The organism is Hylemonella sp. P2_B10, assembly GCF_056404875.1.
This window is the reverse complement of sequence record NZ_JBFUDE010000001.1, coordinates 1,401,548-1,513,896: the sequence shown is the minus strand read 5'-3', so window position 1 is coordinate 1,513,896 and position 112,349 is coordinate 1,401,548. Positions and strand designations below refer to the sequence as shown.

At 66.1% G+C, this 112,349-nt stretch carries 106 protein-coding genes (2 of these 106 running past the window's edge); 71 read left to right on the top strand and 35 right to left on the bottom strand.

Annotated features, from left to right (window positions below; genetic code table 11):
- The 6 genes from AC1DX2_RS07100 to AC1DX2_RS07075 form a co-directional block, all read left to right on the top strand.
- Positions 1–1,026, top strand: partial view of an efflux RND transporter permease subunit gene (locus AC1DX2_RS07100; protein WP_477195589.1) — the 3' portion only. The gene continues 2,082 nt to the left of window position 1, outside the view; 1,026 of the gene's 3,108 nt are visible here — the last part of the coding sequence; the start codon falls outside the window, past its left edge; it ends in the stop codon at positions 1,024–1,026.
- A gap of 148 nt (positions 1,027–1,174) precedes the next feature.
- The gene (locus AC1DX2_RS07095; RefSeq protein WP_477195588.1) at positions 1,175–2,731 is read left to right on the top strand and encodes a phospholipase D family protein; all 1,557 of its coding nucleotides are present in this window, start codon (positions 1,175–1,177) and stop codon (positions 2,729–2,731) included.
- 60 nt (positions 2,732–2,791) lie between these two features.
- Positions 2,792–3,685 carry an NAD(P)/FAD-dependent oxidoreductase gene (locus tag AC1DX2_RS07090; protein WP_477195587.1) on the top strand — a complete coding sequence of 298 codons (894 nt, stop codon included), beginning with the start codon at positions 2,792–2,794 and terminating at the stop codon, positions 3,683–3,685.
- Between the two features lie 111 nt (positions 3,686–3,796).
- Entirely contained in the window at positions 3,797–4,669 is an 873-nt protein-coding gene (locus AC1DX2_RS07085; protein ID WP_477195586.1) for a class I SAM-dependent methyltransferase, read from the top strand.
- Between the two features lie 47 nt (positions 4,670–4,716).
- Positions 4,717–5,523: an oxidoreductase gene (locus AC1DX2_RS07080; protein WP_477195585.1), complete on the top strand. Its 807-nt coding sequence runs from the start codon at positions 4,717–4,719 to the stop codon at positions 5,521–5,523.
- 46 nt (positions 5,524–5,569) lie between these two features.
- Positions 5,570–6,031 (top strand): methyltransferase family protein, encoded by a 462-nt coding sequence (locus tag AC1DX2_RS07075; RefSeq protein WP_477195584.1) that lies wholly within the window; start codon positions 5,570–5,572, stop codon positions 6,029–6,031.
- 379 nt (positions 6,032–6,410) lie between these two features.
- Here AC1DX2_RS07075 and AC1DX2_RS07070 read toward each other — a convergent pair whose 3' ends face one another.
- The 3 genes from AC1DX2_RS07070 to AC1DX2_RS07060 all read right to left on the bottom strand — a co-directional run bounded on the left by AC1DX2_RS07070 (position 6,411) and on the right by AC1DX2_RS07060 (position 12,653).
- Positions 6,411–7,433 carry a GGDEF domain-containing protein gene (locus tag AC1DX2_RS07070; RefSeq protein WP_477195583.1) on the bottom strand — a complete coding sequence of 341 codons (1,023 nt, stop codon included), beginning with the start codon at positions 7,431–7,433 and terminating at the stop codon, positions 6,411–6,413.
- A gap of 101 nt (positions 7,434–7,534) precedes the next feature.
- A complete protein-coding gene (locus tag AC1DX2_RS07065) occupies positions 7,535–8,680 on the bottom strand; it encodes a helix-turn-helix transcriptional regulator (RefSeq protein WP_477195582.1) in 1,146 nt (381 codons plus the stop codon).
- A gap of 103 nt (positions 8,681–8,783) precedes the next feature.
- Positions 8,784–12,653: a beta strand repeat-containing protein gene (locus AC1DX2_RS07060; protein ID WP_477195581.1), complete on the bottom strand. Its 3,870-nt coding sequence runs from the start codon at positions 12,651–12,653 to the stop codon at positions 8,784–8,786.
- Positions 12,654–12,799: 146 nt separating this feature from the next.
- Here AC1DX2_RS07060 and AC1DX2_RS07055 point away from each other — a divergent pair, with 146 nt between their 5' ends.
- Both AC1DX2_RS07055 and AC1DX2_RS07050 read left to right on the top strand, forming a co-directional pair.
- A complete protein-coding gene (locus AC1DX2_RS07055) occupies positions 12,800–13,828 on the top strand; it encodes a hypothetical protein (RefSeq protein WP_477195580.1) in 1,029 nt (342 codons plus the stop codon).
- Positions 13,829–13,866: 38 nt separating this feature from the next.
- Complete coding sequence (locus AC1DX2_RS07050; RefSeq protein WP_477195579.1) at positions 13,867–14,013, top strand: LuxR C-terminal-related transcriptional regulator; 147 nt, start codon at positions 13,867–13,869, stop codon at positions 14,011–14,013.
- A gap of 39 nt (positions 14,014–14,052) precedes the next feature.
- On the opposite strand, the gene AC1DX2_RS07045 is transcribed toward AC1DX2_RS07050, so the two are convergent.
- Together AC1DX2_RS07045 and AC1DX2_RS07040 are read right to left on the bottom strand one after the other, a co-directional pair.
- Entirely contained in the window at positions 14,053–14,457 is a 405-nt protein-coding gene (locus AC1DX2_RS07045) for a hypothetical protein (protein ID WP_477195578.1), read from the bottom strand.
- Between the two features lie 87 nt (positions 14,458–14,544).
- Entirely contained in the window at positions 14,545–15,735 is a 1,191-nt protein-coding gene (locus tag AC1DX2_RS07040) for a DUF4382 domain-containing protein (protein WP_477195577.1), read from the bottom strand.
- A gap of 354 nt (positions 15,736–16,089) precedes the next feature.
- On the opposite strand from AC1DX2_RS07040, the gene AC1DX2_RS07035 reads away from it, so the two are divergent.
- Positions 16,090–18,732 carry a TonB-dependent receptor gene (locus AC1DX2_RS07035; protein ID WP_477195576.1) on the top strand — a complete coding sequence of 881 codons (2,643 nt, stop codon included), beginning with the start codon at positions 16,090–16,092 and terminating at the stop codon, positions 18,730–18,732.
- Between the two features lie 81 nt (positions 18,733–18,813).
- Positions 18,814–20,940 (top strand): S9 family peptidase, encoded by a 2,127-nt coding sequence (locus tag AC1DX2_RS07030; protein WP_477195575.1) that lies wholly within the window; start codon positions 18,814–18,816, stop codon positions 20,938–20,940.
- Positions 20,941–21,241: 301 nt separating this feature from the next.
- Here the strand turns inward: AC1DX2_RS07030 and AC1DX2_RS07025 are convergent, their stop codons facing one another.
- From AC1DX2_RS07025 to AC1DX2_RS07000, 6 genes are all read right to left on the bottom strand, one after another.
- Complete coding sequence (locus tag AC1DX2_RS07025) at positions 21,242–22,075, bottom strand: NAD-dependent epimerase/dehydratase family protein (protein ID WP_477195574.1); 834 nt, start codon at positions 22,073–22,075, stop codon at positions 21,242–21,244.
- A gap of 75 nt (positions 22,076–22,150) precedes the next feature.
- Positions 22,151–23,428 (bottom strand): alginate lyase family protein, encoded by a 1,278-nt coding sequence (locus AC1DX2_RS07020; protein ID WP_477195573.1) that lies wholly within the window; start codon positions 23,426–23,428, stop codon positions 22,151–22,153.
- Positions 23,425–24,522, bottom strand: coding sequence for an ABC transporter ATP-binding protein (locus tag AC1DX2_RS07015; protein ID WP_477195572.1), 1,098 nt, complete (start codon positions 24,520–24,522; stop codon positions 23,425–23,427). The genes AC1DX2_RS07020 and AC1DX2_RS07015 overlap by 4 nt, the downstream gene beginning before the upstream one ends.
- A gap of 12 nt (positions 24,523–24,534) precedes the next feature.
- The gene (locus AC1DX2_RS07010) at positions 24,535–25,392 is read right to left on the bottom strand and encodes a carbohydrate ABC transporter permease (RefSeq protein ID WP_477195571.1); all 858 of its coding nucleotides are present in this window, start codon (positions 25,390–25,392) and stop codon (positions 24,535–24,537) included.
- A complete protein-coding gene (locus AC1DX2_RS07005) occupies positions 25,389–26,291 on the bottom strand; it encodes a carbohydrate ABC transporter permease (protein WP_477195570.1) in 903 nt (300 codons plus the stop codon). The genes AC1DX2_RS07010 and AC1DX2_RS07005 overlap by 4 nt, the downstream gene beginning before the upstream one ends.
- Complete coding sequence (locus tag AC1DX2_RS07000; protein ID WP_477195569.1) at positions 26,288–27,649, bottom strand: ABC transporter substrate-binding protein; 1,362 nt, start codon at positions 27,647–27,649, stop codon at positions 26,288–26,290. Before AC1DX2_RS07000 ends, AC1DX2_RS07005 begins: the two co-directional genes overlap by 4 nt.
- A 203-nt stretch (positions 27,650–27,852) precedes the next feature.
- Here AC1DX2_RS07000 and AC1DX2_RS06995 point away from each other — a divergent pair, with 203 nt between their 5' ends.
- Positions 27,853–28,872 carry a LacI family DNA-binding transcriptional regulator gene (locus tag AC1DX2_RS06995; protein ID WP_477195568.1) on the top strand — a complete coding sequence of 340 codons (1,020 nt, stop codon included), beginning with the start codon at positions 27,853–27,855 and terminating at the stop codon, positions 28,870–28,872.
- Between the two features lie 30 nt (positions 28,873–28,902).
- A complete protein-coding gene (locus AC1DX2_RS06990) occupies positions 28,903–30,213 on the top strand; it encodes an enolase C-terminal domain-like protein (RefSeq protein ID WP_477195567.1) in 1,311 nt (436 codons plus the stop codon).
- 12 nt (positions 30,214–30,225) lie between these two features.
- On the opposite strand, the gene AC1DX2_RS06985 is transcribed toward AC1DX2_RS06990, so the two are convergent.
- The 6 genes from AC1DX2_RS06985 to AC1DX2_RS06960 form a co-directional block, all read right to left on the bottom strand.
- Complete coding sequence (locus AC1DX2_RS06985) at positions 30,226–31,179, bottom strand: chemotaxis protein (protein ID WP_477195566.1); 954 nt, start codon at positions 31,177–31,179, stop codon at positions 30,226–30,228.
- 36 nt (positions 31,180–31,215) lie between these two features.
- A complete protein-coding gene (locus AC1DX2_RS06980; protein ID WP_477195565.1) occupies positions 31,216–32,868 on the bottom strand; it encodes a methyl-accepting chemotaxis protein in 1,653 nt (550 codons plus the stop codon).
- 185 nt (positions 32,869–33,053) lie between these two features.
- Positions 33,054–33,590: a hypothetical protein gene (locus AC1DX2_RS06975; protein WP_477195564.1), complete on the bottom strand. Its 537-nt coding sequence runs from the start codon at positions 33,588–33,590 to the stop codon at positions 33,054–33,056.
- 20 nt (positions 33,591–33,610) lie between these two features.
- On the bottom strand, positions 33,611–35,827 hold the full coding sequence (locus tag AC1DX2_RS06970) for an NHL domain-containing protein (RefSeq protein WP_477195563.1): 2,217 nt from the start codon (positions 35,825–35,827) through the stop codon (positions 33,611–33,613).
- A 196-nt stretch (positions 35,828–36,023) separates the two neighbouring features.
- A complete protein-coding gene (locus tag AC1DX2_RS06965; RefSeq protein WP_477195562.1) occupies positions 36,024–37,778 on the bottom strand; it encodes a GAF domain-containing protein in 1,755 nt (584 codons plus the stop codon).
- 113 nt (positions 37,779–37,891) lie between these two features.
- On the bottom strand, positions 37,892–38,377 hold the full coding sequence (locus AC1DX2_RS06960; protein ID WP_477195561.1) for a CoA-binding protein: 486 nt from the start codon (positions 38,375–38,377) through the stop codon (positions 37,892–37,894).
- Between AC1DX2_RS06960 and AC1DX2_RS06955 the strand changes: the two genes are divergently transcribed.
- Positions 38,376–39,026, top strand: a complete 651-nt coding sequence (locus AC1DX2_RS06955; RefSeq protein ID WP_477195769.1) for a hemerythrin domain-containing protein — start codon at positions 38,376–38,378, stop codon at positions 39,024–39,026. The genes AC1DX2_RS06960 and AC1DX2_RS06955 overlap by 2 nt on opposite strands.
- Before the next feature lie 66 nt (positions 39,027–39,092).
- On the opposite strand, the gene AC1DX2_RS06950 is transcribed toward AC1DX2_RS06955, so the two are convergent.
- Both AC1DX2_RS06950 and AC1DX2_RS06945 read right to left on the bottom strand, forming a co-directional pair.
- The gene (locus AC1DX2_RS06950; protein WP_477195560.1) at positions 39,093–40,376 is read right to left on the bottom strand and encodes an amidohydrolase; all 1,284 of its coding nucleotides are present in this window, start codon (positions 40,374–40,376) and stop codon (positions 39,093–39,095) included.
- A 103-nt stretch (positions 40,377–40,479) separates the two neighbouring features.
- Positions 40,480–40,854, bottom strand: coding sequence for a hypothetical protein (locus tag AC1DX2_RS06945; protein ID WP_477195559.1), 375 nt, complete (start codon positions 40,852–40,854; stop codon positions 40,480–40,482).
- 231 nt (positions 40,855–41,085) lie between these two features.
- Between AC1DX2_RS06945 and AC1DX2_RS06940 the strand changes: the two genes are divergently transcribed.
- The 4 genes from AC1DX2_RS06940 (at position 41,086) to AC1DX2_RS06925 (ending at position 45,748) form a co-directional block, all read left to right on the top strand.
- Positions 41,086–42,222: a threonine aldolase family protein gene (locus tag AC1DX2_RS06940; RefSeq protein WP_477195558.1), complete on the top strand. Its 1,137-nt coding sequence runs from the start codon at positions 41,086–41,088 to the stop codon at positions 42,220–42,222.
- Between the two features lie 1,089 nt (positions 42,223–43,311).
- Positions 43,312–43,869 carry an SMI1/KNR4 family protein gene (locus AC1DX2_RS06935; protein ID WP_477195557.1) on the top strand — a complete coding sequence of 186 codons (558 nt, stop codon included), beginning with the start codon at positions 43,312–43,314 and terminating at the stop codon, positions 43,867–43,869.
- Between the two features lie 237 nt (positions 43,870–44,106).
- Positions 44,107–44,529 (top strand): hypothetical protein, encoded by a 423-nt coding sequence (locus tag AC1DX2_RS06930; protein ID WP_477195556.1) that lies wholly within the window; start codon positions 44,107–44,109, stop codon positions 44,527–44,529.
- On the top strand, positions 44,504–45,748 hold the full coding sequence (locus AC1DX2_RS06925) for a PBSX family phage terminase large subunit (protein WP_477195555.1): 1,245 nt from the start codon (positions 44,504–44,506) through the stop codon (positions 45,746–45,748). The genes AC1DX2_RS06930 and AC1DX2_RS06925 overlap by 26 nt, the downstream gene beginning before the upstream one ends.
- Before the next feature lie 2 nt (positions 45,749–45,750).
- On the opposite strand, the gene AC1DX2_RS06920 is transcribed toward AC1DX2_RS06925, so the two are convergent.
- Positions 45,751–45,993, bottom strand: coding sequence for a hypothetical protein (locus tag AC1DX2_RS06920; RefSeq protein ID WP_477195554.1), 243 nt, complete (start codon positions 45,991–45,993; stop codon positions 45,751–45,753).
- 87 nt (positions 45,994–46,080) lie between these two features.
- Here AC1DX2_RS06920 and AC1DX2_RS06915 point away from each other — a divergent pair, with 87 nt between their 5' ends.
- The 24 genes from AC1DX2_RS06915 to AC1DX2_RS06800 all read left to right on the top strand — a co-directional run bounded on the left by AC1DX2_RS06915 (position 46,081) and on the right by AC1DX2_RS06800 (position 66,461).
- Positions 46,081–48,324: a portal protein gene (locus AC1DX2_RS06915; RefSeq protein ID WP_477195553.1), complete on the top strand. Its 2,244-nt coding sequence runs from the start codon at positions 46,081–46,083 to the stop codon at positions 48,322–48,324.
- Between the two features lie 80 nt (positions 48,325–48,404).
- The gene (locus tag AC1DX2_RS06910; protein WP_477195552.1) at positions 48,405–49,307 is read left to right on the top strand and encodes a hypothetical protein; all 903 of its coding nucleotides are present in this window, start codon (positions 48,405–48,407) and stop codon (positions 49,305–49,307) included.
- A gap of 36 nt (positions 49,308–49,343) precedes the next feature.
- Positions 49,344–50,567, top strand: a complete 1,224-nt coding sequence (locus AC1DX2_RS06905) for a P22 phage major capsid protein family protein (RefSeq protein WP_477195551.1) — start codon at positions 49,344–49,346, stop codon at positions 50,565–50,567.
- Between the two features lie 62 nt (positions 50,568–50,629).
- The gene (locus AC1DX2_RS06900) at positions 50,630–50,878 is read left to right on the top strand and encodes a hypothetical protein (protein ID WP_477195550.1); all 249 of its coding nucleotides are present in this window, start codon (positions 50,630–50,632) and stop codon (positions 50,876–50,878) included.
- Positions 50,879–51,526, top strand: coding sequence for a phage adaptor protein (locus tag AC1DX2_RS06895; RefSeq protein ID WP_477195549.1), 648 nt, complete (start codon positions 50,879–50,881; stop codon positions 51,524–51,526). It abuts the gene before it with no gap.
- Between the two features lie 17 nt (positions 51,527–51,543).
- Positions 51,544–52,164 (top strand): hypothetical protein, encoded by a 621-nt coding sequence (locus AC1DX2_RS06890; protein ID WP_477195548.1) that lies wholly within the window; start codon positions 51,544–51,546, stop codon positions 52,162–52,164.
- Positions 52,165–53,184, top strand: a complete 1,020-nt coding sequence (locus tag AC1DX2_RS06885; RefSeq protein WP_477195547.1) for a hypothetical protein — start codon at positions 52,165–52,167, stop codon at positions 53,182–53,184.
- Positions 53,185–53,186: 2 nt separating this feature from the next.
- Positions 53,187–55,004: a hypothetical protein gene (locus AC1DX2_RS06880; protein ID WP_477195546.1), complete on the top strand. Its 1,818-nt coding sequence runs from the start codon at positions 53,187–53,189 to the stop codon at positions 55,002–55,004.
- Between the two features lie 105 nt (positions 55,005–55,109).
- On the top strand, positions 55,110–56,660 hold the full coding sequence (locus tag AC1DX2_RS06875) for a hypothetical protein (RefSeq protein WP_477195545.1): 1,551 nt from the start codon (positions 55,110–55,112) through the stop codon (positions 56,658–56,660).
- Positions 56,661–56,692: 32 nt separating this feature from the next.
- Positions 56,693–57,961: a hypothetical protein gene (locus tag AC1DX2_RS06870; protein WP_477195544.1), complete on the top strand. Its 1,269-nt coding sequence runs from the start codon at positions 56,693–56,695 to the stop codon at positions 57,959–57,961.
- Between the two features lie 48 nt (positions 57,962–58,009).
- The gene (locus AC1DX2_RS06865; protein WP_477195543.1) at positions 58,010–58,261 is read left to right on the top strand and encodes a hypothetical protein; all 252 of its coding nucleotides are present in this window, start codon (positions 58,010–58,012) and stop codon (positions 58,259–58,261) included.
- Between the two features lie 140 nt (positions 58,262–58,401).
- Positions 58,402–59,838: a hypothetical protein gene (locus AC1DX2_RS06860; RefSeq protein WP_477195542.1), complete on the top strand. Its 1,437-nt coding sequence runs from the start codon at positions 58,402–58,404 to the stop codon at positions 59,836–59,838.
- Positions 59,835–60,287 (top strand): hypothetical protein, encoded by a 453-nt coding sequence (locus tag AC1DX2_RS06855; RefSeq protein ID WP_477195541.1) that lies wholly within the window; start codon positions 59,835–59,837, stop codon positions 60,285–60,287. Before AC1DX2_RS06860 ends, AC1DX2_RS06855 begins: the two co-directional genes overlap by 4 nt.
- 2 nt (positions 60,288–60,289) lie before the next feature.
- A complete protein-coding gene (locus AC1DX2_RS06850; RefSeq protein ID WP_477195540.1) occupies positions 60,290–60,775 on the top strand; it encodes a hypothetical protein in 486 nt (161 codons plus the stop codon).
- A 17-nt stretch (positions 60,776–60,792) separates the two neighbouring features.
- Positions 60,793–61,587: a M23 family metallopeptidase gene (locus tag AC1DX2_RS06845; RefSeq protein WP_477195539.1), complete on the top strand. Its 795-nt coding sequence runs from the start codon at positions 60,793–60,795 to the stop codon at positions 61,585–61,587.
- A gap of 82 nt (positions 61,588–61,669) precedes the next feature.
- A complete protein-coding gene (locus tag AC1DX2_RS06840; protein ID WP_477195538.1) occupies positions 61,670–62,263 on the top strand; it encodes a hypothetical protein in 594 nt (197 codons plus the stop codon).
- Positions 62,264–62,348: 85 nt separating this feature from the next.
- On the top strand, positions 62,349–62,603 hold the full coding sequence (locus AC1DX2_RS06835) for a hypothetical protein (RefSeq protein WP_477195537.1): 255 nt from the start codon (positions 62,349–62,351) through the stop codon (positions 62,601–62,603).
- 283 nt (positions 62,604–62,886) lie between these two features.
- Positions 62,887–63,381 (top strand): glycoside hydrolase family 108 protein, encoded by a 495-nt coding sequence (locus AC1DX2_RS06830; RefSeq protein WP_477195536.1) that lies wholly within the window; start codon positions 62,887–62,889, stop codon positions 63,379–63,381.
- The gene (locus AC1DX2_RS06825; protein WP_477195535.1) at positions 63,374–63,823 is read left to right on the top strand and encodes a hypothetical protein; all 450 of its coding nucleotides are present in this window, start codon (positions 63,374–63,376) and stop codon (positions 63,821–63,823) included. The genes AC1DX2_RS06830 and AC1DX2_RS06825 overlap by 8 nt, the downstream gene beginning before the upstream one ends.
- 79 nt (positions 63,824–63,902) lie before the next feature.
- Positions 63,903–64,124 carry a hypothetical protein gene (locus AC1DX2_RS06820; protein WP_477195534.1) on the top strand — a complete coding sequence of 74 codons (222 nt, stop codon included), beginning with the start codon at positions 63,903–63,905 and terminating at the stop codon, positions 64,122–64,124.
- A gap of 83 nt (positions 64,125–64,207) precedes the next feature.
- Positions 64,208–64,333 carry a hypothetical protein gene (locus AC1DX2_RS06815; protein ID WP_477195533.1) on the top strand — a complete coding sequence of 42 codons (126 nt, stop codon included), beginning with the start codon at positions 64,208–64,210 and terminating at the stop codon, positions 64,331–64,333.
- A gap of 71 nt (positions 64,334–64,404) precedes the next feature.
- Positions 64,405–64,869 carry a hypothetical protein gene (locus AC1DX2_RS06810; protein WP_477195532.1) on the top strand — a complete coding sequence of 155 codons (465 nt, stop codon included), beginning with the start codon at positions 64,405–64,407 and terminating at the stop codon, positions 64,867–64,869.
- A 30-nt stretch (positions 64,870–64,899) separates the two neighbouring features.
- A complete protein-coding gene (locus tag AC1DX2_RS06805) occupies positions 64,900–65,463 on the top strand; it encodes a hypothetical protein (protein WP_477195531.1) in 564 nt (187 codons plus the stop codon).
- Complete coding sequence (locus AC1DX2_RS06800) at positions 65,460–66,461, top strand: hypothetical protein (protein WP_477195530.1); 1,002 nt, start codon at positions 65,460–65,462, stop codon at positions 66,459–66,461. The genes AC1DX2_RS06805 and AC1DX2_RS06800 overlap by 4 nt, the downstream gene beginning before the upstream one ends.
- A 46-nt stretch (positions 66,462–66,507) precedes the next feature.
- On the opposite strand, the gene AC1DX2_RS06795 is transcribed toward AC1DX2_RS06800, so the two are convergent.
- Together AC1DX2_RS06795 and AC1DX2_RS06790 are read right to left on the bottom strand one after the other, a co-directional pair.
- Complete coding sequence (locus AC1DX2_RS06795) at positions 66,508–66,699, bottom strand: hypothetical protein (protein ID WP_477195529.1); 192 nt, start codon at positions 66,697–66,699, stop codon at positions 66,508–66,510.
- Positions 66,696–67,973 (bottom strand): MFS transporter, encoded by a 1,278-nt coding sequence (locus tag AC1DX2_RS06790; RefSeq protein ID WP_477195528.1) that lies wholly within the window; start codon positions 67,971–67,973, stop codon positions 66,696–66,698. Before AC1DX2_RS06790 ends, AC1DX2_RS06795 begins: the two co-directional genes overlap by 4 nt.
- A gap of 102 nt (positions 67,974–68,075) precedes the next feature.
- Between AC1DX2_RS06790 and AC1DX2_RS06785 the strand changes: the two genes are divergently transcribed.
- The 4 genes from AC1DX2_RS06785 (at position 68,076) to AC1DX2_RS06770 (ending at position 71,430) form a co-directional block, all read left to right on the top strand.
- Positions 68,076–69,059 (top strand): LysR substrate-binding domain-containing protein, encoded by a 984-nt coding sequence (locus AC1DX2_RS06785; protein WP_477195527.1) that lies wholly within the window; start codon positions 68,076–68,078, stop codon positions 69,057–69,059.
- Positions 69,060–69,132: 73 nt separating this feature from the next.
- Positions 69,133–69,690: a nuclear transport factor 2 family protein gene (locus AC1DX2_RS06780; RefSeq protein ID WP_477195526.1), complete on the top strand. Its 558-nt coding sequence runs from the start codon at positions 69,133–69,135 to the stop codon at positions 69,688–69,690.
- 64 nt (positions 69,691–69,754) lie between these two features.
- On the top strand, positions 69,755–70,021 hold the full coding sequence (locus tag AC1DX2_RS06775; protein WP_477195525.1) for a hypothetical protein: 267 nt from the start codon (positions 69,755–69,757) through the stop codon (positions 70,019–70,021).
- Positions 70,018–71,430: a glycosyltransferase family 4 protein gene (locus tag AC1DX2_RS06770; RefSeq protein ID WP_477195524.1), complete on the top strand. Its 1,413-nt coding sequence runs from the start codon at positions 70,018–70,020 to the stop codon at positions 71,428–71,430. Before AC1DX2_RS06775 ends, AC1DX2_RS06770 begins: the two co-directional genes overlap by 4 nt.
- Here AC1DX2_RS06770 and AC1DX2_RS06765 read toward each other — a convergent pair.
- The gene (locus tag AC1DX2_RS06765; protein ID WP_477195523.1) at positions 71,379–72,281 is read right to left on the bottom strand and encodes a hypothetical protein; all 903 of its coding nucleotides are present in this window, start codon (positions 72,279–72,281) and stop codon (positions 71,379–71,381) included. The genes AC1DX2_RS06770 and AC1DX2_RS06765 overlap by 52 nt on opposite strands.
- Positions 72,282–72,451: 170 nt before the next feature.
- Between AC1DX2_RS06765 and AC1DX2_RS06760 the strand changes: the two genes are divergently transcribed.
- Positions 72,452–72,622 carry a hypothetical protein gene (locus AC1DX2_RS06760; RefSeq protein ID WP_477195522.1) on the top strand — a complete coding sequence of 57 codons (171 nt, stop codon included), beginning with the start codon at positions 72,452–72,454 and terminating at the stop codon, positions 72,620–72,622.
- A 40-nt stretch (positions 72,623–72,662) separates the two neighbouring features.
- Here AC1DX2_RS06760 and AC1DX2_RS06755 read toward each other — a convergent pair whose 3' ends face one another.
- The 3 genes from AC1DX2_RS06755 to AC1DX2_RS06745 form a co-directional block, all read right to left on the bottom strand.
- On the bottom strand, positions 72,663–73,265 hold the full coding sequence (locus tag AC1DX2_RS06755) for a lipid-binding SYLF domain-containing protein (protein WP_477195521.1): 603 nt from the start codon (positions 73,263–73,265) through the stop codon (positions 72,663–72,665).
- A 76-nt stretch (positions 73,266–73,341) separates the two neighbouring features.
- Entirely contained in the window at positions 73,342–73,740 is a 399-nt protein-coding gene (locus AC1DX2_RS06750) for a histidine kinase (protein WP_477195520.1), read from the bottom strand.
- Entirely contained in the window at positions 73,737–74,240 is a 504-nt protein-coding gene (locus AC1DX2_RS06745; protein WP_477195519.1) for a GAF domain-containing protein, read from the bottom strand. The genes AC1DX2_RS06750 and AC1DX2_RS06745 overlap by 4 nt, the downstream gene beginning before the upstream one ends.
- 65 nt (positions 74,241–74,305) lie before the next feature.
- On the opposite strand from AC1DX2_RS06745, the gene AC1DX2_RS06740 reads away from it, so the two are divergent.
- The 3 genes from AC1DX2_RS06740 to AC1DX2_RS06730 all read left to right on the top strand — a co-directional run bounded on the left by AC1DX2_RS06740 (position 74,306) and on the right by AC1DX2_RS06730 (position 78,059).
- Positions 74,306–75,130: an acyl-CoA thioesterase gene (locus tag AC1DX2_RS06740; protein ID WP_477195518.1), complete on the top strand. Its 825-nt coding sequence runs from the start codon at positions 74,306–74,308 to the stop codon at positions 75,128–75,130.
- 326 nt (positions 75,131–75,456) lie between these two features.
- Positions 75,457–76,206 carry a hypothetical protein gene (locus AC1DX2_RS06735; protein WP_477195517.1) on the top strand — a complete coding sequence of 250 codons (750 nt, stop codon included), beginning with the start codon at positions 75,457–75,459 and terminating at the stop codon, positions 76,204–76,206.
- Between the two features lie 200 nt (positions 76,207–76,406).
- Positions 76,407–78,059 carry a M28 family metallopeptidase gene (locus AC1DX2_RS06730; protein ID WP_477195516.1) on the top strand — a complete coding sequence of 551 codons (1,653 nt, stop codon included), beginning with the start codon at positions 76,407–76,409 and terminating at the stop codon, positions 78,057–78,059.
- Between the two features lie 67 nt (positions 78,060–78,126).
- Here AC1DX2_RS06730 and AC1DX2_RS06725 read toward each other — a convergent pair whose 3' ends face one another.
- Positions 78,127–78,441 carry a hypothetical protein gene (locus tag AC1DX2_RS06725; RefSeq protein ID WP_477195515.1) on the bottom strand — a complete coding sequence of 105 codons (315 nt, stop codon included), beginning with the start codon at positions 78,439–78,441 and terminating at the stop codon, positions 78,127–78,129.
- Positions 78,442–78,579: 138 nt separating this feature from the next.
- Here AC1DX2_RS06725 and AC1DX2_RS06720 point away from each other — a divergent pair, with 138 nt between their 5' ends.
- Entirely contained in the window at positions 78,580–80,202 is a 1,623-nt protein-coding gene (locus AC1DX2_RS06720) for a peptide ABC transporter substrate-binding protein (RefSeq protein WP_477195514.1), read from the top strand.
- A 36-nt stretch (positions 80,203–80,238) separates the two neighbouring features.
- Positions 80,239–80,808 (top strand): VOC family protein, encoded by a 570-nt coding sequence (locus AC1DX2_RS06715; protein ID WP_477195513.1) that lies wholly within the window; start codon positions 80,239–80,241, stop codon positions 80,806–80,808.
- Positions 80,809–80,832: 24 nt separating this feature from the next.
- Here AC1DX2_RS06715 and AC1DX2_RS06710 read toward each other — a convergent pair whose 3' ends face one another.
- Genes AC1DX2_RS06710 through AC1DX2_RS06700 form a run of 3 tightly spaced genes read right to left on the bottom strand, consistent with a single transcriptional unit; the run spans position 80,833 to position 83,428 of the window.
- Positions 80,833–81,636, bottom strand: a complete 804-nt coding sequence (locus AC1DX2_RS06710) for a MetQ/NlpA family ABC transporter substrate-binding protein (RefSeq protein ID WP_477195512.1) — start codon at positions 81,634–81,636, stop codon at positions 80,833–80,835.
- Between the two features lie 45 nt (positions 81,637–81,681).
- Entirely contained in the window at positions 81,682–82,347 is a 666-nt protein-coding gene (locus AC1DX2_RS06705) for a methionine ABC transporter permease (RefSeq protein ID WP_477195511.1), read from the bottom strand.
- Positions 82,340–83,428 (bottom strand): methionine ABC transporter ATP-binding protein, encoded by a 1,089-nt coding sequence (locus AC1DX2_RS06700; protein ID WP_477195510.1) that lies wholly within the window; start codon positions 83,426–83,428, stop codon positions 82,340–82,342. The genes AC1DX2_RS06705 and AC1DX2_RS06700 overlap by 8 nt, the downstream gene beginning before the upstream one ends.
- Positions 83,429–83,718: 290 nt before the next feature.
- Here AC1DX2_RS06700 and AC1DX2_RS06695 point away from each other — a divergent pair, with 290 nt between their 5' ends.
- The 7 genes from AC1DX2_RS06695 (at position 83,719) to AC1DX2_RS06665 (ending at position 90,284) form a co-directional block, all read left to right on the top strand.
- Positions 83,719–85,068 carry a cache domain-containing protein gene (locus AC1DX2_RS06695; RefSeq protein ID WP_477195509.1) on the top strand — a complete coding sequence of 450 codons (1,350 nt, stop codon included), beginning with the start codon at positions 83,719–83,721 and terminating at the stop codon, positions 85,066–85,068.
- 49 nt (positions 85,069–85,117) lie between these two features.
- Positions 85,118–86,017 carry an alpha/beta fold hydrolase gene (locus tag AC1DX2_RS06690; protein WP_477195508.1) on the top strand — a complete coding sequence of 300 codons (900 nt, stop codon included), beginning with the start codon at positions 85,118–85,120 and terminating at the stop codon, positions 86,015–86,017.
- Complete coding sequence (locus tag AC1DX2_RS06685; protein ID WP_477195507.1) at positions 86,014–86,556, top strand: GNAT family N-acetyltransferase; 543 nt, start codon at positions 86,014–86,016, stop codon at positions 86,554–86,556. The genes AC1DX2_RS06690 and AC1DX2_RS06685 overlap by 4 nt, the downstream gene beginning before the upstream one ends.
- A gap of 128 nt (positions 86,557–86,684) precedes the next feature.
- On the top strand, positions 86,685–88,289 hold the full coding sequence (locus AC1DX2_RS06680; RefSeq protein WP_477195506.1) for a peptide ABC transporter substrate-binding protein: 1,605 nt from the start codon (positions 86,685–86,687) through the stop codon (positions 88,287–88,289).
- Positions 88,290–88,291: 2 nt separating this feature from the next.
- Positions 88,292–88,918 carry a peptidoglycan recognition protein family protein gene (locus AC1DX2_RS06675; RefSeq protein ID WP_477195505.1) on the top strand — a complete coding sequence of 209 codons (627 nt, stop codon included), beginning with the start codon at positions 88,292–88,294 and terminating at the stop codon, positions 88,916–88,918.
- A 104-nt stretch (positions 88,919–89,022) separates the two neighbouring features.
- On the top strand, positions 89,023–89,514 hold the full coding sequence (locus AC1DX2_RS06670; protein WP_477195504.1) for a YciI family protein: 492 nt from the start codon (positions 89,023–89,025) through the stop codon (positions 89,512–89,514).
- Positions 89,515–89,519: 5 nt separating this feature from the next.
- The gene (locus AC1DX2_RS06665; protein WP_477195503.1) at positions 89,520–90,284 is read left to right on the top strand and encodes a hypothetical protein; all 765 of its coding nucleotides are present in this window, start codon (positions 89,520–89,522) and stop codon (positions 90,282–90,284) included.
- 70 nt (positions 90,285–90,354) lie between these two features.
- Here AC1DX2_RS06665 and AC1DX2_RS06660 read toward each other — a convergent pair whose 3' ends face one another.
- Entirely contained in the window at positions 90,355–90,885 is a 531-nt protein-coding gene (locus AC1DX2_RS06660) for a hypothetical protein (RefSeq protein WP_477195502.1), read from the bottom strand.
- Positions 90,886–91,080: 195 nt separating this feature from the next.
- On the opposite strand from AC1DX2_RS06660, the gene AC1DX2_RS06655 reads away from it, so the two are divergent.
- Positions 91,081–92,610: a serine hydrolase domain-containing protein gene (locus tag AC1DX2_RS06655; protein ID WP_477195501.1), complete on the top strand. Its 1,530-nt coding sequence runs from the start codon at positions 91,081–91,083 to the stop codon at positions 92,608–92,610.
- Positions 92,611–92,860: 250 nt separating this feature from the next.
- Positions 92,861–93,100 carry an Imm32 family immunity protein gene (locus tag AC1DX2_RS06650; RefSeq protein WP_477195500.1) on the top strand — a complete coding sequence of 80 codons (240 nt, stop codon included), beginning with the start codon at positions 92,861–92,863 and terminating at the stop codon, positions 93,098–93,100.
- Between the two features lie 168 nt (positions 93,101–93,268).
- Here AC1DX2_RS06650 and AC1DX2_RS06645 read toward each other — a convergent pair whose 3' ends face one another.
- Both AC1DX2_RS06645 and AC1DX2_RS06640 read right to left on the bottom strand, forming a co-directional pair.
- Positions 93,269–94,480, bottom strand: a complete 1,212-nt coding sequence (locus AC1DX2_RS06645; RefSeq protein WP_477195499.1) for an FAD-dependent oxidoreductase — start codon at positions 94,478–94,480, stop codon at positions 93,269–93,271.
- 133 nt (positions 94,481–94,613) lie between these two features.
- Entirely contained in the window at positions 94,614–95,525 is a 912-nt protein-coding gene (locus AC1DX2_RS06640; protein WP_477195498.1) for a LysR family transcriptional regulator, read from the bottom strand.
- 173 nt (positions 95,526–95,698) lie between these two features.
- Here AC1DX2_RS06640 and AC1DX2_RS06635 point away from each other — a divergent pair, with 173 nt between their 5' ends.
- The 7 genes from AC1DX2_RS06635 to AC1DX2_RS06605 all read left to right on the top strand — a co-directional run bounded on the left by AC1DX2_RS06635 (position 95,699) and on the right by AC1DX2_RS06605 (position 105,637).
- Positions 95,699–96,631 (top strand): alpha/beta hydrolase, encoded by a 933-nt coding sequence (locus AC1DX2_RS06635; protein ID WP_477195497.1) that lies wholly within the window; start codon positions 95,699–95,701, stop codon positions 96,629–96,631.
- Positions 96,632–96,825: 194 nt separating this feature from the next.
- Positions 96,826–98,064 (top strand): efflux RND transporter periplasmic adaptor subunit, encoded by a 1,239-nt coding sequence (locus AC1DX2_RS06630; protein WP_477195496.1) that lies wholly within the window; start codon positions 96,826–96,828, stop codon positions 98,062–98,064.
- Positions 98,065–98,125: 61 nt separating this feature from the next.
- Positions 98,126–101,374: an efflux RND transporter permease subunit gene (locus AC1DX2_RS06625; RefSeq protein ID WP_477195495.1), complete on the top strand. Its 3,249-nt coding sequence runs from the start codon at positions 98,126–98,128 to the stop codon at positions 101,372–101,374.
- A 29-nt stretch (positions 101,375–101,403) separates the two neighbouring features.
- On the top strand, positions 101,404–102,855 hold the full coding sequence (locus AC1DX2_RS06620; protein WP_477195494.1) for an efflux transporter outer membrane subunit: 1,452 nt from the start codon (positions 101,404–101,406) through the stop codon (positions 102,853–102,855).
- A 136-nt stretch (positions 102,856–102,991) separates the two neighbouring features.
- Positions 102,992–104,017, top strand: coding sequence for a diguanylate cyclase domain-containing protein (locus AC1DX2_RS06615; RefSeq protein WP_477195493.1), 1,026 nt, complete (start codon positions 102,992–102,994; stop codon positions 104,015–104,017).
- 164 nt (positions 104,018–104,181) lie between these two features.
- Positions 104,182–105,177 carry an MBL fold metallo-hydrolase gene (locus tag AC1DX2_RS06610; RefSeq protein ID WP_477195492.1) on the top strand — a complete coding sequence of 332 codons (996 nt, stop codon included), beginning with the start codon at positions 104,182–104,184 and terminating at the stop codon, positions 105,175–105,177.
- Positions 105,178–105,187: 10 nt separating this feature from the next.
- On the top strand, positions 105,188–105,637 hold the full coding sequence (locus tag AC1DX2_RS06605; RefSeq protein WP_477195491.1) for an HD domain-containing protein: 450 nt from the start codon (positions 105,188–105,190) through the stop codon (positions 105,635–105,637).
- Here AC1DX2_RS06605 and AC1DX2_RS06600 read toward each other — a convergent pair.
- Positions 105,634–106,125: a winged helix-turn-helix transcriptional regulator gene (locus tag AC1DX2_RS06600; RefSeq protein ID WP_477195490.1), complete on the bottom strand. Its 492-nt coding sequence runs from the start codon at positions 106,123–106,125 to the stop codon at positions 105,634–105,636. The genes AC1DX2_RS06605 and AC1DX2_RS06600 overlap by 4 nt on opposite strands.
- Positions 106,126–106,265: 140 nt before the next feature.
- Here AC1DX2_RS06600 and AC1DX2_RS06595 point away from each other — a divergent pair, with 140 nt between their 5' ends.
- Entirely contained in the window at positions 106,266–107,126 is an 861-nt protein-coding gene (locus AC1DX2_RS06595; protein ID WP_477195489.1) for an SDR family oxidoreductase, read from the top strand.
- A 333-nt stretch (positions 107,127–107,459) separates the two neighbouring features.
- On the opposite strand, the gene AC1DX2_RS06590 is transcribed toward AC1DX2_RS06595, so the two are convergent.
- On the bottom strand, positions 107,460–108,428 hold the full coding sequence (locus AC1DX2_RS06590; protein WP_477195488.1) for a Bug family tripartite tricarboxylate transporter substrate binding protein: 969 nt from the start codon (positions 108,426–108,428) through the stop codon (positions 107,460–107,462).
- A 145-nt stretch (positions 108,429–108,573) separates the two neighbouring features.
- Between AC1DX2_RS06590 and AC1DX2_RS06585 the strand changes: the two genes are divergently transcribed.
- The 3 genes from AC1DX2_RS06585 to AC1DX2_RS06575 form a co-directional block, all read left to right on the top strand.
- The gene (locus tag AC1DX2_RS06585) at positions 108,574–109,242 is read left to right on the top strand and encodes a hypothetical protein (protein ID WP_477195487.1); all 669 of its coding nucleotides are present in this window, start codon (positions 108,574–108,576) and stop codon (positions 109,240–109,242) included.
- A gap of 198 nt (positions 109,243–109,440) precedes the next feature.
- On the top strand, positions 109,441–111,123 hold the full coding sequence (locus AC1DX2_RS06580) for a DUF1800 domain-containing protein (RefSeq protein ID WP_477195486.1): 1,683 nt from the start codon (positions 109,441–109,443) through the stop codon (positions 111,121–111,123).
- A protein-coding gene (locus tag AC1DX2_RS06575) for a DUF1501 domain-containing protein (RefSeq protein WP_477195485.1) crosses the window boundary here: on the top strand, positions 111,120–112,349 show its 5' portion. 120 nt of this gene lie beyond the right edge of the window; 1,230 of the gene's 1,350 nt are visible here — the first part of the coding sequence; it begins with the start codon at positions 111,120–111,122; the stop codon falls past the right edge of the window. The genes AC1DX2_RS06580 and AC1DX2_RS06575 overlap by 4 nt, the downstream gene beginning before the upstream one ends.

Genomic DNA, 112,349 nt, shown 5'->3' with positions numbered 1-112,349 from the left:
CGCAAGAGCCCGCTGGTGCGCGACACGCAACTGGACTGGAACGAGCAGGTGCGCTCGGTGCAGATCCACGTCGACCAGGACAGGGCGCGCCTGCTCGGCCTGTCCAGCGCCGACATCCAGGGCCTGGTTCAGACCACGCTGGACGGTGCCCCGGTAACGCAGATCCGTCGCGGCGAAGAACTGATCGACGTGGTCGTGCGAGCCACGCCCGAGGAGCGCAAGCGCATCGGCCAAGTGGGCGACCTGCAGGTGTTCTCGCGCAACGGTGTCGCCGTGCCGCTGTCGCAGTTGGCCCGCATCGAGCCAAGCTTCGAAGAACCGGTGCTGTGGCGGCGCAACCGTGACATGGCACTCACCGTGCGAAGCGWTGTGGTGGATGGCGTCCAGGGCCCGGACGCCACGGCAAAGATCCGACCGTCTCTCAAGCCCATCATCGACAGCCTGCCGGCGGGCTACCGCATCGAGGAAGGCGGCGCAATCGAGGAGAGCGACAAGGCCAACGTTGCGTTGTTCGCCGTGTTCCCGGCCATGTTCGCAGTGATGCTGACCCTTCTGATGATCCAGTTGCAAAGCTTCTCGAGGCTGTTCATGGTGTTCATGACGGCACCGCTGGCACTGGTGGGCGTGGTGCCGGCGCTTCTGCTGTTCAACGCGCCCTTCGGTTTCGTCGCGCTGCTCGGTGTGATCGCGCTCAGCGGCATGATCATGCGCAACTCGATCATCCTGGTCGACCAGATCGACCAGGACATCGCCCGCGGGATCGCGCCCTGGGCCGCCATCGTCGAAGCCACGGTGCGGCGCTCGCGTCCGGTGGTGCTGACGGCCGCAGCGGCGGTGCTGGCGATGATTCCGCTCACGCACAGCGTCTTTTGGGGGCCGATGGCGATCTCGATCATGGGCGGACTGGTGGTCGCGACGGCGTTGACGCTGGTGTTTGTGCCGGCCCTGTATGCTGCTTGGTTCCGCGTCCGGCGCGACAGCCCGGCGGCGGCCTCCGGCATGGCGGCAGTGGCAACTCCAGCCTGAATGCAGGGCGGATCCGATGATCGTTCGCACCATCTTCCCGCCACAGCGGCACAGCGGCTCAGGCACGGCTGGCCGTGGGAATTGCCTGTCGCGGAACGATCGCGGCAGGAGCGTCGTCATTCGGTGCGACGCGCGACGCGGAGGCTTGATGTACCTCGAGCATCTGTTTGACATGCTCCGGCTGCGCCTGCTCGCATGCATTCTGGTGCTGTTGGGCGGTTGCGCGAGCCTGCCAGCGCACCAGCCCGCGCCACCTCGATTCGCAGTGTCCGACGTCTCCGGGACGCTTCTGGCGCGGGCGGCGGCGGCGACGCTGCCAGCGAGCGAGCCCGAACTGTCGGGCTTTCGCCTGCTGCCCGAGGGCCCGACGGCCTTTAACGCGCGCATCGACCTGGCTCAGCGCGCGCAGGTCTCCATCGACGCGCAGTACTACCTGATCGCCGACGATCCGATCGGGCGCCGGTTCCTGCGTGTTCTGCGCGACGCGGCAGCTCGCGGCGTGCGAGTGCGGCTGCTTGTCGACGACCTTTATGCTACGGGCCAGGATGAGATTTTGGCCGGCCTCGCCGCCTTCCCGAACGTGGAGGTGCGTCTGTACAACCCGTTGCCCGTCCGCGCCGGCTCGATCGCCACGCGGCTGCTGCTGTCGCTGCATGAGTTGAGCCGCATCAATCGCCGCATGCATAACAAGCTGTTCATCGCAGACAACAGCTTCGCGGTTCTGGGCGGGCGCAACATCGCTGAGGAATACTTCATGCACAGTGCGCAGGCGAACTTCATTGATCTCGACGTGCTGACTTGCGGGCCGGTCGTGCGGGAACTGTCGCGCGTCTTTGATACGTACTGGAACAGCGAACAGGTCTACGCGATCGGTCAGCTCTCCGGGCCCGGATCGCGCGCGCATTTCGACGTCCGGATCGGCCCGGAGCCCATGCGCATCGATGAGCGCAGCCGGGATTTGCTGGGTGCGACGTCACTCGCCGAGCAGTTCCAAAGAGGTTCACTTACGCTGGCGTTCGCCCGAGCCAGCGTGTTCGTGGACACGCCCGACAAGGGTGCCGGCCCGACTGTGACCGAACGGGCACTGCGCCTGTTCAGCGGCGCGCACGACGAAGTCATCATCGCGTCGCCGTATTTTATTCCTGGCGAGCGGGGGATGGCGCTGATACGTGCGGCCGGCGCCACGGACGAAAACGGACGCATCACGCTGATCACCAGTTCGTTCGGCTCGACCGATGAGCCACTGGCCTTCCGCAGCTACGCGCGCTACCGCGTGGACATGCTCAGGGCCGGCGTGCACATCTACGAGATTAGTCCGAGTCTGAGCCAGCGCTCCGGCAAGCTGCCGAGTTTCAAGCTCAGCCGGTCGCAGGCGCGCCTGCACGTGAAGGCCGCCGTGATAGACGGGCGCACGCTGTTCATCGGCTCGATGAACCTCGATCCGCGCTCGGAACGCACGAATACTGAGGTGGGCCTGGTGATCGAAAGCCCGGTGCTCGCGCAGACCGTCCGCGGCTTGACACACGACGCGCTGGCCAGCAGCGCGTACAAGCTGCGATTGTCGGCAGATGGTAGACGCATCGAATGGGTCGAGGTCGATACCAACGGCCAAGAAATCGTGCACACGAACGAACCCGACGACAACCCCTGGTTGCGCCTGTACCTTTGGCTAGTGGCGCCTTTCGTGTCCGATGAGCTGCTTTAAGGCCACGCTCATCGGAGTTGCCTCGTCCCCCCATCCATTCACAACACGGAGTAGATCACCATGAATGACGTCATCATCATTGGCGGCAGCTTTGCCGGTCTCGCCGCCGCCCTGCAACTCGGCCGTGCCCGGCGCAAGGTCACCGTTCTCGATACCGGCCTGCCCCGCAATCGCTTCGCCGCCCACTCGCATGGCCTGCTCGGCCACGATCACAAGCCACCGCTGGACATCCTGACCGAGGCGCGGCAGCAGTTGGCGCGTTATCCCACGATCAGGCTGGTCCGTGCCCGGGCCGACAGCGTCTCCGGCGCTATCGACGGCTTCATCGTCCTCACTGGCGAGGGCGAAAGCCTTGGGGCGCGCCGCCTCATCCTGAGCTATGGCGTCACCGACCAGATGCCTGATGTTCCGGGCTTTGCCGAAAGCTGGGGCACGTCTATCGTGCCCTGCCCCTATTGCGACGGTTTTGAGGTCGCCGGCCGGCATTGGGGCCTCATCTGGTCCGGCCCGCAGTCGCACAATCAGGTCAGGCTGTTCCTCGATTGGACCGACAAGTTGACTGTCTTCGCCGATGGTCACGACATTCCGCCCGATATCCAGGCCGATCTGGCGCGCCGCAACATACCTGTCGTCGATGGCCGTATCGTCGAGATCGCCCATCACAAGGGCCATATCACCACCGTCAATCTCGATACCCGCCACAAGATCGCGGTCGACGTCCTGTTCGCCCATCCGCGCAACAAGCCCTCCGCAAGCCTGCATCAATCACTGGGCTTAGCCACGGTGGATACGCCCACCGGCATCGTCCTCAAAGTCGACGAGCGCCGCCAAACCAGCATGCCTGGCATCTACGCCGCCGGCGACCTCACGATTCCCTTCTTGCCTTCGGTCACCCAGGCATCATCGCAGGGCGCAATGGCGGGCATCTTCGCCCAGCAATCGATGCTGGTTTGAGGGCCAGGTTCCCTTTGCCAGTTGCGTCGTCGCTTTGGCATCGGTTCGGCTTTTCCTTGCTTCGATCAAAGGGAGAGCCTAGTTAGGAACGAGTCAGAACAAGGATATGACATGGCAGGGAAAAATACGTATCAGACCGCCGACTGGAATGGTCAAAGCGGAGAGCGCTGGGTCGCCAACCAGGCCCGGCTCGACGCCGTGGCGGCGGTGTTCGGCGAGGCCGCGATCGAAGCCGTCGCGCCCGCGACAGGCGAGCGCGTGCTGGACGTCGGCTGCGGCGCGGGCGCGTCGAGTCTGGCTCTGGCCGCCCGCGTTGGCCCGGGGGGACAAGTGTTGGGCGTGGACATATCTGAACCACTGATCGGCCGAGCGCGCGCGCTTGCACCACAGGACACGTCGGCGCAGTTCGAGATGGCCGACGCCAGCAGCGCCGTGCTGCCCGAGGGCGCGTTCGACATCCTGTTCTCGCGTTTCGGGGTGATGTTCTTCGAGAATCCGACAAGGGCGTTCGCCCATATGCGGCGCGCGCTCCGGCCGGGCGGGCGGGTGGCTTTCGTCTGCTGGCGCGGCGCGGCCGAGAACGATTGGGCGCGCCTGCCGATGGGTGCGCTCAAGGGCATCGTCCCGTCGATGGCGCCGCCCGATCCCGAAGCGCCCGGTCCATTTTCGTTCGGCGACCGGGGGCGGGTGGCGCGCATCCTGGCGGCAGCCGGCTTTACCGATATCGCTATCGAACCCTTCGATGCTTCCGTCCCGTTCGGCGAGGGCGAGACGCGGGACGCTGCGATCGACGACGCGGTGAGGATGGCGCTCGAGGTCGGCCCGCTGTCGCGTGCGCTCTCTGATCTGCCCGACGACATCCGTGCCCGCGCCTCGGCTGCGGTTCGTGCCGTCTTCGCGGGCCTCCCCGGCGAGCGTTCGGTGATGATCGACGGCGCAGCGTGGATCGTCATGGCGCGCAATCCGATCAGACCTACCTCCTAACACAACTGATTCTCCTCACTCCACATCCTCTACACAAAAGAACTGCCATGTCGAATTCCAAAGTTGTCCTCATCACCGGCGTGTCGTCAGGTATCGGGCGCGCCGCCGCCACAAAATTTGCCGAACAAGGCTGCCGGGTCTTCGGCACCGTGCGCAACACGGCAAAAGCCCAAGCCATACCTGGCGTCACGCTCATTGAGATGGACATCCGCGACGATGTTTCCGTTGATCGAGGCATTCAGGCCATCATCGCGCAGGCCAAGCGCATTGATGTTCTGGTCAACAATGCGGGTGTGACCCTGCTGGGCGCGACTGAAGAAACCTCGATTGCCGAAGCCCAGACGCTGTTCGAAACCAACCTTTTCGGCCTCTTGCGCGTGATCAAGGCCGTGCTGCCGCACATGCGTCAGCAGCGTTCCGGTCGCATCGTCAATGTCAGCTCGGTGGTGGGCTTTCTATGTTCGCCGTACATGGCCTTGTATGCGGCCTCCAAATACGCTGTTGAAGGGCTGTCCGAGTCACTGGATCATGAAGTACGCCAATTCGGCATCCGCGTGTCGCTGGTCGAGCCCTCCTTCACCAAAACCAACCTTGATCTCAACGCGCCCCAGACCGCTGCCAGAATCCCGGACTACAGCAAAGAGCTTGCCATCGTCACCAAAGCCTTCCAGAACAACGTGCAAAAGGCGCCCACGCCTGAAGGCGTTGTGGCGACGATGGTCAGCGCGGCACTTGGTCCGTGGAAGATGCGCTACACGCCCAAGGGCGAAGCGTCCCTTCTGGCCAAGTTGCGCCGCTTCATGCCCGCTGGCCCGGTCGAAAAGGGTCTGCGCAAGACGTTTGGACTGGGCTGAAATCACAGCTGTGTTCACGGCCGGGTGCTAGACCTCATGGAGTGTTATGAGCGTGCTTGAACTGAAGGTTCCTCCCCCCATCGTGGCGCTTGTCCTTGCGCTTCTGATGTGGCTGACGCCAGCCGCCGCGGGCCTTGTGCAGATTCCCTATCCGGCCCGCGTGCTCTGCGCCGTCATTTTGGTGTGCGTAGGCCAAGGCATCAGCATCGCCGGAATGGTTGCGTTTCGGCGCGCCAAGACCACCGTGAACCCGGTTAAGGCAAGCTTGGCGTCCTCGTTGGTCGTCCAAGGCGTATACCTGTACACGCGCAACCCCATGTATGTTGGGCTCTTGCTCACCCTGTTGGCGTGGGCAGTGTTTCTTGCGAATCCGCTCGCTGTGCTGTGGGTTGTCGTGTTCGTGCTGTACATCACCCGGTTCCAAATCATCCCGGAAGAACGCGTGTTGGCGTCTCTATTTGGGGCAGAGTACGAGGCTTACAAAGGCAGGGTACGCAGATGGGTATGAGGCCTAACGGGTCTCCAATCATGACGATGATATTCACGCATATGCTCAAGGCGGCTGCGGAAGGCACTGCAAGTCCGCCTGACCCACTTGCGGCCATTGAATAGTGAAAGACCGCTTGCAGACGAATACCGATGTTGCGTACAGGACTGCCTAAGTCCGCTTCGGGCACAAAGTGGGCTTAACTCTATATCTGGTCTTGGGGGTTCCGATTTCGGGGCGCTCCTAGGATCAGGCTACCGTGGCACTCAGCGTAGCGGCATCCAGGCCGCAGGCGGGGACGGGCTGAAGATCCGCGGCCTCTGGCCATCGGCCTGTCCAGCTGCGGAGATGAGTGCCATGGTGGCCTGATCCCGCCAACCATCGCTGAAATTTGTCGAGTTCAGCCGGGCAACTCGCCCAGCGTCACGCGGTTGCGCCCACCTTCCTTGGACCGGTACAGCGCTGCGTCGGCCGCTGACAGGACGGCGGTGCTGTTGTCCTGGCTGTGGCAATGCAGCAGCGCGATGCCGAACGACATGGTGACGCGCAGGCGTTCGCCTTCCAGCGGGGTGCCGGCGGGCCCCATTTTCTTGAACGGGTGGTCCGCAATGGTCTGCCGCAGGCGGTCCACGATGCTGGCCACCTGGGCCTGGTCGGTGTCCTCGAAGATCAGCAGGAACTCCTCACCGCCATAGCGGCCGGCCACGTCCAGGTGCTTGCGCGTGAAGGCGTCAAACAGGCTGCCTACCTCCTGCAGCACCGCGTCGCCCTGGATGTGGCCATGCTGGTCGTTGATCTTCTTGAAGAAATCAATGTCTGCCAACACCACGGCGCCGACGCCGGAGGTCTTGCGTTTGCGCCGCTGCACCGCTTTCTCCAGCTCTTCGCGGATGGCGCGGCTGTTCAGCAGGCCGGTCAGCCCATCGATGCTGGCCAGTTGCTCGAACTGGGCCTTCATCAGCATGGCGCTGAGCATATTGCACATGATTTCGCAGGCCCGCACCTCGTAGGCCAGGGTGTCGGATTCGTCGCCAAAAAAGTCCCCCGCCAGCAGGTAGCCGTGGCCCAGGCTTTCGGGCATGTAGATGGCGCCCACGATGTCGCAGCCCCAGCCGGGGATGTTCATGGCCGACACGTTGCGGTGTTTGAAGGCCGCCACCTCGTTGGCGAATTCCGCCGGCGGGTGGTTGACGTCCAGGCAGATCTTGGCGCCCTGCACCAGGTCCGGCCGGTGGTGGCCGGGGCTGCACACGCCCACCACCTCCAGGATCAAGTCGCTTTCGATGACGTTGGCGATCTTGTACAGCACGCCAACGTGAAAGCCCATGACCTCGTTGACGATCTGCAGCGGCTTGTCAAAAACGCTGGTGCCTTGCAGCGGTTTGTTGGCCAACTCAAGGCTCAGCGCGCCCAGTTGGTCCAAAAGATATTCTGCGGAATGTGCCGTTTTCGCCATCAGTGGTCTGCCCTTCAATTCCCCATATGCTACAGCGCTGGCCGCCGCTGATTGCCGCGCCGGGGGTGTCAGGCCGTGGCAGCGTCTATGCCGTGCGACTGGCTGAGCAGCTTAGCCACCAGGTCGGCCTGCCGGGTGGAACCGGTCTTGCTGAGCAGGGTGCTCATCTGGTTGCGCACGGTGTTGAGCGAGACGCCGCGCCGGGTGGCGATGTCGTCCAGCCCCATGCCTTGGCACAGCAGGGTGCCGACCTGGGCTTCGGCGGGCGTCAGACCGAAGAGCTCCTGAATGATGAAGGGGTCACCTGCAGTGGCCTGCGCGCTGTCGTGCAGCACCAGCATGGCCAGCGGCAGCTCGCCGAAGCAGCCGGCGGTTTCCATCGGGCGCAACACGGACAGGCTGATGCCCATGGCCTGATGCGCGTTCGGGCCGCGCAGGCGCACGAACTGCCGGTCCACCGGGCCGGAGGTGGGGGCGGCTACCACCAGGGCGTCCAGCGCTTCGGTGAGCTTGGCATCGTCGCCGCTGTTGCTGCAGCGCAGGACCCCACCCGGTGCGTGGACGGCGGATGCGGCCGTGAGCGCTGCCTGGGCGGCCGCATTGGCGTAGCGCAGCGTGCGCGCGGCGTCCACGAGGAAGATGGGTTGCGCCAGGCGGTCCAGCACCGTCTGGCCCACCATGCGCTCCAGGTGCAGGCTTCCCAGGTGGCGGGCGATGGCCAGGGCCTCGGCCATGTGGAAGCGCAGGCTGTCCAGCCAGGCCAGCGTGCCCGGCTCCAGCGGCTGGGTGCCGACGCCGCGCAGGATGGCCAGCAGCACGCCCATGTCGTCATCGTCCACCAGCTTGATGGCGCTGACGTAGCGCGCGCCGACGGGGATGAGGAAATCCTGGTAGAACGGGCTGGCGGCCACCATGTCGTCGGTGAAGACCTGGTGGCAATGGAACCAGTCCGTGGTGCGCGATGCCATCACCATGGGCGCACGCGGGTCTATGCGCTGGTAGGTCTGCAGGTAGGCCAGGTGTGCCTCGGCGCGTGCGCCGCCGCCGTAGTGGCTGAACAGCGCCGTGCCGTTGCGCTTGTCCAGCGCGAACATCTGCGTGGCCCAGGCCTGACAGACATCGTTGATGCCGTCCAACGCGGTCTCCCAGTCCCCCCGGCCGGCTGCTGCGTTGTAGCATTGGGCAACGATGCGTTCGGTGATGTCTGCTTGCACGCGGGTCCTCCCTGTTGGTCGTGCAAGCAGGATATAGGTGGGGCGCCTGAGTGTCCAGCGATGGTGCGCTGCGGCATCCCAGCCCCAGCGCGCGAGTCAACTCTCACACCGTGTATTGCAACCCTGTCCCCGCATACCCCGTCAACCCCACATGTTGCTGGTTGGCCGTGGAGGCTGCCATGTCGGCCAGCCACTGCGCCTGGCTGATGGTGCCTGCGTTCAGCGGTGCCAGCAGGCTGGCCAGCGTGGCCGCGTCCGGTGCTTGACCGTACACGTCGTTGTAGACCATCTTCACCAGGCTGGCGTTGTCCGCGCCGCCGGCAAAGGCCGCGGTGATACCCGCGCTCACCAGCAGCGTGGCTCCGTCCAGCAGGCTGGCCCCGCTGTCGAAGAAGTTCAGGAACAGCCCGGCAAACGATGGCAGGTTCACAAAGTCCTTGCCCAGGCTGGTGGCCACCGCCATCATCAGCACCGCCTTGCCGCCGGCCTGCGTGGTGGCCATGTCGAGCGCCAGGCTGCCGTCGGCGAACTTCAGCCGCTCGATGCTGTTCAGGCTGTCAGACCCGTCGCGGTTGGCTGTCTTGTCGGCGATGGTGATGCTGCCCGCGTTGGCGCCTGCCACCACCGTGTACTCGGCCAGCTTGCCGCTGTATTGCGCGGTGTCCGTGCCGGCGCCGCCGTCCAGGGTGTCGTTGCCGGCCTTGCCGTTGAGGGTGTTGTTGCCCTCGTTGCCGTACAGCTCGTTGTTGAGCTCGTTGCCGCTGCCGGCCAGGTTGCCGGCAGCCGGGGCTAAGGTAAGATTTTCCACGAAGCTGGTCAGCGTGTAGTTGATGCCGGCCACCACCTTGTCCACGGCACGGCCCAGGTCGGGCGAGCGCGGGTCCAGCTTGTCGGCCAGCGCGTCGGTGGCGGTCTCGGTGACGACATCGTCGGCGTTGTCCACGTAGTAGGTGTCGGCACCGATGCCGCCGCTCATGGTGTCGGCACCGCCGGCGCCGTCCAGTGTGTCGTCGCCGGCGTTGCCCACCAGCGTGTTGTTGCCCTCGTTGCCGGTGAGAACGTTGGCCAGTTCGTTGCCGAAGGCGGCAATGCCGCCGGCTCCCACGGCCAAAGAGAGGTTTTCCACAAAGGCGGTCAGCGTGTAGTTGATGCTGGCGATCACCTTGTCCACCGAGCGGCCCAGGTCGGCGGCCGGCGCGTTCGGGGCCAAGGGCTGGGCGGCGTTGCTGGCCAGTTCCTGCACCAGGTCGCCGGCATCGTCCACGTAGTACAGGTCGGCGCCATCGCCACCGGCCATCGTGTCGGCTCCGGTGCCACCGATCAGTGTGTCACTGCCGATGCCGCCGGCCAGGCTGTCGTTGCCGCTGCCGCCGTCAAGCACGTCGTCGCCGCCGGCGCCGTCCAGTTTGTCGTCACCGGCCAGGCCTTGCAGGGTGTCGTCGCCAGCGCCGCCCACCAGGGTGTCCGGGCCAGCGGTGCCTTCGATGAGCTGACCGTTGCCCACGGTGGTGAAGTGGTAGCCGTTGCTGCCGGCAAAGGCGGTGCCAGCCAGGTCCTTGACGATGCCGGCGCCCAGGTCCACGGTGTAGTTGCTGGTGCCCGCCAGGGCGCTGGGCTTCAGGGTCAGCACGCCGCCGCTGACGCTGACCTCGGGCGAACTGGCGGTATAGGTCGTCAGCAGCTTGCCGTCCGCGTCGCGCAGGTAGATGGTGCCGGTGCCCAGCGCGATGGCGCTGCTGAAGGTGATGCTGATGGTGGGCGACTTGGCCACGCCGATGGCGGCGTTGGCGGGGCTGAAGGCGGTGATGGCCAGCGGTCCGCTGGTGGGCTGTTGCAGGATCAGCTGCATGTCGGCGAACTGCACCGTCTCCACGCCGGTGACGGTGTCGTTGCCGTCGGTGCCGGTGTTGTCCTTGATGGTCCAGCGGCCGTTGCCCAGGTCGGTGACGGTGTAGTTGGCGCGATTGGCGTAGTACACCAACCGGTCGTTGCCGGTGCCGCCGTCCATGCTGTCGTCGCCATAGCCGCCGTGCAGGGTGTCGTCGCCGGCGCCGGCACTGATGGTGTCGTTGCCAGCGCGGGCCTGGAAGTCGTTGGCGTTGTCGTCGCCGATCAACGTGTCGTTGAATTCGGAGCCGCGCAGGTTCTCAATGCTGAGCAGGGTGTCAGTGCCGGCGGCGCCGGAACTGGTTCCGGTGAGCAGGCTCACGGTCACCCCTGCGGTGGCCAGCGAGTAGCTGGCCCGGTCGCTACCGCCACCACCGTCGAGGGTGTCGTTGCCATTGCCGCCCTCGATGTAGTCGTCGGTGTTGGCGCCGGTCAGCAGGTCAGCGCTGGCGCTGCCGAGGACGCCGTTGATGCCGTTGAGCGTGTCGTTGCCGTCCGCGCCGCTGACGGTGCCGCTGGCCAGGTTGACGGTGACGCTGCCGCTGGCGTTGCGGTAGTCGACGATGTTGTTGACGCCCAGGTCGGTGCCGGTGCCGGCACCGCCGTAGATCACATCGTCGCCCAGGCCGCCGCGGAAAATCTCGGTCAGGGCGCGGTTGCTGCCGTAGATGGTGTCGGCGAAACCGGAGCCGATGACGAATTCGATGTCCGTCAACGTGTCGTTGCCCAGGCCACCGCCGGTGGCCGAGCCGCTCAAGCCATCCGTACTGAGTTTGATGGTCATGCCGGAGGTGGCGGCGGTGAAGATCGCCACGTCGTACTGCGGCGACAGGTCGGCGCCGTTGTTGACCGACAGCCGCTGCGCGCCGCCCTGCAGGCTGTCGTCACCGGCGCCGCCGGTCAGGTTGTCGCCGCCGTCGCCGCCCATCAGCGTGTCGTTGCCAGCGCCGCCGTCCATGGTGTCATTGCCAGCGCCGGCGTCCAGCAGGTCGTTGCCGCCCATGCCTTCGAGCAGGTTGTCATTGCCGTCGCCGGTCAGGGTGTCGTTGTATTCGGAGCCGCGAACGTTTTCCATGTTCAGCAGCTTGTCGGTGCCGCCCCAGCCGTCCTGGGCCACTCCGGTGGACAGGTTGACGCTGACGGCGGCCGGGCTGCGGTCATAGGCCGCCCGGTCGATGCCGGCGCCGCCGTCCATGGTGTCGTTGCCACCCATGCCCTGGAAGCCCTCAAAAGCCGCGTTGGCCGCGTTGCCGCCGATCAGCATGTCGTTGCGCGGCGAACCGCGCGCGTATTCAATGCTGATCAGGGTGTCGGTGGTACCCCAATTGTCGATGGCGGTGCCGGTGGCCAGATTGACGGTAACGCCTTGGCCGGTGAGCGTGATGCCGCTGTTGTTGTCGAAGGTGGTTTCGAAGTCATAGGCGGCCGTATCGTTGCCGGCGCCGCCGTCCAGCGTGTCGTTGCCGCTGCCGCCAGCGAGCGCGTCGTCGACGCTGCTGCCGATCAGGTAATCGTTGCCGCCCCGGCCGTTAGCGTAGGCACCGCCGGTTACCGCTGCCAGGCGCACGGTGTCGGCGAAAAAGCTGCCATCCACATACTCAATGGAGACCAGGGTGTCCGTGCCAATGCTGGTGCCAGTGGCCTTGCCCGTTGTCAGGTCCACGTTGACGCCGGCGCTGGCGTTGAAGTAGGCCACGGCATCGTTGCCGCCGCCGCCGTCCACCGAGTCGTCGCCACCGGTGAGCACGAACTGGTTGTTCTTGGCATCGCCCCTGATGATGTCGTTGAAGGACGTGTCGTTCACGCCCCCGATGTTGACCAGCTTGTCGGTGCCGCCCTGGCCGTCCTGCGCGGTACCGGCGGCCAGGTCCACAACCACGCCGGTCGTGGCGCCGGAGAAAGCCACGTTGTCGTAAAAGGCGCCGATGGTGCCGCCGTCCAGCGTGTCGTTGCCGGCCCCGCCATCCAGGAGGTCGTCCCCGCCCAGGCCGCTGAGGCTGTCATTGCCGCCCAGGCCCGTCATGATGTCCGCGTCACTCGTGCCGGTGAGGACGTCGTTGCCGCTGGTGCCGCTGATGTTCGCCATGGTTTTTCCTGTTGTCGTATGGGTGTCGCGGCCAAGCGTAGTGGGCCGCTTCAGCGGGCGCATCGTTTATTTGAACTATGGACAACGGGCTGAGCTATGTGCTAGCGCACCCGGATACGCCAGGCGTTGGTTGCCGTGGTGGCGCAATGCGTGACGCGGGCAAGCCTATGATGGGCAGTCAGCACCGAGATTCGGTGTGCCTGATGGCAGGGAGGATGAGGATGCAAAGCACCAGCTACGACGATATTGTCAAAGGTCTCTACCGCGCGGCAGCAGGGGCTATGCCGTGGCACGGGGCGCTGCAGGCCTTGAGCGATGAACTCGGTGGGGACTTCTGCCAGATGGTGCTGATCGACAAGACGTCTGGGCGGATGGCGTTGTCGCTGCACTCCACCAGTGCCCCGATGGAAGGCGCGTTGGACTATATGCGCGAATACCATCGCCTTGACCCTCATGTGGCTCTTGCCGGGCCGCTGCCGACGGGGCAAGTGTTCAACAACAAAATCATTCCAGCCAGCCAGGTGAGGCAGGATCCGTTCTACAAGGACTTCTGGGCCTCGTACAACGTGCGCTACATGTCCGGTTGCAAGGTGGATGAGACGCCGGAGTGGGGCGCCTTCTTCGGCCTGTCGCGCGGGCCGGAGCGCGGGCCGTTTCGCGCGACAACGGACGCAACGCTGACGCGGTTGATGGTGCACCTGCGCGAGGCGTTTGCCATCTACCGGCGGTTTTCCAAATTGTCTGCGCAGGCCGACAGTGCCCGGGTGGTGATCGACCAGACCACGCGCCCCATCTTCCTGCTGGGGCCGGACCGCCTGCTATTGCATGCCAATGCCTGCGGCACCGAGTTGCTGCGGCGCAGAGAGATTGTGCTGTCAAGGAACGGCTTTCTGGGTTGCCGTGATGTCGGCGCGGAAAGCACCATGACACGCGCCTTGTATGAGCTGGAACTGGAGGGCCAGCCCGCCGGCCTGGCCGATGCCAAGCGGCCGGATCGCCGCGCGTTTGCGCTGCGCGACGTGCAAGACAACCCAGTGCCGGCTTGCCTGTGGGCACTGCGCCCTATGCAGACCATGGCGGCGTTTGGCGACACGCCGCGCGCGCTGCTGATGCTGCCAGCCGCGCTGCAGGACCGCCAGGCGGACCCGCAGGTGATGGCGGCGGGTTTGACCTGACGCCGGCCGAAGGAAGAATTCTGGCGGGCCTGACACGCATGCACGATGTGCGCGAAGTGGCCGAAGATCTGGGCATTTCGGTGCACACGGCGCGCGCCCACCTGCGCAGCATTTTTGACAAGGTGGGTGCCCGCAGCCAGAAGGAGTTGCTGCTTAAGGCGCAGGGATTGATGGAGGTCAGCTGACCTCCATCACATGTTCTGGCGTGCCAATGACCTCAGGAATCAATCCTTGTCTTTCTTGTCCTTCTTGCCCTTGCCGTGGCCGTTGTCATGGCCCTTGTTGCCGTGGCCTTCGCCGCGCCGGTGTTCTTCGTACCGCTCACGGACCCAGGACTCCTTGACGAAGTAGACCGGTTGGCCGCAGGCGTTGTAGGCGGCGCAATGCTTGGCCCATTTCTTCTGGTGCCCCGGCGGCACGTAGAGGTAGAGGGGTTGCTGTTGCACCACGACTGCCGGGCGCGTGATGATCACGGGCTGCGCATAGACCACCTGTGGCTGGAAGTTGCCGATGTCGATGCGGCCATAGACGCCAGGCTGGTTGATGCCGATGGACACCCCCACGCTGGTTTGTGCGAAGGCGCTGGTGAGCGCGCAGACGCTGAATGTGGTGAGCAAGAGCTTTTTCATGAGGTGTCTCCAAAAGTGCGTCTGTCGCGGGCAATGGCAAGTCTACAGGCGGTTTGTCCGCCTGTCTGTGGGGATGCCCCTGCTGGCTCAGGGGAAGGTGAAGTTGGTGGTGATGGTGGCGCCCGCGCCCAGCGGTGCCAGGGCAACGCTCTTGTCCGGGAACCCGGTCAACGAACCCACCAAGGTGTATTTGCCGGCCGCCGTGAGGTCGGGCGTGAACAACACCACGGCAGGAGTCGCCACGTAGGGTGCCACCAGCGGTGCGTTCACGGGCACGGCATAGCTGTAGCTGCCGGTCACGCCGTCGACAAACCGGCCGGCCACTTCGATGGTGGGGCCGCCCGTCAGCGGCTGCAGCACCCGCACCTGGGTGTTCAGCGGCGCCGTGCCTGCCAGCGTGCCGGTGGCCGATGTGGGCGGCAGCAGCGCACTGTTGACCGTGTTGATGGCGGTGACGGTGTCGGCGGCCACCACCACGTTGGTGATGACGGCCGTGGTGCGGCCAGGCGCGGTCAGGACCAGCGTGTAGCTGCCGGGTGCCACCGGTTGCAGCAGGAACATGCCATTGGCCGCTGGGGCGGTGGCCCTGACGACCGCGCCGCCTTGCTGCACCGACACGGTGGCGCCGCTGACCAGGGCCGTGTTGACAAACCCGCTGACGCCCGCGATGTAGCGCGGGATGACGGAGACCACGGGCTTGAGCAGGTATTGCCCCGAGTTGCCCGCGGTCACGACGGACTTGCAGGCGTTGAAGTCCAGCACAAAGTCGGCCATTTTGTTGGCGGCGATGTCGATGTCGATGTTGGCCTTGACGCCGGACTGCTGGCCGCTGGGCGTCTTCAGCGCCACTTCGGCGCCGCCGGTGGGCAGCACCGAGTTGGCCAACGGGTGGGTGGCGTCGTTGTCCGCCAGCACCAACCGCAGCTGCGTGTACTTGCCGGTGGGCAGGGGGACCTGACCCAGTTCCTCCAGCACGCCGTTGGTCAGGTTCAGCAGGTTGATGCGCCGCGCGGGGTTGAGCACGATGTCGGACCAGCCGGCGTCGCTGTCGGCGGCACTGCTGCTTTTGTTCACGCGCAGCGACTGGATGGTGATGTTGACGGCGTCATAGCCGCAGGAGGGCGCATCCGTCAGCGCCATGCGCAGGCTGCCGCTGTCGGCTACCGGGGTGACGGGGGCGCTGGTCGTGCTGCCGCCTCCGCCGCCACCGCCGCAGGCGGCCAGGGTCAGCGCCAGTATCGTGGTCAGGAACAGTTGGGGGTGGGGGGTGAGTTTCATGGCGGACCTTGCTTGTTGGCTGTTGTTGGCTAGCGGTAGCGGTAGCGGCCTGGTTGGCCGTGTGTGCAGTGTGCGGCCGGCCTGCCGCGTTGTCCGTTGGCTGGCGTACCCAGCCACGTAACAGTGTGTTGCCAGTGTGTTGACGTGTGTTTGTCGCAAGTGCGTAGCGCGTGCGCAACCGTTTGTCCGGCGCTAGGGTAAGTGCGGATGCGCGTTGCACGGCAGCCGGTAATATCGCGCTTAGTAAATCAGTTAAACGTTTAACTTGCGATGAGTTAAACGTTTAACTCAAGACCTTTGCCAGTTCATGCCGCTGCGCCCCCCAGCGGCAGTTTTCACAATAAGGAGACCGCAATGCAAAAAATTCGCACCCCCAGGGCTGTCGCCGTCCTGTCGCCCATCGCCTCGGCGGTGGCACTCAGCTTGCTGGGCTTGGCGCCCATGGCGTCTGCGCAAACGCAGGGTGCAGCGCCGGCGCCCGCAACGGCGGCGGCCAAGGCGGCTGATGGCAACCAGTTGCAGGCCGTGGTGGTGACGGCCAACAAGCGGGTGGAAAAGCTGGACAGTGTGCCGATGGCGATCTCGGTGCTGAATGAGGAGACCATCCAGCGCAACAACGTGCGCGAGATCGAGGACGTGGTGGCGCTGACGCCGGCTTTGTCGATCAACTCGGGCACCACCAGCGCCAACAACGCCATCACCATGCGCGGCGTGGGCACGCAGACCACCAGCATTGGCGTCGAGGGCGATGTGGTGGTGATCATTGACGACATCCCGATCGCCAACCAGTTCCAGGCTTTCCGCGACCTGGCGGACATTGCCCGCATCGAGGTGCTGAAGGGACCGCAGAGCACGCTGTTTGGCAAATCGGCCATAGCCGGCGGCCTGAACATCGTCACCAAGCCGATTGCCGGGCCGCTGCAGGGGCGCGCCATGATGCTGAAGACCAGCGACGGCGAGTGGCGCGTGGGGGCCTCGTTTGGCGGCGAGCTGACCGAGACCTTTGGCATGCGCGTGGCGGCCAGCAGCTCGCAGTTTGACGGCAACCTGAACAACCTGACCACCGGCGAGAAGGTCAACGGCTCGGGCGGCAAGACGCTGATGGCCAAGTTCGCCTGGCACCCGACCAGCCGGCTGGACGTGGACTTCACGCCCTATTACAACGAGATCACCAACACCCGCAGCGCCAATGCGCTGAACAAGTTCGTCATCCGCAACACCGCCACCGGCGAGAGCCAGCAGGCCGGCCTGGCCGGCAGCAACACGCTGGGGGCGGGCGGCGCGTCGCTGCCGGTGTTCCTGATCCCGGCCAACAGCCCGGCCACCTTCCCGGCCACGGCCACCTCGGTCAATGCCATGCCGGCCTCGGCCGTGCTGGCCGGCATCACCCCCACCCAGTGGAACCGCAACATCCGCCGCGACTACCGGGGCGGCCTGGAGGCCACCGACCGCGGCATGGGGCTGCGGATCAACTACGTGCTGCCCAACGAGGCCACGCTGACCTCCATCACCTCGTACGACAAGTACCTGGCCACCGACTACTTTGACCGCGACTTTGGCGACGTGCCCATCCAGGTGGTGCCGCCCAACGCCACCACCCCTGTGACTGCCAACTCCATCCTGACCGTGCCGGTGACGGTGGGCAACCCGCAGCAGGGCACCTACGACATACGCTCGCGCACGCAGGAGTTCCGCCTGGTGTCGCCCGCCACCGGCGACTTCCGCTACCTGCTGGGGCTGTGGTTTGCCAAGAACGAGACCTTCCGCTGGTTCAACCGTGGCGACTGCCGCGCACCCACGGTGTGCACCAGCGCCGCCGTGGGCGGGCCGGTGGTCTACAAGGCTGATGTGTACAACACCAGCCAGGCCATCTTTGGCCAGGCGACGTGGGAGTTTTCGCCCAGCTGGACGGTGCTGGCGGGTTTGCGCAGCAACCTGGAAACCTCGGGCTACCACTTTGCGCGCAACTACTTCACGCAGGTGACGCCGGACACCTTTGTGCCGGGCGCCGCCGCCACCAATGTGTTTTCGGTGGAGAACAACACCGAGCGTTCCACCACCGGCAAGCTGAGCCTGCAAAAACAGTTCAGCAACGAGTGGATGGGCTATGTGATGACGGCCACCGGTCACAAGGGCGTGGCCTATGACCTGCTGAGCGGCCTGTCTGCCGCCACCTCGACACCGGTGGCGCCGGAGAACGCGCACAGCTACGAGCTGGGCGCCAAGGGCAACCTGCTGAACAACCGCATGTCGGTCAGCGCGGCACTGTTCAACACCAACTTCACCGACTACCAGCAGGCCATGACGGTGAGCCTGGGCGAGGGCGCCGGCACCATCAGCAAGCTGTCCAGCCTGCCGCGCGTGCGCTCGCGCGGGCTGGAGCTGGACGTGAACGCGCTGGTGACGCGCGACTTCAGCCTGAGCGCCAACTTTGCCTACACCGAGGCCACGATCCAGGAGTGGAAGGCCGCCGCCTGCTACACCGACGCCAGCAACGTGCGCGTGGGCACCACCATCTTCGCCGCCAACGGCTCGCTGGCGGGCAAGAACAACAAGTGCTTCCCGGCCTTCACCGGCGACACCGGCGGCGTGCAGGACCTGGCGGGCTCGCCGATGTTCAACGCGCCCAAGATCAAGGTGGTGTTGAGCGGGGTGTATGACGTGCGGCTGGCGGAGCAATCGTTCAACGGCTTCGTCAACGCCAACATCAAGCACCAGAGCGAGATCATCACCAACATCATCCAGGACCCGGACTACTACGCGCCGCCGTTCACGGTGGTGGACTTGGGGCTGGGCATTCGTGACAAGGCCGACAAGTACAAGCTGAGCTTCCTGGTGAACAACCTGCTGAACAAGCAGTATTCGACCAACGGCTTCGGGCAGACGCCGTCGTACCGCGGCTCGGGCGCGGCGCCGGCCTCGGTGAGCATCACGGCCTGGCGGCCGGAGCGTGACACCTGGCGCTACTTCACGGTGCGCCTGGACGTGAAGTTCTGAGGAAACGGCTGGCGCGGGTGGGGTAGCGGCGGGCGGCGGTGGTGCGATACCATGCCGGCAGACTGTTTACAGGGAAACCCCATGCGCCGCTTCTTTGTCGCCACCCCTTCCTGGGCGCTTGCCGCCGCTTTGCTGCTGGCGCCGTTGGCCGTCACGGCTGCACCACCGGTGGCTGCACAGAAGCCCTACCAGGTGGAATCGCCCAACGGCGCGCGCAGCGACCCGTATTACTGGCTGCGCGACGACACCCGCAAGCTGCCGGAAATGCTGGCCCACCTGGCGGCGGAGATGGCCTATTTCGAGGAGCAGTCCAAGCCCTATGCGGCGCTGACGGACAAGTTGTATGACGAGATCGTCGGCCGCATCAAGAAGGACGACAACAGCGTGCCCTACAAGAAGGGCAATTTCCGCTATGTCACCAGGTTCGTCACAGGTGGCGAATACCCCATCTATGCGCGCACGCCTGCCAAGGGTGGACCTGAGCAGGTGCTGATCGATGTGAATGTGGAGGCCAAGGGCAAGGCCTTCATGGCCATTGGCAAGCCGGAGGTGAGCACCAACGGGCAACTGCTGGCTTACCTGGAAGACGACGCCGGCCGCAACCAGTTCACGCTGAAGTTCCGCGACCTGAAGACCGGCAAGAACCTGCCAGACACCATCAAGGGCCTGAGCCGGGGCGTGGCCTGGGCGAACGACAACAAGACCATCTACTACGTGGAAAACGACCCGGTGACGTTGCTGTCCAAGCGGGTGAAGCGCCATGTGCTGGGCACCGACCCGGCCACCGACGCGCAGGTGTACGAGGAGCCGGACAACACCTACTACCTGAACGTGGAAAAGACGGGCGACGACCGCTATGTGGTGGTGAAGTCCAGCAGCACCGAGACGGGCGAGACGCAGGTGCTGGACGCCAACGCCGCAAGCCCGAAGCTGGTGAGCCTGGCTCCGCGCACGCGCGGCATCAAGTACGACGCCGATCACATGGGCGGGCGTTGGGTATTGCGCACCGACTGGGAGGCACCCAACTACCGGCTGATGGCGGTGACGGACGCGCAGGTGGGCGACCGTGCCAAGTGGCGGGAGCTGGTGCCGCACAGCAAGGAGGTGTTTGTCAACGGCTTTGAGCTGTTCAGAAACTACCTGGTGATCAACGAGCGCTCGGACGGACTGATGCGGCTGCGCGTGATGCCCTGGGGCAAGCCAGGCAAGTCCAGCTTCATCAAGTCGGATGAGCCGGCGTATGTGACGCGCCTGTCCACCAACGCCGAGCAGAACACCGACGAGTTGCGCTACACCTACACCTCGCTGACCACCCCCAGCAGCGAGTATGTGGTGAACATGAAGACCGGCCAGCGCAAGCTGCTGAAAGAGCAGCCGGTGCTGGGCGGCTTTGACAAGACCAACTACGTGACCGAGCGCACCTGGGCGGTGGCTCGCGACGGCACCAGGGTGCCGGTGTCGCTGGTGTACCGCAAGGGCACGCCGCGCAACGGCACGGCGCCGCTGTACCAATATGCGTATGGCTCGTATGGCGCGTCCACCGACCCGGGCTTCCGCTCGGCGGTGGTGTCGCTGCTGGACCGTGGCTTTGTCTACGCCATCGCCCACATCCGCGGTGGCCAGGAGATGGGCCGCGCCTGGTATGAAAACGGCAAGCTGCTGAACAAGAAGAACACCTTCACCGACTACATTGATGTGACGGATCACCTGGTGAAAAGCGGCTATGCCGCCAAGGACAAGGTGTTTGGCATGGGTGGCAGCGCCGGCGGCCTGCTGATGGGTGCGGTGGCCAACATGGCGCCGGAAAAGTACGCAGCGCTGGTTGCCCATGTGCCCTTTGTCGATGTGGTGACCACCATGCTGGACGAGAGCATTCCGTTGACCACCAATGAGTTTGACGAGTGGGGCAACCCCAAGACCAAGGCCTATTACGACTACATGCTGTCGTACTCGCCCTATGACAACGTGCAGGCCAAGGCCTACCCGGCGATGCTGGTGACCACCGGCCTGCACGACTCGCAGGTGCAGTATTACGAGCCGGCCAAGTGGGTGGCCAGGCTGCGCGCCAGCAAGACCGACACGCACCCGCTGCTGTTCAAAGTGAACATGGAGGCTGGGCATGGCGGCAAGTCTGGCCGCTTTGTGCGCCAGCGGGAGACGGCGGAAGAGTTCGGCTTCATCCTGAACCAACTGGGGATGGCCAAGTAAGTCCGTCCTCGCGGGCGGCTCCGCACGCTAGCGGGTTGGTGCGCTGCCGACGCCGCTGGTGCGCGTGACTCCGCGAATGTCCCCCGGCCCTGCGGGCCTCCTCCTTGATTTCGCTACGTCACGCGCCCCAGCGACATCGGACACGTTGGCGCTCGTGGCGCTGGCACGCCAGCCACGTTGGCAGGATCAGGTCGATGCGGCATTCGGCGCAGCGGCATCAAGGAGGAGGCCCGTAGGGCCGGGGGACAGCCGCGGAGCTGAGCGCCGTGGCGGCCTGATCTCGCAAACCACCGTGGCTTGCTTACTCGAACGGACCGGCCGTCACGAAGCCGCCGCCCTGGAACTGCACCACGGGGTTACTGAGGTCGGGCTGGGGCGTGTTCGCGTGGATGGCCTCGCGGTAGGGGTCTGAGCTGTCTTGCGGGCGGTAACCCACGTGGCGGGCCAGGCGGTTGTCCCACCAGGTGACGGCGTTGTTGGACATGCCGAAGATGATGCTGTGGTCCAGCACCGGGGTATGCAGACAGGCCAGCACCAGGCGCAGCAGGTCGGGGTAGCTGAGCCAGCTGGCCAGCATGCGGCGGTCCTTCGGCACGGGGAAGCACGAGCCTATGCGCAGGCAGGCGGTCTCGATGCCGTAGCGGTCAAAGTAAAAGCGCGACAGGTCTTCGCCAAAGGCCTTGCTCAGGCCGTACAGGCCGTCGGGGCGCGGGGGGGCGGACGCGTCTATGGTCTCGCCCTGGCGGTAGAAGCCGGTGACGTGGTTGGAGCTGGCGAACAGGACGCGCTTGACGCCGTGCTTGCGCGCCGCTTCGTACAGGTTGTACAAGCCCAGGATGTTGGCATGCAGGATGGGCTCGAACGGGCCTTCGACCGAGATGCCGCCCATATGCACGATGGCGCTGACGCCTTCGACCATCGCGTGCACGGCGGCGGCATCGGCCAGATCGGCCAACATGATTTCTTCTTGCGGCTGCGCTTCACCCAACGCCACGCGGTCGGACAGGCGCAGCACCTCGCAGTGCGGTTTCAGCTGCTCGCGCAGCACCTTGCCCAGGCCACCGGCGGCGCCGGTGAGCAGCAGGCGGGGGAAGCGCAGGGTGGGTGGTGGCGCTGTGGGCGTGGTGGTGTTCATGGGGTGTGTGTTGTGCAGCAAGGTTGAATTGGGTCGTGAGGGTGCTGATGCGGGTAGTGGCAAGAACGGTGCCAACTAGGGCGTGGGCCACAGCAGCCACGCCAGGTCGTCGCGCGTCAGCGGTTGCAGGGCTTGCACTGCGGCGCGGTAACGCGCTTCGCCATAGGCGGCTTGCGCCTGCAGCAGCACGGGCAGGGCAATGGCCAGCGGCGGCGTGGGCTCTACCGATGTGGCGTAAGTCCAGCCCTTGGGGGTGACGACGGTCTGGGCGACGAAATCGATGGCGGCGCGCAGCGAGCGGCCTTCGCGCTCGAAAGCCCACACGTCCAGCGGCTGTTTGGCATCCAGGGGGCTGAGCAATTGGCCTATGCGCGCCAGGCGGTTGGCGGCTTCCAGCGTGAACACGGTGTAGTGGAAGGGGCGGGTGCGCTCCAGCTCCAGCGGCAGGCGGCCGTCGCGGGCGATCTGGCTGGCCAGGCGCTTGGTTTGCGCGTCCCCCACCAGCTGGCGGGCCTGGGCACGCTCACCCGTGAACACCAGGTAGGCGGCCAGTTGGGCGTCGTAGAACATGCCGTGGTTGTTGTTGGCGACGGCCTCTTCGCGGCCGGGCTCGCTGTGTTGCATCCACTGGCTGAAGGCGGCAAACCATTGGCGCAGCGCGGCCAGCTCGGGCGGGGCCAGCGCGGCGCTGGGGGCGATCAGCGCCACGGCGTCGATCACCCACCACAGGTCGCGGGTGTCGATCAGGCCGATGCCGCGGCCGTCCACGATGCCGGGGATGGCCTGGCCGAAGCGCAGGTGCGGGTTCATGCGTGTGGCCGGTGTCAGGAACCAGGTGCGCAGGGCGGCGGCGGTCTTGTGCGCGTAGCGGGGGTCGTGCGTGAAGTGGTAGGCCAGGGCCAGGTCGCGCACGTCAGCCAGCAGGGCGTACAGGCGGTCCACGTCCATGCCCTCCCCGGCCACCTGCGGATTGCGCTGGCCGTCGCGGCGCACATAGGGCAGGCCGTTGGGGGTGGCGGGGTTGGGCCACCAGTAGGGCCCCATGCTCATGTAGTCGTGCTTGTCGCCCGAGGGCGGCGTGGTGGTCTTGTGGGTGACGCTGCGCTCGGGCACTGCGAGCGCATTGTCGGCGCGGCGCAGCAGCGCCTGGTAGCTGGGCTGCAGTGCGGCGTCCTGCGTGCGCAGGCGTTGGGCGCTGCGGGCCAGGGCCTGGGCGTCCAGCACCACCAGTGCGGGCGGGGCTTCGGCTGCGGGGGCGGTGGCTTGCGCTGTACCTTGGGCCCAAGCTGGCTGCAAGCCGGGTGGGAGCAGCAGTGCGGCTGCCAAGGCGAGCAGGGGTGTCAAGGTCTTCATGCTGCGGCTCCAGGGCCCAGGCGCAGGCCGGATTGGGCGTCAAAGAAATGCAGGCGGTCAGCGGGCAGGCCCAGCACGGTGCGGTCGCCCACGCGCAGGTCGGGCCTGTCGTGGGCGCAGACCAGCAGGGTGCCGGCCGCTGTGGCCAAGCTCAATTGAGATTGCGCGCCCATGTACTCGATGGCCAGCACCTCGCCACCCAGCGTGGTGGCGTCGCCGTCGCGCTGGCCCAGGTGCAGGTGCTCGGGGCGCACGCCCAGGCTGACGGTGGCGGCAGCGCTGTGTGGCGCGCCATGCCCCGGCACCGGCAGGCGCTGGTCGCCCAGCGTGGCGAAGGCCAGGTCGCCGGCGCGCTGCAGCGGCAGTTCGCAGAAGTTCATGGCTGGCGAGCCTATGAAGCTGGCGACGAAGCGGTTGACGGGGCGCTCGTACAGTTCCACCGGCGTGCCGGCCTGCTCGACGCGGCCGGCGCGCAGCACGACGATGCGGTCGCCCATGGTCATGGCCTCCACCTGGTCGTGGGTGACGTAGACCGAGGTGGTCTTGCTGCGCGCGTGCATGGCGCGGATTTCGGCGCGCACCGAGGCGCGCAGGGAGGCATCGAGGTTGGACAGCGGCTCGTCGAACAGGAACACCGCCGGCTCGCGCACCATGGCCCGGCCCATGGCCACGCGCTGGCGCTGGCCGCCGGAGAGCTGGCGCGGCAGGCGGTCCAGCAGCGGGGTGAGGCTGAGCATGTCGGCCACGGCGTCCACCTTGGCGGCGATGGTGGCCTTGGGCTGGCCTGCCAGGCGCAGGCCAAAGCCCATGTTGTCGCGCACGCTGAGCTGCGGGTACAGCGCGTAGCTCTGGAACACCATGGCGATGTCGCGCGCCTTGGGCGGTGCATCGGTGACGTCGCGCTCGCCGATGAAGATCTGGCCTTCGGTGGGCTCTTCCAGCCCGGCGATCAGCCGCAGCAGCGTGGACTTGCCGGAGCCGCTGGGGCCGACCAGCACGCAGAATTCGCCGTCGGCAATGTCCACCGACACATTGCGGATGACGTCGGTGTCGTTGAAGCTTTTGCTGAGCGCGCGCAGTCGGACTTCTGGCATGGTGGTACTTGGTTAACCCTTGACGGCGCCCATCAGCAGGCCCCGGTTGAACGCCTTTTGCATGGCGAGGTAGATCAGGATGGAGGGCAGCATGGCGATCAGCGTGATGGCCACGAAGACGGCAGGGGGCATCATCTCGTCGGCGCGCACCGAGGCCAGCGCGACGGGCAGTGTGTACAGGTCGTCGCGGTTGGCGACGATCAGCGGCAGCAGGTACTGGTCCCAGATCATGATGAAGCCGAACACCGCCACCGTGCCCAGCGCCGGCTTGACCAGCGGCAGGATCACCAGCCAGAAGACCTGCCATTCACTGGCGCCGTCGACGCGGGCGGCCTCTTCCAGCTCCATGGGCACCTTCTTCATGAACTCGGTCAGCATGAAGATGGAAAACGCCCAACCCACCACCGGCAGGATCATGCCCCAGTGGCTGTTGAGCAGGCTGACGTTGAGCAGCGGCAGCTTGCCCAGCACCAGGTACAGCGGGATGGCGATGACCTCTTCGGGCAGCATCATGGTGCACAGGATGAGCATGGACACCAGGGCCTGGCCGCGGAACTTCTTGCGCGCCAGCGCGTAGGCGGCCAGCGCGCTGACGCTGACCTGCAGCACCGTGCCCACGGTGACGACGATGACCGAGTTGAGCAGGTAGCGCCAGACCTGGCTCTTGACCCAGGCGTAGTGGAAATTCTCCAGCGTCGGGCTTTGCGGCCACAGCAGCAGCTTGCCGGGCTGCAGCGTGACGCCGCTGAAGGCGGTGACGGCGAAGGACCAGAACGGGCCGACGAACACCAGCAGCAGCAGGGCATAGAACAGCCCGCGCGGTGCCGCTTGCAGCTTGCGTTTGAGCGATGTGCGGCGCGGCGCGCTCATGCTTCCGACCTCTTGCGCCATTGCAGGTAGACCAGCGTGGCGGTGGCGGTGAAGGCGAACAGCAGCACCGAGGCCGCCGAGGCGTAGCCGTAGTCGAAATCGACAAAGCCCAGTTTGTAGATGTGCGTCATCACCACCTCGGTGGCGCCGGCCGGGCCGCCGCCGGTGGTGGCCTGGATTTCGGCAAAGACGCGAAAGCCGCGTATCAGCCCCAGCGTGACCACGATGGTGATGGCGTGCGCCAGCCCGGGCACGGTAACGAAGCGAAAGCGCTGCCAGGCGTTGGCGCCGTCCACGCGCGAGGCCTCGTACAGCTCACTGTTGATGGTGGCCAGGCCGGCGACGAAGATCACCGTGTCGTAAGGCACGCTCTTCCAGGTGTGCATGGCCATCAGCCAGTAGAGGGCGGTGTCGGGGTCGTTCAGGAAGCCCTGCGCTTGCACACCCGCCCAGCCCAGCAGCGTGTTGACCACGCCGTCGGGCGTGGGCGCGTACAGGATGCGCCACACCTCGGCCAGCACGGCGGCGCTGGTGACGGCGGGTAGGAAAATTGCTGTGCGCACGAAGCGCAGCTGCCTCGTGCTGCCCTGCAGCGAGAGCGCCAGCAGCAGCGCCAGGCCGGCCGACAGCGTGACGGTGCTGCACACATAGACCAGCGTGTTCCACACCGCCGAGCCCAGGGCCTCGTCATCCAACACGCGGCGGAAGTTGTCCAGGCCCACCCATTCGCTGGGGGCGCCGAAGTTGACCTTGTACAGGCTCATCTGCAGGCCGCGCAGCATGGGGATGAACTTGAAGAAGCCAAACACCAGCAGGGCCGGCGCCAGGAACAGCGCGGGCACCAGCCAGGCGCGGCTGGGTGCTTTCTTGCCGGTCTTGGTGGTCTTGGGTGATGTCATTTGGCCAGCACCTTTTGCGCGGACAGTTGCTGGTTGACGCGGTGGTTCAGCTTGCGCAAGGCCGGGGCCAGCTCCACATTGCAGCGCGACAGCATGGCGTTCAGGCCTTCGCCGATGACCTGCTGCATGCGGGTCCAGTTGGGGATGGCGGGCATGGCGTGGCCGTTGCGGGCGTATTCGTTGGCCACCATTTGCCAGCGCGGGTCGTTGTGCACCGTGGCGGGGTCCACATGGCGGTTGACGGGCAGGCGCACCACCGACAGGCCGCCGCCGGCGGGCTTCATGCCCAGCGCCTGGCCTTCGGGCGAGATCAGGAACTCGACGAACTTCAGCGCGCCGGCCTTGTTCTTCGCCGCCTTGGGGAAATAGGCCAGCTCGCCACCGGCCAGCACGCCGTGGCCGGCTGGGCCGGCCGGGGCGGGTACCACTTCGACCTTGTCGCGACCGGGCTCGCGGTCGAACAGGGGGATGTGGTAGGGGCCAGACAGGTACATGCCGGCCTGGCCGGAGGTGAAGGCCTTGTTGGCCTCTTGCGTGGGCGCGTTCATGGCGCCGGGCTGGGTGGCCTTGAGCTCGCAGTGCAGCTTGCGGATGAAGGCCACGGTGGCCAGCGCGGCGGGCTCGTCCAATGCGCCGCGGAACTGGCCCGGGCGCACCTGGCGCACATACTCGCCGCCGGCCTGCCACAGGAAGGAGCTGAGGAACCAGGCCGCGTAGCCGCGCTGCGCCGAGCCAGGCATGACAAAGCCATAGGTGTCGGCGCGGCCGTTGCCGTCGGGGTCTTGCGCGGTGAAGGCGCTTGCCAGCGTGGCCACCTCCATCCAGGTCTGCGGCACCGGCAGGTTCAGCCTGGTGCGCCAGTCTTTGCGGATGAACAGCACCTGGGCCTGCGCCGAGGTGGGCACGCCGTAATAGTGGCCGTCGAAGCCCTTGGCACTGTCCCAGGCGCGCTCTTGCAGGTCGGCGCCGCCGGCTACCCGTGCGCGGTCCACGGTGGCCAGCAGGCCCATCTGCACAAACTGGCCGGTGGCGCCGCTGTCGTTGATGATGAGGTCGGGCAGTTCATCGGCGATGGCGGCGCGTGCCACGCGCTGTTCGAAATCGGTGGTGGCGTTGAAGTATTCGACCTTCAGGCCGGTCTTGCGGGTGAAGGCCTCGGCGATGGCGTTGTAGGTCTTGCGGCCGTCGGTGGAGGAGCGCGTCCACACGCGCACGGTGTCTGGGGCTGGGGGCTGCGCCTGCGCCGCTGTGTTCCACCAGGGCGCCAGCAGCGCCAATGTCGCCAGTGCGGCCGGGGCCAGCCGGTGTCGCGGTGGCGGTGGCCGTCGCGCGGCGTGGGAGGAAGAGGGCGCGGTCATGGAATGGGGCGGCGGCGAACAGTATGCGGGGCGGGCGTTGGTGGTGGCGGATGTAGGTAAACGTTTAACTTAGTGTACCGATGGCCATTTGCCCAGAGCGCTAGTGTTTACCCGGTAGGGCGGTGTTTTATTGCTGTGAAACATCCAAGTCGGCCGTTTTTAGTATATCGTTTACCTTGTGCTGTCTGTCCCACCCCCAAACCATGCCCGCTCCTGACCAAGCCCGTGCGCCCACGCTGAAGGATGTTGCCCGCGCGGCGGGTGTGTCCATCGCCACGGTGTCACGTTACATCAACGGCGTGCAGCGCTTCAGCGAAGACACCGAGGCGCGCTTGCGCACGTCGATCGACGCTTTGGGTTTCAGCGTGGACCCGTTGGCGCGCAGCATGATCACCGGGCGCACCAACACGGTGGCGGTGGTGATTCTGGACATCCGCAATCCGCACTTCACCGGCATCGTCAAAGGTGCCAACCGCAAGGCGCAGGAGCTGGGCTACAACCTGCTGTTCGTCGACACCGGTGAGCGCCAGAGCGGCGAAGCCGGCATGCTGCGCGAGCTGAGCCGCCGGGTGGACGGGCTGATCGTCAGCTCGCGCATGCCCGATGCCGACCTGTCCACATTGAGCCGGCTGGAAAAACCGGTGGTGTTCTTCGGCCGCGCGGCGCGGCTGGGGGTGCACAGCGTCAGCGCCGATGGCCGCAGCGCGGCCGCCATGCTGGCGCGCCACCTGGTGGACCTGGGGCACCGGCGCATTGCCTACCTGGGCTACCCGGCCGCGCGCTGGGACGCCGAGCGCCGCGCCGGCCTGGCCGAGGTGCTGGCCGAGACCGGGCTGACGCCGAGCTTCTTCAACGCCGAGGCACCGACGCTGGAGGCCGGCGAAAAGGCGGTGGACGAGGTGCTGATGGGCACCGTGCGGCCCGACGCCGTGGTCTGCTACAACGACCTGCTGGCCATGGGCTTCATGAGCCAGGCGCAGGTGGCGGGGGTGCGCATCCCCGAGCAGGTGTCGGTGACGGGGTTTGACGACATCCCCTTCGCGCGCTACACCACGCCGGCTCTGACCACCATCGACATGCAGAGCGAGACCATGGGCGAGGTGGCGTTGACGCGGCTGGTGGCCCTGATCGACGGCACGCTGGACCCGGTGGACGAGATGCTGCGCCCACGGCTGGTGCTGCGGCAGTCCACCGCGCGCAAGCCGGTTCACCCATCGTCCTGAGTTTCCCCTGATTCTTTTCCCCCTGTTGCCATGACCTCTCTCAGTGCACCGCACCGGATTGCCGACGTACGCGTGACGCCGGTGGCCTTGAAAGACCCGCCGCTGTTGAACGCCTCGGGCGTGCACGAGCCGTACACGCTGCGCGCCATTGTGGAGCTGGAACTGGAGGGCGGCATCACCGGCCTGGGCGAAACCTATGGCGACATGCCGGGCCTGGCACAACTGCAATGCAGCGCGGCGCTGCTGCGGGGCCTGAGTGTGTACGACCTGCAGGGCCTGGCGGGCCTGGTGGCACAGGGCGTGGCACAGGCCGATGCCGCCCATGCCAAGGCCGGCCAGCCAGCGGCGCCGGTGGTGGACGTGGCGCCCGGCACCCTGCCGGGCAAGGCCATCGCCAAGACCTACTCACCGCTGGAGTGCGCGATGCTGGACGCGCAGGCGCGGCTGGTGGGCCTGCCGCTGGCGGACTACCTGGGCGGGCGCGTGCGCGACCGTGTGCCCTACAGCGCCTACCTGTTCTACAAGTATGCGCAGCACATGGATGCGCCCTACGAAGCCGACCCCTGGGGCGAGGCGTTGGATGCGCCGGGCATCGTGGCGCAGGCGCGGCGGATGATTGCCGAGAACGGCTTCGGATCCATCAAGCTGAAGGCTGGCGCGCTGGCGCCCGATGTGGAGGCCGACAGCCTGCTGGCGCTGCGCGACGCCTTCCCCGGCGTGCCGCTGCGCATAGACCCCAACGCCAACTGGTCGCTGGCCACGGCCAAGCGCATCGCGGCCAGGCTGGGCGATTGCCTGGAGTATTACGAAGACCCGGTGATGACGCTGGAAGAAGACGCCGAGCTGCACCGCGCCACCGGCCTGCTGCTGGCCACCAACATGGTGGTGACGGACTGGGGGCAGTTCCGCGACAACATCGGCAAGCGCGGTATGCAGATCATCCTGTCGGACCACCACTTCTGGGGCGGCGTGCGCGCCACGCAGCACCTGGCGGCGATGTGCGAGACGTTTGGGCTGGGCTTGTCCATGCACTCCAACTCGCACGCCGGCATCAGCCTGATGACGATGACGCACCTGGCGGCGACCATTCCCAACCTGCGCTATGCCTGCGACACGCACTACCCCTGGCAGTGCGAGGACGTGCTGGCTGGGGGGCGCATTGCCTTTGAGGACGGCTGCGTGCGGATAAGCGACGCGCCGGGCATAGGCGTGGAGGTGGACCAGGCGCTGCTGAAGCAGTTGCACCAGCAGTACCTGGCATGCGGCTACCTGCGCCGTGATGACGAGGCGCAGATGCGTAAGTACAAGCCTGACTATCGCAAGGTGAAGCCGAGGTATTGAGGCTTTGTTCGGCTACCGATTCAGCACACCGCGAATCGTGGCTGCCAGCTCTTCCGCAACAAATTTGGCGATGTAGGCGTCCGCTCCCACGCTCTGGACGTGGCTTTCGTTGGCCGTGCCGGTCAATGACGAATGGATGATGACGGGGATGTTTTTCAGGCGGTTGTCCTGCTTGATGTTGCGTGTCAGCGTGAAACCGTCCATCTCAGGCATCTCCAGGTCGGTCAGCACCAGCGCCACGCTGTCCTTGGCGGTCTTGCCCTGTTCTGCCGCTTTGGTGGCGGTGGCCTGCAGGTGTTCCCAGGCCTCTTTGCCCGTCTTCTTCATGATGTAGGGAACGCCCATGGCTTTCAGGCCCTGCTCGATCATCATCCTGGCGACGGCGGAATCGTCAGCGGCCAGGATCACGGAGCCGGGCGGCAAGTTGATCTGCGGGCCGACAGCGCCGGGTGCGATTTCTTTCTGCGTTTCGGGCATCACGTCGCGCAGGATCTGCTCGACATCCAGCACTTGCGCCAGGCGCGTGTTCTCGGAGTTGCCGTCCAACCGCGCAATGCTGGTCACCAGCCCGCCGCCGCTGCCCTCGGCGGAAAGCACTTGCTTCCACTCCAGCCGGACGATGTCGTCGACTTCCTCCACGGCGAAGGCCTGGGTTGTGCGGGCGTATTCGGTCACCAGCAGAATGGTCAAGCCCTTTTTGGGATTGCAGCCCACGACGGCAGGCAGGTTGATCACGGTGATGATTTGCCCGCGGATGTTGGCCACACCCATCACGTTGGCTGGCGCGTTCACCATGGCGGTGATGGGTGGCATCACCATGATCTCGCGCACCTTGAACACATTGATGCCGAACAGCTCGCGGCGGTCCGAGCCGGGGGCTTCGCCCAGGCGGAACAACAACAACTCGAACTTGTTGCTGCCCGTCAGGTTGGTGCGTTCATCGACTTCATGCATCGCCGCTTTCATGGGGTACCTCAGTGCCTTTGGTGGGTTGGGCTGGCGTCAGGCAGGGACGTGGCCCAATCGCGGTGGCTGACCGCCGCCTGCGCTGCTGGATGGGTGCCCAAGTCTGGCCGGGCTGGCGTGGCTTGGGGCCCTGTGGACATGGTCGCTGTCGTTGAGTTTGAAGGTGGACACCACCTGCACCAGCTCCTGCGCCTGCGTGCGCAGGCTGCTGGCGGCGGCAGCCATTTGTTCCACCAAGGCGGCGTTCTGCTGGGTGACCTGGTCCATCTGGGTCACCGCCTCACCCACTTGTGACACGCCCTGGGACTGTTCGCTGCTGGCGGCGCTGATCTCGCCCATGATGTCGGTGACCCGCTTGATCGAGGTGACGACTTCGGTCATGGTGATGCCGGCCTGGTCCACCAGTGTGGTGCCGTGGGCCACGCGGTCCACGCTGGCGTTGATGAGGTTCTTGATTTCCTTGGCCGCCTCCGCTGAGCGGCTGGCCAGGCTGCGCACCTCGCTGGCGACGACAGCAAAGCCGCGCCCCTGCTCCCCCGCGCGAGCCGCTTCCACCGCGGCATTCAGCGCCAGGATGTTGGTCTGAAAGGCGATGCCGTCGATGACGCTGATGATGTCGGAGATCTTCTTGGATGAGGTGTTGATGTCTTTCATGGTCTCCACCACCTGGCCCACCACGTCACCGCCCTTGACGGCGACGGAGCTGGCCTGTATGGCCAGCTGATTGGCCTGCCGGGCGTTGTCGGCATTGAGCTTGACGGTGGAGCTGAGCTCTTCCATGGAGGCGGCGGTTTCTTCCAGCGCGCTGGCCTGGCTCTCGGTGCGCGACGACAGGTCGTGGTTGCCCTGCGCGATCTCCGCGCTGGCGGTGGACACGCCCTCGGCGCCCGCGCGCACGGTGGAGACCGTCTTGATCAGGCTTTGCTGCATCTCCTTGATGCTGCGCAACAGGCGGGCCAGCTCGTCGCCACCGCTGCTGTCGATGCTGCGCGTCAGATCGCCGGCCGCAACCGCCGACGCCGCCTGCATGGCCTTGCCCACCGGCTGCACCACCATGCGGGTGGCCAAGACGCCCAGCAGCCCGGCCAGGACGATGACCACCGCCAAGGCGATCCAGGTGCCGGTCTTGGCGGTGGTGGCGGCGTTTTTGCCCTTGGCGCTGGCGTCTGCCGACAGCTTTTCATTGAACACGATGTGCTCGGCCGAAGCCTTGGCGGCGGCGTTGTACTTGACCCGGGTGTCGCCGAACAGCATGGCCGTTGCATCCTTGCGGCCCTGCTCACCGCTCAGGGCCAGCGGAACCATCTTGCTGCTGGCGGCCTGGTAGGCATCGAACCTGGAACCGTTTTCCAGAAAGAAGCGGCGGTCTTCGGCATTCACGATCATCGGTTCGTAGTCCTTGATCAGCTTTCTGCCTTCCGCCAGGGTGGTTTCGATGCGCGTCTTGAGGCTGGCCTGCTCCTTGTCGTCCGCCAGCAGTATCTGCGCTTCCAGCCGGCGTGCATCGCTCAACTTGGCCTGGGTTCTGTAGAGCAGCACGATGCTGGGCAGAACGTTGTCTGCAAGGTCGACCACCGAGGTTTCAACGATGGCGATGCGTGAATACGCAAACAACCCAAGGAAGACGGCCAAAAGCGCGACGGCGGCGAAAGCCGCCTTGAGTTTGGCGCCGATCGAGAGAGTGCTCATGGTCATGGCTCCTCAACGAAATTATTGTTCTTCGACCCCTAAGTCAACCATACCTGAAAAGGGCCGTGCCGTCATGTTTTGGTGCGGAGCAGCACGGCACGGCAAGACGGCGTCGCGACGGCGCCGGGAGCGTGCAGAGGGATGGTGCGGCTCCCATGCGCCGCACACCGGGGTCGTGGCCAGCCTCAGTTGGCAACGTGCTGGAACGTCACTGGCCCGGTGAATTTGGGGATGACGATGAGGTCCAGCATTTCGGCGGCGTGCAGGCTGGCCAGGGTGCAGTGGAGGTTGGTGGGATCCTGCGCCATCCACTTGACCAGCAGGGTGCCGGCAGTGACGGAGATGTCCACGATCTGCGGCGTGTGGCAGGGTGTGCCCAGGCCCAGTGACACGGCCACGAGCGTGGAGGTCTGGAAGTTGATGCCGCTGGGCAGGGGTGGGACCACGTAGGGTTGCCCGGGGGAGAGACGGGCCACTGCGCTGGGCGGCGCGCTGTTCCATACAGCGGCCAGCTCGCCTTGTGACTGGAACACATAGTTGCCTGCATCGATGGCGGGCACGTATTGGAAATCCAGCAGCAGCCGGGTGCCCAGCACCGGCGTGGTGACGGGGGCGATGGACACGTCCGTGCCGCCACCACCGCCACAACCCGTGCACAGCAGCGCGGCCAGCACGCATGGGGCGAGCCAGAAACGGGGCAGCGCAAGCGGTGTGCTGTGCATGGTGGCGGTGTGGGCGGAGCCTATTGCGGCAACTGTATCTTCAGCACCGCCGTGCCGGTTCCTGCGTACAGCACATTGCTCGTGCCCCAGGCCAGGCTGGTGATGGGGGGCAGCACGCCGGGCAGGTCGCCCAGCATCAGGCCTCGGGTGGTGCCGGTGGTGCCGGCCATCAGCGTGACGGCGCCGCTGGGGGCGACCCTGTATAGCCGCACGGTGTCGTTGGTGGGGAGCTCGTCGCCGCGCATGGTGATGGCGACAAAGATGTTGCCTGCCGGGTCCACCGCCATGGCGGTGATGGCGCCCAGCGCGCCCGAGGCGACCGGGGTGCTGACGACGCCGGCGGGCGTGACCTTGCGCACCTGGTAGCCCTCCAGCAGGTAGAGGTTGTCCGCACTGTCGCGGGCGATTTTGCCGCCGGGGGCGAATAAGCGCGCCGTCGCCACGGGGCCGTCGGTCTGGCATGGGGACTCGCAAGGGATGTCCCACCTGCCGGCCACGGTGCTGACCACGCCGGCGGGGCTGAGCTTGCGCAGCAGGCCGGCGTAGCTGCCGCCGGGCCCGACGGAGCCGTGGTCCGTCAGGTACAGGTTTCCGGTGGGGTCCACCACCACATCGCCCAGCCCGAAGAAGCTGGCTGTGGCCACTGGGCCATCCGTCAGGCCGGTGCGGCCGGCGCCGGCCACCGTGGTCACCACACCGGCGGGGGTGACTTTGCGCACGGTGTTGGTGTCGGTCACATACAGGTTGTCCGCGCTGTCCAGGCCCAGCCCCAGTTTGAAGCCAAACCGGGCCGCGATGCCGGTGCCGTCGGTGGTGCCGGTCTCGACGCCGCCGGCCAGGGTGCTCACCGCGCCAGCGGGGGTGACCTTGCGCACACCGAAGTTGTCGGCCACCAGCAGGTTACCGCCACTGTCGACGGCGATGTCGGTGGTGGCGCGGAAGCGTGCGGCGTTGCCGGTGCCGTCCACCCAGCCGGGAGCCGACGCCTGGCTGCCGGCATAGACGCTGGAGACACCGGCGGGGGTGAGCTTGCGCACCACATGGCTGCCGTCGTCGGCGACGTACAGGTTGCCGGCGTTGTCGACCGAGAGGCCCAGCAGGCCGGCGTAGTTGGTGGGCGCGGCCACCCTGAAGTTGTCGCCGCTGACCAGCGTGGTCACCACACCGGCGGGAGTGACCTTGCGCACCGCCGGCCGGTTGCCGGGCTCTGGCAGGTACAGGTTGCCGGCCTCCGTCACATACAGGTTGCCGCTGGCATCGATGGTCAGGCCCGAGGGGTTGGCGAACGCGGCGGCGTTGCCGCTGCCATCCACACGCTGGCAGTAGTCGGGCGAACCGGCCAGCGTGCTGACCACGCCGGCCTGGGTGAGCTTGCGCAGCAGGCAGGTGCCGGCGTCCACCACATACACGTTGCCGCTGCGGTCCACGGCAATGCCCTGGGGCTTGGTGAAGCGGGCGACGTTGTTGTCGCCATCGGTCCAGCCCGGGGCGCCGTAACTGCCGGCCAGCCGGGTGACGGTGCCGCCGTCGGGCGTGATGCGGTAGACGGAGTCGGCCTTGATGTTGATGAAGCCGTAGGCGGCGTAGAGCTCGCCATCGGTCACGTACACATAGCCGGCGGCGTCCACCGCGATGCCCCCCAGTGACGCGAAGCCGGCGGATGCGAAGGTGCCGACAGGAAACTTCTCCAGGCCGGCCAGCGTGGTGACCATGCCGCCGGGGGTGATCTTGCGCACAAGGTTGAAGTCGGCCACGTACAGCGTGCCGGCCGCGTCCACCGCGACGGCGGTGGGGTGGTTGAAGCGCGCGGCGCTGCCCTGGCCATCGGCGTACCCGCCGTACAAGGGTGGGCTGCCGACCTGGTTGGCGCCGCCGGCCAAGGTGCTGACCACGCCGGCGGGGGTGATCTTGCGGATGAGGCGGTTGCCGCTGTCAGCCACGTAAATATTGCCGGCGGCGTCCACGGCGGTGGCGCTGGGGGTGGTGAAGCTGGCCAATGTGGCCACGCCGTCCAGGTTGCCCGGGCCGCCCGCGCTGCCAGCCAGCAGGCTGATGCCGGGGGKGGGGGTGGTGGGGGTGGTAGGCGTTGTGGGGGTGGTAGGTGTGGTCGGCGTCGCGGGACTGCTGCCGCCGCCCCCACCGCCGCAGGCTACGCACAGCAGCGTGGCCAATGCCGTGCTCACCAGCACGCGGGCCGACGCGCAAGCGCGCGGGGCCTTCGTTTGAAGGAATTTCATTGTGTAGTCCTCACCTGACGGAACCTGCTGACAGTGACAGCTGCAGCTGGTCCCATTCTAGGAACAGGGGCAGCGGATGCAAGCTGGAACCGGCCTACGATGTGATGCACGGCACATGGTTGGGCAGGAAGACACAGGCGGCCGGCATGTGGCATGCCGTCGGCTGTCACGCAACCGTCATGTCACGGTCACGCGGTCAGTCCGACGGGGCTGGTTGCGAGGGGTCCACCAGGCTGCGCACCATGTGCTCAACGCGGGTGAGCTCGGTGCTGGTTGCTTCGAGTGACGCCAGCAGGTTGGGTTGTGCAGCGCCGGGGCTCGTGGCCTGCTGCAGGATGCCCTGCACCTGGCGCTGCACACCGGCCAGGTGGTGCTGGATGTCGCGCTGGCGCTGGGTGCGCTCGCGGTTGGCCAGCGCCCGGGTGGCGGCGTCGGCGATCTGGCCCACGCGCTGGGTGTCGTCGGGCGTCCAGTTGCGCTGGCTGCCGATGTGTTCCACCATCAGCATGCCGGTGACGCGCTCGGGCAGTTGCAGCGGGAAGGCCAGCAGCGAGCGCACATCGCGCGGGGCCAGGTAGACGCGGCTCAGGTCTGCGGTGTCGCGGTGGCCTGCGGCGTCATACGCCACGATGGTTTCGGGCTGGGCCAGCCAGTCGAACAGCGAGGGCACCTGCTCGCGCGCCAGCAGCAGCGGCGTGGTGAAGCCGGCAATGCCGACGTCGAACACGCAGACGCCGCGCAGCGCCTCGCCGCCGGGCTCCAGCAGCCAGATGCCGGCGCGTGCCACGCCCACGGTGTTGCAGCTTTCGCGCGTGAGCAGCTGGAAGAAGTCGTCAATCGGGCCGCTGTCGACCAACGGGTTGTTCAGCAGGGTGACCAGGCGCTGGGTGTTGCTGGGGTGCAGGCCGGCCTTGTCTTCCAACTCGCGGCGGCGGTCGGGCGTCAGGTGTTCCTGGATCTGGCGCTCCAGGATCAGGCCGGCCTTCATCTCGTCCATGGCGGTGCGCAGGTCGCCGCGCTGCTCGGCGTAGTTGGCCAGCGCGAAGTGCTGCTGGGACAGGATGTGGTTGATGCCGCCCTGGCGGGCGATCTGCTGCCCTCGGCGCAGCGCGGCCATGGCGCCGTCGAGGTCGCCCTGGCGCGCCTTGGCATCGGCCAGGGCGCTGAGGATCTGGCTTTGGCCCCAGCTGTAGCCCACGCGGTCGGCCTCGGCCAGGGCGGCCGTCAAATGGCCGAAGGCGGCATCGAGGTCGGCGCGGGCCAGCGCCACCTTGGACAGGCCGAGCAGGGATTCGGCGGCGTAGTCGTGGTAGAAATCGGCGCGGCACAGCGCCAGCGCGGCGTCGAACATCTGCTGGGCTTCGTCCAGCTCGGCCAGGCGCAGCAGGTTGACGCCCAGGTTGATCTTGATCTTGGCGTCCAGGTAAGAGTCCCGCGCCTCATTGATGCGCTGGTTGGCCGAGCGGTGCAGGATGACGGCCGAGGCGTGGTCGCCCAGGGTGTCATAGATTTGCCCCAGGCCCACCTTGGCCAGCATCCAGCTGCGCACGTCGCCGCTGCCGCGTTCGCTGAGTTCCAGGCAGCCGGCCCAGTATTGCAGCGCGTGGTCGTATTCGCCGGTAGTGTAGTAGCCGCGGGCGATCAGCTCCATCAGCGGCGCCTGGTGGGGGAGCAGGTTTTGCGTTTGCGCCAGTTGCAGGGCTTCGAACAACCAGTTGCGGGCGTCCACCGCGCGGCCCAGGTGGTCCATGATGAGGCCGTAGTGCGTGGCGGCCTGCAGCTGGATGGGGGCCAGGCGCTGGTCGCGCGCTTCGACGATGGTGCGCTCGCACAGCGTCAGCGCGCCCTGGGGGTCGGCATGCAGGGAGGCGGCGATGCTCTGGATGCGCATCTGCAGGCGGGTGCTCACGTCGCTGACGGTGAGCACCTTCTTGACTTTGGGTTCGGTCATACGGGGGCGTGGCTGTTCACGCCCTGGATGGTACCGGCAAGTGGACACAGGGGCCACGAAACTTGGGTGGCCCGGTGGCTATCGCACCTGTTGAAGGGTGCGATCGCGGGGTGCTACGCCTCTGCCATGGGTTGCGCCTGGGGCGCGAACTGGGCTTCAGCCAGGGGCTGGGCTGCTGCAGCGGGTACTTGCCCGAAGCTTGACACCACGATGTCAAAGTAGGAACGGTCCAGCATGCGCATGGCATGGCGCCCGGCGGCCGCCTCCATGGCGTGGCGCTGTTCAGCGTCCATGCCGTCCGTCATCACCATGACGTCAGTGGTTCCCTTGTTTCCAAAGTCATCGACCAGACCCGCCACTTTGGCCGGTGGTGAACAGATGATGGCCAGGCTGGGGACGATTGGCAAGTCCTGTACCCGGCCGTAGACGACGGCGCCGGTCAGTTCACCGAAGTTGAAGTTCACGGCAAGGAGTGTTTTCTGGTGTGGGCCAGCATGCAGGCTGCGCCAGACCCTGTCACCCAGGATGCCTGCGATGCCGGAGGCGCCAGCCACGGCGATGGAGGAGGGATGGGGCAGCGAAGATTCGTCTTTGGGCATGTCCGTATTAGCGCCGAATTGCAGCCCCGGCAAATTGAGCCAAGTCAAGACTTTGGAAAGTCTTGACTTGCCGCAAAGACACGGATCAACCGGGCCACTAAGCTGCCACACCATGCCCAACACCGCCTTTGCACACGAACAAGCCATGAATGCCATCACCTGGTCCGATGCCCTGGCACTGGACATGCCGGTGATGGATCAAACCCACCAGGAGTTTGTCGGTTTGTTGGCACGGGTGCAGAACGCCCCCGACACGCTGTTGCCTGAGGCCTGGCGAGACCTGCTGCTGCACACCGAAGCACACTTCGGCCAGGAAGATGCGTGGATGCTGGCAACGGGTTTCGCAAACAACAACTGCCACACTGTGCAGCACGAAGTGGTGCTGCAGGTGATGCGCGAAGCGCTGCAGCGCGCCCGCGACACCGGCCCCGCACTGCTGCGCCGAATGGCCCAGGAGCTGGCGGATTGGTTCCCCGTGCACGCCCAGACCATGGACGCTGCGCTGGCATTTCATTTGCGCGGTGCAGGCATGGACTTGCACACCGGCCAATTGCCACAGGCATTGCGGTTGCCGATTGAATTGGTTCGCGGCTGCGGAGACCATGCTTGTGGCTCGGCAGAAGTGGCAGCCAAGGAGCTGCTTGCCTGAAAGGGTTCAATGTTGGCGAAGTATGGAGTCGTCGGGCCAGATCACCTGGCCGCGTAGCGCCTCCCGTCAGCGGATGCTGAACGGCGCCTGGTAGGGGCGGCCAAACGCGACGCCCGCCACCACGGCGCCGCTGGGGCGCAGGTGCAGCTTGCCTTCGCGCTTGTTGTTGCGGGTGTCGACGAAGGAGACCGGGCCTTCGACGAGCTCCAGGATGGACAGATCGGCCGGGGCGCCCAACAGCAGCGTGCCGTGCTTGGGGATGCGCCCGATCACCCGCGCCGGCGCGGTGGTGGCCATGCCCACCACCTCGGACAGCGAGAAGCCCAGGCCCAGCATCTTGCTCATCACCCACGGCAGGTAGGGCATGCCGGGCGTGTTGCCGGAGTAGACATGCAGGTCGGATGAGATGGTGTCTGGCGGGCAGCCTTGGGCGATGGCGGCCTCGGCAATGGTGTAGTCGAAACTGCCGCCGCCGTGGCCGATGTCGAACATGACGCCGCGCTTCTTGGCGGCCAGCGCGGCGGGCAGCAGCTTGCCGTCTTGCACGATGTTGGTGCCGTCGCCGGCGTTATTGGGGGCGCCGGAATAGCAGTGGGTGAGCACGTCGCCGGGGCGCAGGGCGTCGAGGATTTGCGACATCAGCGCGCGGTCGGCCACGCCGCCGATGTGGCACATCACTTTGGCCGGCACGCCGGAGCGCTCGCAGGCCTGGATGGCGCGCTTCAAAGGCTCCATGCCGTGGCGGGCGATGACGTTTTCGCTCATGCGCACCTTGACGCCCAGCACCATGTCGCTGTTTTCGGCCACCACGCGAGCGGCCGCATCGGGCTGCGCATAGTCGATGTTCATCAGCTCGGGCACGGGGAAGGTGGCCAGGCCGACGACGCCGATGTGCACAAAGGCAAACTGCCGCGTGCGCGAGGCCGGCACGATGAAGCGCCGGTAGGCGGCAAAGTTGTTGGCACCGGCGTCGCCCGCCGACACCACGGTGGTGGTGCACTGGTGGGCCACCAGTTCGTCGGCGGGAATGCCTATGGCTGAACCGTAGGGGTAGGTGTGGCAGTGCAGGTCGATCAAGCCGGGGGTGACGAGCTTGCCGGCCACGTCCATCACGCGCTGCGCGCGCTCGGGCGCGATGCTGGGCGCCACCGCTTCAATGAGGCCAAAGCGGATGCCGATGTCGCGTTTGCCGGACAGGCCCTGGCTGGGGTCCAGCACATTGGCGTTGCGGATCAGCAGGTCAAACTTGTCGGCCGGGCCCATGGCGGCGAGCACGGCACCGGGCAGGGTGCCCAGGGCCGCCAGGGACGCGCCGGCCTGGAAGAAATGCCGCCTGGAAAAGTTGTGCATGCTGGCCTCCTTGTGCTGAATGGAGCCGAGCAGACCTCGGCCTGGGAGGGATCACTGTGGGGACTGGCGCGGGGCAAGTCAAGCGGAGAATCCCGGCGCGGGCTCAGGGGGGTGATTGTGCGGCCATTTGCAGATGGCTGTCGGCCAGCCGTTCGTAGTCGGCCACCATGCCCTCGTAGCCCTGGATGAGTGATTTGCAATGCGTTGCCATGTTGGGGTTGCTGCGCTTGCCCTGCACCTGACGCTGGTAGGCCAGGATCATCTCGCGGTGCTCGGCGGCCTTGGCGCGCGCTGCGGTTGCCTCGCCTTGGAAATAGGCTGCCAGGGCTTCGTGGTCTGCGCGGCTGTGGGCGGCCGCTATCCGCTGGGGGAGCGATGGCTGCAGTGGCGGCGCAACGGCGGCGCAGCCGCTGAGTGCCATGCCGGCGAACAGCACGGCGGATGCGGTGCGCCGCGAACGATCAAAGTCTGTGCGCATGAGGGGCCTCCTGTTCGGAATCTGGTCATGCCATCATCGCCTGGCCAGGGGCGCAGGCACAGGGGCACAGGCTGCCTGGATGAGGGCGGGTTGATGTGTGTCAAGCCAGCGGCGGAGGCAGTGCGCACTGTTTGCGCTGAACCTGCCGCGTAGTACAGTGCGCGAGTTGCGCGGCCATGCGCTGGCCGCTGTCGCCAGTCAACCCCACCACGAATGGAAGCCGAGAACGCCATGCCCCTGAATGCCCAGCAACGCCAGCAACTGCGGCTGCAGTGCCGCACCCTGGTGCCCGGCTTTGCCACGCTGACACCGGCGCAGGAGTTTGTCGCGCTGGCCGCATGGTGCGCGGCGCGCGAAGGGCTGGTGCCCGAGGGCAGCGACACGCCGCAGCCGCTGCAGGATGTGTATGGCGACGGCGGGCTGGTGGCGCAGTTTGAGCGGCAGATTGCCACGCTGCTGGGCAAACCGGCGGCGGTGTTCATGCCCAGCGGGGTGATGGCGCAGCTGATTGCGGTGAAGCTGCATTGCGAGGCTGCGCGGCTGCCGCGCTTTGGCCTGGCGCCGCATTCGCACCTGGCGGTGCATGAGCAGGAGGCGGCGCAGGCGCTGTTTGGGCTGCACGGGGTGCCGCTGGGCCCGCGCCTGCGGCCCATTGTGGCGGCGGACCTGGCGGGCATGAAGCAACCGCTGGCCTGCGCGCTGGTGGAGCTGCCGGCGCGCGAGATTGGCGGGCAGCTGCCCACGTGGGACGAGCTGCAGGCGCTGAAAGACCAGGCGGGTTTGATGCGGCTGCCGCTGCACATGGATGGCGCGCGGCTGTGGCAGTGCCGGGCTTACTACCAGCGCAGCTTTGCCGAGATTGCGGACGGCTTTGCGTCGGTGTATGTGTCGATGTACAAGGATGTCGGCGGCATGGCGGGCGCGCTGCTGGCGGGGGAGGAAGACTTTGTGGCCCACGCACGGCTGTGGCAGCGGCGCATGGGCGGCAATCTGTACCAGCAGACGCCGCTGGTGGCCAGCGCGATGATGCGCTTTGAGCAGCGGCTGGCGCTGCTGGACGCCTGCTACCAACGCACGCTGGGGCTGGCGCAGGCGCTGGCGGCGTTGCCTGGTGTGCGGGTGAACCCGGCGGTGCCGCAGGGCAACATGCTGCATGTGCACCTGGACGCACCGGCCGATGCGCTGAACGAGGCGCGCGATGCGCTGGCGCAGGCCGAGGGCTGCTGGCTGATGGGTGCCGCGCGGCCTGCCGAGGTGCCGGGCTGGAGCATTGTGGAGGTGACGGTGGGGGACAACCTGCTGGCGCTGGAGGATGCGCAGGTGGTGGGGTGGCTGCAGCGGGTGCTGGTGCAGGCGCAAGGTGGGTAAGAACGAAGTGGGTACGCGCGAAGTGCGCTGTTTTTGCAACACTTGGCAGTTGTCCACACAAGATACATCACTGTTTGGGGCTGAGCGCTCCTACAATTCAAGGCAACTCTCCGCGACACCACGTCGTGTGCCCCAGGTGCCATAGACAGCCTGGGGGCGTCTGGATGGCAGACGAGAGCGCAGCAGCTCTGCTTGCTGTGCAGTGATTAGGTTAGAACTCTAAGCTACGTTCTGATTCAGCCCGCCTGGTGAAAGCCTGGCGGGTTTTTGTTTTTTGCGCGCTTGACGTGCAGGGCTTTTGGGGGAATTGCTGTGGGCCTTTTGGACATGTTCAACACCAGGCGCTTCATTCCCGACGCGCGACAGGGCTTACTGGGTTCACCGGATGATGAGGATGCAAGCGGCTCGCCAGAGTTTGCGCTGGGGGACCAAGCCGACGGGAACGCACTTCCTGATCGACAACGACGGCACGATTATCAGAGGGCAGGGCTTGATAAGTCGACCTGGCATGTGGGGCCGGTGCGATCGCGGGCGGAGGACGAAGGAACCTGGACGCCCGAGGAGAAGAAAAAGATGGTCTCACTTTCGAAGACATTGGCGCGACAGGTCCGGGTCGATATCAGACAGGTGCGATCCGGCCCAAAATCACAGCGCTGGAAGGGCCGACCATCTGGCGCCCTCCGAAGGCGGGCCACACACCAGAAGAGGTCGCGATAGTGATGGCGTATGTCGACGCGTTCAACGAAGCAATAGAAGGTGGCAGGATTTCTCCTACTGGCCGCGTTCCGACCGGTGGTGAAAGGGGGCAGAAATCCGCGGCAGATCGGAAGAGAGAACGAAGAAGGGCTGAAGCTGAAGGGACGCCATACAAGGACCATGCGGCCCATTTCCCTGACAGGACTTGGCTCAACGACACAGACCCCCTCAGTACCGAGACATTTCAGGACGAGTGAATAGCAGCCTTGGCGCGCAGTCGCAGCAGTACCCCATTGGTTTCAGGCCCAATGCGGCAATCTACTCCGAGGAGTGGTGACTTCCGGCATCCGAAGGCGTATTCTTATGCAAAGGACAAAGTACCAAGGGAAGATGATGAGCATCCATTGGAAACACGCAATCGACCATTTCTGTCACTGGAAGAAGACGTTGGCGGAGTTGGATACCAGCGGCCAGCAGGTGTTTGTCCCGCAGCGGCGGCCAGTTTCGCCAGACAAGGTGACAGAAGCCGAGCGCTTGGTTGGCACGGTTTTTCCGCAGGACTACAAGGATTTTCTGCGGCACTTTGACGGCTTCCGTGGTTTTTCGAATCTGCTGGACTTGTATGGCGCTACTGATGTCTTGCAAGGCAAGTCCGACGCGCTGCGCAAGCTGCCAAGGGTCATGGAATATCTCGCACACCACCGCCTTCGTGATGAAGACGTGGTGCCCATCGGGGCTGATCCAGACCAGACAACCATCATGATGCTCTTCTCGCCGACCTCACGTATCCAGCCCAGCGGTGTGTTCGTGATTGAACCAGACGACTGGCCGACTGCCGCCAGGTCGTTTGCTGTCTTCTTCATAATGCTGACTGAAGGAATGGAACGGGCCGTGGTGGAGGGTGTGGGGAAAATGCGACTCGAAAACTGGCATGCGGCCAACGACGAGTGACGGTTTATTTTTGAGCCTTTTGCTGTATAAGGTCTTGTTAAAAAAGTGCAGTTATCCACACAAGATACATCACACTTTTTTTGCAATCGTCCTATACTTCTTTTCATCAACCCCGCGACACAGTGTCGTGCGACTCAGGAGCCACATGGCTGCCTGAGCACGCCTGACAGATAGCAATCGCGAGACTGGTTGAGTTGACCAACATCTGAAACCCGCCCGGCGCAAGCCCGGCGGGTTTTGCTTTTTTTCGTCCGCCGCGCCTTCGCCACCCAACGCTCCACGCACGCCTATTTGAACGACTGGTGGGCTGGGTGCAAGCCGGCGGGCAATCTTTTCTGTTTTGTGTTGTCACCCATGACTGTTGTTGCCATTTCTGCCGGGAAGAAGACCAGGGCCAAGGCCCCTGTTGCCGCCAAGACAGTGGCGAAGAAACCTACGGCAAGGAAGAGCAGCAAGGCGCTGCCGGAGCTGAACGAACACATCCTGCGCGCATTTGCGCTGGCGGGGGGAGATGCCTACCTGGCCAAGGTTGCGGAGAGCCACCCGTCCGCATTCTTGAGCCTGCTGGTGAAGGTGCTGCCGCTGCAGCTGGCGGACGAGGGTGCTGGTGCGTTGCACATCGGGAAGGTTGAGCGTGTCATCGTCCACCCTAAGGCTTGAGACGCCGGCGGTGTTTGAGCCGCTGTTGCACCCGGCTCGCTACAAGGGCGCGTATGGGGGGCGGGGCTCGGGCAAGAGCCATTTCTTTGGCGAGCTGCTGCTGGAGCGCAGCATTGCGGCCAAGGTGGATGCGGTGTGCGTGCGCGAGGTGCAGAAGAGCCTGGAGCAGTCGGTGAAGAAGCTGCTGGCGAGCAAGATTGCGGCGCTGAACGCCGGCGCCTACTTCACGGTGCAGGACGCCAAGATCAAGAGCGTGCACGGCGGGGTGATCATCTTTCAGGGCATGCAGGACCACACCAGCGATTCGATCAAGAGCCTGGAGGGCTATGACGTGATGTGGGCGGAGGAGGCGCAATCTTTAAGCCAGCGCAGCCTGGACCTGATGCGGCCAACGATCCGCAAGCCGGGCAGCGAGCTGTGGTTCAGCTGGAACCCGCGCCATGCCACGGACCCGGTGGATGCGCTGTTGCGCGGCGACAAGTTGCCGCCGGGGGCGGTGGTGGTGCGGGCCAACCATGCGGACAACCCCTTTTTGCCCGATGTGCTGCGCGACGAGATGGCGTATGACCGTGGCCGCGACCCCGACAAGTACCAACACGTGTGGCTGGGTGGCTATGTGCGCAACAGCGAGGCCCGTGTGCTGCGCAACTGGATCGTGCAGGAATTTGAGGCGCCACCGGGGGCGGTGCACCGGCTGGGGGCGGACTGGGGCTTCAGCGTGGACCCGAGTGTGCTGGTGCGCTGCCACATCGATGGCCGGCGCCTGTATGTGGACTATGAGGCCTACCAGGTGGGCTGCGAGATTGACAACCTGCCGGAGCTCTTTTTAAGCGTGCCGGAGGCGGAGAAGTGGCAGATCACCGCGGACAGCAGCCGACCGGAAACCATTAGCTACATGAAAAAGCATGGGTTCCCCCGGATGAACGCGGCCGTGAAGGGCCCGAAGAGCGTGGAAGAGGGTATCGAGTTCCTGCGCAGCTTTGACATCGTGGTGCACCCCAGGTGCGTGCACACGATAGACGAGCTGACGATGTACAGCTACAAGACCGACCCGCTGACGGGCGCGGTGCTGCCGCTGCTGCAGGACGCGGACAACCATGTCATCGACGCGCTGCGGTATGCGTGCGAGGGGGCGCGGCGGGCGGGGGCTGCCCCCGGCGCCGCGGACAAGGCAGCAGCGTTTCGGCCGGCGCCGCAGCCCGGGGGGTGGATGGCCTAGGGTCAGTGAACCTGGGGCGAAGCCGGTGCGGCAGGTGCAGTGCTGTTTTGCGCGGCCTGCGCGATCTGCGCGGCCAGGTTCTGCGCGAGGTCGGCTGTGACCAGAAAGCGGACTTCTGAGGACTTGCCGTTGGAAAAACGGGTGGCAAACACCAGCTCGACACCGCCGATGAGCTTGCCTTCGTGGTCCAGCCGGACGCTGTTGGCTTCGAATTTCTCCAGGGGGTAGCGTGTGGTTTCTGTCATGGTTGATCACCTAATTGGAAGAGTTTGTGTCGCTGCTCGATGCTCGGAGCAAGTGGCGATGATTATCCCAGCAATTCGCATATGAACATGGACGACAACGAAGCCGAAGACCACGGCGGCCGTGAGCCACCGCGTGAGGACGACGATGTGCTGCAGCAGGCCAAGGATGCGCTGAAGCGCGCCATGGACGCCGAGGCGCGCAACCGCAGCAACTGGCTGGAGGACGTGCGTTTTGCGCGGCTGGGCGAGCAGTGGCCGGAGGCGGTGCGCCGCCAGCGCGAGCTGCAGGGGCGGCCGTGCCTGACCATCAACCGGTTGCCGGCCTTCATACGCCAGGTGACGAACAGCGCGCGGCAGAACAAGCCGGCCATCAAGACGCACCCGGTGGGCGATGGGGCGGACGAGGCGACCAGCAAGATACTGAACGGGTTGATACGCAACATCGAGATCAGCAGCAATGCCGATGTGGCGTATGACACCGCGCTGGAGCATGCGGTGACGGGGGGCTTTGGCTACCTGCGGGTGGGCACGGAGTATGCCGGCGACGATGCGTTTGACCAGGAGATACGCATTGAGCGGGTGGCGAACCCGCTGACGGTGTTTGGCGACCCGGATTGCATGGATGCGGATTCGGCCAACTGGAACGTGGCCCTTGTGACGGAGCTGCTGCACAAGGACGATTTCAAGAAGCGCTGGCCGGATGCTCAGGCGGCGGACTTTGAGGCCGACGCGCGCGACAAGGATCGCCAGTGGTTCACCGACGACATGCTGCGCGTGGCCGAGTACTGGACGCGGGAGCAGGTGCCGGCGACCATCCACCTGCTGAGCAATGGCGCGGTGATGGACGATGCGGCGCTGGAGGCGGCGCAGCCGCTGCTGGAGGTGCAGGGGGTGACGGTGGTGCGCCAGCGCGAGACGCTGACGCACCGGGTGACGCAGCACATTGTGAGTGGCGCGGAGGTGCTGGAGACGAATGCCTGGGCGGGCCGCTACATACCCATTGTGCCGGTGTATGGGGACGAGGTGATTGTGGAGGGCGAGCGGCACCTGCTGAGCCTGGTGCGCTTTGCGCAGGACCCACAGCGCATGTTCAACTACTGGCGCACGGCCAGCACGGAGCTGGTGGCGCTGGCGCCGAAGGCGCCGTTTGTGGGGGCGAAGGGCTCGTTTGCCAGTGATGCGCACAAGTGGGGCACGGCCAACACGGACCCCCATGCCTACCTGGAATATGACGTGGTGGAAGGTGCCATGCCGCCGCAGCGCCAGCCGTTTGCCGGGCCGCCGGCCGGTGCGCTGCAGGAGAGCCTGAACGCCAGTGACGACATGAAGGCGATCATGGGGTTGTTTGACGCCTCTCTGGGGGCGCGCAGCAACGAGACCAGCGGCATTGCGATCAGCCAGCGCAAGCGGCAGGGGGACATGTCGACCTTCAACTTTCTGGACAACCAGGCGCGGGCGTTGCGGCACCTGGGGCGCATTCTGGTGGACTTGATACCGCGGGTGTACAACACGGCGCGCATTGTGCGGGTGATGCATGAGGACGGCACGAACGAGCGCGTGCAGGTGAAGCCGCAGCCGCAGCCGCCACAGATGCAGGCGCCCCAGGGGCAGCCGCCGCAAGTGCAAGCCCCGCAGCCGGTGGACGACGCCACGCCGCAGGAGATGCAGACCCGGCTGGCGGGCCTGGCCCGGGTGTATGACCTGACGGTGGGCAAGTACGACGTGACGGTGGACACGGGGCCCAGCTACCAGAGCAAGCGGGAAGAGGCGGCGCAGCAGATCATGGATTTCATCCATGCCTACCCGCCGGCCGGGCCGCTGGTGGGCGACCTGCTGGCCAAGAACCTAGACTGGCCGGGCGCGGACGACATGGCCAAGCGGCTGCACGCGATGCTGCCGCCGCAGATTTTGGGGCCGAACCAGGCGGGCGACCAGGTGCGCCAGCAGATGGGCGCGCAGATGCAGCAGATGGACCAGCATGCGCGTGAGGCGGTCGGGGCGCTGAAGCAGCAGCTGCAACAGCTGGCCGGGCAACTGCAGCAGGCGCAGCAGCAGCTGGCGGCCGGGCAGCAGGACAAGGCGGTGGAGGCGAAGAAGCTGCAGATAGACGGCTTCAACGCCGAGACCAGCCGGCTGAAGGTGCTGGGCACCGCGCTGACGCCGCAGGCGGTGCAGGCGCTGGTGTGGCAGACGGTGCGGGAGGCGCTGGCCATGCCGCTCGCAACCCCTGGCGTGAGCGAGCGACCCGCGCCAGAGGCCATGAATGGCGGCGCCATGGCGTCTGCCGTACCCGAACATGGCGCACCGGGTGCGCCTGTGCCGCTCGCCTGAGCGGTTTTTTTGGGCCTCGCAGGAGGCCTTTCAACCCTAAGAGGCCCCGCAAGGGGCTTTTTGCTTTCATGGAGCATCAGATGCCCGAAACAGATCAACCCGGCCCCGGCCAGGAATCTACCCCCGCCACCCCACCCGCTGGTGAACAGGACGAGGCCCTGTTGCATGCGGAGGCCGACACCGACGATCCATCCACCGCCGACCCGGACGACCCAGCCGGCGAGGAGGACGCGGAAATCGAGGTGGACGGCAGGAAGTTTGCACTGCCCAAGACGGCTGCACAAAAGCTGCAGCAAGAGCGCATGCGCATGGAGGACTACACCCGCAAGACGCAGGAAGTCGCCGAGCAGCGCCGGGCCATCGAAACGGATGCGGTGCAGCTTCGGCAACGTGAGGCGGACGCCGCCGCCCACTTGCAGGAGATTGCCCAGGTGATTGCGATCGACAACCGGCTCAGGCAGCTGAGCCAGGTCGATTTCGACGCGCTGGCATCTCACAACCCGGTCGAGGCCATGAAGCTCGACAAGGCAATTCGCGATCTGCAGCAGGCCCGGCTGGGGATAGCGAACACCGTGACTCAGCGACAGCAGCAATTGCTCAGCCAGCGCCAGCGGGATGCCGCCAAGGCCATGGCCGAAGGTGTTGCCGTGCTTGAGCGGGAGATACCGGGCTGGAGCGAGAAGACCGGCAAGGCTTTGCGCGACTACATGGTGGGCAAGCTGGGCGCCAAGCCCGAGCGCCTGCAAGGTCTGGCAGAGCCGGCGCTGGTGCTGGCCATGCACAAGGCCAAGCTGTACGACGAGCTGCAGGCCCGGCAGGCCGCCAAACCCAAACCGCAGGCGCAGCAAGCGCCGGTCACCCGCATCACGGCAAAGCAATCTGGCACCGTGCGCGACCCGGACAAGCTGAGCACCGAGGACTGGGTGAAGTGGCGCAACCAGCAAGTACGCACGCAGAGCCAGGCACAACGCGGCCGGCGCTGATGACCAACACCTTTTTTCCTTATGGAGCATTGAACCATGGCTAACGCCCTTTTGACCCCCACGCAAGTGACGCGCGAAGCGCTGCGCGTGCTGCACCAGAAACTGAACTTTGTCGGCAACATCAACCGGCAGTATGACGATAGCTTTGCCAACAGCGGGGCCAAGATTGGCTCGCAGCTGAAGGTGCGGCTGCCCAACCAGTACACGGTGCGCACCGGCGCCACGCTGGCGGCGCAGGACACGCCGGAGAACTGGGTGACGCTGAATGTGACCACGCAAAAGGGCGTGGACCTGAACTTCACCAGCGTGGACCTGACGCTGAGCCTGGACGACTTCAGCAAGCGTATTCTGAACCCGGCGATGTCGGTGCTGGCGGCCAACATCGAGGCCGATGCGCTGAGCATGGCGCTGGACGTGTACAGCAACGTGAACAACATCGGCAGCGCGCTGACGATGAACAAGCTGCTGACCGGCCGCAAGGCGTTGAACGACAACCTGGCGCCGATCGACAACCGCCGCAAGGCGCTGCTGAACACGCAGGACAACGTGGACCTGGTGGATGCGCTGAAGGGCCTGTTCCAGGACAGCGAGGCGATCAGCGAGCAGTACAAGGAAGGCATGATGGGCCGCACGGCCGGCTTTGACTTTTATGAGAACACGCTGATCCCGACGCAGACCACAGGCACCGCACTGAGCGCCACCACCTACACGGTGAGCGGCGCCGGGCAGACGGGCAGCACGCTGGCCGTGGCCACGGGCGCGACGACCTTCAAGAAGGGCGACATCATCACGCTGGCGGGCTGCAACCGGGTGCACCCGGAGACCAAGGCCGACACCGGCGTGGCGCAGCAGTTTGTGGTGACAGCGGACTACGCTGGCGGCGCGGGCAACCTGGCGATCAGCCCGCCCATCTTGCCGGTGGGCCAGACGGTGACGATTGGCGGTGTGGTGTATGGCGCTGGCACGGCCAATGTGCTGACCTCGCCGACCAACGGCGGCGCGATCACCAAGGTGGGTGGCGCTGGCGCGGTGTACAAGCCCTCGCTGCTGTTCCATGAGGACGCCTTCACCTTTGCCACGGCGGATCTGCAGATGCCGCAGGGGGTGGACTTTGCGTCGCGCCAGGTGCTGGATGGCATCAGCATGCGCATCGTGCGGCAGTACGACATCAACAACGACAAGTTCCCGACCCGGGTGGATGTGCTGTATGGGTACCAGACGCTGCGGCCGCAGCTGGCTTGCCGCTTGTTGAACAACTGAGCAGTTGCCAGCAATGGCGCTTTTGGAAAGGGGCTTCGGCCCCTTTCTTTTTGGAGCATCACATGGAATTTCAGGAATACCCCAAGGCCCTGTACCGCAATGGCGAGTACACGGCGGTGCCGGGATTTGACGAGGAGCAGGCCATGCGCGCTGAGGGCTGGGCGGACTGGCACAGCGACCAGGCGCAGATGGCCGTGGCTGCCGCTGGCTCTGTTGAGCAGCTCGGGCCGGCTGACGGCTCGACCAGCAGTGAGGCGAACAACATCGCTGCGCCCAAGAACAAGGGCGGCCGCCCGCGCAAGGCGGAATAAATGGCCATCGGCACGTATGCACAGCTGCAGACGGCGGTGGCCAACTGGCTGCACCGCGCGGATCTGGGGCCACAGGTGCCGGACTTCATCACCATGGCGGAGTCGCGCCTGAACCGGCGACTGAACCTGCGCATCATGGAGACGGATGCCGCGCTGACCACCACGCCGGGCTCGCGCTATGTGAGCCTGCCGGCGGACATGGACACACCCATCGCGCTGTGGCTGGAGACCTGGCAGCCGCGCCAGAAGCTGACCAACCAGTTGCCCGAGCAACTGCAGGTGGACGCGGCCACGCCCGGTGTGCCGGTGTATTGGGCGGTGGACAACGCGCAGATTGCCTTTCAGCGGCCGGCGGCTCAGGCCTATGGCCTGACGTTTCGCTACCGCAGGAAGTTTGCGCTGAGCGATGCGGCGCCGACGAATGCGCTGCTGACGCAGTACCCGGATGTGTACCTCTACGCCACGCTGCTGGAGGCCGCGCCTTATCTGCGCGACAACCCCAGCATTCCGCTGTGGCAGGACAGGCTGGACCGGGCGGTGAAGGAGATCCAAGCGAATGACGCCGACACCCGCGCGCTGGCGCCGCTGGTGACCGAGTTTGGTGCGCTGGGGATGGGACGGCGCCGCTTCAACATCAATGCAGGGTAACAACCAGGGGTTTGACCATGAGCCTTGAAAGCGCAACCTATATCAACCAACTGGTGGCCACCAACCCGACGGCGGCCGACCCGAAGAGCCAGGGCGACGACCATCTGCGGCTGCTGAAAGGCGTGCTGCAGGCGCAGTTTCCCAACCTGGGGGCGGCGGCGGTGACGGTGCTGGCCAGTGAGCTCAACGCCCTGGCGGGCATCAGCTCAGCGGTGCAAACGCAGCTGAACGCCAAGGCGCCGCTGGCCAGCCCGGCGCTGACTGGCACGCCCACGGCGCCCACCGCAGCGGCGCTGACCAGCAACACGCAGATTGCCAGCACGGCGTATGCCGATGCCGCGGTGGCGGTGGAGGCGGGGCTGCGCGTGGCGGCCGACGCGCTGAAGGCGACCAAAGCGGGAGATGTGTACACCGGCACGCACGATTTTGGCGGCGCGAGCTGGGTGCGGGTGCCGCTGCCGGCCTCTGGCAATGACGCGGCGAGCAAGTTTTACGTGGACAGCGCGGCCATGAGCCCGGTGCTGCCGGGGCAGCCTGGTGGCAGCACGCCGTACGCGCTGATCTCGGTCAACGGCATCGCGTCGTGGGTGGCGGGGCTGGCGCCGGATTTTCTTTTGATGAACGCAGGAGTAGTTTGAATGTCTTCCAACGCGCAGTACGCATCCGTTCCCCGGTTGGGGTTGGCCAGCATCACCGCGGGCGACAGCTCGCGCAGCGCGCCCACGCAGGCCGCCACCGTGTTCACGGCGGGCGCGGGGGGCTCGCGCATTGACCGCGTGGCCGCCCAGGTGGGCGGCACCTCCATGGCCACCACGCTGCGCCTGTGGCTGCACAACGGCAGCGCCTACACCTTGTGGGCGGAAGCCACTTTCCCGTCGGTGACGCCAACGGCCGCGCAGGCGGCGCCGGCGGTGGTGCTGACGTCTACCAACTCACCGCTGTTCCCCCTGGTGCTGCCGGCTGGCTACAGCCTGCGCGCCAGCGTGAACGACACCCAGCTGACCCAGGCGGCGCAGGCGGACTCGCTGGTGGCCAGCGCCACCATCAATGGTGTGGCGGTGCTGGGCAACGCCCGGTTTACAGTGACGGCTGCCAACACCACAGCGGTGGCGGCGGCGCAGTCCACCGCCGGTGCGGCGCCGTTGACGCTGACCGCTACGCCGTACGCCCCAGTAACGCCCAGTGTGGTGACGCTGACCAGCGGCGGCAATGTGTCGGCAGTGAACTTCACGCTGACGGGGACGGACGCCAGTGGCACGGTGATTTCGGAGGTGCTGTCCGGCCCGAATGTGAACACGGTCTACAGCACCAAGGCCTATGCCTGTGTGACCAGCATCGTGAGCAGCGCTGCCGTGGGCAGCAACACGTCGGCGGGCACAGCGGCTTCGGTAGGGCTGCCCACGCTGCCGGCCAAGATCACCATCACCTCGGCGGCCAATGTGTCGGCCGTGAACTTCACGATACGCGGTGTGGACGCCTCCGGTGCCAATGCTACGGAGGTGCTGTCGGGGCCGACGGCCGGCGCCACGGTGACGAGTGTGAACACCTACAAGGCGGTGGCTTACATCAGCAGCAGCGGCGCTGCGGCCACCACCATGGTGGGCACGCCGGCGCTGGTGTCAGCCATCGCTGTGACGGCCAACGGCGGGGACTTCTGACCATGAACAACGGACTGTTTGGCCAACCGGCCGGGCCGGCCGCAGCCGTGCCCACGCTGACGGGCACGTATTCGGACAGCATGGCCCTGTCGGCGGCGATGCCCAGCTGCATCAACCCGACGTTCACGGTCAACAACAAATCGGTGTGGCTGCCAGACGCGACGGTGCTGAAGGCCGGCGGCACCCTGCTGTGCAACAACCCCAGCGGCAGCAATGCCTATGCGCTGCGGCGCTGGGACGGCACGCTGGTGTGCAATGTGCTGCCAGGCTGCACTGCGATGGTTTCGCTGCTGGACAACAGCATGCCACGCGGCAGCTGGAAGTGCATGAACTTTGGCCCCGGCGGCGGCTGCCCCATCGTGGGCACCAGCATGGGCGGCGGCGCACCCTACATGATGCCGGTGCAACTGAATGACAACGCCTGGGTCACCGCGGACGCCAACACGCTGGCGGTGATAGACACCGCCACCGGCACGGTGGCCAAGACGGTGGGCAATTTCATCGCCGCTGTGGCGATCAACAGCAGCACGTTTGTGGCCTTTGCGTTCAGCAACCCCACGCTGACCGGCTATGTGTGCACGTTTGCAAACGGCGTGCTGACGGTGGGGGCGGCGCAGAACAAGACGGTGACGGCGTCAACGCTCACGAACCTCACGAACACCTTCCCGGTGGCTGTGGAGCCGGTGCCGGCGGCGGGGGGCGGTGTGTTTGCGATTGCGCTGGGCTACAGCAGCGGCGTTCTGGCGGTGACTGCGGGGCAGGTTGTGGGTAGCACAGTGGTTTGGGGAGTGGAGAGCGTCCTGGCCAACATTGCCCAACCCTACATGACCATCGGCGGCAGCAGCATGGTGTTTGACGGGACGCATGGGTATATTGCGTATAACTCGTTTAATGGGTCGGCGACTTATAACTGCGTGTGCCTGTCGTTCAATGTGAGTGGGACTGTAGTTACGGTTGGCGCGTCTACTGGAATTTACAGTGGCTCCACTGGTTCCTGGTACACCGTCCCGTGTGCCAACATCTGTAACGGTAGCATCGCCTGTAGTTACAGCGACAATGGATTGCTATCTTTTCGGGCCTCAACGCTCGCGTATCCGTCTTTGACATTTGGGGCAAATACAGCGGGTACTTCAGTATCTTCGGGGCCAAATGGTGGAGTGGTCCGAAGAATCAACCTAACTTCCTCCACGTTTGCACTAGTTCCATGGAGTGCTAACACAAATAGCGGAGCCACTATCGCGCAGTTCAGCGTCTCTGGGACGAGTATCAGTCTACTGAATTTCCCTTCGCTGTCGAACGACTGTTCCTCGCTTTGGTACGACAAGACGACGCAGCGGATTTATTCGCTGCGGCCAACATCGCCCAATTATTCGTTGAGTAGCGGAGGCTTCATCAAGAGTTTCACGCCTCAGATCATTGCGAAGTACAGCGATTGGACAACCACCACAATTCCTTGGGGATCTGATGGCAAGGCTGCGCCTTTGAATCTGCAACTCAACGGCACTGTGCCGAATGCTTACAGCACGGGTAACGCAGATAGCTTCCAGCAGTTTGCAAATGCTGGAGGTGTGGTGGTGTTTTCAAGCCCAGACCAATCCGGTGGTACTTTTGGAAACCCCAACAACCAGCGCGTTGACGTTCTCAGTCCGTATGGTGCGCACCTGGGTAGCTATGGCTCTGCATTGTTGTATCCCGGTTTGCTTAGCGGCAGCGGTTTGTCTATGAGCGGCGCTCGCGGTGATAACTTTGGATTGAATTTCAACCGCATGGCATCTGTGTCGGCCAATACGGGGATGATTACCGAGCTTGTTGTGGCATGAATGCTGAATTCAGCTGACTCGATGTAAGTAGAGCCAACTTAAGCCACATTTCCATAAGGGCCACCCCATTTTTGAGGTGGCCTTTTTCTCTTCGGTTGCATTTACATGAGCCTCACCCAATTCCCCAATACCTCTGGCGGCATCAACCTCGACCTGTCGCCGGAAGAGTTGCCGGCGAACACCCCTGGGGTAGCGATGGCTTGGAATGGGAGCACGCAAAACATGCGCTTTGCGGATGGCTATGCGGCGCGGTTTCGCGGGTTTTCACAGATCTTCGGCGACCCGGTGGTCACGCCTTACTTTTTGACGCCGTATGCCACTGCCACCGCACGCTATTGGGTGCATTGTGGGGTGGCCAAGGTGTATGCCGACGATGGTGCAGCGCGCACGGACATCACGGGCGCCGCCCCTACGGGGGCCATTGACGACCGGTGGACGGGTGGCAGTCTGAACGGGGTGCTGGTGCTGAACAATGGGGTGGACAAACCCATGTACTGGGGCGGCACAGGCACCTTGGCGACTCTGCCTGGCTGGGGCGCGACCTGGAAGGCCCACAGCATCCGGCCGTTCAAGAACTTCCTGATCGCGCTGCGCATCACCAAAGGTGCGACGCTGTACCCGCACATGGTGAAGTGGAGCGACATTGCGGTGCCGGGCGCCATTCCCACCAGCTGGGATGAAGCCAACCCGGCGCTGGATGCGGGCGAGAATGATCTGGCGGAGACGCCGGACCTGCTGGTGGATGGCCTGCCGCTGGGTGACAGCTTCATCGTCTACAAGGAGCGCTCGATGTACGCGATGACGTATGTTGGCGCGCCTTACATCTTCCGCTTCCAGCGGCTGCCGGGTGAGTCGGGCATCCTGGCGCGGGGTTGCGTGGTGGACACACCGCTGGGGCATGTGGTGCTGACGGCAGGTGACGTGGTGCTCAATGCGGGCCAAGGGCCGGTGAGCATTGCCAACGCGCAGGTGCGCAACTACATCTTCACCACCATCAACAGCACGCTGTACCAGCGCGCTTTTGTCTGCAAGAACCCGCAAAAGAATGAGGTGTGGGTGTGCTTTCCCACGGCCGACAGCACGGTGTGCAATGTGGCAGCGGTGTGGAACTGGGTGGACCGCACCTGGGCCGTGCGCACGCTGACCGGTGCCACCTATGGCGCCCACGGCCAGGTTCCCACAGGTTCAGGGGCGGACACCTGGGGCAGCGATGGCAGCCCGTGGGACACCGATGACAGCGCCTGGACGGAGAACGAATACTCGCCGGCCGAGGCGCGGTTGCTGCTGACGCACAGCACGCCCAAGATATCGCTGGCGGACAGCGGCACGCTGGACCTGGGGGCGCCCATCACCGCGGTGCTGGAGCGCACGGGCATGGCGCTGGATGACGCCAACCTGGTGAAGACGGTGAGGAACGTGTTGCCGCGCATTGATGGCCCCAGCGGCCAGGTGATCCAGGTGCAGGTGGGTGCCAGCATGTTGCCGGACGTGGCGCCCACTTACAGCGCGCCGGTGAACTTCACGGTGGGTGAAAGCCGGCAGGTGGATTGTTTTGCCACAGGGCGGTTTCTGGCCATCCGGTTCAGCAGCGGCGGCTACCCTCGCTGGCGCATGCGCAGCTTTGATGTGGCGTATGAGGATGTGGGGTTGTACTGATGGCCGTTGGCATCTGAACACTTGGAGTAAGCATGGAACCTAACCTGTTGGGCGCGTTGGCCGACCCAGAGTTTCGGCGTGATGTGGCGGCGGGCCTGTTAGACGCGGGAAACAGGGGCGTGACAGCCAACGTATTGGGATTGCCCATCGATTCCGCAACGGGTCTGCTGAATGCCGGAAAAATGGCGATAGGGTATCTCGGCCACAAGGCGGGTTTGCTGAATGCGGACCAGATGCCTCAGCCTGTTGAAAGGCCGATGTTGGGCAGCGAGTGGTGGGGCGACCAGATGCACAGGGCTGGTGTCGTGTCGGGCAACAGGAATCCGGTGGCGGAGTTGCTGGCTGGGCTTGCGTTACCCGCTGCTTGGCAAAAGGCAGGGCCGGCCTTGCATGCAACGGAGCAGGCGGCCAGCGCTGCCTTGGCCAGGGCACGACAGAACATGCAGGGGACGTCGATACCGGGTGCCAAAGCTTCGGTAGCCGAGGTTGAGCCTGGGAGTTTAGCTATCAATACCGTAGCTAATGCGGTTGAAAATTCAAGCAGAAATGCTAAAATGAACACCCTCAAGCCACTGCCGCAAAGGGATTTCAGCCATGACTACCCCCAAGGAGCCGCAGGCCAGCCCGGAGACCGTCTCCAGTTCACCATTGACGGAGACCCCATCGAACCAGGAGCGCTTGTCGTCGGACGCAAAGTGGTTGGCGGCATGGATCAAGCAGCAACCGCCGCCGACGCCGCAAGCCTTGCAAAGGCTCTTGGAGTCCAATCGCAAGAAGTATCCGCATCTCGACTGGCCGGAGACCTGGGACGATACGTAGCGACGCGAGGTTTGGACGGCGGTGTCGCCAAGGATATCTTCCTGAGAAATAACTTGGACGACAACAGTCGTGCCAACGTTTTTTCGCATGAGCTTGGTCATGCACTGGACGATGCATTGGCAGGGCGGTATGCCGCTGGTGGCTCCAAGATGTCATCCCAAGGGCTGACCGATCCGTTGGCGGAACTGTATTCCGATCTGAACACAACGCTGTGGGCATCCCATTGGCGTAAGGGCGCGACGCCCAAGAGCCAAGGCTACCCTCCGTCGGAGAGGGACGCCGAGCGATGGGCCGAAGCCTTTCGCGCCTACCTTCAGAATCCCAATGAATTGAAGGCCCGCTTTCCTGAGGTGGCCAGGCGGATTCGCCACGCCGTGAATACCGATCCCAATCTCAACGGCGTCATCCAGTTCAATTCGGCGGCGGGCCTGGGGTTGGGACTGGGCTCGGGGTTGCTCGATAACCCATCGCCTGACCGGTAGTTTTGCCTGCAGGGCGCTGCTCAGGCACCTTTTTCAGGAGTAATGCGGATGGCGCAATACCTTCCCGGCGTGGTGCCGCAGGGCGCTGCTGAGCTGCCGGCTTTTCTGGCGCAGGAACTGACCAAGATGGCGCAGGCGCTAGCCACGCCGAATGAATTTTTGCAACTGAGCACGTTGTACGCCGTGCCGCGCAAGCCACGCGAGGGCATGGTGGTGCTGGCGGATGGCAGCAGTTGGAACCCCGGCTCTGGAGCTGGTGCGTATGTGTATCGCGGTGCTGCGTGGCACCTGTTGGGATAGGAGAAGAGATGTCATATGAAAACACCGCATGGAAGCTGGTCGATGGGCAGTGGACATACACGGGCGATATGCCAGCTGGTCATACGCAGGAATCATTGCGCGCCTTGAATGGCTTTGACAACCCCGCATCTGGCGGTTTGATGGGGGGCAATTTGGGCTTTGGTGGCGTAGACCCCGCACACCAATACGATTACCTGAACGGCAGCAACCTTGGCCCGGCACCGGGGACTGGCACGCGGGACATCCACGGCGCTAGCCGGGCCACGAACTGGGTGGGCACCGACGGACAGTACTATGGCCCGCCGGGCACGCAAACCATGGCCGGGTGGAATGGCTACGGCTACGACACCGCCGGCGCCACCGGCACCACCGGTACCACTGGCGGCGGCAGCGGCTCGGGCGGCGAGACTGCAGGTTACAACGGTGGTGGCGGATTTCAGACCTACACCGGCGCACCCAGCAACACCACGGGCTGGCAGACCAAGGGCGGCTACAACTTCGACACCATGCCGCAGTCTCAAAAGGACTATGTGGGCCAGTTCATCAACGGGCTGATGAATGAAGACCCGGCCAAGGCCAAGCAGGACTACCTGAACGCCCAGCGCGACTTCGGCTTCAGCGATGACCTGTTTTCGAAGTTCACGTCCATGTATGGCAACAAGGGCTTCACCGGGGAACAGATATCGGCCTGGAAGGGGCCTGCGCCGGCGCCGCCACCTGCTGGCCCGACCACGCAGCCGACGGCGCAGCCTTCGCGGATGGACACCTACCTGGACAACCGCATGGGCGCGGGCGCGCCCGCACTGCAGGGCTACCAGAAGAACCCTTACCTGGACGATATGGCCATGGGGCTGACCCGCCAGGCCAATGACAACTGGACGCGCAACATCGACCCCAGCATTCGCAGCGGCGCCATGGCCGCTGGCGGCTTTGGCGGCAGCCGCCAGGGCGTGGTGGAGGCCAATGCGCTGAATGACTGGAGCAAGAACCTGGGCGATTCGCTGACCAACCTGTATGGCAACGACTACCAGCAAAGCATGAGCCGCAACCTGCAGAAGTACCTGGGTGACCAGCAGTACGACCTGGGCCTGGGCAACCTGGCGCTGGGCAACCAGAACAGCCTGCAGAACTACACGCTGGGGCTGGGCAACCTGGACCTGGGCTATCGGAACGCCAACAACAATTACGACCTGGGCTTGCGCAACAACGCGCTGGGCTACTACAACGGCGCCAACAGCTATGACCTGGGCTTGCGCAACAACGACCTGGGCTATGCCAACCTGGACGCGCAGATCTCGCAGAACAATTTCAACAACCGGCTGGCCGGCGCCAATTTCGGCATGAATGCCTGGCAGGCCGGACAGGCCAGCAACAACAACGCCACCAACATCGCCACGCTGCTGCAGAACATGCCCATGCAGTATTGGTTGCAGTTCATGAATGCGGCCAACAGCGCCGGCGGGCTGGGAGGCACTACCACGGGCGAGTCCAACACCAGTGGCAATTGGGCATCCGGGGCGCTCAGCGGCCTGCAGACGGGTGCCAACATCCTCAACCTGAAGGGGCGCACCGGATGAAAGTGGACTATGGGAAATCCGGCCTGATGTTTCCCCTGGTTCAGCGGATCGAGCGGCTGGCGGAGCATATCGGGGCGGGCGAGCAGGTGGATCTGCAGACCACGCATGTCACGGGTGGCGGCATGTACGCGCGCAGCTTCATTATTCCTGCGGGAGTCGCCGTGGTGGGCGCTACCCACAAGAAGGATCACCTTGACGTAATGCAGGGTGACGTGTCGTTCACGACCGGTGATGGACTCAAGCGGTTGACGGGCATGCATGTCTTGTCCACCAAGGCGGGAGCCAAGAGGGTGGGTTTCGCCCATTCGGAGACGAAGTGGACCACCATCGTCCGCACGGAGCTGACCGACATCCACGCCATCGAAGAGGAGTGCGTGGTGGAGGCCGAGCAATTGCAAACGCGCCGCCTCGAAATCGAGCGGCGCCAGATTTTTTCTTTGAAGGAGTGAACATGTCATTCGGACTTTCGGCTACTGCGATTGGAGTGGGGGGGGCATTGCTGGGCGCCATCGGGTCGTCCAAGGGCCAATCACAGACCCAGAACAGCACGCGAGAGCCCTGGGGCCCGGCGCAGGATTGGATCAAGAGCAACATGGCCAACGGCCAGCAACTGCAGGGCTGGTACCAGCAGCACCCCTTCAACGCGCTGCAGCAGGCGGGCTACCAGAACACGTTCACTGACGCCGACCAGTTCCGCGCCCAGGTGCTGCCAGGCTTGCTGGATTTCGCCAACGACGCGATGGGTGGGCAGTACCAGCGCCAGCGCGGCGGTTCGCCGGGCGCCGGTGCGGGCTATGGCGGCGCGGTGGTGCCGGGTGGCTACAAACCGGGCACGGGGCGGGTGTTTGCGTTGGCGCCGGGGCAGCGCTTCGGCACGGTTGACTGGGCTGGTCTGAACCCCTATGCCGACACCAAGGCCGGCACCGGGCAGGGCTGAGGGAAGGAGCGGCGGCTATGGCGTACGGCGATGACGATGATGTTGACGGCGCGGGCGCACCGCCTGGCCTGGGCGCTGCCCGGGCGGGCAGCGTACCGGGGCCTGGCCCGTTGGGCGGTGGCTATCCGTCCCAGCCGCCGTTCCGCATGACCAGCCCGTTTGGGCAACGCAATGATCCGACAGCCAAGGGCAAGGTCGTGCCCGAGTTCCACAATGGTGTGGACTACGCTGCCCCGGCGGGCACGCCCGTGCGGGCGGCAGCAACGGGCAAGGTGGTGTTTGCGGGTCGGAACGACGCCGGCTATGGCAACACGGTGATTCTGGAGCACGCGCGAAGCAATGGCGACAAGTATTTCACGGTCTATGCGCACTTGGGCGAAAAGGATTTGCCGGACCTCGGCGCTGAGCTGGACACGGGCCGTTTGATTGGCCAGGTGGGAAAGCACGATCCCGAGGACAAGACCCAGCGCTCCACGGGCTCACACCTGCACTTCGAGGCGCTTCGAGGCGATGCCACGGTGAACCGGGCCGGCAAGGGTGCCTTGGGCGTGGATTCGAAGCAGCACGACTTGCGCATGGACCCCACCGCGATGACCTGGCCGGCGCCGCCCTTGTCCGTGGGCTGGGGTGCGCCGCGCAGCGGAGCCCCTTATGCGCCGGCAGACCAGCCCGGCGCCTGGGCGCCTTGGGCCAGGGCGGCGGCAGACTGGCAGCCCAGGGGCCTGCTGGACCCGCAGGAACTGGCGCGGCAGGTGCGTATGAACGGTGCGGGCCCCGGCTTGCTGGACATGTGCCTGGTGGGAGAGCGCTGAGTTGTGCCCGGGTGCAACGGAGCTGAAACTGCGTGAAGCTGGGGGCTTGCCAGGGCGTGCCGCAGTCCTTGACAATGCGCCGATGAAAAAAGCCACAGATCAGCATTTCTTGACGACAGGTGGGTCCAGGCCAGCACGGGCGGCGTTGGCTGCGATTTGCCTGGCAACTGTGCTGATGGTCTTGCCGGTGCTGCCTGTCCGCGCGCAGGTTGTGGGGCCACCTCCGACCGCGGAAGAACTTGCAAAGTACACCGACGTGGTCAGCCGCCACGGCAACAAGTTGCTGAACTGGGAGCCCTCGCGCAACACCGCCAGGTTTGGCAGGCTGGTGAGCGACGAGGTGCGCAAAACAGTTTCGCGCCAGGACGAGAAGATCATCATCACATGCCACCAGTCCGTGTTTGTCACAGGCACGAGCATTGGCTGGTGTGAGTGGGCGATTGACGGAGATGAGATCAAGGTCGTGCGGGATATGGAAATCGTTTCGCCGCGCGTGGCTGCTGGGGCTGGCATTCGCGTAGGGGATCCGGCCGGCAAAGTACGGCAGCGGTTCGGCGCCCCCGACGACCCCAAGGCTGCCGTTTGGGCCTACGCGGATGAGGGCACCCGTGTGGACTTCACCATCGAGCGCGGGCGCGTGCGCAAGGTGGTTTGGCACAGGTACGACAACGAATAGCGGCTGCTTGTGCTGCTGGCTGCCCCTCGGGGCGGGTGTCAAAGGGGCTGCGAAGCCCCTTTTTGTTTTTTCAAAGGGGCTTCGCGTGGGCAATGAACTGTTCCAGATCCTCACCACCGTGTTTGGCGCCGTGGGCGGCTGGGCGCTGAAGACCTTCTGGTCCGAATTGAAAGCGCTGCAACAGGCCGATGCGCGGCTGGTGGAGAAGCTGGCTGCGGTGGAGGTACTGGTGGCCGGGGAGTACGCGCGGCGTGAGGAGATCGAGCGCCTGAGCGCGGCGCTGTTCCAGAAGCTGGACCGCATCGAGGCCAAGCTGGATACCAAGGCTGACAAGGCCTAGCGCCGTGTGGGCAAGCGGTGTCCGTGCTGATGGCTCTGCCCGTGGGGTGGTGTTCCCGCGCTCACAATTCCCCGCGCCGGAATGGTCGCAGCGCGGCCTGCTGGATCCCGCGAGAGTGGATGAGCAAGTGGTCCAATTGCTCGCCACTGGTTTGCTGGGTGCACCGCCGCGTGCCGCCAGCCCCTGAAGACGCCAGGCAACCGCTGTGATCAAGGCCCCGCAAGGGGCCTTTTCTTTTGGGCTGCCAGGGAATTGACGACGCCTGAACATTGGAGTGAAAACCGTGAACGCCAAGCCTGACAACTTCACCACCGCCATCAACCGCGTGCTCGGCAACGAGGGCGGCCATGTCAACAACCCTGCCGACCCCGGTGGCGAGACGAAATGGGGCATCAGCAAGCGCAGCTACCCGCGGCTGGACATTGCCGGCCTGACGCGCGAAGCCGCTGTGGAGCTGTACCACCGCGACTTCTGGGCGCCTGCTGGTTTGGACGTGTTGCCGCTGGTGGTGGCGAGCCAGGTGCTGGACTTCGCCGTCAACAGCGGCACCGGCACGGCCATACGCGCATTGCAGCGCGCGGTGGGTGTGGCGGATGACGGCGTGGTGGGGCCGCACACGCGCAAGGCCATCGCCGCTGCGGAGCCGCACGAGCTGGTGATGCGCCTGCTGGCCCAGCGCCTGCGCTTCATGACGGCGCTCAAGGGCTGGCCCACATTCGGCGCCGGCTGGGCACGGCGCATTGCCCAGCAACTGGACTACGGAGCCAACGATGTTTGAGCTGATTGCGCGCGCCAAGGCCGGCCTGGCCTTGTTCCGGGTGGGAAGCGAGGTGGCCAATGCCGAGAAATGGAAAGCCGGCCAGATTCAGGGCACGTTGGTGGCGGCCTTCATCCTGGCCGCGGTCAACTTGGCCGAGGCGTTTGGCTACCGCCTGCCTGTCAGCGCGGATGCGGCCAATGCCATGGGCGCTGGTGTTGTTGCTGCTGTCAACGTCGTGCTCACTGCCGTCACGAGTGCTCGCGCCGGCTTATTGCCGCCAGCCGCAGGACAGCAACCTGGCCCGGCAGGTGCAAGCCAGCCAGGTGGATTGCCTGGCGTACCGCCAGTGGCACCGGTCGCCGGCGGCGAGTTGCAGCACGTCGCTGAGCCCGCTGTTCAAGCCGGAGCGGGCGGGCAGTACGCCTACATCAGGGGCGAGCAATACGAATACCACGGCTGAGGGCCGTGTCGAGCAATTCCTGGCGTCGGTAGACGGCGCCGCCATCGCACGCAAGTGCACATTTTGAGGACCATGCGCCATGAACTACAAATTGCTGATCGCCACACTGATCGCCGCCATCAAATCCGTCGAGGCGCTGATGCCGGACTCACCTGGCAAGGAGAAATTCGACGCTGCCATCGCCATGGTGGAGGGCGTGGTGGGCGAGCTGACCGAGTTGCTGCCGGCGCTGCAACTGGTGGCCACCACGGTGGTCAGTGGGCTGCGGGCGGCGGGGGTGTTTGCCGTCCGCAAGGCTTAGAAACAAGGAGGAGCCGTGGGACTGCTGGACAACTTCCGGCCCCATGCCGCGTCGCCGTTTGGAGCCAGAAGGGCGGCACCTCGGTGAGCGACTTCCTGGCTGCGGCCGACATCGGCAAGCGCCCCGTCACCAAGGACGGCAAGGCCTGCGTCGAATACTTTGCCTACAAGGACGGCTTGCCTGTCAAAGTGGTTTGCCCACCGGGTTGAGTGCGCGTCGGCGCATTCGTCGCGGCCGCCTTGCGCGGCCGTTTTCTTTGTGCGTGCGGTGCGAGCGGGTCATGACCACCATCCTTGCCGACTTCAAGCTGGGCCTGATGGTGGCCGACAGCGGCTTTTCCGACGGCGACCGCGTGTGGAGCGGGCGCAAGGTGCACCGCCACAAGGGCGCGTTGCTGGGGCTGGCGGGTGACGTGAACGAGGGGCAGCTTTTTCTGACGTGGTGGAAGCGTGGCTGCACCGGCAAGCCGCCAACTTTCGTGCATTCTCAAGCGTTGGTGCTGGATGAGCAGGGCCTGCGATGCTTCAACGCCGCCTGCGTGGGCGAGCGCATCGCCGGCGGCGTGGAGGCCATAGGCAGCGGTGCCAAGGCGGCCATCTGCGCGTATGAGGCACTGGGCTTGTGTGACCCGGCGCGGGCGGTGCGCATCGTGTGCCGGCATGACAGCGGCTCGCGCGCGCCGGTGCGGGTTTACAGGCTAGTGGGAGTTGTTGGCAAGCGGGGGCGCTTGACGCGAAATCTGTAATTGCATACAGTATTCAAATGGAGGAAAAAAATGGGCTTGCTGGATTGGTCACCGCGTCAGGCGGACGAAGATGGCGGCGGCTGGGTATCGGGCTTGCTGGACGGTGGCTGGGCTGACGATGCTGCGGGCTCGGCTGCGTCGCCAGCCAATTCGCCGGCTGCCCGACTGTGCGCAGGTATTGCTCGCGTGCTTCAGGGCAATCCAAGGCTGGTGGGCAAGGGGGGCGCCTTCGATACAGGCCCTTCCAACCTGGACCGGTACGCGGTGACGGCCGACAGCGCGGCCGTGGTGCCCGCACAGTTTGGGCTGACCAACGGCAGCATGCGCGGCATCATCGACCAGATCAGCGGCACGCTGGGTGATGGCACCACCTTTGGCCGCGTGCGCGATGCTGTGGATGACTTGGGGCAGCGGCAAAAGCTGGGCTTGACGACACGCCAGTTCCAGGACCACATGGTGCAGCGGGCCACGGCCCTCAATGGCGGCGTGGAACCCTTGCTGCTGGAGCTGGTGGGTGCGCCCAAGGACCTGGGCTTGCAGTCGGTGACGCTGTCCATGCCCGCCGGCTACGCCTGCCCAAGGGGCACGCGGTGAGACGCGGCGCCTTGAGAAGGGCTGGCCGCCTGACGTTGCGGCTGCTGCTCGCGCTGGCCTGTGCCCGAGGTGCGGGCAGCCTGGCGGCTTGCGGATCAGGCCACCCGTCGCTGGCCACTGAGTTGGTGGACAGCCGGTACACCATCCTCGCCAAAGTGGAGAAGGAGGCCATCTATCGCTCGCCAGACGATCCCATCGGCGTGGCCGGCAGGCTGTACACCGTGCGGGTGAGCGAGGTGTTCGGGGGGGCGCCGCCAAAACGCCTGGTGCTGGACTCGGTGAACACCACTTCCCGTTTCAACATGGACGTGGGCGAAAGCTATCTGCTGCTGGTTCAAGGCGGGTACGCCAAGGGCTGGGTGAGCAATTGCGGCAACTCCGGTACGTTGCGCGAGACGGCCGAGGCCGTCGCCGCCCTGCGTGCCGCACAGGGCCAGCGCTTTGGCCTGATGTCGCTGGCCCTGGACGGCAGGTTCGCCACCCCGTTGGCGCCGGCGCGGGAAGTCGCGCAGTACCGCAACGAAGAAATGGGCTTTGCGGTGCGGGTGCCGGCTGGCATGCAAATCGCCTCCGCCCAGGATCCCCTGCTGGATCGGGGCTTCGCCGCCAGCCGGGGCGACGTGCAGCTGTGGGTGCATGCGTCGTACACCGATGCGGCCAGCATGGCCGAGGTGCAGGCCGCGCGCCAGATCTTGTGGGGCAGTGGCTGCAAGCTGCTGTCTCGGCGGCCCACTACGCTGGCGGGCAAGCCGGCGTTGCAATGGGTGCGCCACTGCGCGGCGCCGGGGGACGCTGAGACGCCCGCTGTGGTGACCGAGGTGGCGGCGTTGGTGAAGCCGCGGCGCGGCGCCAGCCGCCTGTTGGCGGTGGTGCTGCGGGCGCCGACGCAGGGCGCGGCGTCGGCCGGCATGGGGGCGGTGTTTGAGCAAACGTTGCAGGGGGTTGAACTGCTGGCACTGAGCTCGCGTAAGCCATTGATGAATAAGAATTCACCGTAGATTTGGCAATCTTGATCAATCAACGGTGAAATTTGGGGGCCGGGGGTCAGCGCAGGCTCGCCGTGCACATGCTCCAAAGCTCCGCAATCGCGCCTTGCGCGCCATAGGCCTGGTAGCCGGCCCAGCCCCACATGCAGATGGCCAGCAGCGCGCTAACCATCGCACAGCGCGCGAGCCAGCCGCGCAGGCGCGCCTGCTGCCATGGGCTACCCACACGCGTGGGTGCGCCTCTCATCATGCCGGCACCGCCTGCAGCCGCTGCTCCATCGAGGCGTCCCGTATCGGCAGGTTCAACACCACCGACAACACGCCCAGGCCGATGGCGATGGCCCACATCAGCGCGTAGGAGTGGGTGGCGTCGTACACGGCACCGCCCAGCCAGGCGCCGAAGAAGCCGCCCAGTTGGTGGCCCAGGAACACCAGGCCAAACAAAGTGCCCAGGTAACGCACACCAAAAATCTGTGCCACCACGCCGCTGGTCAGTGGAACCGTGCCCAGCCAGGTGGCGCCCATGATGACGGCAAACAGGTACAGGCTGGCGGTGTTCAGCGGCAGCGCGGTGAAGGCCACCATGGCCAGCGTGCGCACGCCGTACAAGCCGGCCAGCAGGTACTTGCGGCGGTACAGGTCGCCCAACTTGCCGCAGACGTAGATGCCGGCCGCATTGGCCAGTGCGATCAGCGCAATGGCGTTGACCCCGGCCGCCGTGCCCATGCCGCCGTCGCGCAGGTAGGCCGGCAGGTGCGTGCCCAGGAAGGCGAGCTGAAAGCCACAGGCGACGAAGCCCAGGTTCAGCAGCCAGAAGCCGCTGTGGCTGAGCGCGGCGCGTACGGTGGGGGCGGCGCTGGTCGGGATGGCGTCCTCGGCGGCAGCAGTGGGCGACGTGCTGGCGCCGTTGGTGGTGGCAGCTGGCCTGGCGCGGTCGTTCACCAGCCAGCCGGCCAAGGCGCAGAACGCGGCCACGCCGGCCAGCACCATCAGCGCCAGCGACCAGCCCCATGCCCCTATGGCGGCCTGCGCGCCTGGCACCAGCAGGAACTGCACCACGCCGGCGATGCCGCCGGCCACACCCTGTGCCGCACCCCGCCGCTCAGGCGCCACCATGCGGGCCAGGCCGCCGTAGACGGTGGAAAACGTGGTGGCCGACAGCGCCAGCCCCACGACCACGCCAGCGCCCAGCGCCAGCATGCCGGTGCTGGGCGCCAGTGCCTCCATCACCAACCCCACCGCATACAGCAGGCAGCCGGCGGCGATCACCGGCGCGGTGCCGTGGCGGTCGGCCAGCCAGCCGGTGAAGGGCTGGGCGATGCCCCATACCAGCGTTTGCAGGCCGGCGGCCAGCGCAAAAGCCTCGCGGCCCCAACCCCGGTCGCCCAGCATGGGCAGCATGAACAGGCCTTGCACGTGGCGTGTGCCCATGGCCATGCCCAGCACCGCGCCGGCGCACAGCAGCAGCCACAGCGGGGTGGCGTCGTCGCCAGTGGTCGAGGAAGTGTTGGTGCGCGTGGACATGCGGGTTGCTCCGAGAAAAATTCAACACAGGTGGTAGCCATTGTGGGGATCGCTGATGCAGCGCACAATGGAGATGTTTGCCATCACTGTTGAGAAAATCTCATGTCAAGCACCGTGCCCAGTGCGGCCCCCTGCGCCATGCCACCGCTCAATGCGCTGAAGGCCTTCGAAGCTGCAGCCCGCCATGGCAGCCTGGCGGCGGCAGCCCTGGAATTGAATGTCACGACCGGGGCTCTCAGCCACCAGGTTCGCGCGTTGGAAGGTTTTCTGGGTACACCGCTGCTGCAGCGCCTGCCGCGCGGCGTGGCGCTCAGCGCCAGTGGCCGCCTGCTGTACCCCGGCCTGGCCAGCGGCTTTGCCCAGCTGCGCGGTGCCGTGCAGGGCTTGCGCGATGCGCGGCAAAGCCATGTGCTGGTGGTCACCACACCGCCGGGCGTCACAGCCAAGTGGCTGGCGCCGCGCCTGCACCGGTTTGCTGAAAGTTACCCCGGGGTGGAGCTGCGCATCGCCTCGTCGTCGGCCTACGCCAACTTCGCCACCGACGGTGTGGACCTGGCCATACGCAGCCTGGTGCATGGCGCGCCCTGTGACCCGGCGCTGATGCACGAGACGCTGCTGCCACACACCCTGGTGGCGGTGTGCGCCCCCGCGCTGTTGCCCCCCGGCTTTGCGCCCGCCGACCTGTCAGGCCTGCCGCTGATCCATGATGACCAGCTGGCCGGCCGCCCCGAAGTGCCTACATGGACCGACTGGTTTGCCGCCGCTGGGCTGCCGCTACCCGCCGCATTGGCGGCGACAGGTGCGGCGGGCATGGCGGGCCGGGGTGGCTTGCGCTTTTCCAGCGCCGAGCATGCGATAGAAGTTGCCGCGCGTGGTGCCGGCATGCTGCTGGCCCACACCATCATGGCGCACGACGAGCTGCGCGCTGGCCGCCTGGTGATGCCGTTGCCGCTGGTGCTGCGCGCGCGGCGCAGCTTCTATTTGGTGGCGCCGCGCACCACGCGCCTGCGCCCGGCGGTGGCTGCGTTTCGCGATTGGCTGCATGCGGAGGTGGCGCAGATGGACAAGGCGTTGTTGGATGGCTGATGCAGCGCGAGGGTTGCCAGGCGTGGTGAGGCCGTTACAGCTTGCTATAGTGCGGCTGCTTGTGGAGCCCTTCATGCGTTGCATTCTGTCTTCCGTCACTCGTGCGGCCACGCTGGCCGCTGTCACCCTGTTCGGCACTGTTGCTGCTCACGCGCAAGCCCCGGGCACGCCCGCGCCCGCCTACCTGGGCCGCTACATCACCACGCCTGCTGACGTGCAAGCCATCGAGCAGGTGACGCAGGATTTCCGCGCCGCGCTCATCACCAAGGACGCCAAGAAGCTCTCCGCGCTGCTGCTGAACAATCGCATCCTGTTCACCAGCCCGGCGTCTCCCGCTGGCGTGCGCAAGCGCCGCGACACGGTGGACGCCAACGCCGACGGCGTGGCCTACGGCGGCGCGCAGGACTTCATGAATTTCATCGCCGGCAGCAAGGCCCCGGTGGAGGAGCGCTTCTACAACATCCGCATCACGCAGGACGGCCACGTGGCCTGGGTGCTGTTCGATTTTGATTTCCTGGAAAACGGTAAGGTGGAAAACCACGGCATCGAGGTCTGGCAGATGCTGAAGACTGCTGACGAACGCTGGAAGATACTCAGCGTGGTGTGGACGTCGCACGGGGCGCCCAAGTAGGCGCTTGTCAGCAGTCCCGCCCAGCGGCACAATGGGCGCACAGAACACAACAGGAGGACGGCCCATGGTCCACAAGCTGTGGCAGCGGTTGAGCGCCAAAGAGCGTGCGGTGCTGGCCTGCGTGCTGGCCGAGTGCCTGTTCATCACCTTCGTCTGGGTCGTTCCGCAGGATCTGGCCAGCGTGGGTTGGATGCTCGTGCTCTCCGGCGGGCCGGTGTCTGTCTGGCTGTGGTCGGACCTGGTGCGTTACTTTCGCGCCCAACTGGACCGTGAGCAGCAACAACCCGACCCACCCCTGCACTGGGCCGGCGGGCCGAACCAGCCGCAATGACCGGTGCGCCCAGCCGCATCCTGCTGATCCTCACCGAATTCCCGCCCGGGTTTGGCGGCATGCAGACGCATGCCAGCTACCTGGCGCGCCACCTGGTCGAGCGTGGGTATGACATCCTGGTGCTGACCCACCGGCCGGCCGATGCCGAATTGGCCGTCGCCTGCGCCGCGCACGATGCTGCTTGCGGCTACCCCGTGCAGCGTGTGCTCAGCCGCGTGGCGCACTGGCACAGCCTGGCGGTGGCGCGGCAGTGGCTGCGGCAATTCGACCCGCAGCTGGTATATGCCTCCAACGTGTATTACGGCCTGTTGGCGCAAACCGGCTCGGCGCCGCCCATCATCGCCCGCTGCGTGGGCAACGACGTGCTGCGGCCTTGGATCGTCTACCCGTACCAATTGGGCGCCAGCGCGCTGGCCCACCCGTGGGTGGAGCGCCACCTGGTGCAACAGTTTCGCCGTTGGAACATGCCCGAGTGGGTGGAGCGGCTGCTGCGCGCGCAACGCCAGCGGCTGATGCGCCAGTCGGCCCGGCAGCATGTGCGCCTGCTGGCCAACAGCGTCTTCACCGCGCAGGCCTTGGCACAGGTGGGCGTGGCGAGCGAGCGCGTGCAGGTGCTGGTGGGCGGGGTGGAGGCGGCGCGCTTTGCGCCGCATGAGCGCCCGCGCGCGGGTGCGCCACTGGCGGAGCTGCGCCGCAGCCTGGACTTGCCGGTGCAAGGCCGCCTGCTGCTCACCGCCTGCCGGTTGGTGCCCAAGAAGGGGCTGGACTTTTTGCTCGGCCAGTTGCCGGCGCTGGTGCGCGCGCATGGTGACGTGCACCTGGTGGTGCTGGGCGAGGGCCGCGAGCAGCAGCGCTGCCTGGCGCTGGCCGATAGCCTTGGGCCAGCCGTGCGCGCCCACGTGCACTTTGTTGGCCGGGTGGCGCATGAGCGCATCCACCTGTATTACTGGTGTGCCGAAGCCTTCGTGCTGGCCAGCCGGGTGGTGCACTCGCGCTGGGGCGGGTTTCGCGACGCCGAGACCATGGGCCGCGTGCTGTGCGAGGCCAACGCTGCGGGCGTGCCGGTGCTGGCCAGCCGCAGCGGCGGCATACCCAGCGTGGTGCGGCACGAGGCCAATGGCCTGCTGTTTGGCGAGGACGACGCGGTGGACTTTCAACGGCAGCTGGCGCGTTTGCTGCAACAGCCGGCACTGCGCCGCCGCCTGGCGCGCCGCGGCCTGCTGGCCGCACGGCGCGAGTTTGACTGGGCGCACATCGTGGCCGCGCACGAGCAGGTGTTTGCGCAGGCGTTGGCCGGCTGCGAGGCAGGCGCGGGTGCTGCGCCGGGGCATCAGATCCTCGCCGGCACCGCGCCCGCTCAGAACCCCGCAGACAGCGACATGCCCAGCCCGGTGGCCGGGCTGGCGTAAGACAGGCCCTTGCTGACGTACATCTGCCAGGAGACGCTGTCCGTCAGCCGCCAGCGCAGGTGCAGGTTGATGTCGCGCGGCGCCGAGGCGGCGGCGGACGCTGCCTGCTCGATGGTGAAGGTGCCGCCCAGCGTCAGCCGGTCGTTGACGCGGTAGCTGCCGTCCAGCGACAGCGAAGCCGTGTTGTTCAGCACGATGGTCTCGCGCACACCCTGTATCACCACCGTACCCGGGCTGCCCAGGAAGGCGTAGCCGGCCGTCAGGCTGAAGGACCAGGGCCCGTTGTAGCCCGCCAGCGTCGCCGTCAGGCCGTAGTCGTTGACGCCGGTGCCCAGGCCCTTGCTCTGGCTGGCGTTGTGGAATTTCACGCTGGCCTGCAGGTCCAGCGTGTAGTCGTCGTCTTCGTCCAGGAACAGATGGCGCACCACCGAGGCGCCCATGTCGCCCATGCCGGTCTGGTGCACGATGCGTGTCTCCAGCACCGGCGGCTTGCCCAGGCGGCGGCGCAGCGTGCCTTGCGGGCCGCTCAGCATCAGGTAGGGCAGGGCCAGGCTGAAGCCGTAGCTCTCGGTCTCCAACGAGATGGTTGCGGTGGTGATGTGCTCCACAAACGAAAACGCCGTGCCGTACTTGCCCCAGGAGTTATCGCTGGACAGTTGCACGAACAGCCGGCGCTCTTCCTCCAGCGGTGGCGGTGGCGATGGCGATGGTAGCGGTTGCGGTTGCGGTAGCGGTGCCGTTGGCGGCAAAGGCGCGGGCATGGCCGGCTGTTGCGGCTTCTCCTGCTGCGCCTGGACGGCCAACGGACACGCCAGCAGCACCAGCAGCGCAGGCACCACCCATGAGGCCATTGGGGGAAGCGTGTGGGTCGGGGTGGTGCGCGCGGGCATCAAGGCGGGTGGGGTGGTTGTTGCGATTGTTCCACAGCCGGATGGCGGCCACGCTGCGGCGCCACCCCGTACCGCCCCGGCCCGCGCATAATGCCGGCACAGGCAAGCAATGCCACAGCAAGGACACCGTCATGGGACAAGACCACCCGCCCACCATTCCATCGCAGTTGATGGACTATGGTGACATCGCGCCGACCAACGACCCTGCCCGGGGCGCTGGCCCTTCGGCGTTGAAACTGGTGTTGCGCGTGCTGGTGGGGGCCGTGGTGCTGGTCGTTTTGTACAAGCTGGTCCGCAGCTGAGGCGGGCCGCTCGTTAGCGGCCACGTGGCAGCCGTGCGGCCTACTTGCCGTTCAGCTCGTCGCTCTTGAAATACTTGGTGCCTTGAATGGTGGCCTGCAGCGCCAGGCCATTCTCTGTCAACTGATACAGCGACACGCCCGGCGCCACGGTGACGGCGCCGGCCGCCGCGCCGCCCTTGTCACCTGCCTTGGCGGCGGCGTCGGCCTGGGCACTGGCCTCCCAGCCGCTGTTGATGAAGCTGGCCAGCTTGTCGGCGCTGGCGAACACGAACACGCCGCGGAAATCCTTCACCCCCAGGCCTATGCCCAGACCGGCCGAGGCCATCTTCATGTACACATCGCGGCCGCTCTTGTTGTCATGCGCCACGCCGGAGCCGCCGGCAGCAGACAGCAGCACCAGGTTGATGCCCACGTTGCTGAACACGGCATAGCCCGCCGCGCTTTGTATCGCCGCCTTGGCGGCAGGGTGCACCTTGTACAACCGCGTCAGCGTGGCGCTGCGCATTTTCTGGATCTCGGCGCGTTTTTCCGCCGCGCTCTCGGCGTGGGCGGGCACTGCTGCCAGCATCAGGGCGGCCGGCAGGGCCAGTGCGTTCAGCCGGCGCAGGGCGGCGCGACGGTTCAGGGTGGTGAGGGCATGCATGGCGATGGGCTCCCGGCCGGGGGTTGCGAGAGCCGCATCTTACTGCCGGGAGTTGCCGCGTGCCGGGGCATGCCGGTCAGGCTGCCAGCATCTCCATCGTCGCAATCAGCTCGCGCACCTTGAAGGGTTGCAGCAGCACGCGGCGCACCTCCAGTGCCTTCAGCCGACGAGCCAGGTCTTCGCTGACTTGCGGTGTGATCACCGCCACGGGCATGCTGCTGCTGGCCTTGTAGCGTTCTGCGCGCACGGCGTGCAGCAGGGCCAGCACGTCGCCGTCCTGCGCCAGCGACACGATGGCGCAGCCAAAATCGTGCTGGGCCAGCAACTGCTCGCCACCGCGCAGGCTGGTGGCCTGGCGCACCACCGGCATCTCAAGCTGGCGCGCGGTGGAGATCACGATGCCGCCCACCATGGAGCTGGGCTCCAGCAGCAGGATGGGCTTGCGCGCGGCCAGCGAGGCGGCGGTGCCGGTCATGGGGCTGCCTCGTGCTGGCGGCGCTGCAGTTCTTCCACCGCCAGATCGCGCAGGGATTTGAGGATGGCCAGCTCCACCTTGTCCAGCGTGCGTGGCTGGCGGTCTATCAGGCACAGCGTGCCCAGGCTGTGGCCGCTGGGCAGCGTCAGCGGCGCGCCGGCGTAAAAGCGGATGTGCGGGTCGCCGGTGACCAGCGGGTTGTCGGCAAAGCGCGGGTCCAGCAGTGCGTCGGGTATCACCAGCGGCTCGGCTTGCATGATGGCGTGGCCGCAAAAGGAGATGTCGCGCCCGGTCTCGCACACGTCCAACCCTATGCAGGCCTTGAACCACTGGCGGTTGGTGTCCAGCAGCGAGATCAGCACAATCGGCGTCTCGAACTCCTGCTGTGCGAAGGCCACAATGCGGTCAAAGCGCTGCTCGGGTGGCGTGTCCAGGATCAGCAGCTGGCGCAGCGCGGCCAGGCGCTGGTCCTCGTCGGGCGGAGTGGGGGCGTTCAGCATGGGGTGGCTTGCGAAAGTCGCCCAGATGATAGGGCAGCGCTGGCAGTGTGGTTATCGTGCGGGGAATGACGAACCCATTCGACACCTCGCTGGCGCTGCACCCCGGCGCCCAGCCCCACATCTGGCATGCCCAGGCTGACCCGCAGCGCGAGGCCAACACCGGCATGTTTGGCGGCTGGACGGCCGCGCTGCTGCTGAAGGCCGTGCTGGCCGATGCCGCCGCAACGGAGGCTGACGCCGGCAGCCCCAGCGTGCTGAGCGTCAACTTCCTGAAAGTCGTGCCGCCCGGCGCCGCGCTGACGCTGCGCACGCAGCTGCTCAGCGCCAGCCGCTCGCTGGCCACCTGGCAAGTGCAGTTGATTGTGGGCGGCGCGGCAGAGCCGGGTGCGCAAGAGTCGCCTGCGACCATCGCCACCGTGGTGCTGGCCAAGCGGCGCGACTCCCACGGCTTCACCGAGCCGGCCTTTCCGCAGGTGCCACCACCGGATGACTTGCCCAAATTCCACCCACCCGGTCCCTTTGGCCAGCACAGCCTGGTGCGGCCGGCGCAGGGCTTTCCGCCCTGGGGGCAGCAGCACACGCGCTCGCTGGCGTGGGTGCGCGAGCTGTCGGGCCGGCCGCTGGACGCGATGTTGCTGGCCTACCTGGCCGACAACTACCCGCCGCGCAGCTGGTACCTGCAGCCCCAAGCCGGGCCGTTTTCGACGCTGGCCATGTCGGTCTACTTCCTGGCCAGCCCGCAAGAGCTGGCCGGGCTGGGCGACGACTACGTGCTGATGGAGGTGGCCGGCACCCGCGCCGAGGCCAGCACCGTGGGCGCGCAGGCGCGGCTGTGGAGTCGCGCCGGCACGCTGCTGGTCACCACCGAACAGATAGGGTGGTTTCGCTGAAGTCGCGCGGCCGGGCAATGCCCGACCAAACCAGTTGTCAAGCGGTAATACTCCGCACTTTCAAGCCACACTTTTGCCACACATTGCGCCAGCCCCTGGTTAAAAATAGTTTCAGCGCCTAATATGGCGTTACACGTAACCCTACGTTGCCGGAGCCGCCCATGCGCACTCAATCTCGCACCACCGTCCGCAAAATGGACACCCGTCAAAAGCTGTTGCTGCTGGCGTTGCCGCTGATGGGCGGCCTGCTGATCGCCGCCGTGCGGCTGGTCAGCCAGTTGTTCTGACCCTCCCGGGTTTCTCTTTTCCCTTCTGAGGACAGCCTCGTGCTGCGCCGCTTGCTGCTGGGCCTGCTGGCCTGTGCCTGCGTGCTGGCTCCCTGGGTGAGCGCGGCCGGCGCCGGCACCTTCGTCTCCGCCACCATCGTCGCGCCCTCCACCACGCCGGCCAACCTGCCGCTGGTCATCAACTCGCCGCCCACCGTGCCGCAGTGGGTGGACATGGTGCAAGAGGTGCGCCGCCACCCGCTGTTCCAAGGCATCCACCTCAGCTACGGCCGTGCGCCGGCCGAGAACGTGCACTACACCCCGGTGGGCGTGATGGAGCGCGAGGGGCAGGACTGTGTGGTGATCGTCGCCGAGGGCGATAACCCGAAGATGAGGCGCATCCTCAAGCTCAGTGACGACCCGCAGGCCCTGCGCGCGCTGCTGCTGACCATGGCTGCGCACGAGCTGGGCCACTGCTTTCGCATCCGCGGGCGGCACCTGAGCGCTGCGCTGTGGGAGCGCGTGCACGCCAGCGCCGTGGGCTCGCCCGAGCGCCAGGCGCTGGAGAAGGCCATCTCCATCGAAGAGGCCTATGCCGACGCCTATGCCTTCGCCTTTTTGCAGGACGCCTACCCGCAACACTACAAGCAGGTGTTCCAGGCCATGCACAGCCTGCGCTATGACCCCTACTTCGCCACCGCGTTCTACCAGGTTGATCCGCTGTACCAGGAGCTCAGCACGCACGGGGTGGACACCAGCCTGCCACTGCCCCAGCGCGTGGAAGCGCTGATGCAGCGATCGAGGTTCTGAGGCGAAGTTCCAGCCGGCCAAGGCGGCCTGCCGCCGTTCATCCTGCGATTCCCGCGTTTCATCCCAGTCACCCCTGACAGGGGGCTGGAACGCCAGGGGGTGGGTGAGATACTTGCCGCAGAAGCCGCTGAGCTTTTCCCGCCCCTGACGTTGCGTGTCCTGGGCGGCGTACTCTCCACAGCCACCAGGAAACGAGACACATGAGCACACCCACGCTGCGCCCCACCGCCACAGCCGCCGCATTGTTACTGGCCTTGCTGGCCGCCACCGGTACCGCCCATGCGGCCACCCCCGCTGGCCAGGCCGACCCCGCCATCTTCAAGGCCCACATGGGCTTTTTGGCCGACGACCTGCTGGAAGGCCGTGAGACCGGTTCCCGTGGCTACGACATCGCCGCCCGCTACGTGGCCGGCCAATTTGCCCAGTATGGCGCCGCGCCCAGGGGCGACAACGGCACGTATTTGCAGGCGGTGCCGTTCAAGACCGGTCGCATCGTGGCCGGCAGCAGCGTGTTCGAGATCGTGCGCAAAGGCGGCACCGAGACGCTGGTGGACCTGCAAGACTTCGCGCAAGCGCCCAGCTTGAGCAGTGCTGCCACCGACGTGACAGCGCCGCTGGTGTTCGTAGGCTACGGCATCACCGCGCCCGGCTTCAAGCACGACGACTACGCCGGCATGGACGTCAAGGGCAAGATCGTGGTGGTGCTCAACGGCCGCCCGCAGTCCTTCCCCACCGAAGAGGGCGCGCACTACAGCAGCAACCAGCTCAAGCGCGAATTGGCGGCCAAGCACGGCGCGGTGGGCGTCATCGCGCTGCAGACGCCGCGCGGCGAGAAGACCTTCCCGTTTGCCTACGTCAAGCAGTACGCCGGCTCGCTCAGCATGAACTGGGCCGACAAGGACGGCCGCGGCGCCCACGAAACGCCCAGCATCCAGGGCGGCGCATTCCTCAGCATGGCGGCCGCCGCCAAGCTGTTCAGCGAGGTGGACACCAAGCTGGAAGCCATCTATGCCGCCGCCGACGCCGGCCAACCGGTGCCCCGCATGGACCTGAAGCTGTCGGCCCACATGGCGCGCAAGTCCACGCTGGGGGATGTGCAGAGCAGCAACGTGGCCGCCTTCATCGAGGGCAGCGACCCGGCGCTGAAGAACGAGTACGTGGTGTTCACTGCCCACCTGGACCATCTGGGCATCAAGCCCGAGAAGAAGGGCGACAACATCTACAACGGCGCCATGGACAACGCCGCCGGCATTGCCACGCTGCTGGAGATGGCGCGCCTGACGGCGCAAATGCCGATGAAGCCGAAACGCTCGCTGCTGTTTGTCGCCGTCACCGGCGAAGAAAAAGGCCTGCTGGGCTCTGACTTCTACGCCACCAACCCCACGGTGCCGCTGGCCAGCATCGTCGCCAACGTGAACCTGGACATGCCGGTGCTGACGTATGACTTCAGCAACGTCATCGCCTTTGGCGCCGAGCACTCCACGCTGAAGGCCGTCACCGCCAAGGCCGCCGCCGCCAACAAGCTGGGCCTGGTGCCCGACCCGTGGCCAGACCAGGGCCTGTTCACCCGCTCAGACCACTACAGCTTCGTGCGCCAGGGCGTGCCGGCGATCTCGCTGGTGACCGGCACCGGCTCGTTCACGCAGGGGGAAGACGGCGGCAAGATTTTTGACACCTTCTTGCATACCCACTACCACCAGCCCAGCGACGACATGAAGCTGCCGATCAACTGGACGGCGGCGGCGCGCTTTGCGCAGGTGAACTTCAACCTGGGGGTGGAGATTGCCAACAGCCCGGAGCGTATCACCTGGAACAAGGGTGACTTCTTTGGCGACTTGTTCAAGAAGAAGTAACTCGCAGCGTCAGGAATTGCAGGTTAGCGGTTGCCGACGCCGGCAGCAGGGTTGGCTGGCTCTGCGTTCACTGTTTGGGATCCGAGGGCTGCGGCGGCATCGACAGCACTATCCGTTTTCCATCCGGCCCCGTCGTCTCGAAGCTGGGCGGTAGCGGGCGCAGCAGCCGATCGCTGCTGGCGCGGTCCAGCACCGTGGTCACGTGGTACTGCCTGTCGGCAGCGCGTCGGCGCGCGTCTGCAGGCGTCAGGCGCGGCCCCAGCTTGTACTTGCCCGCCAGCACGGTGACTTCCGCCATGCTGCAGCCCAGTTCCTGGCAGATTTCCAACGGCTGCTGGCCAGCTTTCAGGCGATCGACGATGGCGGTTTGCTGTGGGGTCATGAGTCGCGAGAGCCTGTGTTGTTGTCCAGCACAGGTCGTTGCGGGATGGCGTATTTCAAGGGCGGCAATTTCAAGAGCGGGGATGCCCTGACTGGTGCGCCGGCAAATGTCCTATAGTGCCGCTGAAGGAGACCCCCAATGACCCAATCGCGTCAATTGCCGGCCAGCCTGGGCGCCATCAGCGCCTTGGCCTTCGCGGCCCTGTTGGCAAGCGCCCACGCCGCGCCACCCGCCGGCACTGCGCTGCATGCCAAGCAGGAGCTGATCCGCAACAACGCCTCCGAGCCCGAGTCGCTGGACCCGGCCAATGTGGAGGGCGTTCCGGCCAGCAACATTGCGCGTGACCTGTACGAGGGGCTGACTGCGGCTGACAACACCGGCCGCATCGTGCCCGGCGTGGCTGAGAGCTGGAAGCAGGTGAACCCGACCACCTGGGTGTTCAAGCTGCGCGCCGGCGCCACGTTTTCCAATGGCGAGCCCATCACCGCGCAAGACTTTGTCTACGCCTGGCAACGCTTCTTCTCGCCCAAGCAGGCCAGCACTTACGCCACCACCTATGGCGTGTTCTTCGCGGGCGGGCTGGACATTGCCAATGGCAAGAAGCCGCCTGCCGAGTTGGGCGTCAAGGCGGTTGACAAGCTGACGCTGGAGGTGAAGACGGCCACGCCAGTGGCCTTTTTGCCCGACATGCTGTCCAACAACCAGTTTGCACCGGTGCACAAGGCCACGGTGGACAAGTTCGGCAAGGACTGGGTCAAGCCCGTCAACTTCGTTGGCAACGGCGCCTTTGTGCTGAAGGAGTGGCAGGTCAACAGCAAGATCGTGCTGGAGAAAAACGCCAAATATTGGGACGCCAAGAACGTCACGCTCACCAAGGTGACCATGCTGCCGGTGGAAGACGCCAACGCCGACATCAAGCTCTACCAGTCTGGCGAGCACGACTGGGTCTACACGTTGCCGCCCAGCAGCTACGACCAGTTCAAGGCCAGCCACCCGCAGGATCTGCGCAACACGCCCATCCTGGGCCTGCGCGCCTATGCCTTCAACAACAACGACCCGCTGCTGAAGGATGTGCGCGTGCGCAAGGCGCTCAGCATGGTGATAGACCGCGACATCCTGGCGGCCAAGATCACCGCTGACGGGCAGATACCGGCCTATGGGCTGATTGTCAAAGGCGTGGCCGGCTCTGACGTGACTGAGTACGACTGGGCGCGCTGGCCCATGGACAAGAAGGTGGCTGAGGCGAAAAAGCTGCTGGCCGAAGCCGGTGTGAAGCCGGGCACCAAGGTCAAGTTTGCCTACAACACCGACGTCTACCACAAGAAAATGGCCATCTTCGCCGCCGCCGAGTGGAAGACCAAGCTGGGGCTGGAGACCGAGCTGGAGAACATGGAGTTCAAGGTGCTGCTGAAGCGCCGGCACGACGCCGAGTTCCAGATCGCGCGCGCCGGCTGGTATGCCGACTACAACGACGCCACCACCTTCTACAGCATCGTGCAGTGCGGCGCCGACCAGAACGACAACAAGAACTGCAACAAGCAGGCCGATGCGCTGGTGGAGCAGGCCAATGCCCAGCTGGACCCGGTCAAGCGCAAAGCGTTGATGACGCAGGCGGTGAAGATGGTGATGGACGACTACCCGCTGCTGCCGCTGCTGCAATACACCGTGCCGCGCCTGGTGAAACCGTATGTGGGGGGCTACAGCAACACCAACCCCATGGACCGTTACCGCGACAAGGATTTGTACATCCTGAAGCACTGACACAGCAGCCGAACACCAAGCGAAGGGCAAGCGTCCATGGTCAAATTCCCCAGCGCCATCCACCTGAAGGCCCATGACCTGGCGCGCGCCAAGGCCTGGTATGCGGAGGCCTTCGGGCTGAAGGCCGACGACGAGGTGGACTGCCTGCGTTACGTCTTCGGCAACATGGCCATCGTCATCACCCAGGGCCGGCCACCCGAGGGCGGCGGCCCCTTGCTGGAGCTGTCCGACAGCGACGTGTCCGCCACGCTGGCACGCGTGCGCGGCATGGCTGTGGAAGCTCCCGTCGCCGGTGTGGACGGCAGTGTGATCACCGACCCGTTTGGCAACCGCTTCCTGCTGCGCCAACTGTCAGCCGAGCAACTGGCGCGCGAGCAGACGGTGAAGAAGGCTGCCACGGCGCTGAAGGCCGTGCGCCAGCAGCTGGACCACCACCGCGAGAGCGAGCGCCAGCAGGGCCGGCGCGAGAACCGCGTGCTGCTGATCATTGCCGCCGTGGTGCTGACGCTGATGGCCATCGTGCTGGTGGCGCACTTCTCGTCGCGTCAGGCCAGCAACACCTTGAAATACCAGCCGCACGCGGGCGCGTCAGCGCCGGCGCAATAGATACTGGATACGCCCGGCGCTCGTTCAGAACCCGGCCAGCACCGCGCCCTTGAACTCGGTCTGGATGAACTTGCGGATCTCTTCCGAGTGGTAGGCCTTCACCAACTTGGCCACCCAGGGCTTGTCCTTGTCGGCCTCGCGCACGGCGATCAGGTTCACGTAAGGGCTCTTGGCGGCTTCCTGGGCGATGGCGTCCTTGGCGGGGCTCAAGCCGGCTGACAGCGCGTAGTTGGTGTTGATGGCGGCGGCGTCCAGGTCCTCCAGCGAACGGGGCAACTGCGCCGCGTCGATCTCGATGAACTTGATCTTCTTCGGGTTGTCCACCACGTCCAGCGGCGTGGCCTTCAGGCCGGCTTCGGGCTTGAGCTTGATCAGGCCCTTGTCCTGCAGCACCAGCAACACGCGGCCGCCATTGGTGGGGTCATTGGGCAGGCCGAAGCGTGCGCCTTCCTTCAGCTCGCCCAGGCTCTTCACCTTCTTGGAGTAGATGCCGATGGGGAAGTTGACGGTGTAGCCGACAGCGGCGAACTTGTAGCCGCGGTCCTTGATCTGGTTGTCCAGGTAGGGCTTGTGCTGGTAGCTGTTGCCGTCCAGGTCGCCGGCGGACAGTGCAGCGTTGGGCTGCACGTAGTCGCTGAACTCCACCACCTGGATCTTCAGGCCATCCTTCTCGGCGACCTTTTTCACCTGCTCCAGAATCTGCGCGTGCGGGCCGCCGGTGACGCCGATCTTGTAGGTCTTGGTGTCTTGGGCGAAAGCTGTGCCGGCCGTCAGGCCCAGCGCCAGGGTGAGTGCGGTAGCGGCAGCGGTGAATGTGCGACGTTGCATGAGAAGGTCCTTATGAGTTATGAAAAAAACAGCAGAGAAAAAAACTTACCGGTGGCTCAGCCGCCGCACCGCCCAGTCGCCCAGGCTTTGCAGCGCCTGCACAAAGGCGATCAGCACCAGCACCACGGCCAGCATCACCTCGGGCAGGAAGCGCTGGTAGCCGTAGCGGATGCCCAGGTCGCCCAGGCCGCCGCCGCCAATGGCGCCGGCCATGGCCGAGTAGCCAGTCAGGCTGACCAGCGTGATGGTGACGCCGGCCACGATGCCGGGCAGCGCCTCGGGCAGCAGCACCTTCCACACAATCTGCCCTGTCGTGGCGCCCATGGCCTGGGCGGCCTCCACCAGGCCGTGGTCGACCTCGCGCAGCGCGGTCTCCACCAGCCGGGCGACAAAGGGGGCAGAAGCAATGGTCAGCGGCACCACGGCGGCCAGCGTGCCGATGGACGAGCCGGCGATGAAGCGCGTGAACGGGATGATGGCCACCAGCAAGATGATGAAGGGTGTGGAGCGCACTGCGTTCACCAGCACGCCAATGACTTTGTTGGCCACCGGGTTGGCCAGCACACCACCGGTGTCTGACAGGCGCAGGTAGATGCCCAGCGGCAGGCCCAGCAGCGTGCCGATGGCGCCGGCTATGCCCACCATCACCAGCGTTTCGCCCAGCGAGGTGGCGAACAGTTCCAGCAGTTGGGGCGTGAAGACGTCAAACATGGGTGGCCTCGGTGTGGGTGGGAGTGGCTAATGTGTTGCCGTTCACTTCATTCACGTGCACACCGGCTGCGCGCAGGTGCGCCACCGCCGCCTCCAGCTGCGCCGCCTCGCCACGGGCGAACAGCGCCAGCGTGCCGAACGGCCGGCCCTGGATCTCGTCCAGCTGGCCGTGCAGGATGTTCACCTCCAGCCCGAAGCGGCGCACCAGCTCGGTGAAGAAGGGGTCGCCTGCTTCGTCACCCGCAAACACCAGGCGCAGCAGGCGTCCGGGCACGCGGCCCTGCGCCACGTCCGCCGCCTGCAGCGCGCGCAGGCGCTCCAGAATGCTGTCGGGCAGCGTCTGCGGCATCACGTCGTCAATCAGGCTGCGGGTGATGGGTTGTTGCGGGTGGGTGAACACCTGCAGCACCGTGCCCAGCTCCACCAGGCGGCCGGCGTCCAGCACGGCCACGCGGTCGGCAATCTGCTTGATGACCTGCATCTGGTGCGTGATCAGCACAACGGTCAGCCCCATGTCGCGGTTGATTTGCCGCAACAGCGCCAGGATGGCGCGCGTGGTTTCCGGGTCCAGCGCCGAGGTGGCCTCGTCGCACAGCAGCACCTTGGGCTCGTTGGCCAGTGCGCGGGCAATGCCCACACGCTGCTTCTGTCCACCGCTGATCTGCGCCGGGTAGCGGTCGCGCAAGGCGCTCAGGCCCACCAGCTCCAGCAGCGAATCCACCTTGGTCTTGATGTCGGCCGCCGGCACGCCGGCCAGTTCCAGCGGCAAGGCCACATTGCCATACACCGTGCGCGAGGACAGCAGGTTGAAATGCTGGAAGATCAGGCCGATGTGGCGGCGCGCCTCGCGCAGCTGCTCGGTGTTCATGGCCGTCAGGTCTTCGCCGCCCACCAGCACCTTGCCGGCGCTGGGGCGGTTCAGCAGGTTGATGGTGCGCACCAGCGAGCTTTTGCCGGCCCCGCTCTTGCCGATGACGCCGAAGACCTCGCCCTTTTGCACCTGCAAGTCAAACGCATGCAGCGCCACCACCGGGCCGTCGCGGCCGGGGTAGCTTTGCGTGACGCCTTGCAGCTCAATCATGGGCGCCTCCAATGCGGCGGGGCGGTCGGGGTGTGCTGGCGCCGTGGGGGACTGGGGATCTACAAACATGTGGTGAACGGGCCCTTGCGCCGCGCGGGGCGGCAGCAGGCGGAGTAGCGAGTGAAGTACTTGTTGTGCAGCGCATTGTGCAAGGCGGCGCGTGAAAAACGAACGAATTTAATTTTAGATTCTTATAACCAGGGCTTCTAAGGGGCGCCGCAAAGCCCCTCAAAAGCGTTGCCAGCGTTTACATTAGCCCCACACCCACACATCCCAGGGAGGGCAGGCCCATGGACAAGAAGACTTTCGCAGCCGTGCTGGTGGGCCGCGTGCGCGCGCTGATACTGGTTTCGCTGCTGCTGTTCACGGCGACGCTGTTCCTGCTGATCGTGCGCCCGGCGGTGGACAACTCGGCCCGCGCACAGATGGGGTTGATGGCCCAGCAGGTGGAGGCGCGGCTGGAGCGCCTGCTGCAGGGCGTGGAGACGCGGCTGCGCACCGGGCGCGATTTCGCGCTGGCCAGCCAGCTCAGCGCCGACACTCTGCCCGAGTTCAACGCCTTCTTCCAGGCCCAGCTGGCCAACAATGCCGAGCTGTCGGCGGTGTTCCTGGCCGACGACGCGGGGCGCGAGGTGATCCTGTTCCGCGAGCCCGACGGCGGTTGGCGCAACCGCGTCAGCGACCCGGAGAACCTGGGAAAGACCAGCTTCTGGATACGCTGGAACGCGCAGCGCCAGCCAGTGGGTGCTGAGGCGTTGGAGCAGCCCTATGACGCCCGCACCCGCCCCTGGCACAAGGGCGCGCTGGCGCTGGCCGACGAGCGCCAGGTGTTCTGGACCGCGCCTTACGAGTTTTTCACACTGAAGGAGCCGGGCATCACCGCGTCGCTGCGCTTCACCGGTGCCGACGGCCGCCGCTATGTGCTGGGCATGGACGTGCGGCTGCTGGACCTGTCGCGTTTCACCTCGGGCCTGGCCTTGGGCCAGACCGGGGTGGCCGCCATCGTCAACGACAAGGGTGAACTGGTGGCGCTGCCGCGCAGCGAGCAGTTGCAGGGCGATGCCGCGCTGAAGGCCGCGGTGCTGAAAACGCCCCAGGCGGCCGGCTTGGCGCTGGTGGACAAGGGCGTCAGCCAATGGCAGGCCGATGGCCGGCCCGGCGGCCAGTTGGCCGGCTACTGGCAGGGGCTGACGCAATGGCAAAGCCTGTTCGTGCCGGCGAAACTGAGCGCCACACCGGTCTGGCTGGCGGTGTTTGCTGCGCGCAGCGAGTTCGTCCCTGTCGGCTGGAAGGAGCTGGGCGCGGTGCTGCTGATCGTGCTGCTGGCCCTGGTGGGTGGCAGCTTCATGGCGGTGAAGCTGGCCAAGGAGTTCGCGCGCCCCTTGCAGGCGCTGACGAAAGAGAGCGAGCGCGTGGGCCGCATGGAGCTGGAGCGGCCGTTCAACCAGAGCCTGGTGTGGTCGCCCGTGGCGGAAATCTCGGCGCTGGCGCAGACGCTGGAGACCATGCGCGCCAAGCTGCTGGAGGCACTGCCGGCGCGGCGCGGCCGGCACATCGACCCAGGCGCGCACCCGGACGACTCACCGTATGACGCACCGGACGACGCGGCAGGATCGCGGCCACAGCGCACCGCCGTGTAAGCTTGCGCCTGCAACCGCACACAAAAACACCCGCGAGAAAGCCCCTGTCATGTTCATCCGCCTGCGCGACGGCAACACCACCCATTACGAGCTGGCTGGCCCCGAGGGTGCACCGCTGGTGGTGCTGGTGCACGGCATCTCCATCCCCATGTACAGCTGGGACCTGATCGCCCCGCGCCTTGTGCAGGCCGGCTACCGCGTGCTGCGCTACGACGTCTATGGCCGGGGCGAATCTGCCTACCCCAACACCGATTACGACCGCAACCTGCTGATGAGCCAGCTCACCAACCTGTTGGACGCGCTGGTGGGCGAGCGCGAAAAGATCAACCTGGTGGGCTTCTCCTTCGGCGGCGCCATGGCGGCGCTGTTCACCTCGCGCTATGCGCCGCATGTGGCGCGCTTGGCCCTGGTCTCGCCCTTCGCCCGCGTGGCGCCCGACGCCGATCCGCGGCCCCGGCTGCGCGTGCCCTTGTTGGGCGACCTGATCATGCGCCTCAAGGTCAGGCAGGCGCTGCGCGTGCGCGCCGCCAAGCTGTTGACGGCCGCCGGGCTGCCGGAGGACTGCAAGCGCCAGTTCGACAACCAGGCCGCGCGCTCGGAGTTCTGTCGCGCTTTTCTGTCGCTGATGCGCGGCAACGGCATGGACCCATATGGCGCCGCCTATGAGGCCGTGGCCGCCAGCGGCGTGCCCACCGCGCTGGCATGGGGCACGGCGGATGAGGATATCAACGCCGACTCCAACAGCTACACCCGCGCCCGCCTGAAGCCCCAGCATTACCTGGAGCTGCCCGGCGTGGGCCACGGCGGCATGCTGCACCCGGACAGCGGGCTGCTGCCGTTTCTGCTGGAGTTTCTGGCCACACCGGTGCCTGAGCCTGAGGTGGCGGAGGAGCCGCAGTATGAGCGGCGGGACGAGCGCGGAGGCGAACGGCGGGAAGAGCGGGTGTGACCTCCACGCTGCCACCCACCCTGGCCACCCCGCGCCTGCGTCTGCGCGCCCCGCGCGTGGACGATGCCAGCGCGATTTTTGTCGCCTACACGCAAGACCCCGAGGTGTGCCGCTACATGGTGTGGACGCCCCACGTGAAAGAGGACGACACGCGCGCCTTCCTCGCCTCCTGCGTGGCCGCCTGGCAGCGCGGCGACCGCCTGCCCTATGTGCTGACCACGCTCACCGACGACACGCCGCTGGGCATGCTGGAAGTGCGCTTTCCCAGTTCGCACACCATTGACCTGGGTTATGTGCTGGCGCGCGCCCATTGGGGCCAGGGGCTGATGCCCGAGGCGGTGCAGGCGCTGGCCGGCGTTGCGCTGGGGCTGCCGGCCATCTTTCGCGTGCAGGCGACGTGTGATGTGGAGAACGTGGGTTCGCAGCGCACGCTGGAGAAAGCCGGGTTTGTGCGGGAGGGGCGGCTGGCGCGGCACACCGTGCATCCGAATGTGTCACCCGAGCCGCGTGCCTGCTACCTTTACGCGCGCTGCCGCTAGCCTGGTGTTGCGTGCTTGGGGGCATTTGCACGTATTTGTAGGCTGTGGCTTGCCACCACATGCCCTATAGTTTGCGCCTGGAGTCGGCTGCGGGTCAGCTGGCGCAACGCGTTCACCTGGGCATTGCCATGAAACAGATTTTCTCCGCCGCCATCCTCTGCGCCACGCTTGGCGTGGCCTGGGCGCAGGGCAGTGCATTGCCCCCTGGCGTGCAACTGCACACCAAACAGGAGCTGGTGCGCTCCAACGGCACCGAGCCCGAGTCCATGGACCCGGCGCAGTCCGAGACCATCAACTCGGCCGCCATCGTGCTGGACCTGTTCGAGGGGCTGACGGCCACCGACAACGCCGGCCGGATCGTGCCCGGCGTGGCCACCAGCTGGAAGCAGACCAGCCCCAAGACCTGGGTGTTCACCCTGCGCAAGGATGCGAAATTTTCCAATGGCGATGCGGTGACGGCGCAAGACTTTGTCTACGCCTGGCAGCGTTTTGTGGACCCGAAGACGGCCTCGGTCTATGCCACCACGTTTGGCCAGTTCATTGACAACGGCAACGCCGTGGCCGCTGGCAAGAAGCCGCCCAGTGAGCTGGGCGTGCGCGCGCTGGACGCCTACACGCTGGAGGTGCGCACCGCCGTGCCGGTACCCTTCATGCCCGGGCTGGTGGCCAACCCGCAGTTCTGCCCGCTTCACAAGGCGTCGGTGGAAAAGGCCGGCAAGGACTGGGTCAAGCCCGGCAACATGGTGGGCAATGGCGCCTATGTGCTGAAGGAGTGGCAGGTCAACAGCCGCATCGTGCTGGAGAAAAACAGCAAATACTGGGACGCCGCCGCCGTGCACCTGACCAAGGTGACCTACCGGCCCATTGAGGACGTGAACGCGGATGTGAAGATGTTCCAGTCTGGCGAGACCGATTGGGTGCAGCAGTTGCCGCCCGGGACATATGAGGCCATGAGGGCCGCCTACCCGAAAGAGATACGCAACAACCCGCTGGTGGCCAATCGCTTTTACCCGATGAACAATGCCGACCCGCTGTTGAAGGACGTGCGGGTGCGCAAGGCCTTGAGCATGGTGATAGACCGCGACATCCTGGCTAGTAAGGTGACGGCCGACGGCCAACTGCCGCTGTATGGCCTGGTGGTCAAGGGCCTGGCGGGCGCCGACGTGGTCAATTACGACTGGGCCGCCTGGCCCATGGCGCAGCGTGTGGCCGAGGCCAAGAAGCTGCTGGCCGCTGCCAATGTGCCAGCAGGTACCAAGCTGCGCCTGAGCTACAACACCAGCGACTACCACAAGCGCATGGCCATCTTCATCGCCTCGGAGTGGAAGACCAAGCTGGGCTTGGAGGTGTCCATGGAGAACATGGAGCTGAAGGTGCTGGTGAAGAAGATGCACGACGGCGACTACCAGATCGCCCGCTACGGTTGGTACGCCGACTTTAATGACGCCACCTCGTTCTACTCACTGGTGCAGTGCGGTGACGACCAGAACTTCAACAAGAACTGCAATCTGAAGGCCGACGAGCTGGTGGCCCAGGGCAACCAGCAGGCCGACCCGGCCCAGCGCAAGACCATGCTGACGCAAGCGGCCAAGCAGGTGATGGAGGACTACCCCTTCCTGCCGCTGCTGCAAAACACGCTGCCGCGGCTGGTGAAGAGCTATGTGGGCGGGTACAACGAGAGCAATGCGCTGGCGCGGTTTCGCAGCCGCGACCTGTACATCATCAAGCACTGAACATGCTGTTGCACACGGCTTTGTCTGATCGCCGGCGCGCGCTGCGGGCGCTGACCGCCGCGCCGCTGGGGCTGATGCTGGCCAGCTGCGCCAGCGACCCCACGCTGGCCCAGCCGCCCACCATCGTTCCCGTCGCCGCCTGGGGCGGCCAGCCGGTGCCATGGCCGGCGCAGCCGCAGCGCATCACGCATCTCACCGTGCACCACCAGGGTGAGCTTTTCGCCAGCAACACCGACGTGCCGGCCTACCTGCGCAAGCTGCAGACCTGGTCGCGCAACACCCGCAAGTGGCAGGACATTCCCTACCACTACGTGGTGGCGCCCGACGGCCAGGTGTATGCCGCGCGGCCGCCCGAACTGGCCGGCGAGACCAACACCGAGTACAACCCCACTGGCCACCTGCTGGTGATGCTGCTGGGCAACTTCGAGGTGCAGCAGCCCACCCGGGCGCAGTGGGACGGCACGGTGCGGCTGCTGGTGCACCTGCTGCGCACGCACGGCATGACGCCGCGCGAGCTGGGCGTGCACCTGGACTATTCCACCCAGACCGTGTGCCCGGGCGAGAACCTGATGAAGCGCTGGGGCGAGATGCGCCGGCAGATCGCGCAGGTGGGCGGCTGGGCCGCCTGAGGGCCTGCCAAGTCGCCGCTCACACCCGTCAAACCGCAGTTGGTCCCCGCGCACTGGGCATGGCCGGCAGCTTGAAGCACAATGCCGGGCAAAGGAGACACCCCATGCGCAAACCCTTCGCCCCGCTGGCCGCCGCACTGCTGGCCGCCTGCCTGACCGCCGCCACCGCCCAGGCCCAGACCTCAGCGCCTGCTTCGCCTGCCCCGGCCTCCAAGTACGACGAAGCCCTGGCCAAGTCCGTCGGCGCGGACGAGCGCGGCATGAAGAGCTATGTGCTGGTGATCCTGAAGACCGGCCCCACCAAGGTGCCCGCCGGCCCGGCGCGCGACGACATGTTCAAGGGCCACTTCGCCAACATGAAGCGCCTGGCTGATGAGGGCAAGCTGGTGCAGGCCGGCCCGCTGGACGGTGTGGACGGCTGGCGCGGCCTGTTCGTGTTTGCCGCCGCCAGCATCGACGAGGCCAAGACCTATGTGGCCACCGACCCCGTCATCATCCAGGGCGAGATGGTGGCCGAGTACCACAAGTACTACGGCACGGCGGCGCTGGTGCTGCTGAACGACCTGCACGCCAAGCTGCAGAAAAAGACATTCTGACGGCAATGGCCCCGCCCACGCTGCAGCGCCAGCCCATCATCGCCACGCTGCAGGCCGCACTGGCGGCCGACGCGCGCATCCATGCCGCCTGGGAGGGCGGCAGCGCCGCCTTCAAGGCGCTGGACCCCTATTCAGACGTGGACGCCGTGGTGGTGGCCGACGATGACGCGGTGGACGCCGCCTTCGCAATAGCCGAGCAGGCACTGCAAACCCTGTCGCCCATTTCACTGGTGTACGACGTGCCACCCGCGCCCGGCTACAGGCAGAAGTTCTACCAGCTGCGGGACGCGGGCGAATTCCTGGTGGTGGACTACGTGGTGATGCGCGCCAGTGACCCGCTGATGTTTCGCGAGGTGGAGTTGCACGGCGAAGGCACGACCTGGTTCGACAAGACCGGTATCCTGGTGGCGCGGCACTTGGACGCGGCCAAGGATGCCGCCGCCGCACAAGCCCGCATCGCGCCGCTGCGCGCGGCGTTTGCGATGTTCCAGCACATCCCCACCAAAGAGCGCCTGCGCGGCCGCGCGGTGGAGGCGCTGCATTTCTACCAGGCCATGACGGTGCGCCCGCTGATCGAGGCGCTGCGCCTGCTGCACTGCCCGCAGCGACGCATGTTCAGCGTGCGCTATCTGGCGCGTGACTTGCCGGCGGACGTGGGCGCGCGAATAGAGCGGCTGTCGTTCATCACCGACCTGGCGGACATGGAGCGCAAGCATATCGAGGCGCAGGCGTGGTTTTGGGAGACGATGCGGGCGTTGGAGGTGGCCTAGAAGGCAAGCCATGCCGTTCTGCCCCGCTGGCACTTGCCGCTGAAGCCCCTGGCCAGCGGATGAGCGGGAATCAGGTCAACGCAAATGCATATTCTGGTGTGGCATGGCCCGCCAACACCACTTGTTTGTCAAAACCGCCATCAAGAGACTGTGCAATGGGGTAGTGGAAATTCGGATCGATGGAATGCTCCCAGGCGTACTGAATTCGCGCGTTCCAGGCAGACGCCGCGTTCTGGGAAACTTCATCGTGCAACTCGGTCGCCATGCCTGACAGCAGATACCCCAGCTGACAAATCACGACGCCCCGGTTCTGGGGGTTGTCGGCCAGCAAATTCGTCACGAGATTGTTCAGTTCGCGGCTGTTCAAAGGGCTTGAGCCCAGCATGTTGCTGAGTGCCGTGGATGCGAGTTGGGCATCCGGTGTCGTTCCAAATGCACTGGAGACAACCATGTTCGCGTAGTTGACCAAATTGCCGTTGTCCTTTCCGAGGTAGTTGAGCTGAGCCTGAAAGCTGATGTACTCAGGCCCGCGCCCGAACAGGCCCACGCACATCCACTCAATTGGAAAGCCGACGATGTTGTATGTTTGTGCTGCCATCATGTTCCCCGCAAGTCGTGCAACTGCCTGCCGCGCAACCCCTGTAACCACTGGCCAGCGCTTCGGAGGGCCGCAGTGAATGGTATGGCGGGCTGCCCGAGCGCGATGTGACCCCAGCCTCTTGACAATGTCGTTGTCTGATGGTCCCTGCGCCGGTGCGATACTCATCCGCTGTTCCATTGCGTTCAAGAGGTATCCATGTTGAAGGCCCGCGCCGCCCTTTTTGCGGCCCTTTGCGGCATTGCCATCCCGGCCATAGCCGTCGACGCACCTGCCACTGCTGCCAGCACCCCCGCCGCACCCTACACCCAGGCCCAAGCCTTCGCCGACATCAACCAGTTGTTTGAAGCGCAAGCCAAGGCCGCCCACATCCCAGGCTTGGTGCTGGGCGTGGTGGTGGGTGGCAAGCTGGTGCACGTGCACGGCGTGGGCGTGCAAGACCTGGACAGCAAACGCCCGGTGACGGCCGACAGCCTGTTTCGCATCGCCTCCATGACCAAGGCCTTCACAGCGCTGACCATTCTGAAGCTGCGCGACGACGGCAAGCTGCGCCTGGACGACCTGGCCGAAACCCATGTGCCCGAGATGCGCGGCTGGAAGTACCCCACGCTGGACGCTCCGCGCATACGCGTGCGCGACCTGCTGAACCACACCGGCGGCTTCGTCACCGACGATCCCTGGGGCGACCGGCAGACGCCCATGATTGAGGCCGAGTTCAGCAAGTTCCTGCGCGATGGCGTGCCCTTCACCCGCACGCCCGAGCTGAGCATGGAGTATTCCAACCTGGGTTACGCCATCCTGGGCCGCATCATCGGCAATGTGTCGGGCCAGCCGTATGCCGACACCATTGCGAAGACGCTGTTGCAGCCGCTGGGCATGGGCTCCAGCACCTTCTTCGCCGCCAGTGCGCCGGCCGAGCGCCGCGCCCAGGGCTACACCTGGCAAGACGACAAGCACACCCAGGTCGAGACCATGGCGCACGGCGCCTTCGGTGCCATGGGCGGTGTGCAGACCAGCGCCAATGATTACGCGAAGTGGATGGCCTTTTTGCTGTCGGCCTGGCCGGCGCGCGATGAGGCAGACACCGGCCCGGTGCGCCGCGCCACCGTGCGCGAGATGGCGCAGGGCTCCAACTTCCCGGCGCTGCAACCCCCGTCGCCGCCCGCCAACTGCGCCCGCGCCAGCACCTACGGCATGGGGCTGGGCGTGACGATCGACTGCGAATTGGGCCGCATCCTGTCACACGGCGGCGGCTACCCCGGTTACGGCTCCTTCATGGTGCTTCACCCGGCCAGTGGCGTCGGCGTGTTCGCCTTTGCCAACCGCACCTATGCTGCCCCCGCGCGGCAGGTGCTGGAGGCCTTCCCGCTGCTGAAGAAAGCCGGCCTGATGAAAGACGCCGCCGTGCCGCTGAGCCCCGAACTGGCCGCTGCCTACCGCGCCGCTGGCGCCATCTACGCCAAGGGCGACATCCACGCCGGCGGCGACGTGCTGGCCATGAACATGCTGCTGGACCGCGATGCAGCTGGTTGGGCGCGCGACATCGCTGCGTTGAAGGCACAGGTGGGGGAGTGCGATACCTCTGCACCCATCACCCCTGGCGGGGCGCACACCGGGCAGTTCAGCTGGACCTGCGCGCAAGGCAAGTTGAATGGCAGCTTGCTGCTGGCGCCTACGTCGCCACCGCGCATTCAGGCGCTGCGGTTGTCAAGGCCGCGCACGCCGTGATGGTTGGCAAGGATCAGGCCGACACGGCACTCGGCTCCGCGGCTGGACAGGCCGATGGCCAGAGGCCATGGCTCTTCAGCCCGTCCCGGCCTGCGCAGGCAGGCCGTGAGCCGCGGGCTTCAGCCCCGGGCCTTCGGCGCTCCTCCTTGATGCCGCTGCGCCGAATGCCGCATCGACGTGATCCTGCGTTTGTGGGGCGCCCGCGTGACGAAAGACGTCGTCCTTCAATCAACAAAATTAAGGTGTAGCGATGAAGATATCTGGCTATGCAGATCGAGGATTGCCGAGTGAAGAGGTTGTTCCAGAGAGCCTTGCTGAAGTGACCCTCAAAGCCTCTCCTGCCGAGTTGCGTTGTATGGCCGAATTCCTGCTCTTCTGTGCGGCCGAAATGGATCGCATGGGCGAGAAGTACGACCACGTTCATCTGTCAGATCGGATGAAAGAGTTCCGGCAGTCACCGCATTTTGTGGTCGTTAGGTTGAGCCACTGAAGCCTCACAACCCGGCGTCACGCTTGCCAACTGACCCGATGTCGCTGGGGCGTGTGGCGGAGCGGAATCAAGGAGGAGGGCCGCAGGCCCGGGGGACATTCGCGTAGCCACGCGCACCAGTGGCGTCGGCAGTCAGCAGACCACGCAGCCCCGCAGTGATCGGAAGACTCAGCCCTCGAACAACGCAGCGAGTCGCTTCACCGCAGCCACCGAAGCCTCCCGGTCCGCCACAATCCCCTCGCTGCCAAAGTCGCCAGGCGTCTGCGCCTGCACCAGCAGGCCATCGCGGCGCGGCACCATGGTCACGTTGTGGCCCCGGTAGTCCAGGCCATAGGTCACCTCCGGCTGCGGGATCAGCCGCGCTGTCTGGCCGCGCACCGGGATCACGCTGTTGTCGCCCAGCAGCGCACGCGCGCCATAGCCGGTGGCGTTGACGATGGTGCGCTCGCGCAGGCCCGCAAACTGGCGCGGGTGGGTGAACTCGCGCTGCGCCATCTCGCCGCCCATGCGGAAAAAATCGTCCATCAGCAGGCGTGAATAGGCCGGCAGGTTGAACACCAGTTGGTTGTAGCGCCGCGCATGGCCCACCTTGAACGGGTGCTCGCTTTGCGGTATGGGGCGCGAGGCGGGGTACAGGTCGCCCAGCAGCGGCGCCAGGCGCGGGTACTCGGGCTCGTTGCTGTGCGGCTCCGGCGGGCCGTCGCCCGGCTGCTGGGTGTCAAACAGAACAAAGGCCTCGTGCCACTCCACCGGCTGATCGGCCAGGCCCAGCAGGCTCTGGTACATGCGGAAGGAATGCCGCGCCATCCCCTCCCACTGCTTCACGAAGGCCGGCGTGGTGTGCTCGGCGGCGATCACGCGCGAGCCGGGCGACCACACGCCGGTGGCCGCGCTGGAGCGCACCTCCGGCGGGCGCTCCTTGCAGTAGATGCGCACCTTCAGCCCGGCACGCTGCGCCGCCACCGCGGTGGTCAGGCCAATGGCGCCGCAGCCAATCACCGCCAACTGCTTCTCGCGTGTGGACAGCGCCATCTGCACCGCGAGCTGCGCCGAACCCCACGACAGCGACCAACCGCTGCCGCCGTGGCCGTAGTTGTGGATGATGGTCTTGTGCCCAATGCGTTGGGCCTCAATGCGCGGGCCCTGGGCGCGGAAGGGGCGGGTGCAGACCGACACATCGATGATGCGCTCGGGCCGCGCCAGCACGGCGGCCAGTGGCGCGCGTGCGGCGAAGCTGGGCTGCGGCGCGCTGCCATTGGCGGCCGGGGCTGGCGCAGGTGCGGTGATTTGTGCCAACGCATTCGACCAGGGCAGGACAGAGGAAGCAGTCAGTGCGGCCAGCGAGGTGCCGGTGCTGGCTAGGAAATGGCGGCGTTGCATGGGAAAGAGGGTAGACGGGAGTGGAGATGTTTTCTCCAGTGTAGGGCGCCCGGTGTGCCAGCGCCCAGCGCGCCGTCATGCGGCCCATGACAATTCATCAGATCCTGATGAATTTTTGACCGTACAGCGCAGGCTACAGATCCGTGCGCAGCCGCATCACCTCCGCCGCCCAGTCCACAAAAGCCCGCACCTTGGCGCTCAGGTGCCGGTTGGGTGGGTACACCACATAGATGGGCAGGGCCGCGCGCGGCCACTCGGGCAGCACCTCCACCAGCTCGCCGCTGGCCAGGTAGGGCGCGGCAGAAAAGCGGGTGCTCTGGCCTATGCCCAGGCCGGCCAGCAGGGCCACCAGCTGGGCATTGCTCTCGTTCACCGACAGCTGGTAGCGGCCGTTGATCTCCAGCAGCTGGCCGTCCTTGTCGTTGAATTCGTGCGGGTAGGGCCGGCCGGTGCGGGCCGAGAAGTAGTTGATGGTGGGAAACTTGCCGCCCTCCAACTCGCTGGGGTGGCTGGGCAGGCCGTAGCGCTTCACATAGCCGCTGGAGGCCAGCGTCACCAGCCGCATGTTGCCGATGCGCCGCGCCACCAGTGACTGCTCCAGCAAATCGCCCGCGCGCAGCACGCAGTCCACGTTTTCGCTGATCAGGTCCACCGGCCGGTCGCTCACGCCCAGGTCCAGCTGGATGTCGGGGTAGCGGGCGTAAAAGCCGGGCAACGCCGGGATGATGATGTGCCGCGCCACCGACGCCCCCACATCGATGCGCACCCGGCCGCTGGGGTTGGCGTGGGCGTTGCCCAGCGTGGCCTCCATGTCGTCCAGGTCGTTCAGCAAGCGGGTGGCGCGCTCGAAATAGGCCGCGCCCTCGGGGGTGACGATGACGCGCCGCGTGGTGCGGTTCAGCAGCTTCACCTTCAGGCGCTCTTCCAGCCGCTGCACCAGCTTGGTCACCGTGCCCTTGGGCAGGTCCAAGGACTCGGCCGCCTTGGTAAAGGTGCCGGCTTCGACGACGCGGGCAAACACCCGCATGGACAGGATTTGATCCATGGTTGTGGACGTGGGCTGGGTTTCTGGTCAGTAGGTGCACGCCAACGTGATGTTGCGTCGCAGCAAACGGATTGTGGGCCCAGCCACAGGCCTTATTGTTATCCGTTTGGAAACAGTGTGGTGGAAAAAGGCCTATTTACGCCACAAACAACACGCCTTACATTCTCTTCATCGTGAAAACCAATATTGCCTGTCCCTCCACCACGGCCCCCAAGGCCGGCAAGGCCACGCCGCCGACTGCGGCCGTGCAAGGTGTTGACCTGCCGGCCCAGCCCGGCCTGCCGCGCCTGCGCCAATACGGCAGCAAGCGCACGGGTGGCGGCGGCGCACTGGTGCTGCACTTCCATGGCGGCGCCTTTGTGTCGGGTGATCTGGATTCTGGCGCCGCCATTGCCAGCCTGCTGGCCGAGGCCGGCGCGGTGGTGCTGTCGGTGGACTATCCGCTGGCACCCGCCCACCCGTTCCCGCAGGCGGTGGATGCGGGTTACGCGGTGCTGCAATGGGCCTACAAGCAGCGCGTGAAGCTGGCCGGCCCACAGCCGCGCATTTACCTGGCCGGCGAAGAAGCTGGTGGCAACCTGGCCGCCGCCATTGCGCTGGTAGCGCGCGACCACGGCCACCCGCCGTTGGCCGGGCAGATTTTGGTCACGCCCATGCTGGACCCGTGCGTGGGCACCGCCTCGCTGCGCGAAATGCTGGGCGAGGCCACCGAATGCAAATGGGGCAGCGGCTGGCAGCAATACCTGCGCAACCCCATGGACGCTGAGCATCCCTATGCCGTGCCCGGCCTGGTGCGCCGCCTGGCCGGCCTGCCGCCCGCGCTGGTGCTGGCCGGTGCCGATGACCCGCTGCGCGACGAAGGCCAGCGCTATGCGCAGCGCCTGCAGCAGGCCGGCGTGCCGGCACGCTTCGCGCTGATGGGCGAGGCCACCGGCTGGCCCGAAGCGCTGACCGAGCCTGAATACGCCGGCGAATGCCGTTGCGGCGATGCCGTGCGCGCGCAGCTGAAGGATTTCATGCACCCGGCCACACCGCCACCGCCGGTGCCGACTTCGGCGCCTCCACCCGTGCCGACCTCGGCGCCTCCACCGCTTCCCAGCGGCTAGGCTGCCATCGCATGGGCCCAGCACGCCGTTAGCGGCCAGGCCCACGGGGCAGCAGCCATTGCACGCTTGAAGCCTGCCACCAGCTACCCACCCAAGCACACACATTCACCAGCCCGTAGGGCTGGTGGAGGGGACTTTTTTTCTGTTTTTTGGTTTCGGTTTCTCGCATCACTCACTTCACAAGGATTCGCATCATGGACAAACTGCCTATTTCCCTGCGCCGCCGCCCCAAGCTGTGGACTGCCCTGGCCGCTGTGGCCGTGGTGGCCGGCGTGACCTTGTTCGGCCAGCAAGGCGGCATCAAGGCGCAAGCCGCCGCGCCCGAAGCCGCACCGCCCGCCGTGCCGGTGTCGGTGGCCACGGTGGACGCGCGCGACGTCACCACCTGGGACGAATTCTCTGGCCGGCTGGAAGCCGTGGGCCGGGTGGAGCTGCGTTCGCGCGTGGCCGGTGCCGTGCAATCGGTGCACTTCCGTGAAGGCGCGCTGGTGCACCAGGGCGACCTGCTGGTGACGATCGACCCCGCCCCCTACACCGCAGAGGCCGAGCGCGCCGAAGCCCAGGTGGCCGCCGCCCAGGCCCGCGTGGCCAATGCCCGCAGCGAGCTGGCCCGCTCGCAACGCCTGTGGGACGAGCGCGCCATCGCCCAGCGCGAGCTGGAAGAGCGCCAGAACAGCATGCGCGAGTCCGAAGCCAATCTGCGCGCCGCACAAGCGCAATCGCAGGTGGCCAAGCTGAACCTCAGCTACACCCAGGTGCGCGCGCCGATTGGCGGGCGCATCGGCAAGGTGGAAGTCACCGTGGGCAACCTGGTGGCCGCCGGCCCCGGCGCACCGGTGCTGACCACGCTGGTGTCGGTGAGCCCCATCTACGCCAGCTTCGACACCGACGAGCAGGTGATCGTGCGCGCGCTGAAAGACCTGGACAGCGCCGGCGGCGCCAGCGCCCGCCAGGCGCTGGAGCGCGTGCCGGTGCTGATGGGCACCGCCGAGGCCGCCGACACCCCCTACAAGGGCAAGCTGCAGCTGATCGACAACCAGGTGGACGCCAAGAGCGGCACCATCCACGTGCGCGCCGCGTTTGACAACGCCGACGGCAAGCTGATCCCCGGCCAGTTCGCCCGCATCCGCATGGGCCAGTCGCACGCCACGTCCGCGTTGTTGATCAACGAGCGTGCCGTCAGCACCGACCAGAGTAAGAAATTCGTGCTGGTGGTGGACAAGGACAACAAGGCGCAATACCGCGAGGTCACGCTGGGCAGCAACGTGCAGGGCCTGCGCGTGGTCACCAGCGGCCTGAAGGCCGGCGAGCGCGTGGTCGTCAACGGCCTGCAGCACATTCGCCCCGGCACGCTGGTGCAGCCGCAGAAGGTGGCCATGGACGCGCGCAGCGAGCTGGCTGGCCCGGCCGGCCAGGCGGTGGCGGCACGCTGAGCTTCAGCCCCAACACCCGTTTCTCACCCCCCAAAACAGACTTCCCAACAGGGGAAACGCCATGAATTTGTCCAAATTTTTCATCGACCGGCCGATCTTTGCCGGCGTGCTGTCGCTGCTGATGTTCCTGGCCGGGCTGATCGCGCTGCGTGGCCTGCCCATCTCGGAATACCCCGAGGTGGTGCCGCCCAGCATCGTGGTGCGCGCCAACTACCCCGGCGCCAGCCCCAAGGTGATCGCCGAGACGCTGGCCACGCCGCTGGAGGAAGCCATCAACGGCGTCGACGGCATGCTCTACATGGGCAGCCAGGCCACCACCGACGGCCTGTTGACGCTGACGGTGACCTTCAAGCTGGGCACCGACCCCGATAAGGCCCAGCAGCTGGTGCAAAACCGCGTGGCCCAGGCCGAGCCGCGCCTGCCTGAAGAGGTGCGCCGCCTGGGGCTGACCACGGTCAAGGGCTCTTCGGACCTGACCATCGTGGTGCACCTGATCTCGCCCAACAAGCGTTACGACACCGCCTACCTGCGCAACTACGCCGTGCTCAACGTCAAGGACCGCCTGGCGCGTGTGCAGGGCGTGGGCGACGTGCAGCTGTTCGGCTCGGGCGACTATTCCATGCGCGTCTGGCTGGACCCGCAGAAGGTGGCCCAGCGCGGCCTGTCGGCCGGTGACGTGGTGCGCGCCATTCGCGAGCAGAACGTGCAGGCCGCCGCTGGCATCGTTGGCGCCTCGCCGGGCTTGCCGGGTGTGGACATGCAGCTGTCCATCAACGCCCAAGGCCGCCTGGCCACGGAAGAAGAGTTTGGCGACATCATCGTCAAGAGCTCGGCCGATGGCGCTGTGACGCACCTGCGCGACATCGCTCGCCTGGAGCTGGGCGCCAACGGTTATGCGCTGCGCTCCATGCTGGACGGCAAGGACGCGGTGGCCATCCCCATCTTCGCGGCACCCGGGTCGAATGCCATCCAGATCTCTGACGACGTGCGCGCCGCCATGGCCGACCTGAAGAAGGCCATGCCGGAGGACGTGGACTTCTCCATCGTCTACGACCCGACACAGTTCGTGCGCGCCTCCATCGAGTCGGTGGTGCACACGCTGCTGGAAGCCATCACGCTGGTGGTGCTGGTGGTGATCCTGTTCCTGCAGACCTGGCGCGCTTCCATCATCCCGCTGCTGGCGGTGCCGGTGTCGGTGATCGGCACCTTTGCGGTGATGCACCTGTTTGGCTTCTCCATCAACGCGCTGAGCCTGTTCGGCCTGGTGCTGGCCATCGGCATCGTGGTGGACGACGCCATCGTGGTGGTGGAGAACGTGGAGCGCAACATCGCCAACGGCCTGTCGCCGCGCGAGGCCACCTACCAGGCCATGCGCGAGGTGTCCGGCCCCATCATCGCCATCGCGCTCACCTTGGTGGCGGTGTTCGTGCCGCTGGCCTTCATCACCGGCCTGACCGGCCAGTTCTACCGCCAGTTCGCGTTGACGATTGCCATCTCCACCGTGATCTCGGCTGTCAATTCACTCACCTTGTCGCCCGCGCTGGCCGCACTGCTGCTGAAGGGCCATGACGAGCCCAAGGACCGGCTCACAAGGGTGATGGATGCCGTGCTGGGCCGCTTCTTCGCCGCTTTCAACCGCATGTTTGTGCGTGGCGCGCAGGGCTACAGCAAGGGCGTCACCGGTGCCATCTCGCGCAAGAGCGCCTCGCTGGTGGTCTATGCGGTGCTGTTGGGCGCGGCGGTGTTGCTGTTCAAGGTCGTCCCCGGCGGCTTTGTGCCGGCGCAGGACAAGCAATACCTGATCGGCTTTGCCCAGCTGCCCGACGGCGCCACCCTGGACCGCACGCAGGACGTGGTGCGCCGCATGGACGCCATCACGCTGAAGCAACCCGGCGTGGAGCACGCGGTGTCCTTCCCCGGCCTGTCCATCAACGGCTTCACCAACAGCTCCAACTCGGGCATCGTGTTCGTCACGCTGAAGCCTTTCAGCGAACGCAAGGGTGCCGACATGAGCGCAGGGGCGATTGCCAGCAAGCTGAACGCGCAGTATGCGCAGATCCAGGACGCCTTTGTGATGATGTTCCCGCCCCCGCCGGTGCAGGGCTTGGGCACCACCGGCGGCTTCAAGCTGCAGCTGGAAGACCGTGGCTCGCTGGGCTACGAGGCGATGGACGCGGCGCTGAAGGCCTTCATGGCCAAGGCGCAAAAGGCGCCCGAGCTGGCCGGCCTGTTCTCCAGCTACCAGGTGAACGTGCCGCAGCTGTATGCCGACATCAACCGCACCAAGGCGCGCCAACTGGGCGTGCCGGTGACCGAGGTATTCGACACCATGCAGACCTACCTGGGCAGCCTGTATGTGAACGACTTCAACCGCTTTGGCCGCACCTACTCTGTGCGTGTGCAGGCTGACGCGGCCTTCCGGGCCCGCGCCGAAGACGTGGGTGCGCTGAAGGTGCGTGCCAGCAATGGTGAGATGGTGCCGCTGGCGGCGCTGATGAACATCCAGCCCACCTTCGGGCCGGAACGCGCCATGCGCTACAACGGCTACCTGTCGGCAGACGTCAACGGCGGCCCGGCGCCGGGTTATTCCAGCAGCCAGGCGCAGGAGGCCGTGGCCCGCATCGCCAAGGAGACGCTGCCGGCCGGCATCACCTACGAGTGGACGGAGCTGACCTACCAGGAGATCCTGGCCGGCAACTCGGCGCTGCTGCTGTTCCCGCTGGCCATTCTGCTGGTGTTCCTGGTGCTTGCCGCGCAGTATGAAAGCCTGACGCTGCCGCTGGCCATCATCCTGATCGTGCCCACCGGCCTGCTGGTGGCGATGGCGGGCGTGTGGCTCTCGCACGGCGACAACAACGTCTTCACGCAGATCGGGCTGATGGTGCTGGTGGGGCTGTCGGCGAAGAACGCGATTTTGATCGTTGAGTTCGCCCGCGAGCTGGAGTTTGCCGGCCGCACGCCGCTGCAAGCCGCCATCGAGGCCAGCCGGCTGCGCCTGCGCCCCATCCTGATGACGTCGATGGCCTTCGTGATGGGTGTGCTGCCGCTGGTGCTGAGCACCGGTGCCGGCGCCGAAATGCGCAGCGCCATGGGCGTGGCGGTGTTCGCCGGCATGATTGGCGTCACGGCCTTCGGCCTGTTCCTCACCCCCGTGTTCTACGTCGTGCTGCGCGCGCTGACCGGCAACAAGCCGTTGCGCCACCACGGCGGGGTGACGGCGGATGCCGATCCGCACACCCCCGCGCTGCCGCAGGGTGGCGGCGCCAGCGTGCGCCCGCTGCCGGCCGCACCGATGGACGACAAGCTGTGACTCCAACATCCCTTGACCAGGTGACTGACATGACCACCTTGAGCAACCCACTCTCCGCCCGCGCCGCTGGCGCGCGCACCCCTGGCCTGCGCAGCGCGCTGCTGCCGCTGCTGGCCGCCCTGGTGCTGGCCGGCTGTGCCTCGGTGCCGCCCAGCCAGGTGACGCCAGCCGCCGCGCCGCCGGCTGCCTTCAAAGAAGCCGAAACCCGCTGGACCGTGGCTGCCCCGGCCGAGGCCCAAGACCGCGGCCAGTGGTGGCGTGCCTTTGCCGACCCGGTGCTGGACGAGCTGGTCACCCGCGCGGTGACTGGCAACACCAGCATCCAGGAGGCCGGCGCCCGGCTGGCCCAGGCGCGCGCGCTGGTGGTGGACGCCAGTGCCGCCCAGTACCCGCAAGCCGGCATCAGCGCCGGTGCCACCCGCGCCGCTGGTGCCAACACGGCCAACGGCATGCGACCGGTGACGCTAGCCACCGCTGGCCTGGGTGTCTCTTGGGAGCCCGACCTGTTTGGCCGTGTGGCCAAGGCCAGCAGTGCGGCGCAGCAGGACGCGCAGGCCCGGCTGGCGCTGCTGCAAAGCACGCGGCTGGTGGTGCAGAGCGATGTGGCGCAGACCTATTTCACGTTGCGCGCGCTGGACGAAGAGAGGGCCCTGGTGCGCCAGACCGTGCAGGCCCACCAGACCAGCCTGAAGCTGACCGAGGCGCGCTGGCGCGCCGGTGACGTGGCCGAGCTGGACGTGTCGCGCGTGCGCACCGAGTTGGCCGCCACCGAGGCCGAGGCGCTGGCACTGGACCGCCGCCGCGCCACGCTGGAGCATGCACTGGCGGTGCTGGTGGGCGAGGCCGCCTCCAGCTTCAGCCTGCCGTCTGTGGACTGGACGGCCAAGCTGCCCGGCATCCCGGCTGGCGTGCCGGCCACGGTGCTGGCGCGCCGGCCCGATGTGGCAGCGGCGCAAAACGGCATCCTGGCGGCCCAGGCGCGCGTGGGTGTGGCCCAGGCGGCTTGGTTCCCCGATGTGTCGCTGACCGCGGTGGGCGGCTTTGCCTCCACCGAGGCCGGCGACCTGCTGAAAAGCTCGGCCAAGGCCTGGAGCGCCGGCCTGCTGCTGAGCCTGCCGCTGTTTGACGGCGGGCGCCGCCAGGCCGGCGTGGACAGCGCCGCTGCTCAGTTGGATGTGGCGCTGGTGGGCTACCGGGCGCAGGTGCTGAACGCGCTGCGCGAGGTGGAGGATCAACTGGTCTCGCTGCGCCTGCTGCACGAGCAGGCCCAGGCCGAAGGCCGGGCGGTGGAGGCGGCCAGCCGCGCCACCGTGCTGTCGGACGCGCGCTACCGCAACGGCCTGGTGAGCCAGATCGAGTTGCTGGACGCCCGCCGCAGCGAGCTGTTCAACCGCCGCCAGGCGCTGCAGGTGCGCGTGGCGCAGTACCAGGCCACGGTGGGGCTGATCAAGGCGCTGGGTGGGGGCTGGGAGGGCGCCTGACGCCGGGCGCCTGTGTCAATTTGGTAAAACCTTGGCCACCCCCGCCCGGCGGTGATAAGCTTACGTGCGTACACATAGCGGTCTCACAAAAATCAGCCGCACCGGGGAAGAATAACGATAACACGTTGGGGTTGTGATGGCGTTGGACTACAAGCTGCTGGACGTCATCAACGTCCAGACCGAGATCGCCAAACTGGGCCTGGGTCTCGGCGAAGTGATGGCCCTGGTGGTGGAGCGCACGCTGGCGCTGGTGCAGGCCGATGGCGCCGCCATCGAACTGGCCGAGGAAGACGACATGGTCTACCGAGCGGCCTCTGGCATTGCCGCCGGCCACCTGGGGCTGCGCCTGAAAGCCTCGGGCAGCCTGACTGGCCTGTGCGTGCACACCGGCAAGGTGCTGCGCTGCGACGACTCTGAAACCGACGGACGCGTGGACCGCGAGGCCTGCCGCAAGGTGGGCCTGCGCTCCATGATCGTGCTGCCGCTGCTGCACAAGGGCACGCCGGTGGGGGTGCTGAAGGCCATGTCGGCCCAGCCGGCCAAGTTCAGCGAGCAAGACGGTGCGTTGCTGGGGCTGTTGAGTGAAGTGGTGGCCGCGGCCATGTACTACTCCACCAAGTACGACCTGGACAGCCTGTTCCACAAGGCCACGCACGACAGCCTGACCGACCTGGCCAACCGCGCCCTCTTCATGGACCGGTTGCGCAGCGTGCTGGCGCGCAGCCAGCGCGACCAGAGCCCCGCCGGCGTGCTGGTGGTGGACATGGACGGCCTGAAGCAGATCAACGACACCTGCGGCCACCGCGCTGGCGACGCCGCCATCCGGGGCCTGGCGCTGCGGCTGCAGGCTGCCGCGCGCAAGACCGACACCGTGGCCCGGTTGGGGGGCGATGAGTTCGGCATCATCCTCACACCCCTGCAGGTGGAGCAGGGGCCAGAGGGCATAGAGGGCGCGCTGCAGCGCTTTCGGCAAAGCATCGCGTCACCGCTGGAGTTTGAAGGCACCACCTTGGACCTGAGCGCCAGCCTGGGCCTGGCGCGTTACCCCGAGGACGGCACTGCGCTGGACGAGCTGCTGGAAGTTGCCGACCAGCGCATGTACGCGGCCAAGCGCGCGACGCGGGCCACCCAGCCGGCGCCGCTGGAGTCGGTGCTGCCTTGATCCCAGGCGCCGCCGCCTTGATCTGAGCCGGCGCTGCCTTCGCACCTCAACGCGCGTTCACTCGCACTTCCTATTGGCCTGCGGGGTGCTGTGCGTTTGTTCCATTCCCTTTGCGCCCGCTCTGTGCTAACTTCTGCGCTGCTCAATCACCCAGGAGACGCAGCATGACAAGAAACCACACATTCACTGGCACGCCCCGCACCTTGCTGGCTGGTGTCTGCCTGGCCGCAACCGCGCTGCTGGCGCTGCCGGCGCTGGCGGCCGGCGGCGTCAAGGTCACGCCGCTGGGCGGCATCGAGGGCGAGTTCTGTCCGCAGGACCGCGCCCTGGTCTTTGAAGACCCCAACGGCACCCGCGTCCTGTACGACGCTGGCCGCACCGTGGCCGGCGCCAATGACCCGCGCCTGGGCAAGATCGACATCCTGCTGGTCAGCCACATGCACGGCGACCACCTGGGCAATGCGCACAACAAGGAGCCCAACGCCGGCTCCTGCGACAAGCCCGACACCTCGGTGTCGGCGCTGCCCAACTCGCTGTCGGTGAACATTGCGCTGGCCAAGAAGTCGGTCATCGTGGTGGGCAGCGACATGCCGCAGTTCTTCCAGGCCAAGCTGAAGGCCAATGGCGGCGACCCGGCCAATGTGCGGCTGGCGCGCTTTGGCGGCAGCGTGACGGTGGGCGGCGTGAAGGTCGCCACCGTGGCCGCGCTGCACAGCAATGGGCTGGACCCCGCCTACATCAGTGGCGACCTGGGCAAGCAGATGGCCGAGAACGGCATCTGGGGCGACGTCGGCCTGGCCACCGGCTACGTGCTGACCTTCAGCAACGGCCTGGTGGTCTACCTGTCGGGCGACACCGGCATCACCGCCGACCAGGACAAGGTGGTGAATGGCCACTACAAGGCCAAGCTGGCGGTGATGAACATCGGCGACGGCTTCACCACCGGCCCGAAAGAGGCCGCCTACGTCATCAACGACCTGGTCAAGCCCAACGCGGTGATCGCCTCGCACGCCAATGAGGTGGGCACCAAGGACGGCAAGGTGATTCCCGGCAACAAGACGGACACCTTTATCAAGGCCGTCAAGGTGCCCGTGCATGTGCCGCTGTCGGGCAAGACGATGGAGTTCGACGCCAACGCCAAGTGCACGGCGGGCTGCTGACGCGCCCGCCATGTCCACGCTGGAACGCGCCATCGCCATGGCGTCAGAGGCTCACGCTGGCCAGACCGACAAGGCTGGCCAGCCCTACATCCTGCACCCGCTGCGCGTGATGCTGCGCCTGCAAGGTGCGCACGAACGCATGGCCGGCGTGCTGCACGATGTGGTGGAGGACACGCCGGTCACCCTGGACCAGCTGGCCGCTGAGGGCTTCGATGCTGCCGTCCTGCAGGCCGTGGACGCGCTGACCAAGCGCCCTGGCGAAACCCGCATGCAGGCCGCTGCACGCGCTGCCCAACACCCGGTGGCGCTGCAGGTGAAGCTGGCCGACAACGCCGAGAACATGGACTTGAGCCGCATCGCCAACCCCACGGACAAGGACTTCGCGCGGCTGGAGGAGTACAAAGCGGTGCGCAAGCTGCTGCTGGCGGCGCTGCCAGCCGTCAGTCCCGCCGGTCTTTAACGCATCCGGTGCCGCACCACGCCTGGCCGAGGCGCCGCGGCGGCTTGGGCCGCCTGCGCCACCCGCGCCTGCAGCCGCGTGATCTGCGGCAGCTTCACTTCAATCCAGTCGGCCAGCGCCTGCACCTTCAGCGCCGCCTCCTTGCCCAGCGGCGTCAGGCTGTATTCCACATGCGGCGGCACCACCGGGTAGGCGGTGCGCAGCACCAGGCCGTCACCCTCCAGCCATTGCAGCGTCTGCGCCAGCATGCGCTCGTTGACGCCGCCCACCGAGCGGCGTAAATCGGAAAAGCGCGCGGTGCCGTCCAGCAGCACCACCAGCACCAGCACGCCCCAGCGGCTGGTCACGTGTTTCAACACCTCGCGCGAGGGGCATTCCGGCGCCATCAGGTCGCCACGCCGCAGCTTGGTGGTCAGCGCTTCAGGCGGGGCGTCCAGGGGCGCTGGGGCGGGCTTGCGGGCGGTGGTGGGTTTGGCGGCTTGCGGCATGGCGGTTTCCTTGGCGGCGCGCCCGCACGGTAACACTTACATCGGTGTGCGTACCTTACCTTGGCGTGCGTACTTACTAAAAGTAAGTTTAAACCGCAAACTTCGTTCTGTCTGTTTTTACTTGATCGAAGGAGTTGGAAATGATCGTTGTAACCGGGGCCACAGGCCAATTGGGGCGGCTGGTGATGGCCGAGCTGTTGAACAAGGGCGTGCCGGCGGAGAGAATCGCCGCCGTGGTGCGCAACCCCGCCAAGGCCGCCGACCTGGCTGCGCTGGGTGTGCAACTGCGCCAGGCCGACTACACGCAGCCCGAGGCGTTGGAGAAAGCCTTCCAGGGCGCTGACAAGCTGCTGTTCATCTCATCCAGCGAGGTGGGCTCGCGTCTGCCGCAGCACCGCAATGTGGTGGACGCGGCCAAGAAGGCCGGCGTGGGCCTGGTGGTGTACACCAGCATCCTGCGCGCCGACACGTCCAAGATCGGCCTGGCCGCCGAACACCGCGAAACCGAAGCGCTGCTGAAGGCGTCCGGCCTGCCGCACGCGCTGCTGCGCAACGGCTGGTACACCGAGAACTACCTGGCCAGCATCCCCCCGGCGCTGGCGCATGGCGCGTTCATCGGCAGCGCGGGCGAGGGTGTGATCTCGTCCGCCGCACGGGCCGACTACGCAGCGGCCGCCGCCGCTGTGCTGGCCAGCGACCAGCCACAAGCCGGCAAGGTGTACGAACTAGCCGGTGAGCCCGGCTACACGCTAACCGAGTTGGCCGCCGAGATCAGTCGCCAGTCCCGCAAGACCGTGCCCTATGTGAACCTGCGCCAAGCCGACTTCAAGGCCGCGCTGCTGGGCGCCGGCTTGCCCGAGGAGCTCGCTGAGTTGCTGGCGGATTCGGATGCCGCTGCTGCTAACGGTGCGTTGCAGGGCGAGGGTGCCACGCTTCGCGGGTTGATTGGCCGGCCCAGTACGCCACTGGCTGACTTGGTGAAGGTTGCGCTGGCGCAGTAGACGCGCGTTGCCGGTTGGCTGGCTGCCGACGCCTCTGGTGCGCGTGGCTACGCGAATGTCCCCCGGGCCTGCGGCCCTCCTCCTTGACTTCGCTCCGCCACGCGCCCCAGCGACATCGGGGCCGTGGGCATGCGTTGCGCCGAAATTCCGGACGCTACCAGATTCAACCGATAGGCAAGCAGGCGTCGACGAAACAAGGCACAACGCCGGATCAGGTCGTGGTGGCGTTCAGCGCAGCGGCATCAAGGAGGAGGGCCGAAGGCCCGGGGGACAGCCGCGGCGCTGAGCGCCGCCGCGGCCTGATCCCCGCAAACCATGCACGAACGAAAGGCCTTAATCCGCGCTGATCTTGCGACTCTCGATCAGCTTCTTCCAGCGCGCAAATTCAGCCGCCTGGAAGGCCGTGAACTGCTCGGGCGTGTTGCCCACGATCTCGAAGCCCAGCTCCAGCAGCTTGGCTTTGACGGCGGGGTCGTTCAGCGTCGCCACGATGGTCTCGTGCAGCTTGGCCTTGATAGGGGCCGGCAGGCCCTTGGGCGCGGCCACGGCCTGCCAGGACTGCACATTGGCCTCCTTGATGCCGTTTTCTTCCAGCGTTGGCACATTGGGCAGCAGCGGCGAGCGTTTGGCGCTGGTGATGGCCAGCGCGCGCAGCTTGCCGGCCGTGATCTGCGGCATGGCGGTGTTGATGTTCATGAAGGAAGACTCCACCTGGTTGCCCAGCAGGTCCGTCATCACCGGGCCGCCGCCCTTGTAGGGGATGTGCAGGCCGCTGGTGCTGGTCTGCTGCCAGAACAGCTCGGCCGTCAGGTGGTCGCTGCTGCCGTTGCCGCTGGATGCAAAGCTCATCTTGCCCGGGTTGGCCTTCAGGTAGGCGATGACGTCCTTCAGGCTCTGGTGCTTGGAGGCGGTGGGCACTACCAGCACGTTGGGGGCCTGCACCGCCACCGTGATGTAGTCAAAGTCGGTCAGCGCGTTGTAGGCGGTGGCCTTGATCAGGTGCGGGGCGATCACATAAGGACCGAGCGACGACACCAGGATGGTGTAGCCATCCGGCGCGGAACGCGCCACCTGGGCTGCGCCTATGGTGCCGGTGGCACCGGCCTTGTTGTCCACCACGAAGCTGCCGCCCAGCTTGTCGTGTAGCGGCGCCGACAGCGTGCGCGCGATCAGGTCGGTGGAGCCACCGGGCGGGAAGGGCACCAGCAGGGTGACCGTCTTGTCGGTCGGCCAGGCTGCGTGCGCCGCGCCGGCCAGGCACAGGCCGGCGGCCAGTGCACACAGGGGTTTGAGCAGTTTCATCGGGTTGTCTCCGTTGGGGTGTGAGGGAGGTCAGCCGGCACTTCAGGTTGGAAGCGGGGGCCCGGGAAACCGCCTTGAATGTAAACCGTTGTAAGACCGGGTGTCATAGTGGCTACCCTGAGGCCAAAGCCGCTAACATGCCTGCATGGCTAACATCACGGGCAAATACGGCAGCGGCTTTGCCGAAACCATCACCGGCACGGCGCAGAACGACAACGTCTGGCCGCTGGGCGGCTTTGACGTCGTCGACGGCGGTGCCGGCGTGGACACCGTGTATGTCGAGGCCCCCATGGCCAAGTTTGAGGTGCTGAACCTGTTTGGCACCTACTATGTGGACACCATTTCCGGGGCCAGCGCCATCAAGGACCAGACCACGCTGAAGAATGTGGAGCGGCTGGCGTTTTCCGACGGCAACCTGGCGCTGGACCTCGCCACCACGCAAGCCGCCGGCCAGACCGCGCTCCTGCTGGGGGCCGTGCTGGGCAAGAGCGCGCCCACCACCCAGCCGGTGCTGGTGGGGGCCTTCCTGCAGTTGTTCGGCGCCGGGCTGACGCTGCATGACCTGACTGCCTTCGTGATGACCTTGCCCATCTGGCAAGCCTTGGCCGGCGGCACCAGCAACCAGCAGATCGCCACTTACCTGCTGACCACCGCCAACGGCCATGCGCCGACGCCGGCCGAGTTGGCTGCCGCCGTTACCTCGCTGGGCACCGCGCCCACGGGCGACTTCCTGTACAACCTGACGCTGTCCAGCGCCAACCAGACGCAGGTCAACCTGGTGGGGCTGCAGCAGCACGGCTTGGTGTTTCTGTAGCTGGTCCAACAGCTGCTGCCCAAGCCTGGGCAGGGCGCGCCCCGCAGGCGTTAACGCGCCGTTTACATTTCAAAAGTGCTGTGTTAGGCTGCCCCGCAGGGTCAGACGGGTCGGGTATCGCATCCGGTCGCTCCTGAAAAGTTAGCAACAAGAAGAGTGTGGCTGTCCCTGTGGCTGGCCAAAAAAAGGGGTTCGAACATGGGTGCTGGGCGTTGGGCGGGCGCTGGTCTGCGCGCCGGGGCGGTGGCCTTGCTGTTGGCGGGCTGCGGCCCCGGGGTGAACAACGGTGACATGCCGTCGGGCTCGGCCGGCCAGGTCAAGCCGGTGGTGGTCAGCCCCATGAGCTTCTATGCCGCCTCGCGCGCGGCCGACCAGGTGAGCTTTGGCGCCACGCCGGCACTGGTGGCCGAGTTGTCCGCCAAGGGGTTGGACGCCTGGATCGCCGCGCAGTTCGCGCTGCCGCCCACGATCAGCGACGCGCCCAGCTATGTCATCAACTATGACATCAACAACCTGGCCGCCTCGATCCGCGGCAACATGTACGTCAGCGAAGAGTTCTTCCGCCGCGCTTTCACCGCACCCGACCAGCTGCGCCAGCGCGTGGCCTGGGCGTTGTTCTCGTACATCCCCACGGCCCAGGGGCAGGGCTATGGCCGGCTGTCGTACTACAACATGCTGATCGGCCAGGCGTTTGGCAACTACGCAGACCTGCTGCGCGCCGTCACCATCCACCCGATGATGGGTTTCTACCTGAACAACGAGCTGAACCGCCCGCCGTCACCGGAATGCTCGTGGTGCGCCCCCAACGAGAACTACGCGCGCGAGCTGATGCAGCTGTTCACCGTCGGCGTGGTGCAGCTCAACCTGGATGGCTCCACCGCGCGCGACGCCCAGGGCAAGGCCAAGGAAACCTACGCGCAAAAGGACGTCGAGGAGCTGGCCCGCGCGCTCACCGGCTGGACGCACACGCCCAGCGCCACGCCGTTGCCCGATTCCAACTGGGAAAACTTCGCCTACCCCATGGTGCCCGAGCAAAACCCGGCGTTGCATGACCGGGGTGCCAAGACGGTCATGGGCACCGTCATTCCCGCCGGCCTGGACGCCGCACAGGAACTGGAGGCGGTGATCGCGCTGCTGATGAAGCACCCCAACACCGCGCCCTTTGTCAGCCTGCGGCTGATCCAGCACCTGGTCACCAGCAACCCCACACCGGAGTACATCGCCCGCGTGGCGGCAGTGTTCCGCAACAACGGCCAAGGCGTGGCCGGCGACATGAAGGCGGTGTTGCGCGCGGTGCTGATGGATGCCGAGGCGCGCCGCGGCGACCAGCCCGGCGCGGACACCGCCCGCATCGGCAAGATCCGCGAGCCCATCCAATGGTTCACCGGGGTGATGCGCGGCATGGGCTGCAAGCAGCCCATCTACGGCCGGGGCAATGACGGCAACGTGTACCTGAACATGCCGCCCAGCCAGAACCCCGACCAACCACCCAGCGTGTTCTCCTTCTACCAGGCCACAGACCGCGCGCCTGGCAGCAACCTGCTGGCGCCGGAGCAGAAGCTGCTCAACACCCAGGAGCTGACCAACCGCTTGGGCAACCTGAACTGGGTGTTCACCAACAGCGACAACCCCATGGCGGCCAGCAACTACGCCAACTCCGGCTGCGACGTCGCCGCGCTGGGCAAGGCCTTCGCCCAGTCGCCCCAGGCTTTCATCGACTTGGTCAGCACGCGCTGGTTCCGTGGCGCCATGCCGGTCACGCTGCGCAATTTCCTGATGGGCCTGGCCACCGGCCAGCAAAGCTGGAGCACGCCGGACGAGGGTGCCTTGGTGCTGTTGCAGTTTGCGCTGACCAGCCCTTACTACGGGGTACAGCTATGAAGCGCAGAAGCTTTCTGGGGGCCGGTGGTGCCCTCACCGCATTGGGTGGGCTGGGCATGCTGGGCTCGCTGGCGCCTTCCAGCGCCGCCACCGGCGGCGACTACAAGGCGCTGGTGTGCCTGTTCCTGAACGGTGGCAACGACGGCAACAACACCCTGGTGCCCACGGACGCCGCCTACAACGACTATGCCGCCGCCCGGCCCATCCTGGCCCTGCCCCGGGAATCGCTGTCGGCCCTGAATGGCAGCAGCGCCGGCCACAGCTTTGGCGTGCACCCGGCGTTTGCGCCGCTGGCCAAGCTGTACAACCAGCAGCGCCTGGCCTGGATCGCCAACACCGGCCCGCTGGTGGTGCCGGCCACTGCGCGCCAGGTGATGGACCGCGCGGTGGCGGTGCCGCCCTTTCTGCTGTCGCACAGCGACCAGCAGGCCATGCAGCAGGGTTGGGGCGGCGACGCCGACGGCAGCGGCTGGGCCGGCCGTGCGCTGGAGCTGATGCCCAGCACGCTGGTCAACTCGCTCAACGCTGTCACCATGGACAACAACCGCACGCTGGTGCTGGGGCGCAGTTCGCGCGTATCGTTCATGAGCAACAACGGCGCCCGCAACTGGGGCCGGGCCGATCTGGCGCGCCCGCAGGACTACTGGGCGCAGACGCTGAACAACATGGCGCAATGGCAGTTCGCCAACGACTACCAGGCTGAGTACAGCCGCAGCTTTGGCGGCAGCGTGGCCGAGGCCACCATCCTGACCCAGGCCTTCCTGGCGGCCAAGCCGCCGCAGGCCAACTTCGGCAGCGACTACCTGGCCCAGAACCTGAGCGCACTGGCCTCGGTGCTGCCGGTGTTCAAGAGCATGGGCTACCGGCGTCAGATCTTCCTGGTCAACTGGGGCCAGTTCGACACCCACTACGGCCAGCGCGGCAACTCCGCGACCACGCAGGACGCCCAGCTCGACGTGTTGGCCAAAGCAGTGGCTGCCTTCGACCAAGCCAACCAGGCCGCGGGCCTGGACCTGGACGTGACGACGTTGATGATGAGCGACTTCGGCCGCACACTGCGCCCGGCCTCCGGCGCCGGCTCTGACCACGCCTGGGGCAACCACTGGTTCGCGCTGGGCGGTGCGGTGGCCGGCGGCCAGGTGCTGGGGCAGTTCCCCTCGCTGGTGCTGGGCGGGCCGGATGACTCCGACGAAGGCCGGGGCGGTCGCTTTGTGCCCACCACCGCC

Bases quoted from the DNA above. Each gene is read 5' to 3' on its own strand.
- AC1DX2_RS06595 (WP_477195489.1), top strand. From the start codon at position 106,266: ATGATCGTTGTAACCGGGGCCACAGGCCAATTGGGGCGGCTGGTGATG.
- AC1DX2_RS06875 (WP_477195545.1), top strand. From the start codon at position 55,110: ATGAGCCTCACCCAATTCCCCAATACCTCTGGCGGCATCAACCTCGAC.
- AC1DX2_RS06655 (WP_477195501.1), top strand. From the start codon at position 91,081: ATGTTGAAGGCCCGCGCCGCCCTTTTTGCGGCCCTTTGCGGCATTGCC.
- AC1DX2_RS06640 (WP_477195498.1), bottom strand. From the start codon at position 95,525: ATGGATCAAATCCTGTCCATGCGGGTGTTTGCCCGCGTCGTCGAAGCC.
- AC1DX2_RS06725 (WP_477195515.1), bottom strand. From the start codon at position 78,441: ATGACCCCACAGCAAACCGCCATCGTCGATCGCCTGAAAGCTGGCCAG.
- AC1DX2_RS06980 (WP_477195565.1), bottom strand. From the start codon at position 32,868: ATGAGCACTCTCTCGATCGGCGCCAAACTCAAGGCGGCTTTCGCCGCC.
- AC1DX2_RS06810 (WP_477195532.1), top strand. From the start codon at position 64,405: ATGACCACCATCCTTGCCGACTTCAAGCTGGGCCTGATGGTGGCCGAC.
- AC1DX2_RS06860 (WP_477195542.1), top strand. From the start codon at position 58,402: ATGGGGGGCAATTTGGGCTTTGGTGGCGTAGACCCCGCACACCAATAC.
- AC1DX2_RS06745 (WP_477195519.1), bottom strand. From the start codon at position 74,240: ATGCTGAACGCCCCCACTCCGCCCGACGAGGACCAGCGCCTGGCCGCG.
- AC1DX2_RS06605 (WP_477195491.1), top strand. From the start codon at position 105,188: ATGTCCACGCTGGAACGCGCCATCGCCATGGCGTCAGAGGCTCACGCT.
- AC1DX2_RS07090 (WP_477195587.1), top strand. From the start codon at position 2,792: ATGAATGACGTCATCATCATTGGCGGCAGCTTTGCCGGTCTCGCCGCC.
- AC1DX2_RS06600 (WP_477195490.1), bottom strand. From the start codon at position 106,125: ATGCCGCAAGCCGCCAAACCCACCACCGCCCGCAAGCCCGCCCCAGCG.
- AC1DX2_RS06675 (WP_477195505.1), top strand. From the start codon at position 88,292: ATGCTGTTGCACACGGCTTTGTCTGATCGCCGGCGCGCGCTGCGGGCG.
- AC1DX2_RS06995 (WP_477195568.1), top strand. From the start codon at position 27,853: ATGCCCGCTCCTGACCAAGCCCGTGCGCCCACGCTGAAGGATGTTGCC.
- AC1DX2_RS06680 (WP_477195506.1), top strand. From the start codon at position 86,685: ATGAAACAGATTTTCTCCGCCGCCATCCTCTGCGCCACGCTTGGCGTG.
- AC1DX2_RS06620 (WP_477195494.1), top strand. From the start codon at position 101,404: ATGACCACCTTGAGCAACCCACTCTCCGCCCGCGCCGCTGGCGCGCGC.
- AC1DX2_RS06610 (WP_477195492.1), top strand. From the start codon at position 104,182: ATGACAAGAAACCACACATTCACTGGCACGCCCCGCACCTTGCTGGCT.
- AC1DX2_RS06885 (WP_477195547.1), top strand. From the start codon at position 52,165: ATGTCTTCCAACGCGCAGTACGCATCCGTTCCCCGGTTGGGGTTGGCC.
- AC1DX2_RS07030 (WP_477195575.1), top strand. From the start codon at position 18,814: ATGCGCCGCTTCTTTGTCGCCACCCCTTCCTGGGCGCTTGCCGCCGCT.
- AC1DX2_RS06850 (WP_477195540.1), top strand. From the start codon at position 60,290: ATGTCATTCGGACTTTCGGCTACTGCGATTGGAGTGGGGGGGGCATTG.
- AC1DX2_RS06960 (WP_477195561.1), bottom strand. From the start codon at position 38,377: ATGCCCAAAGACGAATCTTCGCTGCCCCATCCCTCCTCCATCGCCGTG.
- AC1DX2_RS06690 (WP_477195508.1), top strand. From the start codon at position 85,118: ATGTTCATCCGCCTGCGCGACGGCAACACCACCCATTACGAGCTGGCT.
- AC1DX2_RS06625 (WP_477195495.1), top strand. From the start codon at position 98,126: ATGAATTTGTCCAAATTTTTCATCGACCGGCCGATCTTTGCCGGCGTG.
- AC1DX2_RS07040 (WP_477195577.1), bottom strand. From the start codon at position 15,735: ATGAAACTCACCCCCCACCCCCAACTGTTCCTGACCACGATACTGGCG.
- AC1DX2_RS06945 (WP_477195559.1), bottom strand. From the start codon at position 40,854: ATGCGCACAGACTTTGATCGTTCGCGGCGCACCGCATCCGCCGTGCTG.
- AC1DX2_RS06785 (WP_477195527.1), top strand. From the start codon at position 68,076: ATGTCAAGCACCGTGCCCAGTGCGGCCCCCTGCGCCATGCCACCGCTC.
- AC1DX2_RS06660 (WP_477195502.1), bottom strand. From the start codon at position 90,885: ATGATGGCAGCACAAACATACAACATCGTCGGCTTTCCAATTGAGTGG.
- AC1DX2_RS06910 (WP_477195552.1), top strand. From the start codon at position 48,405: ATGCCCGAAACAGATCAACCCGGCCCCGGCCAGGAATCTACCCCCGCC.
- AC1DX2_RS06795 (WP_477195529.1), bottom strand. From the start codon at position 66,699: ATGATGAGAGGCGCACCCACGCGTGTGGGTAGCCCATGGCAGCAGGCG.
- AC1DX2_RS07055 (WP_477195580.1), top strand. From the start codon at position 12,800: ATGCGTGACGCGGGCAAGCCTATGATGGGCAGTCAGCACCGAGATTCG.
- AC1DX2_RS06590 (WP_477195488.1), bottom strand. From the start codon at position 108,428: ATGAAACTGCTCAAACCCCTGTGTGCACTGGCCGCCGGCCTGTGCCTG.
- AC1DX2_RS06715 (WP_477195513.1), top strand. From the start codon at position 80,239: ATGGTCAAATTCCCCAGCGCCATCCACCTGAAGGCCCATGACCTGGCG.
- AC1DX2_RS06650 (WP_477195500.1), top strand. From the start codon at position 92,861: ATGAAGATATCTGGCTATGCAGATCGAGGATTGCCGAGTGAAGAGGTT.
- AC1DX2_RS06855 (WP_477195541.1), top strand. From the start codon at position 59,835: ATGAAAGTGGACTATGGGAAATCCGGCCTGATGTTTCCCCTGGTTCAG.
- AC1DX2_RS06755 (WP_477195521.1), bottom strand. From the start codon at position 73,265: ATGCATGCCCTCACCACCCTGAACCGTCGCGCCGCCCTGCGCCGGCTG.
- AC1DX2_RS07025 (WP_477195574.1), bottom strand. From the start codon at position 22,075: ATGAACACCACCACGCCCACAGCGCCACCACCCACCCTGCGCTTCCCC.
- AC1DX2_RS07085 (WP_477195586.1), top strand. From the start codon at position 3,797: ATGGCAGGGAAAAATACGTATCAGACCGCCGACTGGAATGGTCAAAGC.
- AC1DX2_RS06780 (WP_477195526.1), top strand. From the start codon at position 69,133: ATGCGTTGCATTCTGTCTTCCGTCACTCGTGCGGCCACGCTGGCCGCT.
- AC1DX2_RS07010 (WP_477195571.1), bottom strand. From the start codon at position 25,392: ATGAGCGCGCCGCGCCGCACATCGCTCAAACGCAAGCTGCAAGCGGCA.
- AC1DX2_RS06720 (WP_477195514.1), top strand. From the start codon at position 78,580: ATGACCCAATCGCGTCAATTGCCGGCCAGCCTGGGCGCCATCAGCGCC.
- AC1DX2_RS06915 (WP_477195553.1), top strand. From the start codon at position 46,081: ATGGACGACAACGAAGCCGAAGACCACGGCGGCCGTGAGCCACCGCGT.
- AC1DX2_RS06935 (WP_477195557.1), top strand. From the start codon at position 43,312: ATGAGCATCCATTGGAAACACGCAATCGACCATTTCTGTCACTGGAAG.
- AC1DX2_RS06865 (WP_477195543.1), top strand. From the start codon at position 58,010: ATGGCGCAATACCTTCCCGGCGTGGTGCCGCAGGGCGCTGCTGAGCTG.
- AC1DX2_RS06585 (WP_477195487.1), top strand. From the start codon at position 108,574: ATGGCTAACATCACGGGCAAATACGGCAGCGGCTTTGCCGAAACCATC.
- AC1DX2_RS06645 (WP_477195499.1), bottom strand. From the start codon at position 94,480: ATGCAACGCCGCCATTTCCTAGCCAGCACCGGCACCTCGCTGGCCGCA.
- AC1DX2_RS06770 (WP_477195524.1), top strand. From the start codon at position 70,018: ATGACCGGTGCGCCCAGCCGCATCCTGCTGATCCTCACCGAATTCCCG.
- AC1DX2_RS06760 (WP_477195522.1), top strand. From the start codon at position 72,452: ATGGGACAAGACCACCCGCCCACCATTCCATCGCAGTTGATGGACTAT.
- AC1DX2_RS07020 (WP_477195573.1), bottom strand. From the start codon at position 23,428: ATGAAGACCTTGACACCCCTGCTCGCCTTGGCAGCCGCACTGCTGCTC.
- AC1DX2_RS07095 (WP_477195588.1), top strand. From the start codon at position 1,175: ATGTACCTCGAGCATCTGTTTGACATGCTCCGGCTGCGCCTGCTCGCA.
- AC1DX2_RS06790 (WP_477195528.1), bottom strand. From the start codon at position 67,973: ATGTCCACGCGCACCAACACTTCCTCGACCACTGGCGACGACGCCACC.
- AC1DX2_RS06765 (WP_477195523.1), bottom strand. From the start codon at position 72,281: ATGGCCTCATGGGTGGTGCCTGCGCTGCTGGTGCTGCTGGCGTGTCCG.
- AC1DX2_RS06630 (WP_477195496.1), top strand. From the start codon at position 96,826: ATGGACAAACTGCCTATTTCCCTGCGCCGCCGCCCCAAGCTGTGGACT.
- AC1DX2_RS07035 (WP_477195576.1), top strand. From the start codon at position 16,090: ATGCAAAAAATTCGCACCCCCAGGGCTGTCGCCGTCCTGTCGCCCATC.
- AC1DX2_RS06985 (WP_477195566.1), bottom strand. From the start codon at position 31,179: ATGAAAGCGGCGATGCATGAAGTCGATGAACGCACCAACCTGACGGGC.
- AC1DX2_RS06955 (WP_477195769.1), top strand. From the start codon at position 38,376: ATGTCCGTATTAGCGCCGAATTGCAGCCCCGGCAAATTGAGCCAAGTC.
- AC1DX2_RS06750 (WP_477195520.1), bottom strand. From the start codon at position 73,740: ATGACCGGCACCGCCGCCTCGCTGGCCGCGCGCAAGCCCATCCTGCTG.
- AC1DX2_RS06615 (WP_477195493.1), top strand. From the start codon at position 102,992: ATGGCGTTGGACTACAAGCTGCTGGACGTCATCAACGTCCAGACCGAG.
- AC1DX2_RS06880 (WP_477195546.1), top strand. From the start codon at position 53,187: ATGAACAACGGACTGTTTGGCCAACCGGCCGGGCCGGCCGCAGCCGTG.
- AC1DX2_RS07045 (WP_477195578.1), bottom strand. From the start codon at position 14,457: ATGAAAAAGCTCTTGCTCACCACATTCAGCGTCTGCGCGCTCACCAGC.
- AC1DX2_RS07080 (WP_477195585.1), top strand. From the start codon at position 4,717: ATGTCGAATTCCAAAGTTGTCCTCATCACCGGCGTGTCGTCAGGTATC.
- AC1DX2_RS06665 (WP_477195503.1), top strand. From the start codon at position 89,520: ATGGCCCCGCCCACGCTGCAGCGCCAGCCCATCATCGCCACGCTGCAG.
- AC1DX2_RS06775 (WP_477195525.1), top strand. From the start codon at position 69,755: ATGGTCCACAAGCTGTGGCAGCGGTTGAGCGCCAAAGAGCGTGCGGTG.
- AC1DX2_RS06825 (WP_477195535.1), top strand. From the start codon at position 63,374: ATGTTTGAGCTGATTGCGCGCGCCAAGGCCGGCCTGGCCTTGTTCCGG.
- AC1DX2_RS06965 (WP_477195562.1), bottom strand. From the start codon at position 37,778: ATGACCGAACCCAAAGTCAAGAAGGTGCTCACCGTCAGCGACGTGAGC.
- AC1DX2_RS07075 (WP_477195584.1), top strand. From the start codon at position 5,570: ATGAGCGTGCTTGAACTGAAGGTTCCTCCCCCCATCGTGGCGCTTGTC.
- AC1DX2_RS06670 (WP_477195504.1), top strand. From the start codon at position 89,023: ATGCGCAAACCCTTCGCCCCGCTGGCCGCCGCACTGCTGGCCGCCTGC.
- AC1DX2_RS06975 (WP_477195564.1), bottom strand. From the start codon at position 33,590: ATGCACAGCACACCGCTTGCGCTGCCCCGTTTCTGGCTCGCCCCATGC.
- AC1DX2_RS06710 (WP_477195512.1), bottom strand. From the start codon at position 81,636: ATGCAACGTCGCACATTCACCGCTGCCGCTACCGCACTCACCCTGGCG.
- AC1DX2_RS06920 (WP_477195554.1), bottom strand. From the start codon at position 45,993: ATGACAGAAACCACACGCTACCCCCTGGAGAAATTCGAAGCCAACAGC.
- AC1DX2_RS07050 (WP_477195579.1), top strand. From the start codon at position 13,867: ATGCACGATGTGCGCGAAGTGGCCGAAGATCTGGGCATTTCGGTGCAC.
- AC1DX2_RS07000 (WP_477195569.1), bottom strand. From the start codon at position 27,649: ATGACCGCGCCCTCTTCCTCCCACGCCGCGCGACGGCCACCGCCACCG.
- AC1DX2_RS06990 (WP_477195567.1), top strand. From the start codon at position 28,903: ATGACCTCTCTCAGTGCACCGCACCGGATTGCCGACGTACGCGTGACG.
- AC1DX2_RS06705 (WP_477195511.1), bottom strand. From the start codon at position 82,347: ATGTTTGACGTCTTCACGCCCCAACTGCTGGAACTGTTCGCCACCTCG.
- AC1DX2_RS06895 (WP_477195549.1), top strand. From the start codon at position 50,879: ATGGCCATCGGCACGTATGCACAGCTGCAGACGGCGGTGGCCAACTGG.
- AC1DX2_RS06950 (WP_477195560.1), bottom strand. From the start codon at position 40,376: ATGCACAACTTTTCCAGGCGGCATTTCTTCCAGGCCGGCGCGTCCCTG.
- AC1DX2_RS07015 (WP_477195572.1), bottom strand. From the start codon at position 24,522: ATGCCAGAAGTCCGACTGCGCGCGCTCAGCAAAAGCTTCAACGACACC.
- AC1DX2_RS06940 (WP_477195558.1), top strand. From the start codon at position 41,086: ATGCCCCTGAATGCCCAGCAACGCCAGCAACTGCGGCTGCAGTGCCGC.
- AC1DX2_RS07060 (WP_477195581.1), bottom strand. From the start codon at position 12,653: ATGGCGAACATCAGCGGCACCAGCGGCAACGACGTCCTCACCGGCACG.
- AC1DX2_RS06905 (WP_477195551.1), top strand. From the start codon at position 49,344: ATGGCTAACGCCCTTTTGACCCCCACGCAAGTGACGCGCGAAGCGCTG.
- AC1DX2_RS06580 (WP_477195486.1), top strand. From the start codon at position 109,441: ATGGGTGCTGGGCGTTGGGCGGGCGCTGGTCTGCGCGCCGGGGCGGTG.
- AC1DX2_RS06900 (WP_477195550.1), top strand. From the start codon at position 50,630: ATGGAATTTCAGGAATACCCCAAGGCCCTGTACCGCAATGGCGAGTAC.
- AC1DX2_RS06870 (WP_477195544.1), top strand. From the start codon at position 56,693: ATGGAACCTAACCTGTTGGGCGCGTTGGCCGACCCAGAGTTTCGGCGT.
- AC1DX2_RS06840 (WP_477195538.1), top strand. From the start codon at position 61,670: ATGAAAAAAGCCACAGATCAGCATTTCTTGACGACAGGTGGGTCCAGG.
- AC1DX2_RS06845 (WP_477195539.1), top strand. From the start codon at position 60,793: ATGGCGTACGGCGATGACGATGATGTTGACGGCGCGGGCGCACCGCCT.
- AC1DX2_RS06700 (WP_477195510.1), bottom strand. From the start codon at position 83,428: ATGATTGAGCTGCAAGGCGTCACGCAAAGCTACCCCGGCCGCGACGGC.
- AC1DX2_RS06740 (WP_477195518.1), top strand. From the start codon at position 74,306: ATGACGAACCCATTCGACACCTCGCTGGCGCTGCACCCCGGCGCCCAG.
- AC1DX2_RS06890 (WP_477195548.1), top strand. From the start codon at position 51,544: ATGAGCCTTGAAAGCGCAACCTATATCAACCAACTGGTGGCCACCAAC.
- AC1DX2_RS06820 (WP_477195534.1), top strand. From the start codon at position 63,903: ATGAACTACAAATTGCTGATCGCCACACTGATCGCCGCCATCAAATCC.
- AC1DX2_RS06730 (WP_477195516.1), top strand. From the start codon at position 76,407: ATGAGCACACCCACGCTGCGCCCCACCGCCACAGCCGCCGCATTGTTA.
- AC1DX2_RS06695 (WP_477195509.1), top strand. From the start codon at position 83,719: ATGGACAAGAAGACTTTCGCAGCCGTGCTGGTGGGCCGCGTGCGCGCG.
- AC1DX2_RS07005 (WP_477195570.1), bottom strand. From the start codon at position 26,291: ATGACATCACCCAAGACCACCAAGACCGGCAAGAAAGCACCCAGCCGC.
- AC1DX2_RS06805 (WP_477195531.1), top strand. From the start codon at position 64,900: ATGGGCTTGCTGGATTGGTCACCGCGTCAGGCGGACGAAGATGGCGGC.